The 96,635-nt window shown below is 63.8% G+C and carries 89 protein-coding genes, 1 tRNA gene and 3 pseudogenes; 65 read left to right on the forward strand and 28 right to left on the reverse strand.

The genetic code is table 11. The features are described from left to right. A partial coding sequence (locus QRN52_RS05280) for a hypothetical protein (RefSeq protein WP_284751717.1) occupies positions 1-452 on the reverse strand: 452 nt, incomplete at its 3' end. A gap of 6 nt (positions 453-458) precedes the next feature. Here QRN52_RS05280 and QRN52_RS05285 point away from each other — a divergent pair. The 9 genes from QRN52_RS05285 (at position 459) to xerD (ending at position 9,761) form a co-directional block, all read left to right on the forward strand. Beyond that, a complete protein-coding gene (locus QRN52_RS05285) occupies positions 459-1,298 on the forward strand; it encodes a hypothetical protein (RefSeq protein WP_284751718.1) in 840 nt (279 codons plus the stop codon). After that, positions 1,291-2,280 carry an HAD-IIA family hydrolase gene (locus QRN52_RS05290; RefSeq protein ID WP_284751719.1) on the forward strand — a complete coding sequence of 330 codons (990 nt, stop codon included), beginning with the start codon at positions 1,291-1,293 and terminating at the stop codon, positions 2,278-2,280. The genes QRN52_RS05285 and QRN52_RS05290 overlap by 8 nt, the downstream gene beginning before the upstream one ends. 9 nt (positions 2,281-2,289) lie before the next feature. Continuing rightward, entirely contained in the window at positions 2,290-2,559 is a 270-nt protein-coding gene (locus tag QRN52_RS05295) for a hypothetical protein (protein WP_284751720.1), read from the forward strand. Between the two features lie 2 nt (positions 2,560-2,561). Further along, positions 2,562-3,374 (forward strand): TlyA family RNA methyltransferase, encoded by an 813-nt coding sequence (locus QRN52_RS05300; protein WP_284751721.1) that lies wholly within the window; start codon positions 2,562-2,564, stop codon positions 3,372-3,374. Positions 3,375-3,387: 13 nt separating this feature from the next. Next, positions 3,388-4,410 carry an NAD kinase gene (locus QRN52_RS05305; protein ID WP_284751722.1) on the forward strand — a complete coding sequence of 341 codons (1,023 nt, stop codon included), beginning with the start codon at positions 3,388-3,390 and terminating at the stop codon, positions 4,408-4,410. Between the two features lie 3 nt (positions 4,411-4,413). Continuing rightward, positions 4,414-6,153, forward strand: coding sequence for a DNA repair protein RecN (gene recN, locus QRN52_RS05310; protein WP_284751723.1), 1,740 nt, complete (start codon positions 4,414-4,416; stop codon positions 6,151-6,153). A gap of 210 nt (positions 6,154-6,363) precedes the next feature. Then, positions 6,364-8,106: a CTP synthase gene (gene pyrG, locus QRN52_RS05315; RefSeq protein WP_284751724.1), complete on the forward strand. Its 1,743-nt coding sequence runs from the start codon at positions 6,364-6,366 to the stop codon at positions 8,104-8,106. 27 nt (positions 8,107-8,133) lie between these two features. Next, positions 8,134-8,796, forward strand: a complete 663-nt coding sequence (locus QRN52_RS05320) for an NUDIX domain-containing protein (RefSeq protein WP_284751725.1) — start codon at positions 8,134-8,136, stop codon at positions 8,794-8,796. Continuing rightward, the gene (gene xerD / locus QRN52_RS05325; protein ID WP_390282190.1) at positions 8,769-9,761 is read left to right on the forward strand and encodes a site-specific tyrosine recombinase XerD; all 993 of its coding nucleotides are present in this window, start codon (positions 8,769-8,771) and stop codon (positions 9,759-9,761) included. The genes QRN52_RS05320 and xerD overlap by 28 nt, the downstream gene beginning before the upstream one ends. Before the next feature lie 50 nt (positions 9,762-9,811). Here the strand turns inward: xerD and QRN52_RS05330 are convergent, their stop codons facing one another. Next, positions 9,812-10,552, reverse strand: a complete 741-nt coding sequence (locus QRN52_RS05330) for a hypothetical protein (RefSeq protein ID WP_284751727.1) — start codon at positions 10,550-10,552, stop codon at positions 9,812-9,814. Positions 10,553-10,607: 55 nt separating this feature from the next. Here QRN52_RS05330 and QRN52_RS05335 point away from each other — a divergent pair, with 55 nt between their 5' ends. Continuing rightward, a complete protein-coding gene (locus QRN52_RS05335) occupies positions 10,608-11,111 on the forward strand; it encodes an 8-oxo-dGTP diphosphatase (protein ID WP_284751728.1) in 504 nt (167 codons plus the stop codon). 88 nt (positions 11,112-11,199) lie between these two features. On the opposite strand, the gene QRN52_RS05340 is transcribed toward QRN52_RS05335, so the two are convergent. The 6 genes from QRN52_RS05340 to QRN52_RS05365 all read right to left on the reverse strand — a co-directional run bounded on the left by QRN52_RS05340 (position 11,200) and on the right by QRN52_RS05365 (position 18,000). Then, complete coding sequence (locus QRN52_RS05340; protein WP_284751729.1) at positions 11,200-12,351, reverse strand: bifunctional 2-methylcitrate synthase/citrate synthase; 1,152 nt, start codon at positions 12,349-12,351, stop codon at positions 11,200-11,202. Between the two features lie 70 nt (positions 12,352-12,421). Beyond that, a complete protein-coding gene (gene prpB / locus QRN52_RS05345) occupies positions 12,422-13,330 on the reverse strand; it encodes a methylisocitrate lyase (protein ID WP_284751730.1) in 909 nt (302 codons plus the stop codon). Further along, positions 13,331-14,851: an MmgE/PrpD family protein gene (locus QRN52_RS05350; protein WP_284751731.1), complete on the reverse strand. Its 1,521-nt coding sequence runs from the start codon at positions 14,849-14,851 to the stop codon at positions 13,331-13,333. 10 nt (positions 14,852-14,861) lie between these two features. Next, positions 14,862-15,503: a GntR family transcriptional regulator gene (locus QRN52_RS05355; protein ID WP_284751732.1), complete on the reverse strand. Its 642-nt coding sequence runs from the start codon at positions 15,501-15,503 to the stop codon at positions 14,862-14,864. A 119-nt stretch (positions 15,504-15,622) separates the two neighbouring features. Continuing rightward, on the reverse strand, positions 15,623-16,336 hold the full coding sequence (locus tag QRN52_RS05360; RefSeq protein ID WP_284751733.1) for a response regulator: 714 nt from the start codon (positions 16,334-16,336) through the stop codon (positions 15,623-15,625). Then, on the reverse strand, positions 16,333-18,000 hold the full coding sequence (locus QRN52_RS05365) for a sensor histidine kinase (RefSeq protein ID WP_284751734.1): 1,668 nt from the start codon (positions 17,998-18,000) through the stop codon (positions 16,333-16,335). Before QRN52_RS05365 ends, QRN52_RS05360 begins: the two co-directional genes overlap by 4 nt. A 152-nt stretch (positions 18,001-18,152) precedes the next feature. On the opposite strand from QRN52_RS05365, the gene QRN52_RS05370 reads away from it, so the two are divergent. The 10 genes and pseudogenes from QRN52_RS05370 (at position 18,153) to QRN52_RS05415 (ending at position 27,959) form a co-directional block, all read left to right on the forward strand. Beyond that, positions 18,153-19,478, forward strand: a complete 1,326-nt coding sequence (locus QRN52_RS05370; protein WP_284751735.1) for a cation:dicarboxylate symporter family transporter — start codon at positions 18,153-18,155, stop codon at positions 19,476-19,478. A gap of 256 nt (positions 19,479-19,734) precedes the next feature. Next, entirely contained in the window at positions 19,735-20,634 is a 900-nt protein-coding gene (locus QRN52_RS05375; RefSeq protein WP_284751736.1) for a ParA family protein, read from the forward strand. Between the two features lie 137 nt (positions 20,635-20,771). After that, a complete protein-coding gene (locus QRN52_RS05380; protein WP_350225128.1) occupies positions 20,772-21,569 on the forward strand; it encodes a segregation and condensation protein A in 798 nt (265 codons plus the stop codon). Continuing rightward, positions 21,566-22,231, forward strand: coding sequence for an SMC-Scp complex subunit ScpB (gene scpB / locus QRN52_RS05385; protein WP_284751737.1), 666 nt, complete (start codon positions 21,566-21,568; stop codon positions 22,229-22,231). The genes QRN52_RS05380 and scpB overlap by 4 nt, the downstream gene beginning before the upstream one ends. 164 nt (positions 22,232-22,395) lie before the next feature. Further along, complete coding sequence (locus QRN52_RS05390; RefSeq protein ID WP_284751738.1) at positions 22,396-23,646, forward strand: pseudouridine synthase; 1,251 nt, start codon at positions 22,396-22,398, stop codon at positions 23,644-23,646. Positions 23,647-23,649: 3 nt separating this feature from the next. Beyond that, the gene (locus QRN52_RS05395; RefSeq protein ID WP_284751739.1) at positions 23,650-24,756 is read left to right on the forward strand and encodes a prephenate dehydrogenase; all 1,107 of its coding nucleotides are present in this window, start codon (positions 23,650-23,652) and stop codon (positions 24,754-24,756) included. Continuing rightward, positions 24,756-25,469, forward strand: a complete 714-nt coding sequence (gene cmk / locus QRN52_RS05400; RefSeq protein ID WP_284751740.1) for a (d)CMP kinase — start codon at positions 24,756-24,758, stop codon at positions 25,467-25,469. The genes QRN52_RS05395 and cmk overlap by 1 nt, the downstream gene beginning before the upstream one ends. A 28-nt stretch (positions 25,470-25,497) precedes the next feature. Then, positions 25,498-26,194: pseudogene (locus tag QRN52_RS05405) on the forward strand (lysophospholipid acyltransferase family protein). Between the two features lie 10 nt (positions 26,195-26,204). Further along, entirely contained in the window at positions 26,205-27,755 is a 1,551-nt protein-coding gene (gene der / locus QRN52_RS05410) for a ribosome biogenesis GTPase Der (protein ID WP_284751741.1), read from the forward strand. 127 nt (positions 27,756-27,882) lie between these two features. Then, a tRNA-Pro gene (locus QRN52_RS05415) sits at positions 27,883-27,959 on the forward strand. 381 nt (positions 27,960-28,340) lie between these two features. Here QRN52_RS05415 and QRN52_RS05420 read toward each other — a convergent pair. Next, the gene (locus QRN52_RS05420; RefSeq protein WP_284751742.1) at positions 28,341-28,595 is read right to left on the reverse strand and encodes a hypothetical protein; all 255 of its coding nucleotides are present in this window, start codon (positions 28,593-28,595) and stop codon (positions 28,341-28,343) included. Between the two features lie 204 nt (positions 28,596-28,799). Here QRN52_RS05420 and QRN52_RS05425 point away from each other — a divergent pair, with 204 nt between their 5' ends. Continuing rightward, the gene (locus tag QRN52_RS05425; protein ID WP_284751743.1) at positions 28,800-29,150 is read left to right on the forward strand and encodes a zinc ribbon domain-containing protein YjdM; all 351 of its coding nucleotides are present in this window, start codon (positions 28,800-28,802) and stop codon (positions 29,148-29,150) included. Between the two features lie 108 nt (positions 29,151-29,258). On the opposite strand, the gene QRN52_RS05430 is transcribed toward QRN52_RS05425, so the two are convergent. After that, positions 29,259-29,705, reverse strand: coding sequence for a MarR family winged helix-turn-helix transcriptional regulator (locus QRN52_RS05430; RefSeq protein WP_284751744.1), 447 nt, complete (start codon positions 29,703-29,705; stop codon positions 29,259-29,261). 173 nt (positions 29,706-29,878) lie between these two features. Here QRN52_RS05430 and QRN52_RS05435 point away from each other — a divergent pair, with 173 nt between their 5' ends. Next, positions 29,879-31,102 carry an MFS transporter gene (locus tag QRN52_RS05435; protein WP_284751745.1) on the forward strand — a complete coding sequence of 408 codons (1,224 nt, stop codon included), beginning with the start codon at positions 29,879-29,881 and terminating at the stop codon, positions 31,100-31,102. A gap of 60 nt (positions 31,103-31,162) precedes the next feature. On the opposite strand, the gene QRN52_RS05440 is transcribed toward QRN52_RS05435, so the two are convergent. Then, the gene (locus QRN52_RS05440) at positions 31,163-32,053 is read right to left on the reverse strand and encodes a DNA-formamidopyrimidine glycosylase family protein (protein ID WP_284751746.1); all 891 of its coding nucleotides are present in this window, start codon (positions 32,051-32,053) and stop codon (positions 31,163-31,165) included. 163 nt (positions 32,054-32,216) lie between these two features. On the opposite strand from QRN52_RS05440, the gene gcvH reads away from it, so the two are divergent. The 5 genes from gcvH (at position 32,217) to QRN52_RS05465 (ending at position 35,299) form a co-directional block, all read left to right on the forward strand. Further along, complete coding sequence (gene gcvH, locus QRN52_RS05445; RefSeq protein ID WP_078105597.1) at positions 32,217-32,603, forward strand: glycine cleavage system protein GcvH; 387 nt, start codon at positions 32,217-32,219, stop codon at positions 32,601-32,603. 140 nt (positions 32,604-32,743) lie between these two features. Continuing rightward, positions 32,744-33,223, forward strand: coding sequence for an FHA domain-containing protein (locus tag QRN52_RS05450; RefSeq protein ID WP_234753790.1), 480 nt, complete (start codon positions 32,744-32,746; stop codon positions 33,221-33,223). Between the two features lie 20 nt (positions 33,224-33,243). After that, complete coding sequence (ftsR, locus tag QRN52_RS05455; protein WP_234753791.1) at positions 33,244-33,960, forward strand: transcriptional regulator FtsR; 717 nt, start codon at positions 33,244-33,246, stop codon at positions 33,958-33,960. Continuing rightward, positions 33,960-34,463 (forward strand): bifunctional nuclease family protein, encoded by a 504-nt coding sequence (locus QRN52_RS05460; protein WP_059389161.1) that lies wholly within the window; start codon positions 33,960-33,962, stop codon positions 34,461-34,463. The genes ftsR and QRN52_RS05460 overlap by 1 nt, the downstream gene beginning before the upstream one ends. 242 nt (positions 34,464-34,705) lie before the next feature. Continuing rightward, positions 34,706-35,299: a MerR family transcriptional regulator gene (locus tag QRN52_RS05465; RefSeq protein ID WP_284751747.1), complete on the forward strand. Its 594-nt coding sequence runs from the start codon at positions 34,706-34,708 to the stop codon at positions 35,297-35,299. 116 nt (positions 35,300-35,415) lie between these two features. Here QRN52_RS05465 and QRN52_RS05470 read toward each other — a convergent pair whose 3' ends face one another. Continuing rightward, positions 35,416-36,234, reverse strand: coding sequence for a ParA family protein (locus QRN52_RS05470; RefSeq protein WP_284751748.1), 819 nt, complete (start codon positions 36,232-36,234; stop codon positions 35,416-35,418). A 314-nt stretch (positions 36,235-36,548) separates the two neighbouring features. Here QRN52_RS05470 and QRN52_RS05475 point away from each other — a divergent pair, with 314 nt between their 5' ends. After that, positions 36,549-39,944 (forward strand): pyruvate carboxylase, encoded by a 3,396-nt coding sequence (locus tag QRN52_RS05475; protein WP_284751749.1) that lies wholly within the window; start codon positions 36,549-36,551, stop codon positions 39,942-39,944. A gap of 98 nt (positions 39,945-40,042) precedes the next feature. On the opposite strand, the gene QRN52_RS05480 is transcribed toward QRN52_RS05475, so the two are convergent. Beyond that, the gene (locus tag QRN52_RS05480) at positions 40,043-41,854 is read right to left on the reverse strand and encodes an AMP-dependent synthetase/ligase (protein ID WP_284751750.1); all 1,812 of its coding nucleotides are present in this window, start codon (positions 41,852-41,854) and stop codon (positions 40,043-40,045) included. Positions 41,855-42,061: 207 nt separating this feature from the next. On the opposite strand from QRN52_RS05480, the gene QRN52_RS05485 reads away from it, so the two are divergent. Beyond that, a complete protein-coding gene (locus QRN52_RS05485) occupies positions 42,062-43,177 on the forward strand; it encodes an ROK family glucokinase (RefSeq protein WP_284751751.1) in 1,116 nt (371 codons plus the stop codon). Positions 43,178-43,219: 42 nt separating this feature from the next. Here the strand turns inward: QRN52_RS05485 and QRN52_RS05490 are convergent, their stop codons facing one another. Together QRN52_RS05490 and QRN52_RS05495 are read right to left on the reverse strand one after the other, a co-directional pair. Then, positions 43,220-43,762 carry a hypothetical protein gene (locus QRN52_RS05490; RefSeq protein WP_284751752.1) on the reverse strand — a complete coding sequence of 181 codons (543 nt, stop codon included), beginning with the start codon at positions 43,760-43,762 and terminating at the stop codon, positions 43,220-43,222. Further along, positions 43,755-44,570, reverse strand: coding sequence for an alpha/beta hydrolase (locus QRN52_RS05495; RefSeq protein WP_284751753.1), 816 nt, complete (start codon positions 44,568-44,570; stop codon positions 43,755-43,757). Before QRN52_RS05495 ends, QRN52_RS05490 begins: the two co-directional genes overlap by 8 nt. A gap of 155 nt (positions 44,571-44,725) precedes the next feature. On the opposite strand from QRN52_RS05495, the gene QRN52_RS05500 reads away from it, so the two are divergent. Together QRN52_RS05500 and QRN52_RS05505 are read left to right on the forward strand one after the other, a co-directional pair. After that, positions 44,726-45,526, forward strand: a complete 801-nt coding sequence (locus QRN52_RS05500; protein ID WP_284751754.1) for a lysophospholipid acyltransferase family protein — start codon at positions 44,726-44,728, stop codon at positions 45,524-45,526. 66 nt (positions 45,527-45,592) lie between these two features. Further along, a complete protein-coding gene (locus QRN52_RS05505) occupies positions 45,593-47,020 on the forward strand; it encodes a class II 3-deoxy-7-phosphoheptulonate synthase (protein WP_390282154.1) in 1,428 nt (475 codons plus the stop codon). A gap of 88 nt (positions 47,021-47,108) precedes the next feature. Here the strand turns inward: QRN52_RS05505 and pknB are convergent, their stop codons facing one another. Both pknB and QRN52_RS05515 read right to left on the reverse strand, forming a co-directional pair. Further along, positions 47,109-49,199 carry a Stk1 family PASTA domain-containing Ser/Thr kinase gene (pknB, locus tag QRN52_RS05510; protein ID WP_284751755.1) on the reverse strand — a complete coding sequence of 697 codons (2,091 nt, stop codon included), beginning with the start codon at positions 49,197-49,199 and terminating at the stop codon, positions 47,109-47,111. A gap of 73 nt (positions 49,200-49,272) precedes the next feature. Continuing rightward, positions 49,273-50,643 carry a LysM peptidoglycan-binding domain-containing protein gene (locus tag QRN52_RS05515; RefSeq protein WP_284751756.1) on the reverse strand — a complete coding sequence of 457 codons (1,371 nt, stop codon included), beginning with the start codon at positions 50,641-50,643 and terminating at the stop codon, positions 49,273-49,275. 224 nt (positions 50,644-50,867) lie between these two features. On the opposite strand from QRN52_RS05515, the gene QRN52_RS05520 reads away from it, so the two are divergent. Beyond that, positions 50,868-51,221, forward strand: a complete 354-nt coding sequence (locus QRN52_RS05520) for an Rv2175c family DNA-binding protein (protein WP_028266705.1) — start codon at positions 50,868-50,870, stop codon at positions 51,219-51,221. A gap of 125 nt (positions 51,222-51,346) precedes the next feature. On the opposite strand, the gene QRN52_RS05525 is transcribed toward QRN52_RS05520, so the two are convergent. Together QRN52_RS05525 and QRN52_RS23900 are read right to left on the reverse strand one after the other, a co-directional pair. Further along, entirely contained in the window at positions 51,347-52,345 is a 999-nt protein-coding gene (locus tag QRN52_RS05525; protein ID WP_502869695.1) for a polyprenyl synthetase family protein, read from the reverse strand. An 89-nt stretch (positions 52,346-52,434) separates the two neighbouring features. Continuing rightward, complete coding sequence (locus QRN52_RS23900; protein ID WP_350225126.1) at positions 52,435-52,707, reverse strand: hypothetical protein; 273 nt, start codon at positions 52,705-52,707, stop codon at positions 52,435-52,437. Between QRN52_RS23900 and QRN52_RS23905 the strand changes: the two genes are divergently transcribed. The 24 genes and pseudogenes from QRN52_RS23905 (at position 52,685) to dnaE (ending at position 80,054) form a co-directional block, all read left to right on the forward strand. After that, positions 52,685-52,951, forward strand: a complete 267-nt coding sequence (locus QRN52_RS23905) for a hypothetical protein (RefSeq protein WP_350225127.1) — start codon at positions 52,685-52,687, stop codon at positions 52,949-52,951. The two genes, QRN52_RS23900 and QRN52_RS23905, sit on opposite strands and share 23 nt — an antisense overlap. A 182-nt stretch (positions 52,952-53,133) precedes the next feature. After that, a complete protein-coding gene (gene dinB / locus QRN52_RS05535; protein ID WP_284751793.1) occupies positions 53,134-54,336 on the forward strand; it encodes a DNA polymerase IV in 1,203 nt (400 codons plus the stop codon). 234 nt (positions 54,337-54,570) lie between these two features. After that, positions 54,571-54,933 carry an SCO2097 family morphological protein gene (locus QRN52_RS05540; RefSeq protein WP_284751759.1) on the forward strand — a complete coding sequence of 121 codons (363 nt, stop codon included), beginning with the start codon at positions 54,571-54,573 and terminating at the stop codon, positions 54,931-54,933. A 381-nt stretch (positions 54,934-55,314) separates the two neighbouring features. After that, a complete protein-coding gene (gene mraZ, locus QRN52_RS05545; protein WP_059389147.1) occupies positions 55,315-55,746 on the forward strand; it encodes a division/cell wall cluster transcriptional repressor MraZ in 432 nt (143 codons plus the stop codon). A 178-nt stretch (positions 55,747-55,924) separates the two neighbouring features. Further along, positions 55,925-56,923, forward strand: coding sequence for a 16S rRNA (cytosine(1402)-N(4))-methyltransferase RsmH (gene rsmH / locus QRN52_RS05550; RefSeq protein WP_284751760.1), 999 nt, complete (start codon positions 55,925-55,927; stop codon positions 56,921-56,923). After that, positions 56,920-57,585 (forward strand): cell division protein FtsL, encoded by a 666-nt coding sequence (gene ftsL, locus QRN52_RS05555; RefSeq protein WP_284751761.1) that lies wholly within the window; start codon positions 56,920-56,922, stop codon positions 57,583-57,585. Before rsmH ends, ftsL begins: the two co-directional genes overlap by 4 nt. A 55-nt stretch (positions 57,586-57,640) precedes the next feature. Further along, entirely contained in the window at positions 57,641-59,437 is a 1,797-nt protein-coding gene (locus QRN52_RS05560) for a peptidoglycan D,D-transpeptidase FtsI family protein (RefSeq protein WP_284751762.1), read from the forward strand. Positions 59,438-59,576: 139 nt separating this feature from the next. Then, positions 59,577-61,214: a UDP-N-acetylmuramoyl-L-alanyl-D-glutamate--2,6-diaminopimelate ligase gene (locus QRN52_RS05565; RefSeq protein WP_502869694.1), complete on the forward strand. Its 1,638-nt coding sequence runs from the start codon at positions 59,577-59,579 to the stop codon at positions 61,212-61,214. 6 nt (positions 61,215-61,220) lie between these two features. Further along, positions 61,221-62,711: a UDP-N-acetylmuramoyl-tripeptide--D-alanyl-D-alanine ligase gene (locus tag QRN52_RS05570; RefSeq protein WP_284751763.1), complete on the forward strand. Its 1,491-nt coding sequence runs from the start codon at positions 61,221-61,223 to the stop codon at positions 62,709-62,711. Continuing rightward, complete coding sequence (gene mraY, locus QRN52_RS05575; protein ID WP_269996805.1) at positions 62,708-63,817, forward strand: phospho-N-acetylmuramoyl-pentapeptide-transferase; 1,110 nt, start codon at positions 62,708-62,710, stop codon at positions 63,815-63,817. The genes QRN52_RS05570 and mraY overlap by 4 nt, the downstream gene beginning before the upstream one ends. Further along, entirely contained in the window at positions 63,799-65,400 is a 1,602-nt protein-coding gene (gene murD, locus QRN52_RS05580) for a UDP-N-acetylmuramoyl-L-alanine--D-glutamate ligase (protein ID WP_284751764.1), read from the forward strand. Before mraY ends, murD begins: the two co-directional genes overlap by 19 nt. Before the next feature lie 2 nt (positions 65,401-65,402). Continuing rightward, entirely contained in the window at positions 65,403-66,707 is a 1,305-nt protein-coding gene (ftsW, locus tag QRN52_RS05585) for a putative lipid II flippase FtsW (RefSeq protein ID WP_284751765.1), read from the forward strand. A 6-nt stretch (positions 66,708-66,713) separates the two neighbouring features. After that, the gene (murG, locus tag QRN52_RS05590; RefSeq protein ID WP_284751766.1) at positions 66,714-67,820 is read left to right on the forward strand and encodes an undecaprenyldiphospho-muramoylpentapeptide beta-N-acetylglucosaminyltransferase; all 1,107 of its coding nucleotides are present in this window, start codon (positions 66,714-66,716) and stop codon (positions 67,818-67,820) included. Positions 67,821-67,915: 95 nt separating this feature from the next. Beyond that, a pseudogene (gene murC / locus QRN52_RS05595) lies at positions 67,916-69,190 on the forward strand (UDP-N-acetylmuramate--L-alanine ligase); the annotation flags it as partial. Then, a complete protein-coding gene (locus tag QRN52_RS05600) occupies positions 69,183-70,022 on the forward strand; it encodes a cell division protein FtsQ/DivIB (protein ID WP_284751768.1) in 840 nt (279 codons plus the stop codon). The pseudogene murC and the gene QRN52_RS05600, both read left to right, overlap by 8 nt. Positions 70,023-70,237: 215 nt before the next feature. Further along, a complete protein-coding gene (ftsZ, locus tag QRN52_RS05605) occupies positions 70,238-71,470 on the forward strand; it encodes a cell division protein FtsZ (protein ID WP_284751769.1) in 1,233 nt (410 codons plus the stop codon). A gap of 38 nt (positions 71,471-71,508) precedes the next feature. Next, on the forward strand, positions 71,509-72,204 hold the full coding sequence (locus QRN52_RS05610) for a purine nucleoside phosphorylase YfiH/LACC1 family protein (protein WP_284751770.1): 696 nt from the start codon (positions 71,509-71,511) through the stop codon (positions 72,202-72,204). Continuing rightward, a complete protein-coding gene (locus QRN52_RS05615; protein WP_284751771.1) occupies positions 72,197-72,946 on the forward strand; it encodes a YggS family pyridoxal phosphate-dependent enzyme in 750 nt (249 codons plus the stop codon). Before QRN52_RS05610 ends, QRN52_RS05615 begins: the two co-directional genes overlap by 8 nt. Before the next feature lie 88 nt (positions 72,947-73,034). Continuing rightward, positions 73,035-73,565 (forward strand): cell division protein SepF, encoded by a 531-nt coding sequence (locus tag QRN52_RS05620; protein ID WP_284751772.1) that lies wholly within the window; start codon positions 73,035-73,037, stop codon positions 73,563-73,565. Positions 73,566-73,666: 101 nt separating this feature from the next. Further along, positions 73,667-73,954: a YggT family protein gene (locus QRN52_RS05625; protein ID WP_269996787.1), complete on the forward strand. Its 288-nt coding sequence runs from the start codon at positions 73,667-73,669 to the stop codon at positions 73,952-73,954. A gap of 162 nt (positions 73,955-74,116) precedes the next feature. Further along, positions 74,117-74,797 carry a DivIVA domain-containing protein gene (locus QRN52_RS05630; protein WP_284751773.1) on the forward strand — a complete coding sequence of 227 codons (681 nt, stop codon included), beginning with the start codon at positions 74,117-74,119 and terminating at the stop codon, positions 74,795-74,797. A gap of 98 nt (positions 74,798-74,895) precedes the next feature. Continuing rightward, positions 74,896-75,516 (forward strand): signal peptidase II, encoded by a 621-nt coding sequence (gene lspA / locus QRN52_RS05635; RefSeq protein ID WP_284751774.1) that lies wholly within the window; start codon positions 74,896-74,898, stop codon positions 75,514-75,516. After that, complete coding sequence (locus tag QRN52_RS05640) at positions 75,509-76,435, forward strand: RluA family pseudouridine synthase (RefSeq protein WP_284751775.1); 927 nt, start codon at positions 75,509-75,511, stop codon at positions 76,433-76,435. The genes lspA and QRN52_RS05640 overlap by 8 nt, the downstream gene beginning before the upstream one ends. Positions 76,436-76,496: 61 nt before the next feature. Continuing rightward, complete coding sequence (dnaE, locus tag QRN52_RS05645) at positions 76,497-80,054, forward strand: DNA polymerase III subunit alpha (protein ID WP_284751776.1); 3,558 nt, start codon at positions 76,497-76,499, stop codon at positions 80,052-80,054. 56 nt (positions 80,055-80,110) lie between these two features. Here dnaE and QRN52_RS05650 read toward each other — a convergent pair whose 3' ends face one another. Further along, positions 80,111-80,569 (reverse strand): flavin reductase family protein, encoded by a 459-nt coding sequence (locus QRN52_RS05650; protein ID WP_390282185.1) that lies wholly within the window; start codon positions 80,567-80,569, stop codon positions 80,111-80,113. Positions 80,570-80,728: 159 nt separating this feature from the next. Between QRN52_RS05650 and QRN52_RS05655 the strand changes: the two genes are divergently transcribed. The 3 genes from QRN52_RS05655 (at position 80,729) to nrdR (ending at position 83,333) form a co-directional block, all read left to right on the forward strand. Beyond that, on the forward strand, positions 80,729-81,274 hold the full coding sequence (locus QRN52_RS05655; protein WP_284751778.1) for a hypothetical protein: 546 nt from the start codon (positions 80,729-80,731) through the stop codon (positions 81,272-81,274). Positions 81,275-81,283: 9 nt separating this feature from the next. Next, complete coding sequence (hisD, locus tag QRN52_RS05660; protein WP_284751779.1) at positions 81,284-82,657, forward strand: histidinol dehydrogenase; 1,374 nt, start codon at positions 81,284-81,286, stop codon at positions 82,655-82,657. A gap of 163 nt (positions 82,658-82,820) precedes the next feature. Then, positions 82,821-83,333, forward strand: a complete 513-nt coding sequence (gene nrdR, locus QRN52_RS05665; protein ID WP_284751780.1) for a transcriptional regulator NrdR — start codon at positions 82,821-82,823, stop codon at positions 83,331-83,333. Between the two features lie 50 nt (positions 83,334-83,383). Here the strand turns inward: nrdR and QRN52_RS05670 are convergent, their stop codons facing one another. From QRN52_RS05670 to map, 3 genes are all read right to left on the reverse strand, one after another. Continuing rightward, positions 83,384-84,142: an SDR family oxidoreductase gene (locus QRN52_RS05670; RefSeq protein WP_284751781.1), complete on the reverse strand. Its 759-nt coding sequence runs from the start codon at positions 84,140-84,142 to the stop codon at positions 83,384-83,386. A gap of 16 nt (positions 84,143-84,158) precedes the next feature. Beyond that, the gene (gene ppgK, locus QRN52_RS05675) at positions 84,159-84,962 is read right to left on the reverse strand and encodes a polyphosphate--glucose phosphotransferase (RefSeq protein ID WP_284751795.1); all 804 of its coding nucleotides are present in this window, start codon (positions 84,960-84,962) and stop codon (positions 84,159-84,161) included. Between the two features lie 72 nt (positions 84,963-85,034). After that, positions 85,035-85,913, reverse strand: coding sequence for a type I methionyl aminopeptidase (gene map, locus QRN52_RS05680; protein ID WP_284751782.1), 879 nt, complete (start codon positions 85,911-85,913; stop codon positions 85,035-85,037). Positions 85,914-86,028: 115 nt separating this feature from the next. Here map and QRN52_RS05685 point away from each other — a divergent pair, with 115 nt between their 5' ends. Next, a complete protein-coding gene (locus QRN52_RS05685) occupies positions 86,029-86,193 on the forward strand; it encodes an SPOR domain-containing protein (protein ID WP_234753867.1) in 165 nt (54 codons plus the stop codon). A 12-nt stretch (positions 86,194-86,205) separates the two neighbouring features. Here the strand turns inward: QRN52_RS05685 and panB are convergent, their stop codons facing one another. Further along, complete coding sequence (gene panB / locus QRN52_RS05690; RefSeq protein WP_284751783.1) at positions 86,206-87,117, reverse strand: 3-methyl-2-oxobutanoate hydroxymethyltransferase; 912 nt, start codon at positions 87,115-87,117, stop codon at positions 86,206-86,208. A 190-nt stretch (positions 87,118-87,307) separates the two neighbouring features. On the opposite strand from panB, the gene QRN52_RS05695 reads away from it, so the two are divergent. Genes QRN52_RS05695 through QRN52_RS05705 form a run of 3 tightly spaced genes read left to right on the forward strand, consistent with a single transcriptional unit; the run spans position 87,308 to position 92,241 of the window. After that, the gene (locus tag QRN52_RS05695) at positions 87,308-88,648 is read left to right on the forward strand and encodes a glutamine synthetase family protein (RefSeq protein ID WP_284751784.1); all 1,341 of its coding nucleotides are present in this window, start codon (positions 87,308-87,310) and stop codon (positions 88,646-88,648) included. 9 nt (positions 88,649-88,657) lie between these two features. Continuing rightward, a complete protein-coding gene (locus tag QRN52_RS05700) occupies positions 88,658-91,669 on the forward strand; it encodes a bifunctional [glutamine synthetase] adenylyltransferase/[glutamine synthetase]-adenylyl-L-tyrosine phosphorylase (RefSeq protein ID WP_284751785.1) in 3,012 nt (1,003 codons plus the stop codon). Positions 91,670-91,719: 50 nt separating this feature from the next. Then, positions 91,720-92,241 (forward strand): GNAT family N-acetyltransferase, encoded by a 522-nt coding sequence (locus tag QRN52_RS05705; RefSeq protein ID WP_284751786.1) that lies wholly within the window; start codon positions 91,720-91,722, stop codon positions 92,239-92,241. A gap of 7 nt (positions 92,242-92,248) precedes the next feature. Here the strand turns inward: QRN52_RS05705 and QRN52_RS05710 are convergent, their stop codons facing one another. Then, positions 92,249-92,509, reverse strand: coding sequence for a hypothetical protein (locus QRN52_RS05710; protein ID WP_284751787.1), 261 nt, complete (start codon positions 92,507-92,509; stop codon positions 92,249-92,251). A 494-nt stretch (positions 92,510-93,003) separates the two neighbouring features. Between QRN52_RS05710 and QRN52_RS05715 the strand changes: the two genes are divergently transcribed. Beyond that, complete coding sequence (locus tag QRN52_RS05715) at positions 93,004-93,168, forward strand: DUF2207 domain-containing protein (RefSeq protein WP_148667595.1); 165 nt, start codon at positions 93,004-93,006, stop codon at positions 93,166-93,168. Between the two features lie 182 nt (positions 93,169-93,350). Here the strand turns inward: QRN52_RS05715 and glnA are convergent, their stop codons facing one another. Continuing rightward, positions 93,351-94,775 carry a type I glutamate--ammonia ligase gene (gene glnA, locus QRN52_RS05720; RefSeq protein WP_284751788.1) on the reverse strand — a complete coding sequence of 475 codons (1,425 nt, stop codon included), beginning with the start codon at positions 94,773-94,775 and terminating at the stop codon, positions 93,351-93,353. 319 nt (positions 94,776-95,094) lie between these two features. Between glnA and QRN52_RS05725 the strand changes: the two genes are divergently transcribed. Beyond that, a complete protein-coding gene (locus QRN52_RS05725) occupies positions 95,095-95,532 on the forward strand; it encodes an RDD family protein (RefSeq protein ID WP_284751789.1) in 438 nt (145 codons plus the stop codon). Between the two features lie 64 nt (positions 95,533-95,596). Here the strand turns inward: QRN52_RS05725 and QRN52_RS05730 are convergent, their stop codons facing one another. Beyond that, positions 95,597-96,361 carry a DUF4191 domain-containing protein gene (locus tag QRN52_RS05730; RefSeq protein WP_284751790.1) on the reverse strand — a complete coding sequence of 255 codons (765 nt, stop codon included), beginning with the start codon at positions 96,359-96,361 and terminating at the stop codon, positions 95,597-95,599. 89 nt (positions 96,362-96,450) lie between these two features. Continuing rightward, positions 96,451-96,635: pseudogene (locus QRN52_RS05735) on the reverse strand (lipoyl synthase); the annotation flags it as partial.

Raw genomic sequence — 96,635 nt, forward strand, 5'->3', positions numbered from 1 at the left:
AGCGCCCGAGCCGTGAGGGCGATCGCGACCGTAAGCCGTTTGGTGACCGTCCGCGTCGCGAAGGCGACGGAGAGCGCCGTAGCTTCGGTGACCGGGACCGCAAACCCTTTGGTGAGCGCCCGAGCCGTGAGGGTGATCGTGATCGTAAGCCGTTTGGTGATCGTCCGCGTCGCGAAGGCGACGGAGAGCGCCGTAGCTTCGGTGACCGCCCCGAGCGCGGTCCCCGCAAGTTCGATGGCCCACGTACTGAGGGACACAGCTTCGGCGGTGGATCCTGGGAAGAGCGTCCCGCACGGGTTCCGAATGCCGCGGACCTGCGCAGCGCCAACCGCCCGGACCGCGAGCGTTCCCCGGAGATCGACGACGACGTTACGGGCCAGGAGCTCGATCGGGTCACGAAGCACCAGATCAAGACCCTTGAAAGCACCAATGTCGATTGGGTCGCCAAGCACCTGGTGATGGCCGGCCGTCTCATCGATATCGATCCTGAGCTTTCCTTTCAGCATGCCTTGGCTGCGAGCCGCCGTGGTGGACGTTTGGCGGCTGTCCGCGAAGCTGTGGGCCTGACGGCCTACGCTGCCGGCCACTATGGGGAGGCACTTCGCGAATTCCGCACCTACCGCCGAATCAGTGGCTCCAACGTCCATTTGCCCCTCATGGCCGACTGCGAACGCGGCCTGGGGCGTCCGGACCGGGCGCTGGATGTAGTCCGTTCACCCGAGGCCCAGGATCTCGACGCCCCCGGCAAGGTCGAGCTGGCCATTGTGGCTTCCGGCGCCCGGAGCGATCTTGGCCAGTTGGACGCCGCCGTGGCTGAGCTGGAGATCATCCAGCTCGACATCAACCGCGCTTTCTCCTACAGCCCCCGCCTGTTCCGTGCCTACGCAGACGCCCTGGCCGCCGTGGGTCGCACGGAAGAAGCCGGTAAGTGGCAGCGCCAGGCAGTCGTGGCTGAAAATGCCCTCGGCGTAGGAGACTTCGAGGACCCGGACATCATCGACCTCGGCGAGGACGATGAAAACGAAGCCCGCAAGCCTCGTTTCCGGAACATCGAAGAGAACAAGGAACGAACCGAAGAGAGCAAGTCCGAGGCTGCCCCTGCGCTTGCGGAAACTGTCCTCGGCTCTGAAGCCACCGAACTCGACGACGTGGAACTCGACGACGTCGAGTCTGACTACTTTGAGTCCGACGACGCCGAGTCGGACCGCGATTCCGTCGAGGACGCAGAAGAGGACGAAGAAGACGAGGAAGACGGGGAAGAGGCTTCCGAGGGCGGCGAAGAGACCAAGAATGACTGAGGCCTCACTGGTTTCGCGTTTCGACGCCGTTCTGTCCGATCTGGACGGAGTTGTCTACGCAGGTCCACATGCCATTCCCGGCGCGGTGGAGTCGCTGCAGCGGCTTGAGTCGGTCGGGGTGCGCCTGGGCTATGTCACCAACAACGCCTCGCGTACCCCGGCACAGGTTGCCGCGCATCTTCGTGAACTTGGCGCCCCTGCCGAGGACAACCAAGTGGTCAGTTCTTCGCAGGCCGCCGGAGATCTTTTGGCCGGGCTCCTTGCCCCGGGTTCGCGTGTAATGATCACTGGAAGCGCGGCGCTGGCCCACGAGATCGAACTCGTGGGCCTCACGCCCGTCCACAGCGCGAAGGAGAACCCTGTGGCGGTGGTCCAAGGCTTCAACCCGGAAATCGCGTGGAAGGATCTGGCCGAGGCGTCCTACGTTGTTGCCGCAGGCGCCCTCTGGGTGGCCACCAATACGGACATGTCCATTCCCCAGGCCCGCGGAATTGCTCCCGGAAACGGCACGCTCGTGGCCGCCGTCGCGTCTGCCACCGGCAAACAGCCGCGGGTCGCCGGCAAGCCGGAGGCCCCGCTCTTCCACTCGGCTGCCCGGAGGCTGAAGTCAGAGCGCCCGATCGTTGTCGGAGACCGGCTGGACACCGACATCCTGGGCGGCAACCGTGCGGGCTTCGCGACGGCGGCGGTGCTCACCGGTGTCGACACGCCCGAGTCCATCCTTGCTGCACGCAGCTCGGAACGCCCCGGCTACTTGCTGGCCGATCTGACGGAACTGTACGAGCCGTACCCCGCGATCCTCGAAGAGGACAGCAGGTTCCGCTGCGGAAAGGCAACTGCCCAAGTCCAAGACGGCCTGATCACCGTCTCCGGCTCCGAGAAGGACCTGGATGCCTGGCGTGCTGCGTGCGCAGCCTGGTGGGCCGCAAATCCCGACGCGGCAGAAGCTACATCGCCGCGGCTCGAATGGCTGGAAAACTAGACTGGTCCCATGAGCGAGTTGAACGATCACCCGGAGGGCCGAGCCGAGCCGCATAGCGTCGAGCTGCAAACAGCCGAGCTGCAAACAGCCGAGCCGCAAAGCGCCGGACCGCACGATGCCCCGTGGCCCGACGACACGACACCCACGGGTGACGCCGCCTTGGATTCCGCCTTGGAGCGGCTGGCGGGCGTCTCCTCCGTGCCGGTGGCCGAGCACAGCGGCCTCTACGCCGAAATCCACGACTCGTTGATGGCGGCCCTCGACGCCGACGAACGCTGAGCATGGCCAGACTCGACCAGGAACTCGTCAGCCGTGGATTGGCGAGATCGCGGACCCATGCCGCGAAACTCATTGCGGACGGAAAGGTCACTTCCGGAGGCACCGTTCTCGCCAAGGCAGCGCAACAGGTCTCCGAAGAGACGGAAATTGACGTCCAAGCCCACGCCGAGGACGTTTACGTCAGCCGCGCCGGACACAAACTGGCCGGCGCGCTGGCGGCCTTCCCTTCCGTTGTTGTGGAAGGGAAGCGGTGCCTCGACGCCGGAGCCTCGACCGGTGGCTTTACCGACGTGCTGCTCCGGCAAGGTGCCGCGCACGTGGTGGCGGTCGACGTCGGGCACGACCAGTTGGTGCCGTCCCTGCGGAACGATCCCCGCGTCGCAGTCCATGAGGGCCTCAACGTCCGCTACATGACTCCCGAGCAGATCGGCGGCACCGCAGCGCTCACGGTGGCAGACTTGTCCTTCATTTCCCTCACCCTGGTTCTCCACCCGCTCGCGGCATGCACCGAACCCGGGGGAGACCTGGTGCTCATGGTGAAGCCGCAATTCGAGGTCGGCAAGGAGCGGCTGAGCCGCACCGGCGTGGTCACCTCAGACCATGAACGGCGGCGCGCCGTCGCCCAAGTCGCCAGAGCGGCCGTGGACGCAGGGCTCGAACTCTGCGGCCTGGCACCGAGTCCCTTGCCCGGCCAGGACGGAAATGTGGAGTACTTCCTGTGGATAAAACGCAGGATGCAGCCGGACTTGCCTAAGATCGAAGAGCGGGACGAGGAAGTTGCTGCACTGATGGAACGAATCTGGACCACCCACTAGAAAGCAGAACACCATGAGCAGGCGCGTTTTGGTCCTTGCCCACACCGGGCGTGAGGACTCCCTTCGCGCGGCCTGGGATGCCTGCGGGCAGCTCCACTACTCCGGCCTGATCCCCGTGATGCAGAAGTCTGAACTGGACGATATCGAACGGTTCTACGGCGTGGTGGACAAACCGATCGAGATACTCCACGAGGACGTCCGGTTGGAGGACGTCGAACTTGTCATGGTTCTTGGCGGCGACGGCACCATCCTTCGCGCGGCCGAGTTGGTCCGCAACGTCGATGTTCCCCTGTTGGGCGTCAATCTCGGGCATGTCGGTTTCCTTGCCGAAAGCGAGCGGGCCGATCTTGCCCAGACCGTCGAGTGGATTGCCAGCCGCGAATACACGGTGGAAGAACGCATGACCATCGATGTCCAGGTGTGGGTCCGCGGCCAGAAGATCTGGCATACATGGGCTCTCAACGAAGCCGCCATTGAAAAGGCGGACCGGGAGCGCATGATCGAAGTGGTGACCGAAGTTGATGAACGTCCGTTGACGTCTTTCGGCTGTGATGGAGTGGTGCTTGCTACCCCTACGGGCTCCACAGCCTATGCCTTCTCATCCGGTGGGCCCGTGGTGTGGCCCGAGGTGGAAGCGCTGGTGATAGTCCCTATCAGCGCCCATGCCCTCTTCGCCAAACCCCTCGTGGTCTCGCCGCGGTCCAGGCTGGCCGTGGAGATCCTCACCCGGACCGACGCCCAAGGCGTGCTTTGGTGCGATGGCCGCCGTTCCGTGGACCTGCCGCCCGGCGCCCGGATCGAAGTAACCCGGTCCACCCGTCCCGTGCGGCTTGCCCGCACCCACCAGACCCCGTTCTCAGCACGGCTCGTACGGAAGTTTGAGCTCCCCATCCACGGCTGGCGGGGTCCGGCACCCCGTTCCGCTGACATCCACACCGGTCCTACCCCTGTGATCAGGACCTTCAAGCCCAGCCCTTTGCCGACGCCCCAGGACGTGCGGACCGGCAGAGCGGCCGACCCCACAAAGGAGATGTAAACCATGATCGAGGAACTCCGGATCCGTGATCTCGGCGTCATCACCGACGCCACGTTGCCGCTGGGGCCCGGCCTGAGCGTCGTCACGGGCGAAACCGGCGCCGGCAAGACCATGGTGGTCACCGCCGTCGGCCTCCTTCTGGGAGCGCGGTCCGACGCCGGTGCGGTACGCTCCGGTGCCAAGTCCGCCTCCGCGGAAGCCCGCCTCCTGCTTGATCCGGCACATGCCGCCGTGGAACGGGCCGTGGAGGCCGGCGGCGACGCGGAAGAGTACGACGGCGGCACCCAGCTCCTGCTGGCCCGCACCGTGGGCGCGGACGGCCGCAGCCGTGCTTTCGTGGGCGGCCGGTCGGCGCCCGTGGGTGTGCTGGCGGAACTTGGCGAGAGCCTGGTGGTGGTGCACGGCCAGTCGGACCAGATACGGCTCAAGGGTGCCGTGGCGCAGCGGCACGCACTGGACCGCTTCGCCGGGGCCGGGCTCGCAGCAACGCTCGCCGAATACCAGGAGCTCTACAGCCACTGGAAGTCCAGTCAGGCGGAGCTCGACACCCTCCGCGGCGAGGCCCGGGAAAGGCTGCGTGAGGCGGAATCGCTCGCGGTCGCACTCAACGAAATCGACGACGTCGATCCCCAGCCGGGCGAGGATGAGTCCCTCAAAGCCGAGGCAGTGAAGCTGGCGAACGTGGAGGAGCTCCGCATCGCCGCCGCTGCAGCGCATGAAGCCCTGATCTCGGAGGAATTCGGCGAGACCGCCGATGCCACGACCCTGATTGACTCGGCCAAACGGGCGCTGGACCAGGTTTCCGAACATGACGAAGCCTTGGCGGGAGCCGCCGCACGGCTCGCCGAGATCGGCTTCCTCATCAACGACATCGCGGGGGAGCTGTCCAGCTACCAAGCGTCCTTGGACTCCGAGGGACCCGAACGGCTTTCCGAGATCGAGGAGCGGCGCGCAGCCCTGGCCAAACTCATCCGGAAGTACGCTCCGAGCATCGACGAGGTCCTGGAATGGGCAGCCGCTTCGAGGACCCGGCTGGACGAACTGCAGGATGACTCGAGCCGGATCGAAGCCCTTGACGCCGAAGTGACCGCTGCGGAGTCCTCGCTGCGAAAGCAGGCCGCGCGCATCTCGAAGTCCCGATCAAAGGCGGCCAAAGAGCTCTCCGGACGAGTGAGCGCGGAGCTCACTGCCCTTGCGATGGCCGATGCAACGCTGGTGATCGAGGTGGACAGCCAAGGGCCGCTGGGGCCGCACGGCGTCGACGACATCTCCTTCCTCCTGCAACCGCACTCGGGTGCCCCTGCCCGCCCCCTCGGCAAAGGGGCGTCCGGTGGTGAGTTGTCCCGTGTCATGCTTGCCATCGAAGTGGTCCTCGCCGCCGTGGATCCGGTGCCGACCTTCGTCTTTGACGAAGTGGATGCTGGAGTAGGCGGGCGTGCGGCCGTCGAGATCGGACGCCGGCTTGCCATGCTGGCCCGCCACGTCCAGGTGCTGGTGGTGACCCACCTACCGCAGGTGGCTGCCTTCGCCGACCAACATATCCGCGTCACCAAAACCTCAGTCAGGGGAAGTGACGGCAAGCCCGCCACGGGCTTCACGTCCAGCGACGTCCAACTCCTCGACGACGAGGAACGCGTGAAGGAACTCGCCAGGATGCTGGCAGGCCAGGAAGACTCTGAATCCGCGCGGGCGCATGCCCAGGAATTGCTAGACGACGCCAAACTGCTGCCCCAGCAGGCGTAGCCACCCGGCTGCAGCCTGGGACGTCAGTCACACCCGGGCCCTCGCGGGCACGGAGCAAGCCCCCGTGTGTCCGGTGTCGAGCTGCGGATTTCCGAGCCCGTGACCTGTTTTTACCGGTTCGGGTGGACTTTACTCTTGATCCTCGCCCCACGGCAGGGGACTATTGAGCATTTGGGAAAACGGCTAGCGGATCCTTTGGAGGCGCAATTGATGATAGGCTCGAATTCCGTGGTGCAGCGATCAAATTCCCGTGTAAATTCCCGGTTCCCGGGCTCGTCCAAGACGACCAAACACATCTTTGTCACTGGCGGTGTGGCGTCCTCGCTCGGTAAGGGACTGACGGCTTCGAGCCTCGGCCACTTGCTGCGGGCACGCGGTTTGTCTGTAACTATGCAGAAGCTCGATCCCTATCTCAACGTGGATCCGGGCACGATGAACCCCTTCCAGCACGGCGAAGTCTTCGTCACTGACGACGGCGCCGAAACCGACCTCGACATCGGACACTACGAGCGCTTCCTCGATGAAAACCTTGAGGGTTCGGCCAACGTCACAACCGGCCAGATCTACTCGACAGTCATCGCCAAGGAACGGCGTGGTGAGTACCTCGGCGACACCGTCCAGGTCATCCCGCACATCACGGATGAGATCAAGCGCCGCATGCGCCTCCCCGCTGAGGGCAAGAACGCTCCTGATGTCATCATCACCGAAATCGGCGGCACTGTTGGCGACATCGAGTCGCAGCCTTTCCTCGAGTCCGCACGCCAGGTCCGCCAGGACATCGGCCGGAACAACGTCTTTTTCCTCCATGTCTCCTTGGTGCCGTACATCGGCCCCTCGCAGGAACTGAAGACCAAGCCAACGCAGCACTCCGTTGCCGCGCTGCGCTCCATCGGCATCCAGCCGGAGGCGATCGTGATCCGCTCGGACCGCGAAGTGCCGGACGCCATGCGCGAAAAGATCGGCCGCATGTGCGACGTCGATATAGACGCCGTGGTCAACGCCGCCGATGCCCCCAGCATCTACGACATCCCCAAGACGCTGCACTCCCAGGGTCTTGACTCCTATATCGTCCGGGCCCTGGACCTTCCGTTCAAGGACGTCGACTGGACCAGCTGGGACAAGCTCCTCGAAGCGGTCCACAACCCCAAGCACCAGGTTGAAGTTGCCCTCGTGGGCAAGTACATCGACCTCCCGGACGCTTACCTGTCCGTGACCGAGGCGTTGCGTGCCGGCGGTTTCGCGAACGAAACCAAGGTCAAGATCCGCTGGGTCCCGTCCGACGAATGCGAAACCCTCGAAGGCGCCACCAAGTCCTTGGCCGGCGTCGACGCGATTTGTGTTCCCGGCGGCTTCGGTATCCGTGGCCTGGAGGGCAAGCTCGGCGCGCTCAAGTTCGCCCGCGAGACGAAGCTTCCGGTGCTGGGTCTGTGCCTCGGCCTTCAGTGCATGGTCATCGAATACGCCCGCAATGTGGTCGGTCTCGAGGGTGCGTCCTCGAGCGAGTTCGAGCCCGATTCCAAGTACCCGGTCATCGCCACCATGGAAGAGCAGCTGGACATCGTGGACGGCAAGGGAGACCTCGGCGGCACGATGCGCCTGGGCCTTTACGAAGCGAAGCTGGATGAAGGCTCCGTGGTTGCAGAGACCTACGGTGCAACAACGGTTAGCGAGCGTCACCGCCACCGCTACGAGGTCAACAACAAGTACCGCGAGCAGATCGCGGCCGAGGGACTTGTGTTCTCCGGAACGTCTCCCGATGGCAAGCTGGTTGAGTTCGTGGAACTGCCGCGCGAAGTACACCCGTACTACGTGGCAACACAGGCCCACCCAGAGCTCAGCTCCCGCCCCACGCGCCCCCACCCGCTGTTTGCCGGCCTCGTGAAGGCTGCGCTGGAGCGTCAGTCAGGCGTGGATTCGCTAGCAAAGTCAGCCCGCAAGGTCGCTGCGAAGTAATCGCTCACACAAACGAAGGACGGCGCGATGCCCGGTATTTCTGAAACCCCCAGCACTTTTCGGAAGGTTTCGGACGTGCCGAGCCCGCGCCGTCTTTTGTCGTCCAGCAAGGTCTATGAAGGCCGCATTTGGGACGTCGTCAGCGACGCCTTCGAGCTGGGCGAAGACACCGGTACTTTGGTCCGCGACTATATCGACCATCCCGGCGCAGTTGCGGTGCTGCCGATGAATGTCGACGGCGAAATCCTGTTGCTCAAGCAATACCGCCACCCCGTGGGCATGGATCTGTGGGAGATCCCCGCCGGGCTTCTTGATGTGGCCGGGGAAGATTTCGTGGCGGGCGCTGCCCGGGAACTCGCGGAGGAAGCCGATCTTACGGCGGCCACGTGGAATGTCCTCGCGGATTTCTTCAATTCACCTGGCTCCTCGAGCGAGGCGATTCGGATCTATCTGGCGCGCGGATTGGGAGACGTTCCCGAGGCGGAACGGCACGTCCGTACAGACGAAGAAGCCGAAATCGAGCTGGTGTGGGTCACGCTCGACGAAGCTGTTTCAGCGGTGCTCGAAGGCCGCCTGCACAACCCGTCCGCCGTCGTCGGGATCCTCGCGGCAGCTGCCGCGCGTGCCGACGGCTTCAGGAACCTGCGCCCCGCCAATGCCCCCTGGCCGGCACACCCGAGCCAGCGCTGACCGTGCCCCAGCTCGCGGAGACCAAGGCCCAAACTGCCATTGACCGGGCCGTCACGGACTACCTGCAACACCTCGGCGTGGAACGAGGGCTTGCAAGCAACACCTTGTCCGCTTACCGCCGGGACCTGTCCCGCTATTCGAACTTCCTGGCCGCGTCCGGCGTCGACAACCCGGGCAATATCTCCCGCCACGACGTCACTGCTTTCGTCCAGGCGCTGGCCGACGGCTCCGATGGCGGCGCCGCCCTCGGCGTCCGCTCCGCGGCACGCACCGTGGTTGCCGTCCGGGGTCTCCACAAGTTTTGGGCCCTGGAGGGGACGACGACGGCGGACCCTGCGAGCGATGTCCATCCGCCAATGCCTGGCAAGCGTCTGCCGAAGGCCATTAGCGTCGGCGAAGTCACCCGGATCCTTGAAGCTGCCGGTGCCGATACCGCAACCGGGTTGAGGGACCGGGCCCTTTTGGAGTTCCTCTACTCCACAGGTGCCCGCATCAGCGAAGCGGTTGGCCTTGACGTCGACGATGTCTCGCTCGAAGCGGAAGCCGATGGCCCCGCGATCGTGCGGCTCTTCGGAAAAGGTTCCAAGGAGCGCTTAGTTCCGCTGGGATCCTACGGCGCCCGTGCCGTCGGGTCCTATGTGGTTCGTGGAAGGCCCGCATTGGCCGCCAAGGGGAAAGGCACCCCGGCGCTGTTCCTGAACGCCCGCGGAGGCCGGATCAGCCGGCAGAGTGCCTGGACCATCCTCAAGACTGCGGCGGAGAAGGCCAACATCACCAAGGACGTCTCCCCGCACACCCTTCGGCATTCTTTCGCCACGCATCTCCTTGAAGGCGGCGCCGATGTCCGGGTGGTACAGGAGCTCCTGGGCCACGCCTCGGTGACCACCACCCAGGTGTACACCTTGGTCACTGCGGACACCTTGCGCGAGGTGTACGCGGCCGCGCATCCGCGGGCGCTCGGCTGACACCTTGCACCGCACGCCGGACACTGGGCGCGGTCCGGTGCTGGTGGCGCTTACGCCAAGACCTTGAAGGTCAGTTCCACAGCGTTCAGGAACAGCGCGAGAATTGACATGCCGAGGCCGGTCACGAGCAGGAGGCCCGGGTGCGCCAGGCCCACAACCACCCGCTTTAGCCTCGGCCGGGAACGCAGGAATTTCTTGGGCACCCGTGAGCTGGCGGGACTTTGCCTCCAGCCACGCAATCGGCGCAGGAACCAGGCACAACGGACAATGAAAGCCATCCACAGCACGGAAATGACTAGCGGGACGGCCGCCACGAGCAAGTTGAAGCCCAAAGAGGTGACTTCACGCTCGGAATTTCCGACGGCGGCCTGGACGGTGGTGGAGATCGAGGCGCTCATGACCACTGAAACGCCCCACACGAGGAATGCTGTCACCAAGGCAAGGAATCGCACGAAGAAGTGGCCCAGCACTGATTCGTTGTGTGGTTTCAGATGCCGGCGGGGAGTGGCATTCAGCACAGCGAGTGTGGAGAGAAGGGTCGGCAGCGCGGCCATGCCGACCAACAGGTACCAGCTCCAGCCGGCCAGGTCGAGGAATTCATCGAGGACGATCAACAACGCCCAGAATCCAGTCCACGCCCACCCGGCGTAGAGCGGATGCCTGACCAGCCAGTCAGGCAGCCAAGCCTCGGAGGTGTCCGCTACCCGGGCACCCGGCTCGCTTGCCCGGGCAGCCGCCTCTCCTGGCGGGGCCTCCGCCGTCGCGGGACCTTCAACCCCATCCACGCTCATGCGCCAACTGTAGCAAGGACATACTTCCGAAGAGCTGCAGAGTTAGGCTTGGTCAATGACTGCAGCCCACGTCACCCTGTGCTTCCTGCTCCGCGACGGCGATGCCGGCCAGGAGGTGCTCCTGGGCCGGAAGAAGACCGGGTTCGGTACAGGGAAGATCGTGGGCGTCGGCGGACATGTGGAGCCAGGAGAGACGGCGGCCGAGGCCGTATGCCGGGAAGTGCAAGAGGAAATCTTCGTCCACGTGGAAGAAGAGCACCTCATCCCCGCCGGGACAGTGGATTTCGTCTTTCCCGCGAAGGCCGAGTGGAACATGTTCACCACGGTGTATCTGACCGGACAATGGACCGGCGAGCCCGCCGAAAGCGATGAAATAGCACCGCAGTGGTATCGGGTGGAGGGACTCCCAGTCGAACAGATGTGGGCCGACGCCGAACACTGGCTGCCCGCCATGATCTCCGGCCAACGCATCGAAGTTGAAGTTGTTCTCGCTGATGACAACGAAAGCGTCGCCGAGGTTCACACAGCCGAGTGGCTGGATTCGGGAGCAGCGCGCTAACTACCGGGCGGCAACGGCAGCAACGAGAACGACGGCGGGCCGGCACCTTCCCTCAGGTAGCCGGGCCGCCGTCGTACGTCCCGGAAAATTACGGCAGGTGCCGTTCGTCCACGCCGTTGTATTCGCTAAGCGGACGGATCAGGGAGTTCGATCCGAGCTGCTCCATGATGTGCGCGGTCCAGCCGGTGATGCGGCTGGCGACGAACAGCGGGGTGAAGGTCGGGGTGTCGAAGCCCATGAGGTGGTAGGTGGGTCCGGCGGGGTAGTCGAGGTTGGGCTTGATGGCCTTGGCTTCGTCCATGGCCTGCTCCAGCCCGTTGTACAGGCCCAGGATCTCCGGCCGGCCGTAGTGGGCGATCATCTTGTCCAGTGCTGCCTTCATGGTGGGCACCCTGGAGTCGCCGTGCTTGTAGACGCGGTGCCCGAATCCCATGACCTTCTTCTTCTGCGCCAAGGCGTGTTCCATCCAGGTCTTCGCCCGGGAGGCGGCGTCATCCAGCGATTCCTCGGTGCGGATGCCGATTTCCTCGAACGTGTGCATCACGGCCTCGTTGGCGCCGCCGTGCAGCGGGCCCTTGAGGGCGCCGATCGCCGCGGTGACCGCGGAGTGCAGGTCCGAGAGGGTGGAGGTGACAACGCGGGCCGTGAAGGTGGACGCGTTGAAGGAGTGCTCGGCGTAAAGGATCATCGAGACGTTGAATGCCTTGACGACCTCGTCCACCGGGTCCTCGCCGAAGGTCATCCACAGGAAATTCGCCGAGTAACCCAGGTCGTCCCGCGGTGCCACGGGTTCGATTATTTGCCCGTCCGCGCGCCGGCGGCGCTGATCGTAGGCGACCACTGCCGGCATCGCGGCGAACAGGTCAATGGCCTTGGCCATGTTCGCCTCGGGCGTGGAAACCTCGGCCAGCGGGTGCCGGGCTCCCAGCACCGAAGCCGCGGTCCGGCAGACATCCATGGGGTGGGACGTCGTCGGCAGGGTGTCGATGACCTGCTTCACCACAGGGTCAAGGGCGCGGCCCGTGCGCTCGCGGGCAGTGAACTCTGCAAGTTCCTCCGGCGTGGGCAGCTCACCGTTCCACAGCAGGTAGGCGACTTCTTCGAAGCTGCACTTGGCGGCGAGTTCCTGCACGGGATAGCCGCGGTACAACAGCGAGTTGGTGTCCGGGTTGACCTTGGAGATCGCGGTGTAGTCAACCACGACGCCGGCCAGGCCTTTCTTGATCTCTTCAGCAGCCATGCTGAACTCCTTCGTTCATCGGCAAGCACTCCGGAATAGCCGGAGCGCCTGCATCCCTTGGTTGATCCAGTTACCGGCTGAGCCCAGGAATCTGGAAGTTGAAAACGCTCGTGTCGAAGTGGTTGTAGGCCTCGTAGTCCACGAGGTCATAGAGGCGTGCACGGGTGAGCATGTTCTCCACCTGCGCCTCCTGCGTTCCAGTGGCCTTGATCGTTTCCAGCGTACGCTCTGCAGCCCCCATGGCAATGCGGAGCAGGGTGACGGGGTAGATCACCATGTTCACGCCGACGCCTTGGAGCTGTTCCACGGTGAATAGCTCGCTTTTGCCGAACTCGGTCATGTTGGCCAGGATCGGCACATCCACTGCATCACGGATGGCTTGGAACTCGCTGAGATCTTTCATGGCTTCGGGGAAGATCGCGTCGGCGCCGGCGTCGACGAGCGCTTTGGCGCGTTCCTGTGCGGCTTCGATGCCGTCGACGGCGCGGATGTCGGTGCGGGCCATGATGAGGAAGTTCGGGTCCCGCCGGGCGTCGGCGGCAGCGCGGATGCGTTTGGCGGCGGTGTCGACGTCGACCACATTCTTGCCGTCCAGGTGCCCGCACCGCTTCGGGTTGAACTGGTCCTCGATGTGGCAGCCGGCCAGTCCGGCGTTTTCGAGTTCCTGGATGGTGCGGGCCACGTTCATCGGTTCGCCGAATCCGGTGTCCGCGTCCACGAGACAGGGGAGTTCGGTCATGCGGGCGATTTGCCCTGCCCGGGTGGCGACCTCGGTGAGGGTGGTCAGCCCGATGTCCGGCAGGCCGAGGTCGTTGGCGAGGACGGCGCCGGAGATGTAGACGCCGGGGAAGCCCTTTTCCTCGATCAGGCGTGCCGAGAGCGGGTTGAACGCGCCGGGGAACTGGGCGATGGTCCCGGAGTTCAGGAGTTCCCGAAGCTTGAGCCGTTTCTGTTCCGGGGTGGTGGTGGAGTAGAGCATCTAGAACAGTCCCTTCGGTGCGGCGGCGAGGTCGATGACGCCGGGGGCTGCGGTGATGTTCAGCTGGTCCAGTTCGCCCGGGCCCAGGTCCGGGAGGGCTTCGGCTGCCGCGAGGAAGCGTTCGATCTCGCTCTCTTCGACGAGCCCGGCGGCGAGGGTGCGGAACTTGTCGATGTATTGCTGGCGGGCGAAGGGCCGGGCGCCGAGCGGGTGGGCGTCGGCGACGGCGATGGACTCGGTGATGACGGTGCCGTCGTTGAGGGTGATGACAACGGTGCCGCCGAAGGCCTTTTCCGCGATGTCCAGGGAGTGGTAGCGGCGGGTCCATTCGGGGTCTTCCACGGTGGTGACCTTGTGCCACAGTTCCACGGTGTCCGCCCGGCCGGCGCGTTCGGGGCTGTAGGAGTCGACGTGGTGCCAGGAGCCGTCCTGCAGGGCGACGGTGAAGATGTACGGGATGGAGTGGTCCAGGGTTTCCCGGGACGCGGTGGGGCTGTACTTCTGGGGGTCGTTGGCGCCGGAGCCGATCACGTAGTGCGTGTGGTGGCTGGTCTTGATCAGGACGGAGGCCACGTTGGCCGGGTCCGTGGCTTCGGGGTGCTCGCCGTGGAGTTTGCGGGCGAGGTCGATCCAGGCCTGGGCCTGGTACTCGGCGGAGTGTTCCTTGGTGTAGGTGTCCAGGATGGCCCGCTTGGGCTCCCCGGCCTCGGGCAGCGGGACCTCGTAGGAGGCGTCCGGGCCGTCCAGCATCCAGGCGATGACGCCGTCTTCGCCTTCGTAAATCGGCACAGGGGAAGTCTGGCCGCGCATGGAGCGGTCCACGGCTTCCACGGCCATCTTCCCGGCAAATGCGGGGGCGTGGGCCTTCCACGTGGAGATTTCACCCTTGCGGGACTGCCGTGTGGCCGTGGTGGTGTGCAGGGCCTGGCCGACGGACTGGAAGATCGTCTCGACGTCCAGGCCCAGCAGGGTGCCGATGCCGGCGGCGGCGGAGGGGCCGAGGTGGGCGACGTGGTCGATCTTGTGCTTGTGCAGGCAGATGGCCTTGACCAGGTTGACCTGGATTTCGTAGCCGGTGGCAATGCCGCGGATCAGGTCCTTGCCGCTCGATCCGACGTGCTGGGCCACGGCGAGGATCGGCGGGATGTTATCGCCCGGGTGGGAGTAGTCCGCGGCCAGGAACGTGTCGTGGTAGTCGAGTTCGCGCACGGCGACGCCGTTGGCCCAGGCGGCCCATTCGGGGGAGACCTTGTCGCTGATGCCGAAGACGGACGAGCCTTTGCCGTTGGTGGTCGGCGCGTGGGTCAGTGCCTGCGCCCGGGTGGCGATGATCGGGGCACGGTTCAGGGAGGCAATGGCGACGGAGGCATTGTCGATGACCCGGTTGATGATCATTTCGGTGACCAGGGGGGCCACCTCGACGGGGTCGGCGGCGACGGTGGCGATCTTGTGCGCCAGCTGCTCCTCGCGGGGAAGGTTCTCTTCGCTCTTGTAGACGCGGACGTGGTTGTTCTTCACCATGGGGTTCCTTTTAGTGAGGTGTGTGGGTGGCTTTGACGTGGGAAAGACTGCGGTGCAGATGGACGGTGGTGGCGGCTTCGGCGAGCCGGGGGTTGCCTGCCGCGATGGCTTCGGCGATCGCGGCGTGCTCGGCCGCGGCGGCTTGGAGGCGTTCGGCGTCGTCGGCCGCGAGGCGGCGGACCCGCACGAGGTGGACGCGCAGGCTGCGCATGGCCTGGGCGAGGTAGGAATTGGAGATGGCTTCGTCGATCGCTTCGTCGAGCCTTCCTACCAGGGCGTAGTAGTCGTGCCGGGCGGGGTCGCTGTCGTTGAGCATCTCCGGGGCCCGGAGGAGCTCGGCGTGGAGTTGCTCGAACACCGGGCGCACACCGCGTTCCGCGGCGAGGGCGGCGGCTTTGCCTTCGAGGGTTTCGCGCAGCTCGAAGAGTTCGTCGATGTCCTCCAGCGAGATATCGGTGACGACGACGCCGCGGCCGCCTGCCGCCGTCGTCAGCCCTTCCGCGCTGAGCCGGCTCAGCGCCTCCCGGACGGGGGTGCGGGACACACCCAGGCGCTCGGATTGTTCCACTTCCGCGAGGACAGTTCCGGGCGCCAGACGCCACTCAATAATGTCTTCGCGCAGGGCCGCATAGGCTTTGTCGCTGGCACGCATGGACCCTCCTTCATTGAGCGGATGTCCCCAGTGTATACACAAACCGCGAAAAGGCCTAGCTTTTGCCAATAAAACCAGGCCGGCACTCAATCTGTGTATACATCCGCTGGAGCCGTGGGCTAACTCCGATTCCAGCGATACTCGTTCTCCGGCCGTCCCGGAGTGCCGTATCGCGGATTCCTCGTGGCCATCCCGGCGTCGGCCAGGTACTCGAGATATCGGCGCACGGTGACCCTGGACATCCCAAGGGCCTCGGTTGCCTCGCTTGCGGAAACCGGCCGGCCAAGGCTGGCCAGAAGGTCTTTGACGGACTCCAGGCTTTGGGCGGAAAGGCCCTTGGGCAGCGGGAGTTCGGTGGGTGCGCGGAGACTCGCGAACGCCTGGTCCACATCGCTTTGGGACGCTCCACTCGCCCGCGTGCCCGACGCCGGTGCGGCGAGTTGCTCACGGAAGGCGCGATAGCTGGCGAGCTTGTCCGCGAACGTCGCGAACGTGAACGGCTTGATGAGATACTGCACGACTCCGATCGACACCGCGCTGCGGACAATGTTCACTTCCCTGACGGCGGTGATGGCGATGATGTCCGCAAGCAGTCCCGAAGCGCGCATTCGGCGGGCAACGTCCAGTCCGTGAAGATCCGGCAGGTTCATGTCCAACAGGACGAGGTCCACCGGCTGGCCGGCAACGGCGAAATCGTTGAGCAGCCGCAGGGCCGATTGTCCGTCCCTCGCTGTTCCCGCAACGGTGAAGCCGTCGATTCGGCTGACGTAGACGCCGTGGGCATCGGCGGCGATGGGTTCGTCCTCGACAACGAGGACGCGGATTTCGGTCATTCGGCTTCTTTCCTGGAGTCCGGCGCGGGGAGCACTACGCGGAAGAACGCACCGCCCAAGGCGCTCGTGGAGTCGCTGATGGACAGCGTACCGCCAAGCCGCTGCACCGCTTGCCGTACCAGGGCCAGGCCCACGCCGCGGGAAGGCGCTCCGGGCTGCCCGGCCTGTCCGATCCCCGCCGCCTTGGTGCTGTATCCGTATTGCCAGACGTCGTCCACGATGCCGGGATCGATGCCGTGGCCGGAATCGACCACAGTGAACGTGGTTCCTTCAGGTCCCGATTCGATGCCCAGTTCCACTTTGCGCGGCGGGGGAGCGGCAGCCGCGGCGTCGAGGGCGTTGTCCAACAGGTTTCCCAAAATCGTCACCAGGTCCTGGACGGCCAGGCCCTGGAGGCCGTCCCCGCCGGACACCGTGACCGTCAGCTCCGCTCCGCGTTCGTGCGCCTCGGCCGACTTTCCCATGATGAGCGCACTCAGGACAGGTTCGTCCACCGATGCCACGAGGTGGTCGGTCAGCTGTTGGCTCAGTTCAAGGTCCTTGGTGGCGAAGTCCAAGGCGTCGGCGGTACGCCCGAGCTCCATGAGGGACACGATGGTGTGCAGCCGGTTGGCGTGTTCATGCGTCTGGGCCCGCAAGGCGTCGGAGAGGGTCTTCATGGTTTCGAGTTCGCTGCCCAGGGACTCGATTTCCGTCCTGTCCCGGAGCGTGGCTACGGTCCCGAACACGGCAGGCCGCTGCCGGCCCCTCATTCCAGGCGGCCCCACGGCCGGCGCCTGGTTCACCACGAGGATGCGCGAGCCGGTGAGGTGGATTTCGTCGTGCGCCGTCCGGCCTGATTCGAAAAGGCGGTGGAGGCTGGGATCGAGGGGCAGATCAGAAAGGCGCGGGGCGGCTTCCGCAACGGGATCGACGTCGGACCGTTCGAGTCCCAGAAGCTCCGCGGCCTGGTCGTTGTACATGACCACCCTGCCGCCGGTGTCGATAAGCACTACTCCTTCGCGGACCGAATGGAGGACGGACTCGTAGTACGCGAACAATTGTGCCAATTGTTCAGGTCCCCAGCCCCTGGTGACCGAGCGCAGGTACCGGCCCAATAACCACGAGGCCAGGGAGCCGCCTGCGAGCATGGCCAGAGAGATTCCGATGATCGCCGTGAGTCGCGCCGACACGGCGACGTCCACCGTCCGCACCGTGACACCCGCGGCCACGAGGGCCCGGACTTTTCCGGAGGAATCCTCCACGGGAACGATGGTTCGCACGGACGGGCCAAGGGTACCGGCGGTGACTTCGGTGAAGGTCTGGCCGTGGAGGGCGGGATCGATGGTGCCGATGTAGGGTTTGCCGATTTCGTCGGGGTTCGGATGGGTCCAGCGGGTCCGGTCCGGAGCCATGATGGTGATGAAATCAGCATGGGCATTGGCTGTTACCACCTGGGCATATGGCTGGAGGGTGGCGGATGGGTTCGGTGTGCCGGCTGCTTGAAGCACGAGGGGATTGGCTGCGATCGCGGCGGCCACCGCCTGCATGCGCTGGCCGGCGTCGTTGTAGGCCCGGTCCCTCGCGTCCAGGAAGGCTGCCGTGCCCACGATGGCGGTGAGCGCCAGCACGAACAGCAGATTCGCCACAAAGAGTCTGCGGGCAATGCTCCAGCGTCGGATCACGTGCTCCTTTCTGCGGGCCATCCTGTGACCAATATGAACGCAACAGTGATACATGTCACGCCGCGCCTAATGATGGGTATCACAGCAGAGCGACGCAGGGACATTTTGCAGGGACCACGGCGCTTTCCAGAGTATCTATAAGGAGCAAAGCCATGACCTCTCAAAGAGGAGAGATTGCACCAGCGAAGGCCGGGCGCAAGGGGCTGGACAAGTCGCATTACCTCTACATCGCCGTGATCGCCGCAGTTGTGGTGGGCGCCGTCGTCGGCCTGCTTTTCCCCGAAGTGGGTAAATCCCTCAAGCCTTTGGGTGACGGCTTCATCAAGCTCATCAAGATGATGATCGCCCCGGTCATCTTCTGCACCATCGTCCTGGGCATCGGATCGATCGCCAAGGCAGCCACTGTTGGCAAGGTCGGCGGCCTCGCACTCATCTACTTCCTGGTGATGTCCACCTTCGCGCTCGCCATCGGTTTGGTGGTGGGCAACATCATCCACCCCGGCGAAGGCCTGAAGCTGATCCCGTACGACCCCAACGCGAAGGCTGCCACGAACAGCACCGCCGATTTCCTGCTGGGCATCATCCCCGGAGACATTCCCGTCCTGCCGACGCTCCTGGCCGCCATCCTGGTGGGCTTCGCGCTGCAGCGCATGGGCTCCCAGGGCCAGCCGGTACTCAAGGCCATCCAGCACGGGCAGGCGCTCGTCTTCCGCATCCTCATCATGATCATGTGGCTGGCTCCCGTCGGCGCCTTCGGCGCGATCGCCGCTGTGGTCGGTGCCACCGGAGTGAAGGCAATCTTCGGAATGCTCACCCTGATGGTCGCGTTCTACATCACCTGCGCGCTGTTCATCGTCGTGGTGCTCGGCACCTTGCTTCGGGTTGTTGCCGGCGTCAGCATCTTCCAGCTGATGAAGTACCTGGCCCGCGAGTACCTGCTCATCTTCTCCACCTCATCGTCCGAAGCGGCGCTGCCCAGGCTCATTGCCAAGATGGAGCACCTCGGTGTTTCCAAGCCGGTTGTCGGTGTCACGGTGCCTACCGGTTACTCCTTCAACCTGGACGGAACTGCCATCTACCTGACCATGGCCTCGCTGTTCGTCGCCAACGCCATGGGTATTCCGCTGGACCTTGGCGCCCAGGTATCCCTGCTGGTCTTCATGATCATCGCGTCCAAGGGAGCGGCCGGCGTTTCCGGCGCCGGCCTGGCAACCCTCGCAGCAGGCCTTCAGGCACACCGGCCCGAACTGCTGGGCGGCGTCGGCATGATCGTCGGGATCGACCGCTTCATGTCGGAAGCCCGCGCCCTGACCAACTTCACGGGCAACGCCGTCGCCACCGTGCTGATCGGTACCTGGGTCAAGGAAATCGACCGCAAGCAGGTCACCAACGTCCTGTCCGGCGCGACTCCGTTCGACGAGCTGACCATGATCAGCCACCACGCTGAACCCGAGGTGAAAGAGGCCGTGGCCGCTTAGTCCGGCACACGGTTTGGAAGCATCCACGCAGGCAAGGCAGGAACCCGACAGGGGACCTGCCTTGCCTGCTTTTTGTTGCACGTTTTGTTGCATGCGGGCCCAACCTTCTACCTCAGCTAGAAGGTAAAGGCTCAAATTGCGGGCAATGTCAAGTTCCGCAAAATGCCGTGTCGGGCGCTGTAGCCTAGGTGGGGAGCAGTGCTGGTGCTGGAGACAGCCGCACGAAATGACCGTCGTGGAGAGAGTGGATAAATACGTGAGCAGCGAACGGGGAACAACTACGCTGGAGGGCACGGATTTCGATCTGGAAGACGCAGTCATGGGGCCTACGGGCCGCCCGTACCGCGACTTCCCCGAGCCCGCGCCATTGGCCTCCCATGGCCCGGCCCGCGTCATCGCCATGGTCAACCAGAAGGGTGGCGTGGGCAAGACCACGTCAACCATCAACCTCGCCGCCGCGCTCGCAGAATTCGGCCGGCGCGTCCTGCTCGTTGATTTCGATCCGCAGGGAGCTCTTTCCGCAGGCCTGGGCGCGAACCCGCACGAGCTCGACCTCACCGTTTACAACGTCCTGATGGACCGCAAAGTGGACATCCGCGACGCCATCCAGAAGACCGGCGTCGAAGGCATCGACCTCCTGCCGGCCAACATCGACCTCTCCGCCGCCGAGGTCCAGCTCGTCAACGAGGTAGCCCGCGAGCAAGTGCTGGACCGCGCGCTCAAGAGCGTCGAGGATGACTACGACGTCGTGCTCATCGACTGCCAGCCGTCCCTGGGCCTCCTGACGGTCAACGCCTTGACGGCAGCGCACGGCGTCATCATCCCGCTGATCTGCGAATTCTTCGCCCTCCGCGCGGTGGCGCTGCTCGTCGAAACGATCGAGAAGGTCCAGGACCGCTTGAACCCGCGCCTGCAGGTGGACGGCGTGCTCGCCACGATGTACGACGCCCGCACCCTGCACAGCCGCGAAGTCATTTCGAGGCTCGTGGAGGCATTCGGGGACAAGGTCTTCGAGACCGTCATCAAGCGTTCCATCAAGTTCGCCGACGCCACGGTCGCCGCGGAGCCGATCACCAGCTATGCCGGAAACCACATCGGTGCCGACGCCTACCGCCGCCTGGCCAAGGAACTGATTTCGCGCGGCGGCGCACCCTAGCCCGCGTGGCAGAGCCACTCATCCCTGAAACCGCGACCGTCCTGGCGGGCGACGCGCCGCCGTCGTACTCTTCTGCAAGCAACGCGGACGACGCCGGAGCCTCGCCTTCTGGCCGAAAGACCGGCTTTGAGGTCCGGCTGGCGAACTTCACAGGCCCCTTCGATCTCCTGCTCGGCCTGATCTCCAAGCACAAGTTGGACATCACCGAAGTTGCGCTGGCCACCGTCACGGATGAGTTCATCAAGTACATCCGGCGCCTGCAGGAATTGGGCGAGGACTGGGCCCTGGACGAAGCCAGCGAATTCCTGGTCATCGCCGCGACGCTCCTGGACCTCAAAGCCGCGAGGCTTCTGCCCGCCGGCGAAGTCGAAGATGCCGAGGACATTGCCTTGCTGGAAGCCCGGGATCTTCTCTTCGCCCGGCTCCTGCAGTACAAGGCTTTCAAACAAGTGGCCGCGATCCTGTCCGGCACCTTGGAGTCCGAAGCCCGGCGCTTCCCGCGCCAAGTTGCGTTGGAAGGGCATTTCGCGGCAATGCTGCCCGAACTGATTTGGCGCCATACGCCCGAACAGTTTGCAGCGTTGGCGGCCAAGACCCTGGCCCCGAAGGACAAGACGCCCGAGGAGGTAGGGCTCGACCACCTTCACGGAACACCCGTCAGCGTCAAGGAACAGGCCGAGATCATCGGGTACCGCCTGCAGAGCGGCCAGCCCCAATCCTTCAGGGCGCTGATTGCGGACGCCGAGTCCACGCTAGTTGTCGTGGTCCGGTTCCTCGCGCTCCTCGAACTGTTCCGTGACCGTGTAGTGGCGTTCGATCAGCCGGGTCCGCTCGCCGAACTAACCGTCCGCTGGACAGGGCGCCCCGAAGGCTGGAGCAGCGACAGTTTGAGCGACGAGTACGAACAGATCGACAAAGGAGACGAGGCGCTGTGAGCGAGCAGGAAACCGGCCGGGACGGCCTCGCCGAGCTTGAGGCCCTGCCCGGCGGCGTCCGCGCGGCGCTGGAGGCCGTGCTGATGGTGATCGACGAACCGGCCACCGCGGAAGAGCTCGCCGCCGGGCTCAACGTGACGGTCGCCGTCGTCGAGGATTTGCTGGCGGGACTGCGGCAGGAGTATAGCGGCTATACTGTTAAAGCCCCGGGCAGGGACGCTGATGACTTGCACACTGATGCAAGTGCCAGCGCTGCACCCCGGGGTTTTGAGTTGCGGAACGTTGCCGGCGGGTGGCGGATCTATTCACGCGCGGAATTTGCCGACGTCGTGGGCAGGTTCGTTCTCGAAGGCCAGACCGCGCGGCTGACGCAGGCAGCCCTTGAAACCATGGCGGTCATCGCGTACCGGCAGCCGGTTTCCAGGGCCAGGGTGTCGGCCATCCGCGGCGTCAATGTCGATTCAGTCGTCAGGACCCTTGTCCAACGCGGGCTGATCGAGGACTCGGGTACCGATCCTGAATCGGGGGCCATCCTTTACCGGACCACCTCGTACTTCCTCGAGCGCATGGGCATTGGCTCGGTGGCGGAACTGCCTCAATTGTCCCCCCACCTTCCGGGGCTGGAGGGCATCGAGGAGTTCTTCGACGCCGAACGCATGTAGTCGCGGGAACCCGCGGCGCCAGGCAAGGCAAAACAACTCAATATTGCAAGGATCTACAAACGCCCGGCTAGTAGCGGGCAGAGTTCACACAGGGCAGATATCCTCTGTCCGGCTGGCTAATGTTGAGAAAGAACAAGCCGGCCACCATAACAAAAGGACGGGTCATGACACAGGCGGGACGCCAGGGTTCACCACGTAATAGTTCGGGACGAAACGGTTCCGGACGCAACGAGTCGCAGGACTCAGGCCGCAGCGGCGCCGGCCGTATAGGAGGCAGCGGCTTCGGTGCCGGCCGGGGTGGCGCAAGCCGTGCCGGTGGCGCCTCCGGAGGCAGCAAGCGCAGCTTCTCCCCGGGCGGAGAACGCCCCTTCAAGCCAACTCGTCCGCGTGAAGAGCGCCCCTTCGATCCGGACAACCCCACTTCGGCCGGAGGCTACGGGCGTCGTGACGACGCTGGCCGCCAAGACGCGAGGCCGGCCAAGGCCCCCCGCAAGCCAGGCTCCAACAAGCCCGGCTTCGGCAAGGCTCCGGGCACCCCGGGGGCATTGAAGCCCAAGGCCGGCAACAAGAAACAGTACGCTTCCCGCGCCTTCGGCAGTGAGCGCTTCGGCCAGAACCTTGGCCCGATCCGTAAGCCCCGCGGCCGCCGCGGCGAGGTGGCCCAGTCCGAGCAGCACGACGCCGATGGCGTGCGCCTGCAGAAGGTCATGGCCCAGGCCGGCGTGGCTTCGCGCCGCGTGTGCGAGGAAATGATCGAAGAGGGCCGCGTCGAGGTCAACGGCCAGCTCACCACCGAGCTTGGCATGCGCGTCGACCCCGCGACCGCCGTGATTCACGTCGACGGCATCCGCATCCAGCTCGATGACACCATGCTCTACATGGTGTTCAACAAGCCCAAGGGCGTCGTCTCCACCATGGAAGATCCCGAGGGCCGGCCCTGCATCAGCGACTTCCTCAAGTCCGCCAAGAACAAGGGCGAGCGACTCTTCCACGTGGGCCGTCTTGACGTCGCCACCGAGGGCCTGCTGCTGCTGACCAACGACGGCGAACTCGCCAACCGCTTGACGCACCCTTCCTATGAGGTGCCCAAGACGTACCTGGTACAGGTACGCGGCCCGTTCCCGCAGGGCGTCGGCGCGAAGTTGAAGGAAGGCATCGAGCTCGAAGACGGCATCGCTTCCGTCGACTCCTTCAAGCTCGTCGACTCCACTCCGGGCCACGTGCTGATCGAGGTTGTGCTGCACTCCGGCAAGAACCGTATTGTCCGCCGTTTGTTCGAAGCCGTCGGGTTCCCCGTGCTGCGGCTCGTGCGCGTCAAGATCGGTCCCATCGGCCTGGGCGACCAGCGCCAGGGCAGCATCCGGAACCTCGGCAAGCAGGAAGTCGGACACCTCCTGGCCTCCGTAGGACTGTAAGGCATGTCGGCATTCCACTCGCACGGCCGGGGCCATCTTGACGGCCCGGTGGTCGTCTTCGGCACCGGACTGCTCGGAGCCAGCATCGGTCTCGGCCTGCGTGGCCGGGGTGTCTCCGTGTTCCTTTCGGACCCCTCGCCGACCAACCAAGCCGTCGCCGTGGATATCGGCGCGGGCAGGCCCCTGTCCGAGCTTGAGAATCCGCCCCAGCTGGTTGTCGTCGCGGCGCCGCCGGACGTGACGGCCGACGTCGTCGAGCGTGCCCTGGGCGAATACCCGGAGGCCGTTGTGGTGGACATTGCCAGCGTCAAGCTGGCAATCCAGGCCGATCTCCGGGCCCGGGGAGTGGACATGTCCCGCTACGTCGGGACGCACCCGATGGCGGGGCGCGAGAAGTCGGGGCCCGTCGCTGCCCGCGGCGAGCTCTTCACGTCAATGCCTTGGGTGCTTTGCCCGTCCGACGAGACCAACGCCGACGCGCTTCAGACGGCACGTTCCCTGGCCGGGGACCTGGGGGCGATAGTCTCCCAGTTCACGGCGGAGGAACACGATGAAGCGGTTGCGTTGGTGTCGCATTTGCCCCAGGTGATGTCGTCGCTGCTCGCCAGCCGCTTGCAAGGGACACCGCTCCACGCGCTGTCCCTGGCCGGCAACGGGCTTCGGGACACCACGAGGATTGCTGCCAGCGATCCCACCCTTTGGGTGCAGATCCTTGGCAACAACGCGGCCAAGATGGTGGATATCCTTCACGGTGTCCGTGAGGACCTCAACCGTCTGATCGGTACCTTGGAGGATCCCACCGCTCCCGGCGCCCGGCTGGACCTTGCCCAGCTCATCAGCGAGGGCAACGCCGGGCAGGCCCGGATCCCGGGAAAGCACGGCGGACCCCCGCAGGCATATTCATGGCTTACAGTTCTGGTAGACGACCGGCCCGGGCAGATCGCCAGGCTGTTGACGGAGATCGGCGAGATCGGCGTCAACGTCGAAGACCTCCGCCTGGACCACTCGTCCGGGCAGAACGTTGGCATGGTGGAACTTTCCGTCATGCCCAACAAACATGACCTCCTTGTTGAAGCCTTGACCGACCGTGGATGGCGGGTACTCCAGTAATGAAACGTGAACTTTTCGGCCCGGAGACCGTAGTACGTCCGGGAAAGCCGCTCGTTGTCGCCATCGACGGCCCGTCCGGCTCCGGCAAGTCCAGCGTCAGCAAGGAAGTTGCCCGGCGCTTGAAGCTCGCCTATCTGGACACGGGCGCGATGTACCGTGCGTTGACCTGGTACTGCCTCAAGACCGGCATCGACCTCGCAGACGGTGCCGCCGTCGAGCAGGCGTCAAAGGATCTGCCGCTGGAACTTAGCACCAGCGCCAACGTCGAATACGTCGGTGTTGCCGGCGTGGACATCACGGAGGAAATCCGCGAGCCGAGGATCTCCTCGTCCGTCAGCGCCGTTGCAACCACCCTGGGTGCCCGCAACGAATTGATTCGTCGCCAGCGCCAGCTGATCGAACAGCACCACCGCCGCATGGTGGTGGAGGGACGGGACATCACCACCGTCGTCGCGCCCAACGCGGAGGTCCGCATGCTGCTGACCGCCAGCGAGGAAGCCCGGCTGCGGCGCCGCGGCCTCCAGCTGGGCGGGACGCAGAGCCAAGAGCAGCTCGCCGCCCAAGTGATCCACCGCGACGCCAAGGACTCCACTGTGGTGAACTTCACCCAAGCGGCCGACGGCGTCGTGACGCTGGATTCCTCGGAGCTGGACTTCGAAGAAACCGTCGAAACGGCACTGAACATTGTGGGCAAGGTCATCTACGGTGACTGAAGCCCGGCTCCCGGCACGCTGGACCATGATGTGGAGCAGGCCTGTTGGCTGGCTGTTGGACCACGTCCTGTACCGGACCGCGATAACGGGACGTTCCAATGTTCCCAAAGCTGGACCGGTCATTTTCGCGGGCAACCACATCAGCTTCCTGGACGGGCCGGTGATGTTCGGCGCGGCTCCACGACCCATGCACATCCTGGTCAAGAAGGAGATGTTCAAGGGTTTCCTGGGAAAGGTGCTTCGTGCCTCGGGGCAGATTTCCATCGACCGCTCCGGTGACCGCTCGGCCCTCCAGCTCGGAAAGCAAGTGCTCGACGCCGGCCGTTGCGTGGGGATTCTCCCCGAAGGAACGCGGGGGAGCGGCACCGCCGGCAGCATCAGCAACGGCGTCGCATGGCTCGCGCTGATGACCGGAGCCACAGTGATTCCCGTGGCCATCCTCGGAACGCGGATCGGAGACGAACACCTTGATTACATTCCGAGACTGCGCCGCCAGCTGCAGGTCAGTTTCGGAGCCCCCTTGAATGTGACCCGCAGAAATGGCGAGTCGGGGCGTGTTTCAATGGACAGGGCGGCTGCGGAGATCCGCGCTGCGCTGGCTGGACACGTCCAGGATGCCGTCAAGACCACCGGTCAGTCCCTTCCGGGGGACTAAATGAACCGGCCCACAGCCAATGCAGCACCGCCAAGAAGAAGTAGCCGGGACGCCGGCAGATCACCACTAAGGAAAGTGCAATGAGCGATACGACTCACAAATCCGGCAACATCGGAGCCGGCGACGACGAATACACGCCCACCGGCACCGACCAGGTGGCTGAAAAACTCGCCGCCCTGGACGACGATGAAGCCGAACTCCGCGCAGCCTCCCTCCGGGCGGGCCTGGCAGACTACGACCTCGACGAGGACGACGCCGCCCTGCTGAGCGGACTCTACGACGACGAAGGCGAAGACGGCCCCCTCAAGCTTGACCCGGTCCTGGCCATCATTGGCCGCCCCAACGTCGGCAAGTCCACGCTGGTGAACCGCATCCTCGGCCGCCGCGAGGCCGTCGTCGAGGACACCCCGGGCGTTACCCGTGACCGCGTCATGTACTCGGCTCACTGGAATGGCCGCAACTTCACGCTGGTGGACACCGGTGGCTGGGAACACGACGCCAGGGGCATCCACGCCCGCGTCGCCGAGCAGGCCGAGATGGCCGTGGAACTGGCCGACGCAGTACTTTTCGTGGTGGACTCCGCCGTTGGCGCCACTGCCACGGACGAAGGCGTCATGAAGATGCTGCGCAAGTCCAAGAAGCCGGTCATCATGGTGGCCAATAAGGTTGACGACTTTGCGCAGGAAGCCGACTCGGCAACGCTTTGGGGCCTTGGCTTCGGCGAGCCGTACCCGGTGTCCGCCCTCCATGGCCGCGGCGTTGCCGACCTCCTGGACCACGTCATGGACACCCTGCCCGAGTTCTCCACGGTAGAAGGCGTCGAGCGCTCAGGCGGTCCCCGCCGTATTGCCCTTATCGGCCGTCCGAACGTCGGCAAGTCCTCCTTGCTGAACAAGCTGGCCGGCTCCGAGCGCGTCGTTGTCGATACCCTCGCCGGAACCACCCGCGACCCCGTGGACGAATTCATCGAACTCGGCGGCCGCACGTGGCGCTTCGTGGACACCGCAGGCATCCGCCGCCGCCAGCACATGGCGCAGGGCGCGGACTTCTACGCTTCCCTCCGTACGCAGGCCGCGCTCGAAAAGGCGGAGGTCGCCGTCGTGCTCCTCGCCGTTGACGAGGTGCTCAGCGAACAGGACGTCCGCATCCTGCAGCTCGCCATCGAGTCGGGTCGCGCGCTGGTCCTCGCGTTCAACAAGTGGGACCTGCTCGACGACGAACGTCGCCGCTACCTTGAGCGTGAAATCGAGCAGGACCTGGCACACGTTGAATGGGCCCCGCGCGTCAACATCTCCGCCAAGACCGGCTGGCACAAGGACCGTCTGGTGCCCGCGCTGGACCTCGCCTTGGAGAGCTGGGACAAGCGCATCCCCACGGGACGCCTCAACGCGTTCCTGGGCGAGCTCGTGGCCGCCCACCCGCACCCGGTCCGCGGCGGCAAGCAGCCCCGCATCCTCTTCGGCACCCAGGCATCCAGCCGTCCGCCGAAGTTCGTGCTCTTCACCACGGGCTTCCTCGATCCCGGATACCGCCGGTTCATCACTCGCCGGCTGCGCGAAACCTTTGGCTTCGACGGCACGCCGATCGAGGTCAACATGCGCGTCCGTGAAAAGCGCGGCAAGAAGCGCTAATTGAGACGCGCATCACACATGACACCCGCCAAGGTGGCATTGAGAACCTCGAACATCGTGTAAGCTTTTTGAGGTGGTTCGGCCGGACTGCTTAGGTGAAAATCTAGGCGGAGAACGGCAGGACTGACGGGCTGTAGCGCAGCTTGGTAGCGCACTTGACTGGGGGTCAAGGGGTCGCAGGTTCAAATCCTGTCAGCCCGACCAGAAAGCCGTGGGAACTCTAGGGTTCCCACGGCTTTTGCGTTTAAGCGTTCATGTTGCAGTGAGTGCGGTGGACTCTGCTCATCCGAAGGGATCGTCAGCGCCGGGATGTCGGATTCTGCTCAATCACTCGAATGGATAAACTTCGGACCCGCGAAATCACAAGGTGGGCAACTTCGGCGAAGAGAGCGATCCAGCAGAATCCGACGAAGTTCCCGAGATTCTCGCCCGACCAGAACACGCCGTCCTGACCTTCTTTGACGGGCCAAGGCGTTGAAACGACGTGACTCGCGGTGTCGCAAGCGCTTTCCCAAACCAAAGAAGGTCAGGATGGCGCATGCACGCCTTCTTTTCGAAAGCGTCGGTTCCAAAAAGCCGGCAGCCTTAGCCGCGCCCTGCCATGCGCCGGATACCTACGAAAAGGATCAGCGTCAGGTAGATCCAGATAGAAGAGAAGACGCTCAGCCCGGTCTGTTGGCTTGCCGTCAAATGCAAGGGTTCGGCGAGAATTGTCGACATTGCACGCGACGCCAGCCCAGGTAGGGCGCAGACTGTCATCAGGGCGAAGAGCCTCGGCGAGCGAAGATATATGCCCACGAGCAACCATCCCAGGGCGAGGCCCCATAGCGGCAATTGCACGGCTCATGCACCACCTTTCGGATTCTTGGACAGCAGCAATCTATGGCCGACATGTGGCGTCTCAGTGGTCAAACCTAAGAATTAAGTGGTCGACAGTACCGATCTACGTGTTCAATTCCGCGAGATCTCGGGGTTCTTGTCAGGCGTCTAAGTGTGCCCATGTCTCCGTCTACGTGTTGGACCACCCCCGACTATCATTGGACGGTGAGTGAAACCCTGCCCCCTTGCCCTGAATGCGCCAGCGAATACACCTACGAGATGGGTGCCTTGCTGGTCTGCCCCGAGTGCGCCCATGAATGGTCGCCGGCCGCGTCTGTTGAGGCAGAAGACGAGTCCACGGAGATTAAGGACGCCGTGGGCAATGTGCTCGCGGACGGGGACACGGTCACTGTAATCAAGGACCTCAAGGTCAAGGGGAGCGCCACGGCTATCAAGGTCGGAACCAAGGTCCGCAACATCCGCCTCGTGAACGGCGTGGGGGACCACGACATCGACTGCAAAGTGGACGGCTTCGGCCCCATGCAGCTCAAGTCCAGCGTGGTCAAGAAGGTCTGACGCGCCCCCAAAGGCAACCCCCAGTCCCAAAGACAACAAAACCCCGCCGTTCCACTGGAGGAGCGGCGGGGTTCGTCGTTTTGCGACTCACCGCACGCGAAACAAACCTCAGGCCCCCTGCAGCGCCCCCAACGCCTTCACCAGCGGCTCGAGCTCCGGCACCGATTCAGCGGCCGCCAGCGATTCCGCGAGGGTTTCGTCGTGGACCGGACGAGCCGCCAGCAACAGCTTCTGGCCGGCCTCGGTAAGCTCCGTGTAGATGCCGCGTCGGTCGTCGGCGCAGAGGATCCTGGTCAGCAGTGCGCGGTCTTCAAGCCGGTTCACCAAGCGCGTCGTCGCGCTGCTGGACAGTGCTGTTGCCCTCGCGAGCTGCTGCATCCGCATGTGCCAACCGTCCTGGCGGCTCAATGCGTCAAGCACCGTGTACTCAACCACTGAAAGATCCGCGGCGGACTGCAGCGCTTTCTCCAGTGCTGCCTCGATATTGCCGTGCAGAGCGGCGAGAGTCCGCCACCCCTGCGCGCGCACCTCAACGGCGTCGTCCTTGATGCCCATGTCTCCCGAAACTCCTGCCGATTGATGAAGAATCCAGACGCACGCAAAGTAGTTGCTTGCGCAATTACATGGCGCGTGCAACTATGTATGCAGCGTCTGCAACTAATATTCTACGGTTCTCTGCGGCGCACTTCCAGTCTCACGGGAATCCATCCCCACAAAGGAGCAACAACATGCCTGCAGGGTTGATCGCCCTTGCCCTCGGCGGATTCGGCATTGGCCTGACCGAGTTCGTCATCATGGGCCTCTTGCCCGAGATTGCCACCGACTTCGGAGTCAGCGAAGCGGCCGCCGGCTGGTTCATCACCGGCTATGCGCTGAGCGTCGTTGTCGGCGCCCTCCTTGTGACGGCGGCCGTGACCCGCCTGCCCCGCAAGCCTGTGCTCATCGGGCTCCTCGTCCTCTTCATCGCCGGCAACTTCCTCTCCGCCATCGCTGACAGCTACCCGGCCATGCTGATCGGTCGCATTGTTGCCGCCCTCTGTCACGGGGCTTTCTTCGGTATCGGCTCAGTGGTCGCAGCCGGCCTGGTCCCGGCCCACAAGAGGGCGGGAGCCATTGCCATTATGTTCACGGGGCTCACCGCCGCCAACGTGCTGGGTGTTCCCTTCGGAACGTTCCTCGGTCAGAACTTCGGCTGGCGGTCCACGTTCTGGGCTATCACCATCATCGGCGTTGTCGCGCTCATCGGCATCGCCCTCATGGTCCCGCGCATCAAGGAAGGGGCCGCGACCAGTAGCCTCCGCAGCGAGCTTGGTGCTTTCAAATCCAGCCAGGTGTGGCTGTCCATCATCGTCACGATTCTCGGCTTCGGCGGCATGTTCGGTGCCTTCACCTACATTGCCTTCACCCTGACCGAGGTCTCCGGATTCGATCCCCACGCCGTTCCTTGGCTCCTCGTCCTGTTTGGTGCCGGGTTGTTCGTAGGCAATATCGCCGGGGGCAAAGCGGCCGACAAATCCATCGACAAAACACTCATGGTCATCCTCGCGGGCCTGACGCTGGTGCTCGCGTTCTTCGCGCTCACCGCCGCGAGCCCGGTGGCCACCCTGTTCTCGCTGGCACTCATGGGCGGCTTCGGCTTCGCTACCGTGCCGGGCCTGCAGATGCGCGTCATGCACTTTGCCACCACCGCGCCCACCCTCGCCTCCGGCGCGAATATCGGCGCCTTCAACCTGGGCAACGCCCTCGGCGCCTGGCTGGGCGGCGTCACCATCACCATGGGCCTGGGCTACACCTCGCCGATCTGGGCCGGTGCCGCCATCACCGTAGCGGCCCTTGTCGTCATGATCGCCGCCGCCACAGCGGCCCGGCGTGGGGGAGCGGCGCAGTCCGCTTCCGCGCCGCAAGCAGCCCCCGACGTCGTACGCGAACCGGAAGCGTCACCGGTCGCCTAGGCGAACCGCAAGGAAGCCCGCCACCTGTTTTTCAAGGGCTGTGGCGGGCTTCCCCGGGGTTCAGGAGGCTTCGCTGCTGCCGCGTTTGGCCAGGATCTCGCCGTTGGTCTGGCACGTGGGACAGTACTGCAGGGAAGTCCCCACGAAGGCAACCTCCCGTACGGTGTCCCCGCAAACCGGACACGGTTCTCCGGTCCTGCCGTGCACGCGCATCGAGGCTTTCTTGGCGGGCTTCAGTTCGTCGGGCAGCTTGCCTGCGAATTCCCGGGCCGCTCCCGCGAGTATGTCCTTCATCGTGGTGAAGAGGCGGTCCACCTCCTCCGGCTCCAGCGACGAAGCGTGGGCAACCGGAGACAACTTCGCTGCGTGGAGGATTTCGTCACTGTAGGCGTTCCCGATACCTGCGATGAGTTTCTGGTTCTTCAGGACCCCCTTGACCTGCTGCCTCTTCGTGAGAAGCCTGCTGAACTGCTCCAATCCGAAGGCCGGATCGAGGGGATCCGGGCCGAGCTCGGCAATGCCATGGACTTCCTCGGGCTGACGAACGATGAAGAGGGCCAAGCCCTTCCAGGTGCCCGTGTCGGCAAGGGTGACGTCGTAATCGTGGCCATTGTTCGAAAAGCCCAATTGCGCGGCGAAGTAGCCGGCTGTCGCGGTCGCTTCAGTTTCCGGTTGGTTGTCGGCGAACCATAGCCAGCCGGACTTCGCAAAACTGACCACCAAGTAGATGGGCTCCGCATCGGCGCTCTGGGATACGGCAACCATCTCGAAAACGAGGAACTTCCCCCGTCGGCCGACGGATTCGACGGTCCGCCCGACCAGCAATTCATGGGGAACATCCGCCAGTTTCAGGGCGAACGCCGATGGCAGATGCAACTGCGTGAGGCGTGCCCCGGACAGGTGCTCGTCCAGAAAGTCGGTCAAGGCGGTGATTTCGGGCAGTTCCGGCATGATCGCGCTCCTCCGACGGCGTTGCAGGACTATGCGGCTCGAGTCTGCTTCCAATCATTCCAGACACCTGTGGGGAGGGGGCATGGATGTGCTTATACTTTCAGCGGTGGCCGGATGACCGGGCCGCCGTCGTGGTCCGAAATGTCCCGATGAAAGGCGACTCATGAGCAACATTCCTGCCGATCTTTCCTACACCGCCGAACATGAATGGGTCAGTGCCCCGAATGCAGACGGCGTCGTGCGCGTCGGCATCACGGACTTCGCCCAGGATGCACTCGGCGATGTCGTGTACGCCCAGCTGCCCGAGCCCGGCACAACCGTGAAGGGCAACGACGTCGTGGGTGAAGTCGAATCCACGAAGAGCGTGAGCGACATATACGCCCCGGTCAGCGGCGAAATTGTTTCCCGCAACGAGGCTCTCGACACCGACTCTGCCCTGATCAACTCGGATCCCTACGGTGACGGCTGGCTGTTCGAAGTAAAGCTTTCGGAAGCTGACGCCATCGAGACCCTTCTCAGTGCATCAGAGTACGAACAACAGGTAGGCTAAATGGTATCTGGCCCGCCAAGTCGGTTCTCCCCGGAACAGGGGAGCGACGGCGGCGGGCCAGCGACCTGTTTGGCCCGGGGGAACCGGGCAGTTGCGTAACCGGTAGTTTTGTCAACTGCCGGCGGATGAGGAGGATTTCCATGGTTGGCGGCAAGCGGAACCACGCCCGGGACGAGCACGGTGCTGTAGAACAGCCAACCTCGGAGACCACCTCAATCCAGCTCACGCCTGTGCGCCACCACGAGCCGGATGCCCGGCCGCCGCTGGCGGCCGAGGAGCGCGCTGCGGTGCAGGCATTGCCTCCTGGCTCGGCCTTGCTGATTGCCCACACCGGCCCGAATGCGGGAGCGCGGTTCCTCCTGGATTCTGACACCACAACGGCTGGTCGCCACCCGGATGCGGACATCTTCCTGGATGACGTGACGGTTTCGCGCAAGCACGTGGAATTCGTGCGCACCCCCGAGGGCTTCGAAGTGGTGGACACCGGAAGCCTCAATGGCACTTACGTCAACCAAGACCGGGTGGACAACGTCCTGCTCAAGAACGGCAGCGAGGTCCAGATCGGTAAGTTCCGTCTCACCTACTACCTGAGCCCTGCCCGCGCAGCAGGCCAAGACTGATTCCGGGTACGCCTGTGGCACTGCCCCAGCCGGAACGGCGAGGACCGCAGGTCCTCAACATCGGAGAGGTCCTCGCTCAACTCAGCGACGACTTTCCCACCATGACGGCGTCCAAGATCCGTTTTCTCGAGGAAAAGGGATTGATCAATCCGAAGCGCACGCCCGCCGGCTATCGGCAATACGCCGAAAGCGACGTGGAGCGTCTGCGTTTCGTCCTGGCGCTCCAGCGTGACCAGTACCTGCCCCTCAAGGTCATCAAGGATTACCTGGACGCGATCGATCGTGGCGAGCGTCCCGAAAACCTCCCGCCGGGGGTGTCGGTTTCCCCCCGGATTGTCTCGGACGAGCTTGCGGCCGAGCTGCAGGGCCGCGCACGCGCCTTGAGCGAGGAACAGCTGCGAACGGAATCCGGGGCGAGTGTCCCGCTCTTGCAGTCCCTCCTTAGTTTTGGGCTCATCAGCCATGTCAACGGCAAATTCGACGAACATGCCCTGCAAGTGGCGCGCGCGTGCGTGCAGCTCGAAAGCCACGGACTTGAGCCGCGGCACCTCCGTCCGTTCCAAGCGGCAGCCGAACGCGAATTCGGCTTGGTGGAGCGGGTCGTCGCGCCTTTGACGTCCCGCAAGGACGCGGCATCGCAATCCAGGGCCGCGGAAGCCGCCCGGGAAATCAGTGAACTCTGCCTCAGCCTGCATCGAGCCTTGGTGCAGGACCGTATCTCCCGTATGGACGCATGATGATTGAGGTCGAGATCGTTGGAGTGCGGATTGAACTGCCTTCAAACCAGCCTTTGGTCCTCCTGCGTGAGATGCACGGGGAACGCCACGTTCCGATCTGGATCGGCACACCCGAAGCCAGCGCCATCGCCCTGGCCCAGCAAGGCGTGGTGCCGCCCCGGCCGATGACCCACGATTTGATGATCGACGTCGTTGAAGCACTCGGCCACACGATCATCAGCGTGAACATCGTCGCGGTCGAGGACAACATCTTCTACGGTCAGCTCCAGTTCGACGACGGCACTGTGGTGAGTTCCCGCGCTTCCGATGCGCTGGCGCTTGCGTTGCGGGCAAAATGCCGCATCTGGTGTGCAGACGCCGTGATGGAAGAAGCCGGCGTCCGGATCACTGAACACGACGAAGGCGAAGACACCGAGCCGGGTCCCGAAGTTGACGAGGAACGGGAACTTCGCCGCTTCCGGGAATTCCTGGACGATGTAGAGCCAGAGGATTTCGAAGGCTGAAGGCAGCCTAAGGTTAAAGTTGAGGGTGAAAGTTTCGACACGATCTGAAAATGGTTCGGACGTCTTTGACCTGAGGCCCCGGCACGCCTAACGTCGAAGATATCAAGTTCCCGTTGCGTACAGGACCCGCGCAGGTCACACTGAAAGGTGCGGACGCGTTGAAATTACACGAGTGCATTTCCCCCTTTCGTGTTGCCCCCGTATGCACCATCCCCAAGGGAACTTCTGACAAGGAGGGTCACGTGAGTCCCAAAGGCGAAGCAGGCGAGCTAAAGCAGGCCTCGACAGGCATTGCTGTACCCGCAAGCGGTGCCCAGGGTCTGCTTTTCACCGAGGACCTTCCGGTCCTGGACGAAGATGCCGGCTACCGTGGTCCAACCGCGTGCAAGGCGGCAGGGATTACCTACCGCCAGTTGGACTACTGGGCACGTACAGGACTTGTTGAACCCGCCGTGCGGGGCGCAGCCGGTTCCGGATCGCAGCGGCTTTATGGCTTCCGCGACATCCTGGTTCTCAAAGTCGTCAAGCGCCTCCTGGACACAGGTGTGTCCCTCCAGCAGATCCGCACGGCCGTTGAGCATTTGCGCGAACGCGGAGTGGAAGACCTGGCGCAAATCACGCTCATGAGCGATGGTGCGAGTGTCTATGAATGTACTTCCGCGGACGAAGTCATTGATCTGGTACAGGGTGGCCAGGGCGTATTCGGCATCGCAGTCGGACGCGTTTGGCGCGAAGTCGAGGGCAGCCTTGCTGCGCTCCCGAGCGAGCACGCTGTAGAACAGTCCTTTCCGGACGACGAACTCAGTAAGCGCCGCTCCGCGCGCCGCACCGGCTGAACCGCCGTCGGGATCGCCGAGAGCTGCCGCTGAAGACCGATGAAGCCGCCTTCCAACCGGAAGGCGGCTTCATCGCGATTCTCGAAGGGGGTGCCTTGTGCCCCGCAGATTCCCCGTCAGCGCTTGCGGCGCTCCCGCGTGCCGTTGTGGGAGGAGAACATATTCTCCAGGAGCGTGTCAAACAGCTTGGCAGTGTTCTTGGCAGAGTCGCCAGGCCAGTGGTGTACAGCGTGGGCGGCCCCCTGGATTTGCTGCCAATTAGCCTGCTCCGGAATATGCGGTGCCAGTAAGAGCTCGCCGAACATCGATTCCATCTCAGCGAGCCGGAACGTGTGCTCGGACGAGGCGGGCCGGACCCGGTTGGCAACAATGCCCGCAGGAGCCAGTTGGGGAGCGAACTCCTGGCGGAAAAGTTGGATGGCGCGCATGGTGCGTTCCGTGCCGGCTACCGAGAAGAGCCCTGGTTCGGCGACGAGGACCACGCGGTCACTCGCGCTCCAGGCCATACGGGTGAGGCCGTTGAGGGAAGGTGGACAGTCTACGAGTACCAGCTCGTACTTTTCGGCCGTGGCAAGGACCGCGGTCAGGCGGCGGAGATCGCGGCGCCCAAGATCCGGCCGATCATAGATTCCGGTGTAGGCGGATCCGACGGCGACATCAAGGGCCGTCCCTCCACCATTGCCGCGGGGGTGGTCAACCCAGCCGCTGCTGACCACGTTGTCCAAGAGCCTCGCCTTGCGGGGGTTCTTCAGCATGCGGCCAATGTCGAGCTGGTCGCCGGCCTGGACGCCGAGGGCCGTGGTGGCGTCGGCGTGGGGATCCAGGTCCACAACAAGGGTAGGGATGCCTGCGGCCAGTGCGGCCGAGGCCAGCCCAGTGGTTACGGATGTCTTGCCCACGCCGCCTTTGAGGCTGCTGATGCTGACTACTTGCACTTGAAAACCCAAAACCTAACGCCGGTTGCCGTGTCGCGGTGCTTATATTCCGGCCTTGCCGGAACCGGGGCTCTGCCGCTGCCCTTCAACATCATATGTTGAGTGGCCGCCGATTCCTGCCTTATCGGCCCGGAGCGGCTTTGACGGACTATTACTTCGCTGGCTTATTAGCACGTGAAGCTGCATCGTGCGCGAAGGTACACTGCTCGTGACGAATTCCCGTGTGACTGTCACCACAAAGATTTGTGTTTGGGTATGGAGGTCTTACACACTGTGACCACCGACCGTTACACCCGCAATGATGCAGGAGAAGCATGTTTTCCAAGATTCTGGTGGCTAATCGCGGCGAAATCGCGATCAGGGCCTTCCGCGCTGGCTACGAACTCGGCGCCAAGACCGTAGCGGTCTTTCCGTATGAGGATCGCAATTCGATCCACCGGCAGAAGGCTGATGAGGCTTATCTGATCGGCCAGGAGGGTCATCCGGTCCGCGCGTACCTTGACGTGGACGAGATCGTCCGTGTCGCCAAGGAAGCGGGTGCAGACGCAATCTACCCGGGCTACGGATTCCTGTCCGAAAACCCGGACCTCGCCCGGGCAGCGCAAGACGCAGGCATCACTTTTGTGGGCCCGCCGGCGGAGGTGCTGGAACTCGCCGGCAACAAGGTTGCCGCACTTGAGGCCGCCCGCAAGGCCGGCGTGCCGGTCCTGAAGTCCAGCGCCCCGTCCCGCGACGTCGACGAGCTCATCGCCGCGGCCGACGAGATCGGATTCCCGATCTTCGCCAAGGCCGTCGCCGGTGGCGGTGGCCGTGGCATGCGCCGGGTGGAGACCCGCGAGGACCTCCCGGAAGCACTCCAGTCGGCCATGCGCGAGGCGGACGCTGCCTTCGGCGATCCCACCATGTTCCTGGAGCAGGCAGTGCTGCGTCCCCGTCACATCGAGGTCCAGATCCTGGCCGATGCAGAGGGTAACGTCATGCACCTCTTCGAGCGCGACTGCTCCCTGCAGCGCCGCCACCAGAAAGTGGTGGAAATCGCTCCGGCCCCCAACCTTGACGAATCCATCCGCCAGGCCCTTTACCGGGATGCCGTGGCTTTCGCGAAGGCCCTGAACTACGTCAACGCCGGAACGGTCGAGTTCCTGGTGGACACCGAGGGCGAACGCGCCGGCCAGCACGTCTTCATCGAGATGAACCCACGCATCCAGGTTGAGCACACGGTCACCGAGGAAATCACGGACGTTGACCTCGTCCAGGCGCAGATGCGCATCGCTTCGGGCGAGACCCTCGCAGACCTCGGCTTGAGCCAGGAGTCGGTATTTATCAAAGGTGCCGCGCTGCAGTGCCGCATCACCACGGAAGATCCCGCTAACGGCTTCCGGCCCGACGTCGGAAGGATCACCGGCTACCGTTCCGCGGGTGGCGCCGGTGTCCGTCTCGACGGCGGCACCGTCTACTCGGGTGCCGAGATCAGCCCCCACTTCGACTCCATGCTGGTCAAGCTGACCTGCCGCGGACGCGACTACCCGGCTGCAGTGGCCCGCGCCCGGCGCGGTCTGGCTGAGTTCCGGATCCGTGGTGTGTCCACCAACATCCCCTTCCTCCAGGCAGTCCTTGCCGATCCCGACTTCATTGCCGGCAACGTGGCAACCGACTTCATCGACAAGCGCCCGGAACTGCTGAAGTCCCACGTCTCCGCGGACCGCGGCACCAAACTCCTGACCTGGTTGGCCGATGTGACGGTCAACAAGCCCAACGGCGAACTCAAGGTCCACTCGGACCCCGCAGCCAAGCTCCCGGCGGTTGCAGGGACCGTAGCAGCGGCCGGCTCGCGCCAGAAGCTGCAGGAGTTGGGACCTGAGGGCTTTGCGAAGGCGCTGCGCGAGCAGCAGGCCGTGGCCGTCACGGACACCACCTTCCGCGATGCCCACCAGTCGCTGCTTGCCACCCGCGTCCGTACCCGCGACCTCGTCGCGGCCGGCCCTGCGGTCTCCGCGCTGCTGCCCGAGCTGCTGTCGGTCGAAGCCTGGGGCGGTGCAACCTACGACGTCGCCCTGCGCTTCCTCGGCGAGGATCCTTGGGACCGTCTGGCCGCCCTGCGCAAGGCGCTGCCCAATGTCTGCCTGCAGATGCTGCTCCGTGGCCGTAACACGGTTGGGTACACGCCCTACCCGGAGGAAGTCACCGAGGCATTCGTCAACGAGGCCGCGGCAACGGGCATCGACATCTTCCGCATCTTCGACGCCCTCAACGACGTCAACCAGATGGCCCCGGCCATCCGCGCGGTTCGGGCCACCGGCACTGCGGTAGCCGAGGTGGCACTCTGTTACACCGGCGATCTCCTCGACCCGAACGAGAACCTGTACACCCTCGACTACTACCTGGACCTCGCCCAGAAGATCGTCGACGCCGGTGCGCACATCCTCGCCATCAAGGACATGGCCGGCCTGCTTCGCCCCGCCGCCGCAGCCAAGCTTGTCAGCGCCTTGCGTGAACGTTTCGACCTACCGGTCCACCTGCACACCCACGACACCGCAGGTGGCCAGCTGGCCACCCTGCTGGCAGCCGTGGAAGCCGGCGTGGACGCGGTCGACGTCGCGTCAGCGTCCCTGGCTGGCACGACGAGCCAGCCGTCGGCGTCGGCCCTTGTGGCGGCCTTGGCACACACCCCCCGCGACACCGGGCTCAGCCTGGCCAGCGTCAGCTCCCTGGAGCCCTACTGGGAAGCTGTCCGCCGGGTCTACGCGCCGTTCGAGTCCGGGCTTCCCGGTCCCACAGGCCGGGTCTACCAGCACGAAATCCCGGGTGGCCAGTTGTCCAACCTGCGCCAGCAAGCCATCGCGCTGGGCCTGGGCGAGCGTTTCGAAGCCATTGAGGACATGTACACCGCCGCGGACCGTATCTTGGGACGCTTGGTCAAGGTGACGCCGTCCTCCAAGGTGGTGGGCGATCTCGCGCTGCACCTCGTGGGAATCCACGCAGATCCCGCGGACTTCAACGAGAACCCGCAGAACTACGACATCCCGGACTCCGTCATCGGCTTCCTGTCGGGTGAACTGGGAGATCCTCCTGGAGGATGGCCGGAGCCGTTCCGCACCAAGGCGCTCCAGGGCCGCAGCATCAAGGTCCGCGACGTCGAACTCAGTGCCGAGGACAGCGCGGCGCTCAAGGGCGATTCCAAGTCGCGCCAGAGGACGCTGAACCGGCTGCTGTTCGCAGGTCCCACCAAGGACTACCTCAAGAGCGTGGACACTTATGGCAATCTGTCCGTGCTTGACACCCGCGACTACCTCTACGGTCTCCAGCTCGGTGCCGAACACGTCATGGAGCTCGAAAAGGGCGTGCGCCTCATCGCCTCCTTGGAAGCAGTCTCGGAGCCTGACGAAAAGGGCATGCGCACCGTCATGTGCAAGCTCAACGGCCAGTCCCGTCCCGTGGTGGTTCGCGACAAGTCGGTCGTCAGCAACGTGAAGGCTGCGGAGAAAGCAGATGCGTCCCAGCCCGGCCAGGTCGCGGCGCCGTTCGCCGGCGCTGTGACCTTGACCGTCAAAGCAGGCGACGCCGTCAAGGCGGGTGACACTGTCGCGACCATTGAGGCGATGAAGATGGAGGCATCCATCACGACGCCGGTGGCCGGCACGGTCTCGCGCCTCGCCATCAACAACGTGGAGCAGGTCCAGGGCGGCGATCTGTTGATCGTGGTCGAGTAGCGGCCCGCTCCTCCGCGGAGCACGCAAGAAGGAAGGTCCCGGGCTCAAAAGCCCGGGACCTTCCTGTTGTTTTGACTGATGTGTCGGGACGCGGTGTGTCAGGACGCCTTGGGTGCCGAGTACATTTCCTCGATCACGGCGTCGAAGTCCTTCATAACCTGGGCGCGCTTGACCTTCAACGACGGCGTGAGGTGGCCGGAAGCCTCGGTGAAGTCGGACGGCACAATCCGGAATGACTTGATCGCCTCCGCATGCGAGACGGACTGGTTCGCGTGGCTGATCAGTTCCTGGACGGCTGCCCGGACGAGGGCGTTGTCCGCGGCGGCCGTCGTCGTAGTGGACGCAGGAAGGCCGTGACGCTCCAGCCAGCCCGGCAGGGCTTCCTCGTCGAGGGTGACCAGCGCGCCGATAAAGGGCCGGTTGTCGCCGATGACAAGGACCTGGGACACCAAGGCGTCTGCGCGGATCTGGTCTTCCAAAAGGGCCGGTACGACGTTCTTACCGCTGGCCGTGACGATGATTTCCTTCTTGCGCCCCGTGATCTTCAGGAAACCCTGCTCATCCAGTTCGCCGATGTCGCCCGTGCGGAACCACCCGTCCACGAAGGTTTCCGCGGCGAGGTCATCCCGCTTGAAGTAGCCCTTCATGACGCACACGCCTTTGGCGAGGATTTCGCCGTCGTCGGCGATCTTGACCGCATTGCCGGGAAGCGGGGCTCCCACCGTGCCGATCTTGATCAGGGACGGGGTGTTGACTGAAATGGGTGCCGTGGTCTCTGTCAGGCCGTAACCTTCCAGGATCTGCAAGCCGATACCGTGGAAGAAATGGCCCAGCCGTTCGCCGAGCGGGCCGCCGCCGGAGACGGCGTGGCTGACGTGGCCACCCATCGCAGCGCGAAGCTTCCCGTACACCAAACGGTCGAAGACTGCGTGCTTGAGCCTCAGCACCAAGCCGACGGATCCGGATTGCTGCGCCCTGGAGTAGGCGATCGCCGTGTCCACTGCCTTGTGGAAAATGGCCCCCTTGCCGCCGTCCTCGGCCTTGGTGAGGGCCGAGTTGAACACCTTCTCGAAGACACGGGGAACAGCAAGTATGAAGGACGGCTGGAAGCTCTGCAGGTCCGCCAACAGGTTCTTGATATCCGGAGTGTGTGCCACCTGGGCACCGGCGGCGACGGCCAGGACCGAGATGAAACGGGCAAAGACGTGGGCCAGTGGGAGGAACATGATGGTCTTGGCGTTCTCGTTGACGACGTCGCCGAGGGAAGCCAAGGCGTTCTCCGAGAGCTCAACGAAGTTGCCGTGCGTGAGTTCGCAACCCTTGGGGCGGCCCGTGGTGCCGGAGGTGTAGATGATCGTTGCGACGTCGGCAAGCACGGCGCTGCTGCGGCGGGCCTCGAGTTCCTCGTCGCTGACACCGCTGCCGGAGCTGCGAAGGGCATCAAGGACGCCGCCTTCAAGCTGCCAGACATGGGCGACAGAGCCGAGGCCTTCAGCCGTGACGGCCTGGCGGATGACGTCCTCGTGGTGTGCGGACTCGGCGAATGCGGCAACAGCGCCGGAGTCGCCGAGGTTCCAGGCCACTTGCGACGGCGACGATGTTTCATAGATCGGCACGGAAATACCGCCTGCGAACCAAACGGCGAAGTCCACGAGGGACCATTCGTAACGGGTCCTTGACATGATGCCCACCCGGTCGCCCACACTGACGCCGTTGGCGATCAGGCCTTTGGCCAGGGCCGACACGTCCTTGAGGAAGTCCGTTGCCCGGATGTCCTGCCATTGGCCGGCGCTGTTGAGCTTGGCAAACAGTGCCGGATTGGATGGCTTGGCGGCCTGACGAACCACGAGGTCCGTAATGTTGGTTTCGGGGGCAACATTCACCAGGGGCGGAACACTGAATTCACGCACGATAGCTCCTTCGATATCAACAGACCATTGCGGGGCTGCTCTAACTCTATACGGCCAAGTAATGGGTGTGGCGCAATTCACCTTACTCAAGTTACTGATGAGTAACTTTACGTGAAGCGGGGGATTCCTCCAATGCGGGCGTGCGGACACTCCGTCCACACAGTGTCCATGTCAGTACATATGCGGCACTCGGAATAGGATGGCGACATGCCCCTGAATTCATCCAACGACCAGTCCCCGGCAAGAGTTCGGAAGATTTCCTGGTCCGGTTCAACTGCAACCGGCCGGCGCCCCGGCTCCACGCACGGAGGCCCGCGTTGGGAATCGGTGCCATGGGCCGCGCGCCGTTCCCATCTTGGCCGCAGGGGGCTGGCGATCGGGATCGACATCGGCGGCACGAAGGTGGCAGCGGGAGTCGTGGATCCCTCGGGCCACGTAGTCGAGGAAGCGCGGCGCTCCACGCCCGGCAACGACGCCCGCGCGGTAGAGCAGGTGATCGTCGAGCTTGTCCAGGAGCTGGGCAAAAGCCACCGGATTGGCTCCGTGGGGATCGGCGCCGCCGGTTGGATGGATCTCGACGGCGGCACGGTGCTGTTCAGCCCGCATCTCGCCTGGCGCAACGAGCCGCTGCGCGAAAACCTGCAGAGCCTGCTGAGGCGCCCGGTCCTTGTCACCAACGACGCCGATGCTGCTGCCTGGGCTGAATGGCGCTTCGGCGCCGGTCTTGGGGAGAGCCGCCTCGTCTGCATCACGCTCGGCACCGGCATCGGTGGTGCCATGGTCATGGACGGACGGGTGGAACGTGGGCGGTTCGGCGTGGCAGGGGAGTTCGGCCACCAGATCGTGGTTCCCGGCGGGCATCGCTGCGAATGCGGCAACCGCGGCTGCTGGGAGCAATATGCCTCAGGTAACGCGCTCGGCAGGGAAGCCCGGGAGCTTGCCCTCCGGAATTCACCGGTCGCCTACGAATTGCTCAAGGCTGCCGGTGGCTTGGCCGAGAACATCACGGGCGTTACCGTGACCGAGCGGGCAAAAGCCGGGGACTCCGCTTCGAGGGAGCTCTTGGAAGAAGTGGGGCACTGGCTCGGGCTTGGCCTGGCGAACCTGGCGGCCGCGCTCGACCCGGGAACGTTTGTCATCGGCGGCGGGCTGTGCGACGCCGGTGAGCTTCTTGTCGGCCCTGCGCGGACAGCATTCACCCGGAACCTCACCGGCCGCGGTTTCCGCCCCGCGGCCGCCATCAAGCTTGCCGCGCTGGGACCGCGGGCGGGGATGATCGGCGCTGCCGACCTGTCCCGGGTCAGCGGCAGGGCGCGCGGCTAGTACGGGCTCGGCCGCGAGGGGATGCGCAGTGCGGCAGCCCGCTTAGACGCGGGCGCCGTCGTCGTTCTCGTCTTTCTCCTGCGGCAGCTTCATGATGAGGTACACGACCGATGCCAGGAAGGTCGCGAGGATGCCCATCACGGCGAGGAGCGGTGCCGAGCGCCAGAACATGGCGGTGAACAGCAGGGCAAGCGGGCCGCCCACGGCTCCGAGCCAGGCGAGCATGGTCAGGGGTTCGGTGCCGGCCAGGCTCGGCGGGTCCTCAGGGACGAAGCCGTTCTCATCCTCGACGTCGTAGTCGCGTGGACCGGGCTCCGCGCTGCTCGCGGATTCTTCGGCAGCGCCCCTTTTGGACAAGCCAAGAGGATCGAAGTCTTGGAAGGAACGGGACGACGATCGGCCGGGAACGTCGTCCGGACCCGTACCCGCATCTGTTCCGGAATCGCTGGTGGGCTCCTCCGCCGTCGGCGCTTCGTCCAGGGCCGAGGAAGGCATCGACTCGAGCCGGGCCACCAAATCGAGCCAGACGGCGTCGTCGTCCTTGTTTGCGCTCTGGTCGGGGGAGTCAGGCCCTGGCCTATTCATGGGGTGAATCCCGGAGCTCGGTGCCGGACTGGCCGGCAGGGGCGGAACTGCTTGTCAGTCCTGCCATCGTTTTCCTGATGAATTCGGCCGAGCCCCGGAATATCTCCAGGGCATCGTTGTCCAGCGTGGCCACGTGGTAGCTGTTCTCCAAGGTGCTGAACTCCATCGAAGCTGTGACGCGCTCCTTCAACTGCTTGATGCTCCGATCCGAAACGACGTGGTCCACGGAGGAACGGAAGACGCGTACGGGAGCGGAAATCCGGGGGAGCAGGGTGATGGTGTCCTTGTACATCTTCTTCAACTCATGGGCAGCGGCGACCGGAGTCCTGGGGTATGCCCCCTCGTCCATGCCCGGCTTGAGGATGTCGTTGGCAATGGCCGGGGTGGATTTCATGACGTGCTTCAGGATGCCGACCATGGCGGCGCGGGGATCATCGATCACCAGTCCCGGATTGACGACGACGGTACCGGCGACGGGCCGCGTAGCCGCGATCCGGAGGGCCAGTGTCCCTCCCATCGACAGGCCGGCGGCGAAGACGAAGTCGCACTCGGCCTGGAGCTCGAGATACGCGGCATCCACCGTATGGTGCCATTCCTGCCAGTGCCGCGTGGCCATGTCCTGCCACGTGGTCCCATGGCCCGGAAGGAGGGGGAGTCGGACGGCGTAGCCTTCGGCCGCCAGGTACTCGGCCCAGGGGCGCATGCTGTGCGGACTGCCCGTGAAGCCGTGGCTCATCACGACACCGATGCTGGGTCCACTACCGGTGAAGTCGCTGGCGTATGGCGAGGGATCGGGGAGAGTGTTCATGATGACTCCGAGGCTACTCTGTTGGCGGCACTGCTTTCCGTGATGAGTCCATCGTGTCACTGTTCGGGACATTTCTCACTGGAGTAGGGTGGCTTCTGAATGCGGGCCGGGACCGTCCGGACGCCTTGCAGACGCCGCCCCGGAGAGGAACCAACGTGTTCTATTGGGTCATGAAGCGGATCTTTTTGGGTCCGCTTCTCAAATTGCTGTTCCGCCCCTGGGTCAAGGGCCTCGACAATGTCCCCCACGATGGCGCCGCGATTCTCGCTTCCAATCATTTGTCCTTTTCAGACTCGATCTTCATGCCGGTGATGGTGCCCCGGCGCGTCAGTTTCCTCGCCAAGTCCGAGTACTTCACGGGGACCGGGCTCAAAGGCAGGCTTACGGCCACGTTCTTCAGGCTCACCAACCAGTTGCCGATGGACCGTTCGGGCGGGGCCGCGTCCGAGTTGTCCTTGCAGGCCGGTAGGGACGTCCTGGCCGGCGGCGGCCTCCTGGGCATCTACCCGGAGGGCACCCGCAGTCCCGATGCCAGGCTCTACCGGGGCAAAGTGGGGGTCGCCAAACTTGCGCTCCAAACCCGCGTGCCCGTTGTTCCCGTCGCGATGATCGGCACCGAAAAAGTCCAACCGATCGGCAAGCGTTTGCCCAACATCCGCCGGATCGGGATCATTTTCGGGCAGGCGTTGGACTTCAGCCGGTACTACGGCCAAGAGGAAGACCATTCCGTTCAACGCGCCGTGACCGACGAAATCATGTACGAACTCATGCGGCTCTCCGGGCAGGAATACGTTGACGAATACGCCGCCGTCGTCAAGCAACGGCTGGCCGGGCAGCTTCCGGAGCCGGCTAGCGGAAGCGAAGCGAATCCAGCAGGCGCCGATGAAGAAGGCAGACGCCTCCCCGGCAACGGTTCAGGGCAGGACGGCGACGGCACAGTAGCCGGGAAAGTGTGACGGACGGCGGATAAGGGTTACGGAGGCCGTGCCCCGAACAGCGCTCGAGGCAACTAGTCTTGGAGAGTGACTGAGCTATCCGCGAACCCCGCACCGTCCGTGACCGGCCCCCTGACCAGTTCCCTGGGCAGCCCGCTGACCAGCACCGCGCAAAGTGGCGCGGCAAACTATCCCGGCTTGGACGATTGGCGCCAGCTGCCTATCTCGCAGCAACCTACTTGGACCGACAGGGGTGTCTTCGACGCCTCCGTCAAGGAACTCTCCGTACTTCCCCCGCTGGTCTTCGCGGGCGAAGTCGACATCTTGCGCGAGCGTTTGGCCGCTGCAGCCCAGGGCAAGGCATTCCTGCTTCAGGGTGGCGACTGCGCCGAGACGTTCGAAGACGCCACGGCCGACAAGATCAGTGCCCGGGTCCGCACCATCCTGCAGATGGCCGTTGTCCTCACCTATGGTGCGGCCATGCCCGTCATCAAGATGGGCCGCATGGCCGGCCAGTTCGCCAAGCCCCGGTCCTCGAACGAGGAAACCCGCGACGGCGTGACCTTGCCTGCGTACCGCGGCGACATCGTCAACGGCTACGATTTCACCCCGGAGTCCCGCGCCCACGACGCCAGCCGCATGCTGAAGGCCTACCACACCTCGGCTTCCACGCTGAACCTCATCCGCGCCTTCACGCAGGGCGGCTTCGCCGATCTTCGCCTGGTGCACCTCTGGAACAAGGGCTTCACCGAAAACCCCGCCCATGCCCGCTACGAGTCCTTGGCGAGGGACATCGACCGCGCCATCAAGTTCATGGCATCCTGCGGCGCCGATTTCGAAGCCCTCAAGCGCGTGGAGTTCTTCGCGAGCCACGAGGCATTGCTGCTGGACTACGAGCGCGCACTGACGCGCATCGACTCCCGCACGGGACTTCCCTACGACACTTCCGGGCACTTCCTCTGGATCGGTGAACGCACCCGTGAGCTCGACCATGCGCATGTGGACTTCCTGTCCCGCGTCCGCAATCCGATCGGCGTCAAGCTTGGTCCCGGGACCTCCGGAGACGACGCGCTGCGGCTCATTGACAAGCTGGACCCGAACCGCGAGCCCGGCCGCCTCACCTTCATCACCCGGATGGGTTCGAAGAACATCCGCGAGAAGCTGCCCGCCGTCGTCGAGAAGGTCACGGCCTCCGGCGCACAGGTCCTCTGGGTCACGGACCCCATGCACGGGAACACTGTCACCTCACCCAACGGGTACAAGACCCGCAACTTCGACGACGTCGTGGACGAAGTCCGCGGGTTCTTCGAAGTCCACCACGCCCTGGGCACGGTACCCGGTGGTCTGCACATGGAAATGACCGGCGACGACGTAGCGGAATGCCTCGGCGGCGCCGATCCCATTGACCAAGACGCCTTCCTGGACCGCTACGAGTCCGTGTGCGATCCCCGCCTGAACCACATGCAATCCCTCGAGATGGCATTCCTGGTGGCTGGAGCCCTCACCAAGCGGTAACGCCCACCAAGGGCAGTCCAGCAGCAAGCTGGCATACAGGAAAGGCGATCCGGGATGTTCCGGATCGCCTTTCCTGTATGGGCACGTCCTACACGACGGTCAGTGTGACGACGGAGCCCTCCGGCGCATCGCTGTCCACGGGGTTCTGGTCCCGGACAGTGCCGAAGAAGCCACCCAGGATGTTGTTGATCTTGACCTCGAATCCGAGCGACTCCAAGGCTTTGCGTGCGGCATCGGCCTGCTTGCCGATGAAGTTCGGGACGTGCACCATCTTCGGCCCCTTGGACAGGGTCAAGGTGACGGAGTCGCCGCGGACCAGGGTGCCGTTGGCAGGAGTCTGGCTGACAACGGCTCCCGCGGGGACCTTCTTGTCGTTGACGGGTTCCGGCGCAATTTTGGCGGTCAATCCGGCATCGCTGATCGCTTTGACGGCGGCTTGCTGGGTCATGCCCCGGACATCCGGTACGGGGAGGGGCTGCGGTCCCTTGGAAACCACCAATGCCACCGGAGTGCCGTGACGGACTGCGGTGTCCTGGGCCGGGGACTGGGAGATGACCGTGCCCGAAGGCACTTTGTCGTCATACTGTTCGGTGACTTTGCCGAGGGCCATCCCGGCCACGCCAAGGGCATTTTTTGCCTGGTCGAGTGTCAGGCCGGTCATCGCGGCAAGCGGAAACAACTGCGGACCCTTCGAGACGAAGAGCGACACCGCTTGGAACTTCCGGACTACCTGGCCGGATGCGGGCTCTGTTCCAACTGCCAACCCCGCCGTGACTTCGTCGTCGTACACGTCTTTCGGCTCGGATTGGAATCCTGCGGTTCTCAACAGTTGCTGTGCCTCCGCAACCGTCTTGTTCTTGGTGTCCGGTATGGTTCCGGGCGAGCCGGGTCCCATGCCGAAGAACCAGCCCGCCGCTGTGGCCAGGATCGCCAGCACAATGACCACAATGGTCCAGATCACTGCCCGACGGCGTGGATTGCCTTCCCGCAAAGAGCGCGACGGCGTAGCTGCCGCCCGGGCGCGGTCCTTTTCTTCCTGGCGCTCCATGCGCTTGATGTCGCGTTTGCTGGGCGGGGCTTCCGCCGGATCCAGGGGTTCCCGGTCCGGTGGCACCTGGATGTCGAAAGCCGCGGCGCCGGCGGAGAATCCCGCCGGTGGAAGCACCGTGGTTGGATTGCGCTGGTTCGAGATGATCTCCGTCGGGCGTCCGATGCGCTCCAGGGGCTCCGTGCGTTCAGTAGGGAAAGGGGCGACTACCGCGGTGGCCCCGGCCGCTTCTTGTTGCCCTTCCGGCCCCGCAGCCTTGGCGGCGGGCGGGTCGATGTCCAGTTGCGCGTCGCTCAAGGTTGTGCGGATATGCCGAAGTTCCGACAAAAGTGCAGAACCGTCCACAGGACGCTCTTCGGGTTCCTTCGCGGTGCACCACTGGACGAGTTCGTCCACGTCCGCGGCAAGTCCGGGCACAGCGAGCGACGGCGGAGCGACGGCCGCGTTCACGTGTTGGTAGGCGACCTGGATGGGAACCTCGCCCGCATAGGGTTGCCCGCCGGTCAGCATCTCGTAAAGCATGATGCCGGTCGAATAGATGTCGCTCCGGGCGTCGGCGGGTTTGCCGAGGACCAATTCGGGAGCCAAATATGCGACCGTGCCGATCAGGGCGCCGGTGCTGGTTGTGGCAGTGACCGCCCGGGCCAGGCCGAAATCGCCCACCTTGATGCGGCCGTCGTCGGCGATCAGGACATTCTCCGGTTTTACGTCGCGGTGAATCAGCCCTGCCGCATGGGCGGCTGCGAGTCCTTCGATGACGGGGTCGATCAGTGCAAAGGCCAGCCGGGGTGGAAGCGCGGCCTTCTCGTTGAGGACGTCGCGCAGAGTGTGGCCCTTGATGTACTCCATGACGATGTACGCAATGTGGCCGTCTTGTCCCTGGTCGAGGACTCCAACGACATGCGGGTGGGAAAGGCTGGCCGCGGCCCGGGCCTCACGCTGCAAGCGGTCGAGGAAATTTTGGTCATTGGCCAAGTGCGGATGCAGCACTTTGAGCGCCACGTCGCGGTCGAGCCGCTCGTCGGTGGCGAGATAGACGGTTGACATTCCGCCGCCTGCAAGGCGCGATCGCACCAGGTAGCGCCCGTCCACGAGGGATCCAAGGAGATGGTCCGAAACTTGTTCCTGCACCCTACGATCCTAGTTGAGCAAAAACTCGGGCCCGAATCGCCATGCGATCCGGGCCCGTGTTGAGCGGCTTGATTTAGCTGAAGCTCTTCTTCAGGGCCAAGATCGAGGCGACGTAGGCCTTCGTGTCGTCGTACATGCCGTGCTTGCTCACCGAGTACTGGCCCTGGTAGTAGCCTGCGATGGCCGTGTTCAAGTCTTTGCTGGTGTTGACGAGGGCCCGGATGATGGCGACGCCGGCGGTCACATTGTCATACGGGTCCAGGATGTTGAGCTTGCGTCCCACCAGTTGGGAAGCCCATTCTCCCGAGGACGGAATCACCTGCATCGTGCCGATGGCGTTGGCCGGAGAGACTGCACGCTGGTTGAAACCGGATTCCTGGTAGGCGAATGCCAGGGCCAATGACGGGTCCACGCCCATCCGACGAGCGGTATCGGCCACGATCCCCTTCATCTGGGCGACGCTGGGAACGGGGGAAGCATTGAGCAGGGCCTTGTTCGCGTTGGCGGAACTGACTACCGCATCCGGGTAGGTGTAGCCGAGGAATGTGCTCGGAACCAGGGGAGTGCTCACGGGAGCCGGAGCCGGGGCTGCAGGAGCGCCCGGGATGGCGAGCTTCTGCCCCGGGTAGATGATGGTGCTCATGGACAGCTTGTTGGCCGACAACAGCGATGAGAGGGAGACGCCAACGCGCGACGCGATGCCGCCCAAAGTGTCACCCGACTTGATGGTGTACGAGCCGGTGCCGGCAAGTGCTGGTGCCGCCGGCGCAGGGGCCGCTGGTGCCGGTGCTGAAGGGGCCGGTGCGTTCGTTCCCGGGCCGACCTTGATTTTCTGTCCCGGATAGATGATGGACCGGCCGTTAAGGCCGTTCCAGCTGAAGACGTCGGACAGCGCCACACCGTGGCGTGCGGCAATGCCGCTCAGAGTATCCCCGGGGACGACTGTGTAGCTGGAAGCCGACGACGGCGCCGGGGTGGTTGCCGGGCTTGCTGCGGGTGCCGGCGCGGGTGCAGGCGCACTTGGGGCGCTTGCAGAACCGGTCAACTTGATCTGCTGTCCCGGGTAGATGATGGTGTTGCCCGAGAGCCCGTTGAGCTTCAGTACGGTGTTGGTGTTCAGCCCGTAGCGGGCCGCGATGCCGCTGATGGTATCGCCCCGGACGATGGTGTAGGTGGCCGGGACCGCAGGTGCCATAGGCTGCAGGGCAGCCGGAATGGTCGCGGCAACCGCGGACGCGGGAATGACGTTTGCAGACACGGCCGAGGCCTGGGCCCGGATGGCAGCGGCAAGTGATGCAGGGATCTTCTGGGTCTGTACTGCTGGAAGCGCGGTTGCCGGTTGGGCGAGCGCCAATGAAGAGAGCATGACGGCGGGCAGAGCCGCTGTGGTGGCCGCAATTACGGGCATGCTCGTTGTCTTCTTGGGCGAGCGGGGCGTCGTCATGGGAGCAATCCTCATCTCAGCAGCGGACGTCGGGAATGCCGCTGTTGCCAGTGTTACTAAAGTGAGTAGTGATGCAAATGTGATCAATGTGAATCTCTCACATTTTTCGATTCCGCACAAGAAATCCCGGCGCATTCGATTCCCGGGCAATTCGGGGACACAAATTCCGCCCCTACCGTCCGTCTGGCTAGGCGCAAAGCGCGCGGGCGTGGCAATCTTGATCCGTGAGTAATGTAGAAAGCCTCGTTTCCGATTGGCTGCCGCTGCCCGATGTGGCAGAGCTGCTGAACGTTTCAATCACCAAGGTCCACGGTCTTCTGGATGAGCGTGCAGTGGTGGCTGTGAGAGTGGGCGAACGCAACATCCGTTCGATTCCTGCCCTCTTTATCCAGGACGGTCATGTGGTGGATAGCCTGAAGGGCACCATTGCAGTGCTCGGCGATGCCGGGTACACGGATGAGGAGCTCATTGCGTGGCTTTTCACTCCGGATGAGTCACTGCGTGGCCGCCCAGTCGACGCGCTGCGTGAAGGGCGCAAGACTGAAATCCGACGCAGGGCTCAATCGCTTGCCTGGTGAGGGACTCCTGCCTTAAATACAGTGGTGGCGATCAGCAAGCTGATCGCCACCACTGTATTTAAGGGGTATGCATCCAGAAGGCCTTTAACCTGGATAACCTGGATAACCTGGATTTACGCAAAGGTTCACGCTGCCCGGCTGACTGCGGCTTCGGCCAACTGCCTGAGTGCGGTAAGCGGAAGTTCGGCCAGGGGGAGGCGATCCAGGGCCTCGAAAGCCTCGTTACTGAGCTCCTCGATCATTGATTCCGTGGCTTCGAGGGCGCCGCAATCCACGATGATCCGCCTGATCTCGGCAACCTCGGCCTCACCAAGGTCCTGCCTTCCGAGCATGGTATCGATGTAGCTCGAATCAGCAGCTCCGGCCTGGTTGATCGCGAAGCCCACCAGCACGGTGCGCTTGCCCTCGCGGAGGTCATCCCCCGCGGGCTTTCCTGTAGTCCCGGGGTCTCCGAACACTCCCAGGACGTCGTCGCGTAGCTGGAATGCTTCACCAAGCGGCAACGCGAAGGCGGAATAGCCTCGCAGAAGCTCTTCGCTGCCCCCAGCCAATGCGCCCCCAAGAGCCAAGGGGTGTTCAGTCGAGTACTTCGCCGATTTGAAACGGATGATGGACTGGGCGCGGTGGACGGCACCTGCGCGGTCCCGCACCGGACCTGCGACTTCCTCCAGGATGTCCAGGTATTGACCGGCCATGACTTCGGCGCGCATCAGGTTGAAGATCCGCCGCGCACGGGTGCCGGAGGCGGCCCTGCCACCAATCTCCGTGAACGCCTCTTCACTGAAGGACAGGCACAGGTCTCCGGTCAGGATGGCGGCCGCGTGCCCGAAGCGCTCGCTGTCGAGGGCCCATCCTTCGCCCTCATGGAGCTGGGTGAACCTCTTGTGGACGCTGGGACCGCCGCGCCGCGTATCAGAGCGGTCGATGATGTCATCGTGAATCAGGGCTGCAGCCTGAAAAAGTTCCAAAGCGCAGCCCGCAGTGATGATGTCGGGATGTGCGGACTCACCTCCGGCACCTCTCCATCCCCAGTAGCACATCAAGGCCCGGAGCCGTTTGCCGCCTGTCACAAGGCTCGTGATTGAGCCCATGAGGGGAGCGACATCGGGAGAGATGGTGGCCATGGTTTCTTGTTGCGCCCCAAGGAAGCCGCTAAGTTTGGCGGCGACATCGGCCACAAAACGGCTCTGTTCCGAACCGAGGCTATCCGCGGTCACTTGATTGACCCGGCGGCCACGTTGGCACCGATGGTGAACGTGGATTTGCCTGCCGTTTCCACCACTGAGATATTCACCGTTTCATTGTCGCCACGGAGGAAATCCTTTGATTTGATACTTCCCACGGTGTTTCCGGGAACTTCCTTAAAGCCCTGCGCCGTGAGCGCGGAAGTATAAAAGGCCACGACTGCGTCGACCGGAGACGCAATGGTGCCGACCAGGGCCACCGACGCCGGGGAGGAGTTCTTGTCGAAACTGCTGGATTCCACCGCTGCCTTGGGCATCAACGGAATCAATTGCTGCGGGAATCCCGGAACCAGGGCGCCGACCGCCGCCGAAGCTCCTGCGGCCCCCGTGGAAGTGGCAGCCGGCGCCGGACTCGCCGAGGCAGTGACCGCCCCGGACGACGATGTTGGCCCCGCCCCTTGGGATGCCGTGCTTGCAGGGGACGACCCGCAAGCCGAGATGGTCAACGCGACGCCCGTGGCCAACAGGGCCAGGCTGACGGGTTGAGGCTTTCCAAAGAGCTTCACAGGGATTTCCTCCTGGGGACGACGCCGGATGCTGCCTCCAGTTTAGGACGCCGGATGCGGCCTCCCGTAACCAGTGCCGCGGCATAGGATTTCCTTGTGAGACCACAAGCAGAGGACAACGGGCGGGGCCCCGGACAAGAATTCGCCCCGGATCCCGCTGCCCTGCGGGAACTGAGGCGAACCAGCATCCTCCACGTAGACATGGATGCCTTCTTTGTCTCCGTGGAACTGCGCACGCGGCCTGAACTCAAGGGGAAGCCCGTCATTGTGGGGTTTCCGGTGGATCGCTCAGTTGTGCTGTCCGCATCCTACGAAGCGCGCGCGTTGGGCGTGAAGTCTGCCATGCCCATGGCCAACGCCATGCGGATGTGCCCCAACGCGATCATCATCGAACCCCGCCACACCCTTTATTACGAGGTGTCCCGGCAGCTGATGGGAATATTCGAATCGATAACGGACCTCGTGGAGCCGTTGAGCGTCGACGAGGCTTTCCTGGACGTCGGCGGCGCGATCAGGAGGCTTGGTCCGCCTCTTCAGATCGGCCATTTGATCCGGAGCCGCGTTGCGTCCGAGCTGGGAATCACTGCGTCCGTGGGGATAGCCGCCAACAAGTTCGTTGCCAAAATAGCTTCTACACGCTGCAAACCCGACGGACTGCTCCTGATTGAGGCGGGGCAGACCGTAGCCTACTTGCACAGCCTGCCCGTGAACGCCTTGTGGGGAGTCGGGGCCAAGACCGCCGATGTCCTCGCCAGGCTGGGGATCCGTACCGTCGCTGATGTTGCGGCCACGCCGCTTTCTTCCTTGAAAAAGGTCCTTGGAGCTTCGGGCGAGCACGTCCACCGATTGTCGCTGGGCCTGGATCCGCGGCCGGTCACGCCTACCCGCCTCGAAAAGAGCATTGGCTCCGAGGAAACGTTCGCAGTTGACACTCCGGATGACGCGCTCCTGCACCGCGAGTTGCTGAGGCTCTCCCACCGAACCGCTTCACGGCTGCGGACAGCCGGAATGGTAGCCCGGACCATCGCGCTGAAGCTGCGCTATGCGGATTTTTCGACAATCAGCCGCAGCAAGACAATGCATACGCCGGTGGACAGCGCCCAGCTGATCTATCAGGTGGCGAGCCAGTTGCTGGCGTCCTTGGGGGAGCGGCCGATGAGCGTGCGGCTTGTGGGAGTCCGCGCCGAGCAGCTTGAGCCGGCCGAGCATGCCTCGCTGCAGTTAAGCCTGGATCGCAGGGACGACAACTGGCGGGCCGCCGAGCAGGCGCTTGACCGAGTCACCGAGCGATTCGGCAGCAAGACTGTCCTTCCGGCAACGCTTCTGGAGCCGCATGCGGAGCCCGATGGGCAGGGCTCTCCCTAGGCGTCGAAGTGCGCTCGCGCGCCTCCGGAGTGTCTTTCAGAACAGCGGCCAACAAACTATCCTAGAGATACACAGATTTAGACCGTCTGGATAAATTGCCATGTTGCGTCTGTTCCGTGAGACCGTGTTCACAAGACACGGTCTTCGGGAACCCTTTTTTGGGTTCGTCCGTTCAAGGAACAAGAGGCAACGGCCGCGGCGTATCCAGACGCTGGCCGACTAAAGGAGGTCGCGATGCCCCTCTCGGAGCACGAACAGAAGCTCCTCGAGCAACTCGAGAAGCAACTGCATGAGGACGATCCAAAGTTTGCCAATTCAATGGGCTCTGACCCCATTCGCTCATGGTCGACCAGGCACATCGTTATTGGCGTTCTAGGCACTATCGCCGGGATTCTCTTGTTGTTGGTAGGTGTGTCCTTGCAGAACATCTTCCTTGGCGTGCTGGGCTTCATAGTCATGGGCGCCGGCGTTTACTTCGCCACCCTGAGAAGGGCAGTCGGCGGCAAGTCGAAGAGCGCCAAGCCGGGCAAGGCAAGGAACTCATTCATGAGCAACCTCGAGGAACGCTGGGACGAGCGTCGCCGCGGCGAGGAGTAGCTGAGCGCTCCATTGAGGGGCTCGTCCTCCACGTGGATGCCGAGTCCTCCACATTGCACCACCAGGCTCTGGCCTGATTGCGAAAAGACCCGAATATCGGGTCTTTTCGCATTTAACGCCACGTTCGCCGCACCTCGCGAGCCTGCGGGCACGACTCAGGGCCGCCGTCGTGCGCATCCCCGCAGCGCCGCCGCAAAGTCTCCTCCACCGCCAACCACCCTTGAGATCCACGTGTTTTCAGGCTGCCGCATTCGAAAGTGGGGCGGAAACACGCCGGATTGCGTTGACTGTGGGGGCTTGTGGAGTAAAGTGGAGCGAGTAAGAGGGTAGTGGCGGCGTGGGGCAGGTACGGGCACCTTTACGGATGGGGGCGGTGGGCCAGTGTTTCTTGGCACGCATTCTCCCCGTCTGGACGAAAAGGGCCGGATCATCCTTCCCGCCAAGTTCCGCGAGGAACTTGCTGACGGCTTGGTGCTCACAAGGGGCCAGGAGCGTTGCATCTACGTCTTCAGCCAGCGGGAATTCGAACGTATTCACGAGTCCATGCGGGAGGCCCCCATTTCCTCCAAGCAGTCACGTGACTACATCCGGGTTTTCCTGTCCGGAGCCTCTGACGAGGTACCTGACAAGCAGGGGCGCGTGACGATTCCGCCGGCGCTCCGGAGCTACGCAGGTCTTGAGCGGGAATTGGCGGTCATCGGCGCCGGAACCCGTGCTGAGATCTGGGATGCCCAGGCTTGGGATGAGTACCTGGCCGAGAAGGAAGCCGCCTTCTCGGAGACCGACGACGACAACCTTCCCGGGTTCATTTAGAAACCGGGACAGGAAGCATCAATGCTTCTTGGACGGGATCTCCAGCCGCCCATCACATTGTTTTCCTGGCTCACCTTCCCCGGAGCCAGGCAGACGCTGCGATAGGCGCGGATGGGGATCCGGCTCAAGAAGCGATCCGCCCGACTGACCGACGAACAATCAGCTCTGAGGAGGCCGCATGGAGGAGCAAGACGCGCCAAAACCAACCTCGGAGCGACATGTACCGGTCCTGAAGGACCGGTGCATCAATTTGTTGGCACCCGGTTTTGAGGCGGCCCGCAGCCGTGGCGAAACCCCCGTCGTCATCGACGCCACGTTGGGAATGGGCGGCCACTCCGAAGCGATGCTGCAACGGTTCCCCGATCTGCACCTTGTCGGGATAGACCGGGATGAAGAGGCACTCGCCCTCGCCGGAGCGCGCCTGCAACCGTTCTCTGCCCGCACGGACCTCGTACATGCCGTCTATGACGAGATAGAAGATGTCCTCGCGGACCTTGGTATCCCCGAGGTGCACGGGATCCTCATGGACCTGGGCGTGTCTTCCCTTCAACTGGACGAGCGGGAGCGCGGTTTTGCCTACTCCTACGACGCTCCACTGGACATGCGGATGGACACCAGCCGCGGCCAGACTGCCGCTGACGTAGTCAACAACTATTCCGAAGAAGACCTGGTGCGGATTATCCGCAAGTGGGGCGAAGAGAAGTTTGCCGGCAGAATCGCAAACCGCATCGTCACGGCGAGGGCCGCCAAGCCGTTCGCCACCACCGGTGAACTCGTCGAGCAGATCCGCGGCGTTGTTCCTGCGGCGGCTGCAAAGTCCGGCGGGCATCCGGCAAAGCGGACTTTCCAGGCCTTGCGGATTGAAGTCAACGAGGAACTCGACGTCCTTGAGAGGGCAGTGCCTGCCGCTCTCTCGGCCTCGGCAATGGGGGGACGGGTAGTGGTGATGTCGTACCACTCCCTCGAAGACAAAATCGTCAAGTCCGTCTTCCAGTCCCGCTCCAAGTCATCGGCGCCGCTCGGCTTCCCGGTGGAGCTGGAGGAACACAAGCCGGAATTCAAGACCTTGACCAAAGGCACGGAAGTGCCGACACCCGAAGAAATCGCCGAAAACCCGCGTGCGGCATCTGCCCGCCTGCGGGCCGTGGAACGCATCAAAGCGAGGAGAACAGCATGAGCACCGCTGCCGCGAAGATCCTGCCGACCACAGTGGGCAACACCGCGCGTGCCCTGCCCGCCCGGGGACCGGAGCGCGACGCGCCCCGCAAGGCGCGGACGCCGCTCTCGCTCGTGCAGAGTGTTCCAGGAAGACGACGGACTCCGTTCGTCGTCTTCTGCTTCGGCGTGCTGGCAGCCGCCTTGTTGACTGTCCTGGTCCTCAACATCTCCGTTTCCACGGCCCAGTACGACCTCGTCAAGCTCAGGAACGACGCTGCATCCCTGAACAAGCAGAACCAGGATCTGACACAGCAGGTCCAGAACTACCAAGCTCCCCAGAATCTGGCCGCCAAGGCCGCAGAATTGGGAATGGTAGCTTCCACTGCCACGGGCCAGATCGACCTGGACAACCTGACGGTCACAGGAAAAGCCACGCCGGCAACCAAGGGGCAGAATCCCGGTGCCGTCATTGCTGCTCCTGCGGTTGCAGGCCAGTCGAGCGTCGTACCTCCTGCCCCTGCCAAGAATGATTCGCTGGACAGCCGCAAACCCAACGGGACCGCCGACTCCACACCGGCTAAACCGCAAGCGCCCGCGGTTCCGGCGGCACCCAAGGCGCCGGTTGTGGATCTCCATGGTGGTTCGGTCCCCGCTCCACAGCAGAAGGTACCGGGGCAGTAGCGTTCAGCCGACCTGATTTCAGGGTAAACAGCAAGGCAAGCAGCAAGGAATCGACGTGGTGCAGAAAACCGGCAAATCGAAGAACAAGAGAACGCCGGCGGCGAAGAAGCGCCTGCGCATCGGCCTCGCGATCATGTTGGCGCTGCTGTTGGTGGTAGGGGGCAAGTTGTTCCTGGTGCAAGGGCTTGACGTCGGAGGCCTGGCCGAGGCTGCCTACAACAACCGGCTGACAACCACCATCCTGCCTGCCGAGCGCGGCAAGATCCTTGACTCGAACGGCACGGTGCTCGCCAGCAGCGTGATCCGTTACAACATTGTGGTGGACCAGACGGTCAACACAAACACTGATCAGTTTCCCCGTTTCAACTCCCAGACCCAGGCCATAGACACGATCTCCAGGTCCCAGGGGATATCAGAGCTTGCCAGTGCGCTGGGGATGGACGTCGGGCAGGTCACGCAGGCCGTGACCGGCGTGAAGAAGTACAACATAGTGGCCAAGGAAGTGAAGCCGGACGTCGAAGACCGGATATCCCAACTGCACATCCCTGGTGTGGTGTCGGAAGGCGTCAGCAAGCGGGTCTATCCCAATGGAAGCGTCGCCGGGGGAGTCATTGGCTTCCTCAAGGACGGCACCACAGGCCAGGCCGGCCTTGAGCAGACCCAGGACGATCTCCTGCGCGGCAAGGATGGCAAGCGCGTCTTTGAGATCGGCGCGGATGGCCTTCGCATTCCCGTGGCGACCGACCTGCTGACACCTGCCGTGAACGGCCAGGACGTCAAGCTGACCCTGAACACGGACATCCAGTACTTTGCGCAGCAGGCCATCCAGACCCAGGTCAACCAGCTCAATGCCGAGTGGGGGTCAATCGTCGTCGAGGACATCAAGACCGGGAACCTCATTGCGATGGCGGACACGAACGCCCCGGATCCCAACGACCCCGGCAAGGTAGCGGCCGCGGACCGCGGCGTGCGGTCCGTGACGGCCGCCTATGAGCCTGGTTCGGTCGAGAAGATGATCACCGCGTCCGCTGCGATCAATGAAGGAAAGTCCAGCCCGCTGGACACGGTCACCATTCCACCTGCTTTGACCATCGACGGTCAGACGTTCACCGATGCGTTCGACCATGGAACCGAGCAGAGGACCCTTGCCGGCATCCTTGGCTATTCGATGAACACGGGTACCGTGATGATCGGCAGCCGCCTGAGCAAGCAACAGCGTTATGACTACCTCACCCGCTTCGGTATCGGCGAAGCTCCGGACATCGGCCTCCCTGCTGAAACCTCAGGCATCCTGGCCAAGCCCGATCAATGGGATGACCGCCAGCAGTACACCGTACTGTTCGGCCAAGGTGTTTCCCAGTCCACGCTGCAGACCGTCCGGGCCTACCAAAGCGTGGCCAACGACGGCGTGATGCTGCAACCGCGGCTGATTGACGGTTACGTCGGAGCCGACGGGGTCGAGAACAAAGTGCCTGCCAAGGATTCCCGCCAAGTCGTTTCCAAGGAAACGGCCCAACAGGTCCGGGACATCCTGGAGAGCAACGTCACAATGGGCGAAGTGAAAGATGCCGCCATCGATGGATACCGCGTGGGCGCCAAGACGGGCACCTCCCAGGCACCCCGTGAAGACGGGCTACCTGGCTTCGATGGCTACACCGCGTCCATTGTGGGTATGGCGCCCATGGAGAATCCGCGCTTCATCGTAGAGGTAGTCCTCCAGCGGCCCAAGGGCAGCATTTACGGCATCACCCAGGGGCCGATTTTCCGCTCGGTCATGGGCCAGGTCCTGCGCACCTACAACGTCCCGCCGTCCACCGGCACTCCGGCGCGGTTCCCCCAATACGCCAAATAGGGCCAGTACGGCAAGTAGTCCAGTTTCGCCAAGTAAGCTTGTTGGGCATCTGTCCGGCCACATTACGATCCACCCATGCCGTTTGCGGAGCCCCCGGGATCCCGCACGGCCAGTTTTACGAGCACCAACGGAGACCACCTTGTCAGAGCAGAATGATGCCGTATCGATCCCTACAGGGAACCCGCCGGCTACGGACAAACCCGGCTTCCGTCCAGCCGTCGTGGCGCCTGTTCCCCTTGAGTCCATCGCGTCCTCCCTCGGAATTGCGCTGCCCCTGGACTCCAGCGGTACGTCGGTGACCGGTGTATCTCTCAACTCGCGGACTGTCGAGCCGGGAGACTTGTACCTGGCCCTGCCCGGAGCCACACGGCACGGGGCCGGCTTTGTCGCCCAGGCGGTGGCGGCCGGTGCCGTGGCTGTCTTGAGCGATGAAGATGGCGCCCGCCAATTGGCACTTGAGGACCTTGCTGTTCCCGTGCTGATCGTCAGCAATCCCCGTGCCGCGGTCGGGACCCTCGCCGCCCTCATTTATCGAAGCCAACCCCTCGATGGGGTTTCGCCCACACTTTTCGGGGTAACCGGTACGAACGGTAAAACGACCACGACGTATTTCATCAACTCCCTCCTCCGTGCGCTGGGCAGGAATCCTGGCCTGATCGGGACGATCGAAATCCTTGCGGGGGGCGAGGCCATCCCGAGCCTGTTGACCACGCCGGAGTCAACGGATGTCCATGCCTTGCTCGCCCTCATGCGTGAACGTGGGCTTGACGCGGCTTCCATGGAGGTCTCCTCCCACGCCCTGTCCTTCCACAGGGTCGACTCGGTGACGTTCGATGTTGCCGGCTTCACCAACCTGACGCAGGATCACCTCGATCTCCACGGAAGCATGGACGAGTACTTCCGGACCAAGGCGGAACTCTTCACCAGCGCGCGCGCACAGCGCGCTGTAGTGACCGTCGACGACCGCTGGGGGCGCTTACTGGCCGATGAGGCGGGAATTCCCGTGACCACGCTGGCGACCACGCCGGGCAGCGATGCTGACTGGACAGTGGAGTCAGCCGAGCAACGCGGGCTTGGAACGGACTTCGAATTGCGCCACCGCGATGGAACAGTCCTACGCGTCCATACAGGATTACCGGGGGATTTCAACGTCGCCAACGCGGCCTTGGCCACCATTATGGTGCTCGACTCCGGCATCGAACCGCCGGCACTGCAGGCGGCGCTCGAGAGGCATGATCCCTTCACCGTTTCCGTACCGGGCCGGATGCAGCTGATCTCGGATGCCCCGGCTTCCGTTGTCGATTTCGCGCACAACCCGGACGCACTGGCGAGGGCCCTGAAGGCCGTACGCTCGCAAGCCCCCGGATCCCGAGTGATTGTCGTTTTCGGCGCCACTGGACAGCGTGACCAGGGCAAGAGGCCGACGATGGGCGCCATAGCCGCCCGGCTCGCCGACGTCGTGATTGTCAGCGACGACGATCCGCATGACGAAGACGCTGCGGCGATCCGTTCGGAAGTCATCGCCGGGGCCCGCGCCGCCCAGGAGTCAGAGGGCCTTGACTGCGAGATCGTGGAAGCGTACCCCCGGGACGTCGCCATTCGCCAAGCCGTGGAACTCGCCACTGAGAAGGACACCATCCTGATCGCCGGCCGAGGACACGAGGTCTGGCAGGAAGTGAAGGGCGTGAACCTTGCCCTCGATGACCGGGTGGAACTGCGGGCAGCCTTGACAGCCAGGGGATTCAAGGTTTCCACGGACGAGCGGATAGAGTCCTAGACCGAGATGATTGCACTTACTGCGGCGGAGATCGCCGATATTACCAATGGCCGATTGGCAGCGGACCCGGGCATCGTTCCGGTGTCCGTCGTTACCGATTCCCGTGAGGCGGCTGCCGGATCGTTGTACGTGGCCAAGCCAGGAGAGAACGCCGACGGCCATGCCTACGTGGGCGCCGCTTTTGAGCGCGGAGCCGTTCTGGCTCTGACCGAGCGCGACGTTTCCGACGACGACGGCCGGCCGTACCCCGCCGTCGTGGTCGATGACGCCGTGATCGCCATGGGTGCCTTGGCTGCAGAGTCCGTCCGCCGAATCCGCGCCGAACGTGCGGCAAAGGGGGAGCCCTTCACCGTCATCGGCATCACCGGCTCGGCGGGCAAGACCACTACCAAGGACCTGCTCGCGGGGATCCTTTCCCGGGCCGGGGCCACAGTGGCGCCGCAGGGTTCGTACAACGGTGAAGTCGGCGTGCCGCTCACAGTGTTCGGGGCCGATGCTGGCACCCGTTACCTCGTGATCGAAATGGGCGCCACCGGCGTCGGCCACATCAAATACCTCGCCGACATGGTCCAGCCGGACATCGGCGTCGTTCTTTGCGTAGGCACCGCCCACGCCGGCGAGTTCGGTGGCGTGGAGAACATAGCCAAGGCAAAAGGCGAACTCGTCGAGGCGCTGGGGGAGGACGGAACGGCCGTCATCAACCTCGACGACGCGCGGGTCGCGGCGATGGTCTCCCGCACCCGGGCCGAAGTGCTCGGAACCACCGCTACCGGCATTTCCGGCTCCGCGGTCGAAGCCAGGAACGCCGATATCGACGAAGACGGCCACCCGGAATTCGAGCTCGTCCTGCCCGACGGCGGGGTCCCCCTTCCCGTCCACAGCAAGCTCATCGGTGCCCACCACATCACCAACCTGCTTGCTGCTGCGGCCGCAGCGTTCGCGGCAGGACTCCCTGCGGCCGAGATCGCCGCCTCGCTGAGCGAGCAGTCGCCGGCCAGCCGGTGGCGAATGGAACGCACGGAGCGGGCAGACGGCGTCACCATCATCAACGACGCGTACAACGCGAATCCGGAATCCATGCGTGCAGCCTTGCGAACCCTCGCCGACCTCGGCCAGGGACGCCGCACCTGGGCGGTGCTGGGAGCGATGCTGGAACTTGGCGAAGATTCCATCCGCGAACACACGGCGGTGGGGACGCAAGTGGTCCGCTTGAACATTTCCCGGCTCGTTGTGGTTGGCCGCGAAGCCCGGGCGCTGTACATTTCCGCGATCCAGGAAGGGTCCTGGGGCGACGAATGCAGTTTCACCGAAACGGCTGACGAGGCTTACGAACTGCTGCAGGCCGAGCTCGAACCAGGCGACCTGGTGCTTTTCAAGTCCTCAAACGGGGTCGGCCTAAGGCATTTGGGGGATCGGATAGCATTACCCCCACAGGCCGGGACAAGTGCGAACACTGCGGCTGCAACTGCCGCCAATGAAGGGAACGAGCTGCTGTGATTGCACTGTTGATCGGCGCGGGCGTTGCCCTCCTGGTGGCTCTGATCGGAACGCCACTGTTCATCCGGTTCCTTGTCACCAAGGGATACGGCCAGTTCATCCGCGACGACGGACCCACGTCCCACCACACCAAGCGCGGTACCCCCACCATGGGCGGGACAGTCGTGGTGGCTGCCGTGCTCATCAGTTATGGGTTGACCCACCTGATCATGTGGATGATGAACCCACGATCACCGGGCCCGTCAGCTTCGGGCCTGCTCTTGTTGTTCCTGATGGTCGGCATGGGATTCGTTGGTTTCCTCGACGATTTCATCAAGATTTCCAAGCAGCGCAGCCTCGGACTCAATGCCAAGGCCAAGCTGATCCTTCAAGCATTCGTCGGCATTGTCTTCGCAGTGCTGGTCTTGAACTTCCCTGACGCGGAGGGGATCACCCCGGCCTCCACGCATATTTCCCTTGTGCGGGACATCCCCTGGCTGAACCTGGCCTTCGGGGGCACCGTCCTTGGAGCCATCCTGTTTGTCATCTGGTCGAACCTGATCGTCACTGCGGCAACCAACGGCGTCAACCTCACGGACGGACTGGACGGCCTTGCCGCCGGTGCCTCCATCATGGTCTTCGGCGCCTACACACTCATGGGAATCTGGCAGAACAACCAGGCCTGCGGTTCGCCCCGCGAGGCGGGCAGCGGCTGCTATTCGGTCCGTGACCCGCTCGATCTGGCGCTCCTGGCGGCTATTTGCAGTGCCGCGCTGGTGGGCTTCCTCTGGTGGAACACGTCTCCGGCGAAGATCTTCATGGGAGATACCGGTTCCCTCGCTATCGGCGGCGCGGTGGCCGGCTTTGCGATCCTCTCCCGCACCGAGCTTCTTTTGGGCATCATCGGCGGTCTTTTCGTCCTGATTACACTGTCGGTCATCATCCAGGTGGGTTACTTCAAGGTCACCAAGGGCAAACGTGTCTTCAAGATGGCCCCCCTTCAGCATCATTTCGAACTCAAGGGCTGGGCCGAGATCACGGTGGTTGTCCGATTCTGGATTCTTTGTGGCCTGTTCGTGGCAGCAGGCCTTGGGATTTTCTATGCTGAATGGGTGGTGCTGCTGTGAGCGCAAGTCCTCAAACCAAGCCTTCGTCCAATGACCGGCTCAAGGACCTCGTCAGTTGGGATTCCGACTGGAAGGGCCTTCGCGTCGTCGTGACCGGCATCGGAGTCTCCGGTTTCGCGGCCGCCGATACCTTGATCGAACTCGGCGCACGCGTGGTGGTTGTTGACGCTGCCACGAGCGCCAAAGCCCTCGCCCAGGCGGACACCTTGAAGATCGTGGGCGCAGCCGACGTCCTGCTTGGCCAGGACGCCGTCACGACCCTGCCCCGTGTGGACGGTGAAAAAGCCGAACTCGTGGTCACGTCGCCGGGCTGGCGGCCGGACCAATCCCTCCTGGCAGCCGCCAAACGGGCCCACGTCCCGGTGTGGGGCGACGTCGAACTCGCTTGGCGGGTGCGCGAACGCAAGGGCCGCAAGACCGCGGACTGGCTCACGATCACAGGTACCAACGGCAAGACCACCACGGTGGGCATGACCGAAGCAATGCTCCAGGCGGCGGGGCTCAAGGCAATCGCCGTGGGGAATGTAGGCACTCCGATCCTGGATGCACTCCGTGATCCGGTTGAGTACGACGCTTTCGCGGTTGAGCTGTCCAGCTTCCAGCTGCACTGGATCGAATCCCTCTCCCCGGTGGCCAGCGTCTGCCTCAACGTCGCCGAGGACCACGTTGACTGGCATGGCTCTTACGAGTCCTACCTCGCGGACAAGGCAAAGATCTTCGAGAACACCCAGAAGGCATGCATCTACAACGCTGAGCAGATCGAGACCGAACGCATGGTGGAAAATGCCGACGTGGTCGAGGGGTGCAGGGCTATAGGTTTCACCACCTTGACCCCGGCTGTCAGCATGCTCGGCGTCGTCGAGGGGTTGCTCGTGGACCGTGCGTTCATTGAGGAACGCAAGAGTTCGGCAGTGGAACTCGCCTCCCTGGCCGATTTGGGCACTGCCGCGCCGCGACACATGGTTGCCAACGCCCTGGCTGCTGCCGCCCTGGTGCGCGCCTACGGCGTCGAATCGTCCGCCGTGCGTGAGGGGCTCAGGAACTATCTCCCGGGAGACCACCGCATCCAGCCCGTGGCCAAGCAGAACGGCGTACTCTGGGTCAACGACTCCAAAGCGACCAATCCGCACGCTGCTTCCGCGGCCCTGTCGGCGTTCGACAAGGTCGTCTGGATTGCAGGCGGTTTGTCCAAGGGCGTCAACTATGACGATTTGGTCAAAAGCAACGCGCACAGGCTCAAGGCGGTAGTGCTGATCGGAACAGACACCGCGGACCTGGAAGCCTCCCTCAAGCGACACGCAGCGGATGTGCCCGTAATCGGGCAGCCCAAGGGCGACACTGAAATGGTGCAGTCCGCCGATTCAGCTGGTACCGCCGCGGAACCGTCTCCGATCTTCGGCGACACCGTGATGGCCCACGCTGTCGCGTCGGCAGCAAGTATCGCCGAGCCCGGCGATACCGTGCTGATGGCCCCGGCGGCTGCCTCCATGGACCAGTTCTCTTCCTACGCTCACCGTGGCGATGCTTTCATCCGGGCAGTGCGCGAGCTTGTGGAAGGCCAGGCACAGACCACCGAGGAGTAACAATGGTCAGCACGCCCACGCGCAGCGGGCCCGGGCGGACCCGGGCCGGCAAGGCAGACCCCGCCGGACGCGCGGCAGGCGTTGCTCGAGCCTCGCTGCCGTCGCGGATACGTTCCGGGATGGCTGGTTTCTGGTCAACGCTTGAGGGAAGCGGCAAATCAAGAAACGGGTCTACGTACTACCTGATTCTCGGCGCATCGCTTGCGCTCACGGCCATCGGGATCATCATGGTCCTCTCGGCATCCAGTGTTGAGGCGATTGCGGCTGGAGAATCCCCGTACTCGATCGCCACCAAGCAAGGAATGTTCGCCGGCATCGGCATCGTTGCGATGCTGGTGCTTTCACGGGTCAACGTCCTTTGGCTTAAGAGATTCGCGTGGCCCTCGATCATTCTCGCCGGTGCCTTGTTGGTGCTGGTTCTGGTGATCGGCAAGCGTGTGCTGGGCAACCAGAACTGGATCGAGATCGGTGGCTTCACCTTCCAGCCATCGGAGTACGCCAAGTTCGCCCTGGTGCTCTGGATGGCAACGGTCCTTTCTGTGAAGGCGAAGCTTCTCGACAAGTGGACCCATGCGCTCATCCCCGTCGTTCCGGTCTCCGGCGCCATCATTGCCTTGATTGTCCTGGGACATGACCTTGGAACCTCGTTGGTGGTCATGTTGATCATGGCGGCCGGCTTGTTTTTCGGCGGCGTCAACCTGAAGCTCTTCGCTGCTGCAGGAGGCGTTGCCGCCGCCGCGGCGCTGATACTGGCGGTTACCAGCGGAAACAGGATGTGCCGGATCACCTCGTGGATGGGGCAGAGCTGCGCAGGGGCCAGCGACATCGGATTCCAGAGCGAACAGGGACTCAGCGCCCTTGCCTCGGGAAGTTGGTTTGGTGTTGGCCTTGGCCAGAGCCGGCAAAAATACCAATGGATTCCCGAAGCCCACAACGACTTCATCTTCGCTGTCATCGGGGAGGAACTCGGCCTCGTGGGGACCATCGTGGTCTTGGTGCTCTTTGCGTTGCTCGCCGTTGCGATCTACCGGGTGGTCAGCCACCAGGAAGACTTGTTCGCCCGCGTGCTCGGCGGCTCGATCATGGCGTGGATGCTCGGACAGGCCGCGATCAACATGGCGATGGTGGCCGGCCTGCTGCCCGTGATCGGCGTTCCGCTACCCTTCATTTCCTATGGCGGTTCAGCGTTGGTGATGTCGCTATGCGGCGTGGGCGTAGTGTTGTCTTTGGCCCGCGCCCAAATGGCTCCTGCCGGCCGTTCGAAGCCGCGCTGGCGACTTGCGAAAACTGCACGAAAGCGTACATAGCACTCCATGAATTCCCAGCCCAAACCCCTCTCCGTGGTCCTCGCCGGCGGCGGGACCGCCGGACACATCAGCCCATTGCTCGCCATTGCCGACGCCATCAAGTCGCTGCGGCCGGAGGCCAGGATCCTTGCCGTCGGCACGCCCAATGGCATGGAAACGCGTCTGGTTCCGGCTGCCGGCTACGAGTTGGCCACCATCGACCGGGTTCCCTTCCCCCGGAAGCCCTCCGCGGATCTGCTCAAACTGCCCGGCAGGCTCGCGGCGGCGGTCAAGCAAGCCGGACGCATCCTGGACGACGCACAGGCCGACGTACTCCTCGGCGTCGGCGGCTACGTGTGCACACCGATGTACCTCGCGGCGTGGCGTCGCAGGATCCCCATCGTCATCCACGAGGCCAACACGCGCGCCGGGCTTGCCAACCGGGTAGGGGCCATGTTCACCAAGCATGTCGGGGTGGCCTTCCCTGAGACCCGGCTTCGGCACGCCCGCCACGTGGGGATGCCCATGCGCAAGGCCATCGCTGGTCTGGACCGTGCGGCTTGGCGCGCGGATGCCAGGCAGTCCCTGGGCCTCGACGCCGGACAGCCTGCACTCATCGTGACCGGCGGTTCCTCCGGAGCCCAGAGCATCAACCGTACGATCGCCGGTGCCGTCGCCGCTTTGGCGGAAGCCGGTATCCAGACACTGCACATCACCGGCCGCGGCAAGGCGGTGACGAACGACGACGGCGACCCCCTGGCCGCCGACGGCTACCACCAGGTGGAATACGTGGACGGCATGGAGAATGTCTACGCGGCAGCCGATGTCCTCCTTGCCCGATCCGGCGCGGCAACCGTCAGTGAGGTGGCCGCCGTCGGGCTCCCGGCGGTCTTCGTTCCGCTGCCCATCGGAAACGGCGAGCAGGCAATGAACGCGTCCGCCCTGGTCAAGGCCGGTGCAGCGCTTCTTGTCGACGACCGGGCCCTGACCGCGGAATGGCTCAAGGCCGAGCTGATTCCTTTGCTCACGGATCAAGCCCGCCTTGAGGACATGGCCAGCAAGGCAAAGGAACTTGGCATCAGAAATGCTGATCAGCGGATGGCTGATCTCGTCTTGGAAGCGGTAACCGAATGACCCAGCCCCTCGCAGACATCGATTCCCTCGGCAGGGTCCACTTCATCGGCATCGGCGGCGTGGGCATGTCTGCCGTCGCACGCATCATGGTGGCCAGGGGCGTTCCCGTGAGCGGTTCCGACGCCAAGGACCTGCCCGTCATGCAGGACCTCCAGTCCGCAGGGGCACGGATCGCAGTTGGCTACGCCGCGGAAAATCTTCGTGACGCGCAGACCGTCGTTGCCGGTTCGGCCATCAGGGCCGACAATCCGGAACTGGAAGCGGCCCGGGCGGCCGGCCTTCCGGTGCTCCACCGTTCAGAGGCCCTCGCGGCAACCATGGGCGCAGACCGCGTGGTGACCGTGGCCGGCACGCACGGCAAGTCCACCACCACCTCAATGGTGGCCGTGTTGCTCAAGGAAGCGGGCCTGGATCCCTCGTTCGCCATCGGCGCCAACGTACCCGCCCTCGGCGTCAACGCAGCGCACGGCACCTCGGACATCTTCGTTGCCGAAGCCGATGAATCGGACGGTTCCTTCCTGAACTATCGGCCCCTCATCGCCGTCGTCACCAACGTCGAAGCCGACCACCTGGACTATTACGGCACGCCTGAGGCTGTCTACGCCTCCTTCGACAGTTTCGCTGCACTCCTGCCCGCTGACGGCGTGCTTTTTGCCTGCGCGGACGACGACGGTGCCCGGGCCCTCGCGGAACGGACCCGCGCCGCGGGCAACACCCGGGTTCTGGGCTACGGGACCGCGGAGGACGCCGATATCCGCCTGTACGATGGGGGGCCGGGCGATGTCCGGGTCTCTGTCGGCGGACAGGAATACCGGCTTGGCCTCCAAGTGCCCGGGCGGCACAACGCCTTGAACGCGACGGCCGCGTTCGGCGTCGCAGTCGAGCTCGGCGTGGCACCCGAGGTTGCCGCGGCCGCCCTCGGCCATTTCACCGGAGCATCGCGGCGATTCGAGTTCAAGGGGCAGGGGAGGGGCGTGCGTGTCTACGACGACTACGCCCACCACCCCACGGAGGTCCGGGCCGCCTTGTCCGCCGCCCGCTCCGTGGCAGGCGGCAACAAGGTGCATGTGCTCTTCCAGCCGCACCTGTTTTCGCGTACCCGCGAATTCGCGGAGCAGTTTGCGGAGGCGCTTGGCGAGGCGGACACAGCCCTCGTGTTGGACATCTACCCAGCCCGCGAGGATCCCATCCCCGGGGTCACGAGCACCCTGATCACGGGACGCCTGAAGAATGGCAGGCTCGTGGCCGGCGGCCAGGAAGCACTGGACGCGGTACTCTCCGCGGCCGGCGACGGCGACATCGTCCTGACCGTCGGAGCTGGCGACGTGACTGCCTACGGGCCCCGGATCGTGGAGCTGTTGGGTGGCTGACACCCGGAAGCCCACGTTCAAGCCGCAGGCGGGCCGCCGGCCGGGAGTCGTCAGTGCAGAACGCAGCCTCGACGATCCCGTCGGTGGTCCTTCGGAATCAGCCGCGGGCAAGGACAGCAATGTGCTGGCATTTCCCGAGCCCAAGGGACGCAAGCGGCGTCGGACGGTGCTCACGGTGGTGGCCATCGTCGTCGCCCTGGTCGCCGGAATCATCGTTGCGTCGATCTACTCTCCGGTGTTCGCAGTGCGCACTGTGACGGTTGACGGTACCAAGCTGCTTCAGGCGGGGAGCGTCCAGAAGGCCCTCGATCCGGTGAAGGGAAAACCCCTTCCGCAAATCAACGACGCCGACATTGCCGCGCTGCTCAAGCCGCTCGTCCAGGTGCGTTCCGTCAGTACCGAGGCCCGCCCGCCGTCGGAACTTTTGGTCCACATTGTGGAGCGGGTACCCGTGGCGCTGGTCAAGGGCGGCGACAACTATTCACTGGTTGACGTCGATGGCGTCCAGCTTGGATCAACCACCGATCCCGCATCGGTTCCCTTGCCGGTCATCGACGGGCAAGGAGCGAACCAGAGTCTCTTCAAGGCGATCACGGCTGTTCTTGCGACGCTGCCGGCGGATGTGCTGGCGAAGATGGCCAGCGCTTCGGCCTCGTCGCCGGACGCCGTCGAGCTCAAGCTCACGGACGGCAAGATCGTCGTATGGGGGAATGCGGACGAGAAGGAGCTGAAGGCGCGCGTCCTCGAGGCGTTGCTCAAGGCTCCCGCCAATCCAAAAGTTCCGGTGAATGTCTACGATGTCAGCGCACCGAGGCACCCGTTTACCAAATAGGCCATTTCAGCTAGTAACTTCAGTGACGTAGAGGGCTATTTTTCGGACTTTCACACGACACGCGGAGGCGGTCATTGAATGTCGGATTCATAGCCCATACCGTCACTTAAGAGTTACTTGACATAACTATAACCTTCAACTAGAGGGTTAAGGTCCAAGGATTCAAGTTGGACTCGATCTGTTTCGCTATAGGACACAAGCAAGGGGCACGAAACGTGGCAGCACCGCAGAATTACTTGGCCGTCATCAAGGTCGTCGGCATCGGCGGCGGTGGCGTGAATGCAGTTAACCGAATGATCGAAGTCGGCCTTCGCGGCGTCGAGTTCATCGCCATCAACACCGATGCCCAGGCTCTCCTCATGAGCGACGCGGACGTCAAGCTTGACGTTGGACGCGAGCTCACGCGCGGTCTGGGAGCCGGTGCCAACCCCGACGTCGGACGCCAGGCTGCCGAGGACCACGCCGATGAGATCGAAGAGGTCATTCGCGGAGCCGACATGGTCTTCGTCACCGCAGGCGAAGGCGGCGGCACGGGAACCGGCGGCGCCCCCGTCGTGGCCCGGATCGCACGCTCGCTCGGCGCCCTGACGATCGGTGTCGTCACGCGGCCCTTCACCTTCGAAGGACGCCGACGTGCCGGTTCGGCCGAAGCCGGAATCGACGCCCTGCGCGACGAAGTCGATACCCTCATCGTCATCCCCAACGACCGTCTCCTCTCCATCAGCGACCGTAACGTCTCCGTCCTGGACGCTTTCCGCTCCGCTGACCAAGTACTCCTGTCCGGTGTCCAGGGCATCACGGACCTCATTACGACCCCTGGCCTGATCAACCTGGACTTCGCTGACGTCAAGTCGGTCATGCAGGGTGCGGGCTCCGCGCTGATGGGTATCGGCTCGGCGCGCGGCGAGGACCGCGCTGTCAAGGCCGCGGAACTCGCCATCGCCTCTCCGCTTCTGGAAGCCTCGATCGACGGCGCCCACGGCGTCCTGCTCTCCATCCAGGGCGGCTCGGACCTCGGCCTGTTCGAGATCAACGAGGCCGCGAGGCTCGTGCAGGAAGTGGCCCACCCCGAAGCCAACATCATCTTCGGTGCCGTCATCGACGACGCCTTGGGCGACGAAGCACGCGTCACGGTTATCGCCGCTGGTTTTGACGACCTCAAGGCCACCTCACCCTCGATGAACCAGTCGGCCGCCCAGCAGCCGGGTCAGCACCAGGCCCCTGCGGCCCCGGACCGTCCCGCAGCACCTTCAGCTGCTCCGGCCTATTCCGCGCCGCAGCACGTTTCCGCAGGCGTCGGCGCTTCAGGCTTGAGCAACTGGGGCCAGCAGCGCCCGTCGGCTTTGCCGGCTGACTCGGGCTTCGACGTCGACCTCCCCGCCGTCGTCGAACCGGACCTTTCGGGAAGCCGCACCGACGACCTCGATGTTCCGGACTTCCTGAAGTAGCCTGTCCGTTCAAACCCACCCAGGAGAGTTAGCCAGTAGTGTTTTGGTGGCGAAAAGAAGTGCGGCCGGGGATTTCGGTCGCCTTCTCCGATGACGATGCGGGCAACCTTGCACTGCACGTGGCGGACAATCCTGACAATGTCATGGTGCGCCGGGCCCGGCTGGAAGCAGCGGCGGGGCTCGGCGAACGGCGTTTCCAATACATGAACCAGGTACACGGAAAAGCCGTCGAATTCATCGCCGCCCACAGCGATGGACCGACGGCCGACGCCATGGTGTCCACGGGGCAGCCCCTCGCGGTCATGGTGGCCGACTGTGTCCCCATCGTGTTGCTGGGCGAAGTGCCCGACGAAACCGACCGGGTCCTTGCGGTGGTCCACGCGGGCCGGCCCGGAGTTGCCGCGGACATCGTTTCGGCCACCGTCGCCGAAATGCGAAACCGCGGTGCGGCGACCATCAGCGCCTGGCTGGGCCCCTCCATCTGTGGTGAATGCTACGAAGTTCCCGAACAGCTGCGGGCCGACGTGGCTGCCGCTGTTCCGGAAACCTGGTCAACGACCTCGTGGGGCACGCCCGCACTGGATCTGCCCGCCGGTGTGCGTTCCCAGTTGAAAGCACTCGACGTCAGGGTGGAGTATTCGGGGGAGTGCACGCGGGAGACCTCCCGGCTCTACTCGTACCGGCGCGATCAGCAAACAGGCCGCTTTGCAGGTTTGGTGTGGACGCATGAGTGAGACTTTTCCAACGGCGGAAAGCGCTGGCGGCGAGCCACGGACTGCCGAGCTGCGCGAACGGCTGGCCGCGGTCCGCCAGCGGATTTCGGCGGCAACCGTCGCAGCCGGGCGAACCGAAGAGCCGCAACTGATAGTCGTCAGCAAGTTCCATCCCGCGGCGGATGTCACCCGCCTGGCGGCACTTGGCGTGACGGACGTCGGTGAAAACCGCGACCAGGAAGCGGCCGCGAAGTCTGCCGAACTCGCTGGGCTCCCGGTGCGTTGGCACTTCATTGGTCAACTGCAAAGCAACAAGGCCAAGTCCGTGGCGAAGTACGCGTTTTCGGTCCAATCGATCGATCGTCCGCAACTGGCCGAGGCCCTGGCCAAGGCCATTGCGCGGCAACAGTCCGAGTCCGGCAGGCCGGACCTTGACTGCTACATCCAGGTCAGTCTTGAGCACGACGCCGGCGGCCACCGCGGCGGTGCCGCTCCGTTCGACGTCGAGCGCCTCGCCGAATCAATCGCGACGGCCGCCGGGCTGCGATTGGCCGGGGTGATGGCCGTCGCGCCGCTCGGAGCGCCCCCGGAGGAAGCGTTCGAGAAACTCGCCGCCATTTCAAGGGATCTGCGAGGACTGCATCCGGACGCCGTGGGGATATCGGCCGGGATGAGCCAGGACCTAGAAGCTGCCGTTCAATTTGGTGCGACACACCTGCGAATTGGCTCGGATATTCTCGGTTCGCGTCCGCGGGTGGGGTAGCGTCAAAGTATTGGAAGCGACGGGCCGGGATTTCAGCGATGTCAAGTCATGGGCGGCCCGCCCACTGCAGACACGATAGGAGTCCAGCATGGCTGGCGCACTGCGCAAGACAATGGTTTATCTTGGGCTCGCCGATGGCGATGAACACTACGAGTCTGAGCAGAACGAGCAGCACACGGACGAGGCCCGGTCTGTCGACCTCAATCGTGAAGAGCGCCGCGCCCCTGCACCTGTACGTGAAGTAGTTCGTGAAGTCCCCCCTGTCGCCGAAGAGGAATACCGCGCACCCGTGACACCTATCAAGCGTGCGGCATCCAGCCGCGAAGACGCCTCCGGACTGAGGCAGATCACCACCGTCCATCCCCGCTCCTACAATGACGCCAAGATCATCGGCGAAAGTTTCCGGGACGGCATCCCCGTGATCATGAACGTCACGGACATGGGTGAGGCAGATGCAAAGCGTCTCGTCGATTTTTCCGCCGGCTTGGTCTTCGGACTCCACGGCAGCATTGAGCGCGTCACCAGCAAAGTTTTCCTGTTGTCGCCGTCGTACGTCGAAGTTCTTGGCGACGACAAGAAGGTCAGCGAAGCCCAAGCAACGTTCTTCAACCAGAGCTAGCACAGTCAACAGGGATGCCAGGCAGAGCGATCTGCCTGGCATCTGTGTTGCAATAGAGGGACTGACCGGAAAATGGCGAACTAGGAGATCTGAGCTAACCCGTGGGCATAGTTTTCGGCCTTTTGTACATTGCATTGCTGCTGTTCCTGGTCACCCTCATCATCAGGCTCGTCTATGATCTGGTGCAGATGTTTGCGCGCCAGTGGCGCCCCCGCGGCGCTGCCCTGGTGGCCGCGCACGTGGTCTATTCCGTGACTGATCCGCCGTTGAGACGGATCCGCCGGCTGATTCCACCGCTGCAACTTGGCGGGGTGTCCCTTGACCTGGCATTTCTGATCGTGTTTATTGTCGTCAGCATCGCAATGGGATTCGTCTACACGCTGGCGTAGCTCTTCCGCAGTCCATGCGCCGATCTTTTTTCTTCGGCCCGTGGCTGCAATCTTCCGACCCAACACGATGGTGTTGAATTGGGGGAATCAGATGATATTTAGGTACCGTAGTTTTGAACGGCCGGAAGGCCTACTGACTAACTAGACCAACGAGGTGACCAGATGGCTTTGACGCCAGAAGACGTTGTCAACAAGCGCTTTCAGCCGACCAAGTTCCGCGAAGGCTACGACCAGGACGAGGTCGACGACTTTCTCGACGAAATCGTCGTCGAGCTGAGGCGTTTGAACCAAGAGAACGACGAGCTGCGCAAGAAGCTCGGCGAAGGCGGAAACCCGGTTCCTGCCAGCGCAGCATCGGCACCCGTGGTCGAGAAGGTGCCCGCACCGGTGAAGGCCGACAAGGACGCACAGGCCAAGGCAGAAGCCGAGGCGAAGGCCGAGGCCGAGAAGAAGAAGGAGCCGGCTGTTGCCGCCGCTCCTGCCCCGGCCGCACCTTCGGCCGGCTCTCCTTCCGCCGAGTCCGCAGCGGGCCTGCTGGCCATGGCTCAGCAGATGCACGACAAGCACGTGGCCGATGGCGAGCAGCAGAAGGAAAAGATCATTGCCGAGGCGCAGATCGAAGCCTCCAGCCTTGTCAACGACGCGCAGGACAAGTCCCGCAAGATCCTCGGTGCCCTCGAGCAGCAGCGCAGCGTTCTCGAACGCAAGGTGGAGCAGCTCCGCGGCTTCGAGCGCGACTACCGCTCCCGCCTGAAGGCCTACATCGAGGGCCAGCTGCGCGACCTGGATGCCCGCGGCTCGGTTGCGGCTCCTGAGGTCGGCGAAGCCGCCGCAGAGGTCTAGCAAGTATTCTGAAAGCCGGTGGCTGGGGATTCCTCGGCCACCGGCTTTTGGCTGTTAAGGCGCCAGAAGCCATGGTTACCGAACCGAATGAAAGTACTATGAGCGACGAACAAACTGACGGCACAGAACAAACGAACGGCATCCCGGAGCCCGTCCGCACCAAGGTCCACGCGTGGCGCCCCGCACTGCTTTGGGTCTTTGCAGGCTTCGCCGTGTTCGCGTACGCCTTCGACCAACTGACCAAACTCTGGGTCACCAGCACCATGGTCGAAGGCGAGCGGATCCCCGTCCTTCCTCCGCTCCTGCATTGGTACTACATCCGAAACTCCGGCGCCGCGTTCTCCATCGGTGAAAACGTCACATGGGTCTTCACCATCGTCATGGCGGCCGTTTCGGTGGTGATTTTGTTCCAGGTGCGTCGACTGGGATCGGTCTGGTGGTCGCTGGCCCTCGGCCTGCTGCTGGGAGGCGCGCTCGGAAACCTCACGGACCGCCTTTTCCGCGAGCCTTCCTTTGCCATGGGCCACGTGGTGGACTTCATCCAATTGCCCAACTTCGCGATTTTCAATATCGCCGACTCGGCGGTGGTTTCCGGCGTTGTGATCATCTGCCTGCTGACCATACGCGGGATCGGACTCGACGGGTCCCGCCATCATTCCGCCGGTTCCGCGACGGCCAAGGCCGGAACACCTGAGGATCAGGAACCGCGCGATGTCTGAGCAATTCGTGGTGCCCGAAGAGCTGGGCGGGACCAGGGCCGACGCGGGCCTGGCGAAGCTGATGGATATTTCCCGTTCCGCGGCCGCCTTGCTGATCGCCGAGGGCAACGTCACCGTCTCCGCAGGCACGGTGGGCAAATCGGCGAAGCTCGTTGCCGGGTCCGTGCTGGAAGTCACCGTTCCCGAACGCCGGGATCCCTTGGAAGTCGTGGAGGAAGTCGTGGAAGGCCTGAATATCCTGTTGGACGATGACGACTTTGTTGTCATCGACAAGCCCGTAGGCGTGGCGGCGCACCCGTCACCGGGTTGGGTAGGCCCGACAGTGGTTGGTGGCCTCGCAGGTGCGGGATACCGGATTTCAACATCCGGCGCGCCTGAACGTGCCGGCATCGTCCACCGTCTCGACGTCGGAACGTCGGGCGTCATGATCGTGGCCAAGAGCGAACACGCTTACACGGTGCTCAAGCGGGCCTTCAAGGAACGCACCGTAGACAAGGTGTACCACGCAGTGGTCCAAGGCCTGCCGGATCCACTGGAGGGCACCATAGACGCGCCCATCGGGCGCCACCCCGGGCATGATTGGCGTTTCGCGGTGATCGAGGATGGCCGTCCCTCCGTGACGCACTACGAAGTCCTTGAGGCCTATGGCAAGGCAACCCTCGTGGAAATCCACCTTGAGACAGGCAGGACACACCAGATCCGGGTTCATTTCTCGGCCCTCAGGCACCCCTGTGCGGGCGACCTGACCTATGGGGCGGACCCGCGTTTGGCCGCCAACCTGGGTCTGACCCGGCAGTGGCTGCACGCGCGGAGGCTTGGCTTCAACCACCCCCGCACCGGCGAATGGGTCGAAGTCACCAGCCAGTACCCGGCGGACCTGCAGTACGCGCTGGAACTTCTTGAAAGCGGCAACGCGTAGCGGGATCCACGCTTCCAGCGCGCCACTCCAACCGCGGGACCCCTGCCGGTAGACTGTCGTGGTGACTTCCAGCAATGACTCGTTCGTCCATCTGCATACCCACACCGAATACTCCATGCTGGATGGCGCGGCCCGTCTTACCGAGTTGTTCGACGAGACCGAGCGGCTGGGCATGCCTGCGCTGGCCACCACGGACCACGGATACCTGTTCGGTGCCTTCGATTTCTGGAAGAAGGCCACGGACAAAGGCATCAAGCCGATCATCGGCGTCGAAGCCTATGTCACGCCGGGCACGGCGCGCGGCGACAAGGAGCGCGTCCGCTGGGGCGACGAAAGCCAGCGCAAGGACGACGTCTCCGGTGGTGGTTCCTACACCCACATGACGTTGTTGAGCTACAACAACGCAGGCATGCGCAATCTGTTCCGGGCATCCTCGATTGCTTCCCTCGACTCGGTGTTCGGCAAATGGCCCCGCCTGGACCGGGAGTTGCTGAACACGTATTCCGAAGGCCTGATCGCCACCACCGGCTGCCCTTCGGGTGAAGTCCAGACCCGTCTTCGGCTGGGGCAATACCGGGAGGCCCTGGCTGCGGCCTCCGAGTTCCGCGACATCTTCGGTGCGGAAAACTACTTCTGCGAACTGATGGACCACGGCCTGGACATCGAGCGGCGGGTCACCGGCGATCTGCTGCGTTTGGCCAAGGAACTGAAGCTTCCGCTCGTGGCCACCAATGACCTCCACTACACGCATGAGCATGACGCGAAGGCCCATGAGGCCCTCTTGGCGATCCAGTCGGGCTCCACGCTGCTCGAGCCCACCTATGACAACGGCGGCTCCCGATTCGCCTTCTCCGGCAGCGGCTACTACTTGAAGTCACCGCAGGAGATGCGGGAGCTGTTCCGCGACCATCCCGAGGCCTGCGACAACACCCTGCTGATCGCCGAGCGTTGCGAAGTGTCCTTCAACACGGGCGCGAACTACATGCCGCGGTTCCCATGCCCTCCCGGCGAGGACGAGACGTCCTGGCTGGTCAAGGAAGTAGCCACTGGACTCGATTACCGCTACCCGAACGGCGTCCCGGACAAGGTACGCAAGCAAGCCGACTATGAGCTTGATGTCATCACCTCCATGGGCTTCCCTGGCTACTTCCTCGTGGTGGCAGACTTCATCAACTGGGCCAAAAACAACGGGATCAGGGTGGGCCCCGGCCGCGGTTCCGGCGCGGGCTCCATGGTGGCGTACGCCATGCGCATCACCGACCTCGACCCGCTGGAACATGGCCTGATCTTCGAGCGCTTCCTCAACCCGGACCGCGTGTCCATGCCCGACTTCGACGTCGACTTCGATGATCGTCGCCGTTCCGAGGTGATCGACTACGTCACGCGGAAGTACGGCGACGAGCGCGTGGCCATGATCGTCACCTACGGCACCATCAAGACCAAGCAGGCGCTGAAGGACTCGTCCCGCGTGCTCGGCTACCCGTTCAGCATGGGTGAACAGCTCACCAAGGCCCTGCCGCCGGCGGTGATGGCCAAGGATATCCCGCTCGCGGACATCCAGAACCCGGAGGCCAAGCGCTATGGCGAGGCCGGCGACTTCCGCCAGCTGATCAGCACGGACCCTGAGGCCGCAAAGGTCTTCGAGACCGCGCTGGGCATTGAGGGGCTGAAGCGGCAATGGGGCGTCCATGCCGCTGGCGTCATCATGTCTTCGGACCCCATCATCGACGTCATTCCTGTCATGCGCCGCATCCAGGACGGCCAGGTCATCACGCAGTTCGACTACCCGACGTCCGAAGGCCTCGGCCTGATCAAGATGGACTTCCTCGGCTTGAGGAACCTGACGATCATTTCCGACGCCCTGGAAAACATCAAGATGAACCGGGGCGTCGACCTCGATCTCGAGCACTTGGCGTTGGACGATCCGGCGTCGTACGAGTTGCTGGCTCGCGGCGACACTTTGGGCGTCTTCCAGCTCGACGGCGGGCCCATGCGGTCGCTGCTCAAGCTCATGAAGCCTGACAACTTCGAAGACATCTCCGCCGTGTTGGCGCTGTACCGGCCGGGTCCCATGGGTGCCAACGCGCACACCGACTACGCCCTGCGCAAGAACAAAATCCAGGAAGTCATCCCGATCCATCCGGAACTCGAGGAACCGCTCGCCGAAATCCTCGGCGGAACGTACGGGCTCATCGTGTACCAGGAGCAGGTCATGGCCGTGGCCCAGAAACTGGCCGGCTACTCACTGGGTCAAGCCGACATCCTGCGCCGCGCCATGGGCAAGAAGAAGAAATCCGAACTGGACAAGCAGTTCGCAGGCTTCTCCCAGGGCATGCAGGACAACGGCTACTCCATGGAGGCCGTCAAGACCCTGTGGGACATCCTGCTTCCGTTCTCCGACTACGCCTTCAACAAGGCGCACTCCGCCGCGTACGGGGTCATCTCCTACTGGACTGCGTACCTGAAGGCCCACTACGCCCCCGAATACATGGCCGCCCTGCTCACGTCCGTGGGCGACGACAAGGACAAATCGGCCATCTACCTCAATGAATGCCGGCGAATGGGCATTACGGTCCTGCCGCCGGACGTCAATGAGTCAAGCCTAAACTTCACTCCTGTGGGAACGGACATCCGCTTCGGAATGGGGGCTATCCGCAATGTCGGCGTCAACGTGGTGGAAGCCATGGTGGCAGCCCGCGCGAGCGAGGGTGCCTACACTTCCTTCAAGGACTTCCTCATGAAGGTTCCGGCGGTGGTCTGCAACAAGCGGACCATCGAGTCCCTCATCAAGGCCGGCGCGTTCGACTCCCTTGGCCATCACCGCCGTGCGCTGGCCATGGTCCACGAAGAAGCGATTGACTCCGTCATCACGCTCAAGCGCAATGAAGCGATCGGCCAGTTCGATCTCTTCGCCGGATTCGAGGACCAGGAGCCGCAAGCCTCCCTGAGCACCGAGATCCCGGACCTGCCGGAATGGGAAAAGAAAGACAAGCTCGCCTTCGAACGGGACATGCTGGGACTCTATGTCTCGGACCACCCCCTGCAAGGGCTTGAGGGCGTGCTGAGCCAGCATGCCGAGCAGTCGATCACCTCGATCCTCGGAGAAGACGGACCGCACGACGGCGCCATCGTCACCATCGCGGGCATGATCACCTCGCTCAGCCGAAGGATCGCCAAGGCAAGCGGCAACGCCTACGCGCGGGCGGAGATCGAAGACCTGGGAGCTTCCATCGAGGTCATGTTCTTCGGCCAGGTGTACGGCCCGATCGCTTCGGTGCTCGCGGAGGACCTGATCGTGGTGGTCAAGGGCCGTTTGCAGCGGCGCGACGACGGTGCAGTCACCTTGAACTGCATGGAACTCTCGGTTCCGGACTTGAGCGAAAGCACCAACGGTCCCCTCGTCATCACGATGCCCACGTACAAGGCAACCGAGGCCGTGGTCACTGACCTTCGCGACGTTTTGACCACCCACCGGGGGAACTCCGAGGTCAGGCTACACTTGCAGGGTGATTCCAAGGTCGAGGTCATGGGCCTGCCGGTGCACTTGCGCGTGAATCCCACCCCGTCGCTTTTCGGTGACCTCAAGGTACTTCTTGGCCCGACCTGCCTGGACAGCTGATTGGTCCCGCGGCTCGCTGAACCAGCCGGCCGGTGACGAAAGATCTCCTGCTTTAACTAGATTTCATAGTCGAGCGGAACCGGCTGGCCGTAGGAGCCCGAGTGGTAGAGCAGCGGGGTGTCGTCGTCGCCGACTAGTCCGTCGACAACCTCCACCACCACGATCGCGTTGTTTTCGAAGGACAGGCGCATCTGGATCTTGCCGATCAGCCAGCCGGCAACGTTCTTGAGGATGGGGACATCGAAGGGCCCCGGCTCCCAGTGATCGCCTTCAAACCGTTCCTGGGTGCGGGCGAAGCGGTCTGCGAGAGCCTGGTTCTCGAGGCCGAGCATGTGCAGGCCGATATATGTCGAATTCGCCACCGCGGGCCAGGAACTGGAACTGCGGGACATGTTGAACGTGAAGCGTGGTGGTTCGGCCGACAGCGAAGCGACGGACGTCGCTGTGAAACCGAAAGGCTTGCCGTTGAGGTCGGCAGTGATGATGGCCACCCCGGCGGCATGCCGGCGGAACATTTGCTTGAATGTTGCTTCAAAAGCCGAATTGTCCGAAGCCACTTTGCCCGATCTCCTGAGTGAGCTATTTGTAATAACGCTGGTGGATTCAGCGTATTCCGCCGTTCGCCGGGACGCTTGCTTGTTGAGCGTCCAGAAACGTTTGTTAATGTTTGTGTCATGACCAAGCCAACATCGAACCTTCTCGACTCCGCCCCAACGACGGACACGGACGCGGACACGGGCAAGCGGGACGGCAAATGGTGGCTCTGGCTCGCCGTGCCCGTCGCCTCGGGCGTTGGCCTGGGCCTCGCCTGGTGGCTGTTGGCCCCGGGTGGCCTCAACGTGATCTCCGGAAATCCTGCCCTTGCCGATCCCACTGCCTCTGCGGGGCGGCTCCCGAGGGACTTGGTCCTGGCCGGGCTGCTGCTGCTTTCCGGCTGCTTCACGGCGGTCCTGCTCGACAGCAAGGTCCGGAAGCCGGGGCACGGCATCCGCACCTTCCTGGCAGTCCTGGGTGGTGCGGCGGGGGCCTTGGTGGCCTGGCAAGTGGGTCTGCTGGCCGCACAATGGTGGGGTCCTGCCACAAGCGGAAGTGATGGCTTCTCTTTGCGGTCCGCCACAGCACTCTTGCTGTGGCCGGGGGCGACTTCCCTCGTGACATTCCTCCTGATTCTTTTCGGTTTGATGGGAAAGCAGCCGGAGGCACAGCCGCTCGCCCCGTAAAATGATCTGGTGACCATTTCTCCGGAGAATCCTGCCGACACCGCCGCCCAGTCCCTGGACTTCCGCCGCATTGACTTGCGCGGACGGTCCCTGACCTTGGCGGAACTGCGGGCCGTGGTGCCCCGGGCCAAGCATCAGACCATGGCGGACGCCGAGCAAAAAGTCCTGGACATCATTGCCGCTGTCCGCTCCCGCGGCTTCGAAGCGCTTGGTGAGTTCGCGTTGGCGTTCGACGGCGTGGAACAGTCCCACCCGCGCGTGCCCGCCGCCGCCCTTGCCGAAGCCCTTGAAAACCTGGACCCGTCCGTCCGGGAGGCCCTCGAGGAATCCATCCGTCGTGCCCGGCGCTTTGCTGACGGCCAGCGGCCCGCGAACGTCGATGTGGAACTGGGGGACGGCGCCGTCGTCAGCCAGAACTGGGTACCGGTGGGTCGCGTCGGACTGTATGTTCCCGGCGGTCTGGCAGTCTACCCGTCCTCGGTGATCATGAACGTTGTTCCGGCACTGGCCGCCGGGGTGGCATCGATCGCGCTGGCTTCTCCGCCCCAGAAGGACTTCGGGGGCTTGCCCCACCCCACCATCCTGGCCGCGGCCGCTTTGCTCGGTATTGACGAGGTGTACGCCATCGGAGGCGCGCAGGCGATTGTTTCGTTTGCCTACGGCATCCCAGGAGATGTCGATGATCAGCCCATCGAGCCCGTGGATGTTGTGACCGGCCCCGGAAACATCTTCGTGGCCACCGCCAAGCGGCTTGTGAAAGGCGTCGTGGGGATCGACTCGGAGGCCGGCACTACCGAGATCGCCATCTTGGCGGATGCTTCGGCCCGTCCGGAGCTTGTGGCCGCGGACCTCATCAGCCAGGCCGAGCACGACCCCAAGGCGGCGTCTGTCCTGATCACCGATTCCGAGGAACTCGCCTCCGCTGTGCAGCGGGAACTCGCGGTGCAGGCGGGAACCACGAAGCATGGCGAACGGGTCACCACGGCATTGTCGGGCCCCCAGTCGGGCGTGGTGCTGGTGGACGATCTCGAGCAGGGCATTGCGGTCTGCGATGCGTACGCGGCCGAGCATTTGGAAATCATGACGGCGGACGCGGCCGCGGTCGCCGCGAGGATCCGCAACGCCGGCGCGGTATTCGTGGGGGACTACAGCCCGGTCAGCCTCGGAGACTATTGTGCAGGATCCAACCATGTCTTGCCCACGAGCGGCACTGCAGCCTTCTCGTCCGGCCTGAACGTGACAACATTCCTGCGTGCCGTTCAGGTGATCAACTACAACAAGGCTGCCCTCGAACAGGTCAGCAGGCACATCGTGAGCCTCGCCGATGCCGAGGACCTTCCCGGCCACGGCGACGCTGTCAAGATTCGTTTCGCGGGGGCCTAAACCACTACATGTATGGGTAACAACCACTACATATAGTAATTACAGTCTTGTCATTAGGCCTTATGTAGCCGTAAACTGGTGCCGGAAGTCAAACTTCCGGCACCTTTTGCGTTCCCGGCTGATGCCGCGGCAGGGGGCCGGAACCGAACAGGGGAGGCCCAGCGTGTATTGTCCGTTCTGCCGAAACCCCGACTCACGCGTTGTGGACAGTCGAATGGCCGACGACGGCTCAGCCATCCGCCGTCGGCGCCAGTGCCCCGAGTGCGGACGCCGTTTCACCACGGTGGAGACCACCAGCCTTTCCGTCATCAAACGTTCAGGCGTGGGAGAACCCTTCAGCCGGATCAAGATCATCAACGGCGTTCGCAAGGCCTGCCAAGGCCGTCCCGTGACCGAGGATGACCTTGCGATGCTGGCCCAGGAAGTCGAGGAGAACATCCGATCGTCAGGTGCGGCGGAAATCGACGCCCACGAGGTCGGCCTGGCCATCCTTGGACCACTCCAGAAACTGGACGAGGTCGCCTACTTGCGTTTTGCCAGCGTTTACCAGGCCTTCGAATCGCTTGAGGACTTCGAATCGGCCATCTCCCTGCTCCGCCACGAAGCCGAAACGGCAGCGGCCGAGAACGCAGCAAAGGGCGCCAAGGGCAAGAGCTCCGAGAAGAGCCCTATCTAGCTCCGGTGGTGGCAGCGGAGGGGAAGCCGAGGCCACCACCGGCACCACTTCTACCGTCCGCCGGAGACCGGGAGCACGGCTCCCGTGATGTAACCGGCGTCGTCGGATATCAACCACAACACGGCAGCGGCCACCTCATCGGGTTCCGCGCCCCTGCCGATGGGGATCCCCGGGTTGAGCCGTTCCACGCGGTCGGGCATCCCCGCAGCAGCGTGCAATCCGGTGTTGGTGCTCCCGGGAGCCACGCAATTCACCCTGATCCCGTGCCGTGCCACCTCGGACGCGAGGCCCACTGTCAGGACATCAACAGCGCCTTTGCTCGCGGCGTAGTGCGCCCACGTGCCCGGCGAACCGGCTTTGGTCGCAGTCGAGGAAACGTTGACAATGGAGCCGCCAGGCCCGCCATTGGCGGTGGAAAGGCGTCGAACGGCTTCCTGGCAGACAAAGATCAATCCGTTGACGTTGACGTCCATGACGCGACGGATCGTTTCACTCGGCACGTCAATGAGATTGCCGATGAGGTTGCCCGTGATTCCGGCGTTGTTGACCACCGTGGTGACCCTGCCTACGGCGGACGCGGAATCAAAGAGCGACATAACCTGCGAGGGGTCGCTGACATCGGCCTGTACGCTGCAGGCCGTTCCGCCTTTGGCCTGGATTTCCGCGACAACGCTCCGTGCGCCGTCGGCGTCCGCTGAGTAGTTGACGACGACGGCGTACCCCGCGGCGGCAGCCCTGAGGGCTATGGCCGCGCCGATGCCCCGGCTCGCGCCGGTGACAATCGCGACGTCGGGCACGCCGTCGTCCATCCGGAAGGCTGCCCTGCTACTTGGCGAGCTTGTGGTGGAGGGCCACGTCCAGTGCGGCCCCCACGATTCCGGCGTCGTTCTTCAGTTCCGCCGTGACGATGCGGGTCCGCAGATCCAAGTGCGGGAAGTACTCGTCCGAGCGCTTCGAAATGCCGCCACCGATGATGAAGAGCTCGGGGGAGAACAGGAACTCGACATGGGAGAGATAGCGCTGCAGCAGCACGCTGTACTCTTCCCAGCTCAAGCCGTCGCGTTCACGCGCGACGGCGGATGCCTTCGTTTCGGCGTCGTGGCCGTCCACTTCGAGGTGGCCGAGTTCGGCGTTGGGCACGAGGTGTCCGTTGAAGATGAAGGCCGAGCCAATGCCCGTGCCGAGCGTAATGACCAGGACTGTGCCGTCGACGCCTTCGCCTGCGCCGTAGCGGGCTTCAGCGAGGCCGGCCGCGTCGGCGTCGTTGATGACCTCGACGGGGCGGTCCAGGCGCTTGGTGAGCAGCGAATCAATGTCGGTGTCGAGCCAGGACTTGTCCACGTTGGCGGCAGAGCGGACCACGCCGTGCTGGATGATTCCTGGGAAGGTGACTCCCACGGGCGAACCCTTGGCCGGGGCGTCCTCGCGGGCCGACAACTCTTCGACGATCTGTGCGACCACTTCGGCGACGGCTTCGGGAGTTGCGGGCTGCGGCGTGGGAATGCGGAGACGGTCCCCGAGCAGCTTGCCCTTCTTGAGATCGACGATGCCGCCCTTGATGCCGGTGCCACCGACGTCGATGCCGATCAGCGGGCCGTTCTTGTGGATCTTCTCATCCTTCTTGGTCAATGCGTTTCCGTTCATGGCAGGAGGGGTGGGCATGTCGCAGCACGAACGGCTGCAGGTGACCTTCCGGAGAGCTTAAGGAAGAGTCAGGACTTCGGCGCCGGTCTCGGTGACCAGCAGGGTGTGTTCGAATTGCGCGGTGCGTTTGTGGTCGCGGGTGACTACTGTCCAATCATCGGGCCACATGTCCCACTCGATGGTTCCGAGGGTGAGCATGGGTTCAATCGTGAAGACCATGCCGGCTTCGATCGTGGTGTTGTAGGCCGGCGCGGCGTCGTAGTGGGGGATGATCAGGCCCGTGTGGAAGGCCTCGCCGACTCCGTGGCCGGTGAAGTCGCGGACAACGCCGTAGCCGAAACGTTTCGCGTAGGACTGGATGGCCCGGCCGATCACATTGATTTCGCGGCCCGGCGCGACGGCCTTGATGGCCCGGTTCAGCGACTCCTGGGTACGTTCAACCAGCAGCCGGGACTCTTCGTCGACGTCTCCCACCAGGAAGGTGTAGTTCGTGTCGCCGTGGACGCCGTTGATGTAGGCCGTGATGTCGATATTCAGGATGTCGCCGTCCTGGACGATGGTGCTGTCCGGAATGCCGTGGCAGATGACCTCGTTGAGCGAGGAACACAGGGACTTGGGGAAGCCTCGGTAGCCAAGCGTCGACGGGTAGGCGTGGTGGTCCAGAAGGAACTCGTGGCCGATCCGGTCCAACTGGTCGGTGGTGACGCCCGGCTCGATGTGCTTGCCGACCTCGACGATCGCCTGGGCCGCAATTTTGCTGGCGATGCGGATCTTCTCGATGGTTTCCGCCGACTTGACCTCTGAACCGGTGAACTTCGCGGGTCCTGGCTTGCCGACATACTCCGGGCGCGGGATGGACGCCGGTACGGGCAGCTGCGGGCTGACGGTTCCACGGGTGAGCGTGCCGATGGGTGCGGTCAGAGCGGGAGAAGGCATAGATTGATCATATAAGGGACGCACGAGACGCAAGTAACTAAGTAGCTAAATATCGGCCCGCGCGTAGGGCGACCGTCCCCGCCGAGCTTACGGCGGGATTCGAAAAGGAGAAACCGTGGCGGAGTTCTGGTACAACGTTCAGACACACCAAATCGAAGAGGACGCGTTGTCCGACTGGTCCCAGCTGATCGGTCCTTACAAGACGCGCGAGGAAGCCGAGCACGCCCTCGAAAAGGTCAAAGCCCGCAACGAAGCGTGGGACAAGGACGACGAGGACTGAGGCTGTGTCCTCCTAGAATGAGTGCTCCGGGCCGGGGAAGTGGCCGGACCTGACGTCGTCGGCGTACGCCTTCGCTGCGTTACTCAGGGTAGTGCGCAGATCCGCATACTGCTTGACGAACTTGGCCATCTTGCCGCCGCGCAGTCCGGCCATGTCCTGCCACACGAGGACCTGTCCCGTGGTTGCGTTGCCTGCACCGATTCCGATCGTGGGCACGTCGATAGCGGCGTCGACGGCGGCTGCGGTTTCCGCGGGAACCATCTCCATGAGCACACAGAACGCCCCGGCATTTGCGAGGGCAACGGCGTCTTCGACCAAGCGCGCGGCGTCATCGCCCCGGCCCTGGACGCGGTAGCCGCCCAGTGAGTGTTCGCTCTGGGGGGTGAATCCGATGTGCGCCATGACGGGAATGCCTGCCTGGACCATGGCGCGCACAGTTCCCGCATAGAACGCGCCGCCTTCGATCTTGACGGCGTGTGCCAGGCCTTCCTTCAGGAAGCGGACACCGGTTGCCACGGCCTGCTCCGGCGACACTTCGTAGCTGCCGAAGGGGAGATCTGCCACTACCAAGGCACGTTTGGCGGATCGGGCCACCGCGCGGCACAAGGGGAGGAGCTCGTCGACGGTCACAGGGAGGCTGGTTTCGTTCCCGAAGACGTTGTTGGAGGCCGAATCGCCGATCAGCAGGACCTCGATGCCGGCCTGGTCGAAAATCTCAGCCGTGTATTGCTCGTAGGCGGTCAGCATTGCAAAGCGCTCACCCTTTGCCTTGGCTTGTTGAAGGTGATGGGTGCGGATCCTCGCGGCGGGCTTCGGCGTTGAAGCGTCCGCTGAAGCCCCGGAACCTGCAGTGGCAGGTCCGGTTCCGTAAGGCGCAGGAACTTCGGCGGGCATGCTGGAATCGGAACTGTTGCTTGGGGCCATGAATAGAGCGTATGCGGTACCGGGCGTCCTAGCCACCGGCGCATGAGGAGCCTCACATTTGTAAACGCTGTGTTACGCGAACCGGGGGTGCAGCCATTCCGGGCCAATGCTTAGTAGAGTGAATGCTGAGTTGTCGTTGGCTTCGAACCCCGAATCCGCGGCATGGACGTTGACCCGGAAATGAGGCCCCATGGACCGCCAGCAAGAGTTCGTTCTGCGAACTATCGAAGAGCGTGATGTGCGCTTCGTACGCTTGTGGTTTACCGACGTCGTCGGTTCCCTGAAATCGGTGGCACTTGCACCGGCGGAAGTGGAAGGCGCCTTCGAGGAAGGCCTGGGTTTCGACGGTTCGGCCATCGAGGGCCTCGCCCGGGTGTTCGAGTCCGACATGCTGGCCCAGCCCGACCCGTCCACGTTCCAGATCCTTCCGTGGCGCGGTGAAACCGAGCAGACCTCGAGGATGTTCTGCGACATCCTGACCCCCGACGGCGAGCCGTCGGCTGCCGACCCCCGGAACGTGCTCAAGCGCACCCTCGCCAAGGCCGCGGACATGGGCTTCACGTGCTACACGCATCCTGAGATCGAGTTCTACCTCCTCAAGTCCCAGGACCTTGACGCCAACGGCGTTCCTGTTCCCGTTGACGAAGGCGGCTACTTCGACCACGTGCCCGGCGGCGTGGCACAAGACTTCCGTCGCACGGCAGTCACCATGCTGGAATCCGTGGGCATCTCCGTGGAGTTCAGCCACCACGAGGGCGGACCCGGCCAGAACGAGATCGATCTCCGCTACGCGGACGCCCTCCAGACGGCGGACAACATCATGACCTTCCGCACGGTCATCAAGGAAGTGGCCCTCCAGCAGGGCACTTACGCCACCTTCATGCCCAAGCCGTTCACCGACCACCCGGGTTCAGGCATGCACACCCACTTCTCGCTGTTCGAGGGTGACACGAATGCCTTCTACGAAGCCGGCGCCGAATTCCAGTTGTCCAAGACCGCTCGCCAGTTCATTGCCGGTATCCTCCGCCACGCGCCGGAATTCACTGCGGTCACCAACCAGTTCGTCAATTCGTACAAGCGTCTCTGGGGCGGCGGCGAAGCGCCGAGCTACCTGAGCTGGGGGCACAACAACCGTTCGGCCCTGGTTCGCGTGCCGCTCTACAAACCGGGCAAGGGCCAGTCCGCACGGATCGAATACCGCGGCATTGACTCCGCCACCAACCCGTACCTCGCCTACGCCGTGTTGCTCGGTGCCGGGCTCAAGGGCATCGAGGAAGGCTACGACCTTCCGGCCGCGGCGGAGGACGACGTTTGGTCGTTGACCTCGGCCGAGCGCAAGGCGATGGGTCACACACCGCTGCCGGCCAGCCTCCACGATGCCATCCGCGCCATGGAGGATTCGGAACTCGTAGCGGACATCCTCGGCGAACAGGTCTTTGACCACTTCCTGCGCAACAAGCGTGCGGAATGGCAGGACTACCGGCTCCAGGTCACGCCTTACGAGCTCAAGCGCAATCTCGGCATTCTCTAGGCTGTGAGTGTGAGCCTGGCCCGCCGGCTCATCTCTGCCGGTTTCAGCGATCTTGAAAAAGGTGAACGGTTCCTTGCCGCGCGTGAACTCGACGGCATCGACCAGGACACGATCTTTGCCGGTCTGCACCTGAGCGCGAACCCGGACACCGCGCTCCAGTCGCTCGTGCGCTTGATCGAGAAGCATCCCTCACTCAGGCAGCTCGCGGGGGAGCACCCGGATCGCAGTGAGCCGCTTTACCGCTTGCTGGGCGCATCCGAGGCCTTGGGGGAGTTCCTGATCAGGCATCCGGAACATCTGGACGTCTTCGATGTGCGCGTCAGCCCGGAACCCTTGTCCGCCGACGCCGGTGAGCTGCGGACGAAGCTGCTCCGATCAGTGAAGGCGGACCCCAACTCGCCCAGGCCCGTTGCCGCGATGACGGGAGCCAGCGCCTACACCGCACTCCGGACGGCTTACCGGCGCGGGCTCACCGAATTGGCCATCAAGGACCTCTGCGCCGCCAGTCCCCAGGACTTCATGCCGGCCGTCGGTGCCGAACTGGCCGACCTCGCCGGCGCGGCGATAGAGGCTGCCCTGGCCGTTGCCAGGGCAGAAGCCGGGGCGACTTTCGATCCCGCCGATATTGCCGGCGTCGGGCTCGCCGTCATCGGCATGGGCAAGTGCGGTGCCCGTGAGCTCAACTACATTTCCGATGTCGACGTCATCTACGTGATCGAGGCGCCGGACCTGGAGGACGCCGAGGCCGCGACCATCGGTACGGCCTTGGCCGCCGGGATCTCCCGTGCTATTTCGTCCACGGGGTCCGAACCCGGGTTGTGGGAGGTCGACGCGAACCTGCGGCCCGAAGGGAAATCCGGTCCGCTCGTCAGGACGTTGCCCTCCCACTTGAGCTACTACGCGAAGTGGGCTGAAAGCTGGGAGTTCCAGGCACTCCTCAAGGCCCGGACCATCGCAGGGGACAGGGATCTGGGCTCGCGTTACGAGCAGGCCGTCCAGCCGCTCGTGTGGGCTTCGGCCGGCCGGGAAGGTTTCGTGGAATCCGTGCAGGCGATGCGCCGCAGGGTGACGAATAACATTGCTCCGGCGGAAGAACAGCGCCAGATCAAACTGGGCCCCGGCGGCCTGCGCGATGTCGAGTTCACGGTGCAGCTCCTGCAACTCGTCCACGGAAAGTCCGATGAAACGCTCCGTTGCCGGGATACGACGTCGGCGATATCGGCGCTGTCCGCGGGGGGCTACATCGGCCGGGTGGATGCCGCTGCCTTCGACGCCGCTTACCGCTACCTGCGGGTTCTTGAGCACCGCATCCAGTTGTTCCAGATGCGCCGTACCCACCTCATGCCCACGAGCCAGGAGTCTTTGCGGTTCCTCGCGAAGGCCGTCCTGGGGCCCTTTTCCACGGGGAGGCCGCATCCGGACGCCCTGATCGAAACCTGGCAGAAGACCAAGCGGTCCGTTCGAGAACTGCACGACCGGATCTTCTACCGGCCGTTGCTCAACACGGCCGCGAAGTTGAGCACCGAAGACGCCCGGCTCACTCCGGAAGCCGCCCAGGGCCGGCTTGCAGCGCTCGGCTACCGCGACCCGCAGGGCGCCATGCGCCACATCGAGGCCCTCACTGCCGGGGTCAGCCGGCGCGCCGCACTGCAGCGGCAACTGCTCCCCATCCTTCTCGGCTGGCTCGCCGAAGGTGTGGACCCCGACGCCGGACTGCTCGCCTTCCGCCGTGTCAGCGAAGCCCTCGGAACCACCCATTGGTATCTCGGAATGCTCCGGGACTCCCAAGCGGCAGCCGAGCGGCTTTGCCACGTGCTTTCCAACTCACGGCTCATCGCCGATCTCCTGGAGGTTTCCCCGGAATCCGTTGCGTGGCTAGGTGCCGACAAGGAGCTCATGCCGATTAGCTTCGAAGCCCAGTGGCAGGAAATCCAATCCAAGATGTCGCGCCACGCCGATCCCGAGAATGCAATGCGGCTCATCCGGCTCATCAGGCGCCGGGAAATCCTCCGGATCGCCATCGCGGACAGTTCCGGCCTCCTCGAACAGGATGCAGTGGGCACGGCATTGGCCGATGCCGACCGGGCTGCGGTCCTGGGCGCCTTGCACGTCGCCGAGTCCATCGTGGCTTCCGAGGGACCCCCCAAGACCCAGGTGCTGGTTGTCGCCATGGGTAGGCAAGGCGGACGCGAGATCGGCTACGGCTCGGACGCCGACGTCATGTACGTCCACCGGGCGCTCCCTGGCGCGAGTGAATCCGACGCCCAGCAACAAGCCCTTGCCATTGTGGGGCACATTTCCACCCTGCTTACCCAACCCCTCAAACCGGCCATCCTGGCGGAGCGGGTCCTCACCGTTGATGCCGATCTTCGCCCCGAGGGAAAGAACGGGGCCATGGTCCGTTCCCTCGAGTCGTACGCGGAGTATTACCGGCGGTGGTCCCTCATCTGGGAAGCCCAGGCGCTGTTGCGCGCACAACCGATGGCCGGCAACGACGAATTGGCCGCGGAATTCCTCTGGCTCATCAACCCGATCCGCTACCCGGAATCGCTCGCCGAGACCGATGTGCGGGAGATCCGGCGCGTCAAGGCGCGGGTTGAGTCGGAACGGCTCCCGAGAGGCGCCGATCCAGCCAGGCACCTTAAGCTCGGACGGGGTGGACTCAGCGACGTCGAATGGCTTGTGCAGCTGCTGCAGCTCCAACACGCAGGGAAGCATCCACAACTGCGGACCACTTCCACGCTCAAGGCCCTCGACGCGATCGAGTCGTTGGGACTGATCGACAAGGGTGACATCGTGTTGCTTCGCGAAGCCTGGCGGCTCGCGAGCCGTATCCGCTCGGCGAATGTGATCTGCACGGGGCGTGCCTCCGATCTCCTCCCGGCGTCTCGGAGGGATTTGGAAGCCGTTGCCAGATGGTGTGGTTACGCTCCGGGGCAAGCCGCGGTATTCGAAGAAGACTATCTGCGCCTGAGCCGGCGGACCCGGGCCGTGTTTGAGAAGGACTTTTACGGGCAGTGAGCCGCCGCTCGAGCCGACCCGCGGAGTGCGGGGACGGCTAAGCTCGAAGGATGCTGGAAACCGTGTGGCTCATTCCCTTGAAGGATCTCGACGACGATGCCCGCGCCGTAACGCTCGGCGACGTCGCCGTCATGGAATTGGCCGCGGGGCAGGAAGACTTCGTCGGGGACCCGTTCAAGATGATGCTCATGGGCCTGGAAGACGAAAGCCGCTTGCCGTACGTGATCGAGGCGGCAGGTGCCGCCGTCGGAGTATTTACCTTGCAGTCTGGTGCCGCAACCTTGGCAGGATGGCCCGACGACGATTCCGCCTGGCTCCTGCGTGGGTTTTTGATCGACCAGAAGCACCAGGGGAGAGGCCGGGGCGCCCTGTCTGCTGCGGCGGCTGCCCGGGAAGCGCAGAAGCTGACAGCGAGGCTGGGTGGAGGCCAGGCCGGCGTCGTGCTCTCAGTTAACGAACACAATCCCGCCGCCAAGGCTGCGTACGCAAACGCGGGCTTTGTCGAGACAGGCAGGTACTTGGGTGGTTCCGCCGGTCCGCAATGGACGATGTACCGGGGTTTCGGCGACTAGGCGGTACCTAGGACTCGACGAGAGTCACGATTGTTTCCGGGCGCACGCCGTCGAATTTCATCGCTTCGGCGGCAGCTTCGGACTCCAACATGCGCTGGAACGTTTCCATGTCCGGGACCTCGACAATCAGTCCGACCCGGTTGGTTTTTCCCGGATCGACGAACGTTCGAACTGTGAAGCCCTGGGGTCCGAAGAGTTCTTCCCGTTTCGGTGAGCTAAGCCAGTGCTCAACGTCGTCGACCTCATGGAAGATCATCAAGGTTGTCATCGTATGCCTCCGCTTTCAGAAGTTGCGCCAGGAGCCGGAAGGGATGAGGACTCTCTCAAGCATCCTGATCACGCTGAACGTACCACGGCGTCCACCGCGGCGACAGGGTCGTCGTGACTGATAGTCGAGAACTGAGCCTAGATGCGCGGTCCGGTCGGCAATGCGGAATTGGGACGCTCGCTCACCTATGCCGTCCATCTGGTCAACGCTACTGCAGATATGACCTCAAGGTGGACGCGTCCCTTGATTTATGTGAGCGAGCGTCCCGGGAAGAGCCGTTATTTGTGAGCGAGCGTCCCGTGACGGGCCGCCATAAGTGAGCGAGGGTCAGGCGCTTGCCGATGGGGTCAACGAAGCGGTGCCGCGGGCCAGTGCGAGGCTGGCGCGTCGTGGCTGGATTAGAATAATAAGCATGCTTACAGTAAGGTTGCTGAGGTTTGCACAGCGATAAAGGCAATCATCAGAATGTTTACGACTGAAACTGGAGCTACATCATGAATGTCATCCTCGGAATCGTCGCGGTCATCGCGATCCTTTTCTTTATCATTGGCGGCACCGTAAAGGCCCTCGGATTCCTTCTCTGGATCGCCCCGATACTGATCGTCCTGGCGATTATCGTCTTCCTCTTCAGGTTGATTAGCGGGCGCCGGCGGGTGTAGGAAAAATTGGGGGTCCGGCCCCGGCGATCCGAGGCCTTTACAAAAGGACGGCTGTGTCTTGACAGGCACGGCCGTTCTTTTTTGTGGGGACTCATGGCGGGGATTTCCACCACGGTCTTAAAACGGAGAAGGGGTCACGGGCGATTGCCCGTGACCCCTTCCCATGCTTCTCGCGGTGTTACTTAGACGCCGTAGTAGAGCTCGAACTCGTACGGGTTCGGGCGCAGCGACAGCGGACGGATCTCGTACTCGTACTTGTATTCGATCCAGGTGTCGATCAGGTCCTGGGTGAAGACGCCACCGGCCTGCAGGAACTCGTTGTCCTCGCGGAGGGCCTCAAGGGCTTCCTCAAGGGAACCTGGAGCCTTGGGGATGTCCTTGGCTTCCTCGGCGGGCAGTTCGTACAGGTCCTTGTCGATCGGAGCCGGGGGCTCGATGCGGTTGCGGATACCGTCGATGCCGGCCATGAGCTGGGCAGCGAAGGCCAGGTACGGGTTGGAGGCGGGGTCCGGAGCGCGGAACTCGATGCGCTTGGCCTTCGGGTTGGAGCCCGTGATCGGGATACGGATACCGGCCGAGCGGTTGCCCTGCGAGTAAACCATGTTGACCGGAGCTTCGAAGCCCTTGACGAGGCGGCGGTAGGAGTTCACCGTCGGGTTGGTGAACGCGAGAACGGCCGAGGAGTGCTTCAGCAGGCCGCCGATGTACCAGCGGGCGGTGTCGGACAAGCCGGCGTAGCCCTTTTCGTCGTAGAAGAGCGGCTCGCTGCCGTTCCACAGGGACTGGTGGCAGTGCATGCCCGAGCCGTTGTCACCGAAGATCGGCTTCGGCATGAACGTGACGGACTTGCCGTACTCCCACGCGGTGTTCTTGATGACGTACTTGAACTTCTGCAGGTCGTCGGCAGCGTGCACGAGCGTCGTGAACTTGTAGTTGATCTCAGCCTGGCCGGCGGCACCGACTTCGTGGTGCGAGCGCTCGACTTCGAGGCCTGCTTCGTCCAGCGCGAGGCACATGGCGTCACGAAGGTCAGCCTGGTGGTCAACCGGGGCAACCGGGAAGTATCCGCCCTTGAAGGGGGTCTTGTAACCGAGGTTTCCGCCTTCTTCTTCGCGGCTCGTGTTCCAAGGGGCTTCAATCGAGTCGACCTTGTAGAAGGAACCCTGGGGGGAGGATTCGAACTGAACATTGTCAAAGACATAGAACTCAGCTTCGGGAGCAAAGAATGCCGTGTCCGCGATGCCGGTGGAAGCCAAGTAGGCTTCTGCCTTTTCGGCCACGCCGCGCGGGTCGCGGTGGTAGGGGTCGCCAGTGCGCGGGTTCACGATGGAGAAGTTCAGCGCGAGGGTCTTCTCGACGCGGAAGGCGTCGATGAAAGCCGTGGTGACATCCGGGATGAGCTGCATGTCGGACTCGGCGATGCCCTGGAAACCGCGGATGGAAGATCCGTCAAAGAGCTGACCGTTGACAAAGAAGTCAGCGTCGACGCTCTTGGCGGGCACGTTGAAGTGCTGCTGGACGCCCGGAAGATCGGTGAAGCGGATATCGACGAATTTTACGTCTTCGTCTTTGATGAACTTGAGGACTTCGTCCGCAGTCTTGAACATCTATGCTCCTATCGCATAACAGGTAACAGGCCAACAGGGCCGTCTGATCCAGCGCAAACCGAAGGCAGGGAAACAAAAAAGTATCCCTGCATCGGCGGCTAGCAACTTCTCCAACCATAGGGAAAGGGGATTTCCCCGGGGTGTCAGTATTGTTTCGAGCAGGTTACAGAACTGCCTGCCGTGTAAACGCTACTGGTCTACTGCAGTGCCAGTCTATGTCTTTCTTCGGTGTGTCTGTTTCCCTGTGAACACAGCGAACATCCCACCGGCGCCGCCTCCCGCCGTCGGGCGTGCGATGGTGAAGCCGTAAGCTTGAAGTGTGGTTGATCGTAAAGATATTGGTTCATGGCTCACAGGGCCGGACACGTCCGGAATTTCCAAGTACCCGGGAGCACGGCTCGGCCTTCCCGAGTCCGGCCCAGGTTCCATGGCGCGGGCCGGCCGTCGCATCCTGGCAATCTGCATCGACTGGGTCATTGCCCTGGTGATCAGCAACTTTGCCTTCGGCGGCAACCAGTGGGCAACACTTGCCGTCTTCGCGGTGGAACAGATCCTTCTCATCGGGACGCTGGGCTACAGCATCGGACACCGGGTTGCCGGCATCCACGTGGTACGGCTCGGCGGAACACGGGCGGGCCCATTGGCCGCTGTGGTCAGGACGATCCTCCTGTGCCTGGTGATCCCCGCGGTTGTTTTCGATCCCGACCAGCGTGGCCTCCACGACAGGGCAATGAACACGATCCTCATCCGGATGTAACTTTCCGCAGACAAAAAAGCCGCCCGTTCCCGGATATCCAGGAACGGGCGGCTTGTCGTTTTAGCTAGCGTCCGCGTGCTGCCTTGCGGTCAGGGCGTGCCTTGTACGGGTCGATGCCCTTGGGGATCGGCAGGCGGTTGCCGAGCGAAGAGATTCGCTTGCTGACGGCGCCGACCTCAACCTTGGTGAGCTCGTTCTTGTATTTGTTCATGGTCTTTGCTATTTGGCTGATAGGCACTTGGCCTTCGCCACGACCGCTTTCGATCACGTGAATAGTGACGTTCGGCAGGATACGGGCGAGCTTCTTGCGCTCGGCGTCGACCAACGGCTTGACGCGGTGTGAAGGTCCTTCGCTGACCAGTACGACGCCGGGACGGCCGATGGCGCGGAAGACAGCGTCCTGGGTGCGCGGGTTGACTGCGACCGGCTGGTCCTCCGTGATCCAGCCGCGGCGCAGGGTTCCCAAGGCCGCACCGGAGGCTCCGGGCTGGTTCTCGATCTGGGCGAAGGCCGCCCGTTCCGCGCGGCGCGAGAGGATGAAGACAGCTGCCAGCAGGCCCAAGGGGATGCCGATGATCAGGCCCGTGACCCAGTTGTTCAGGAGGAGCCCGACGATGAGGCTGACAGCAACGACGCCGAGGAACGCCAGCAGCATGAGCCACACGACGATGGGGTCGTTACGGCGGGTCATCTTGAAGACCTCGCCGATCTGCTTCAGCTGGCTCGGCTTCTTGGCCTTGGCTTCCTTGGGCTTGCGGGAAAACAAGCCGCGCTTGGGAGCGTCGGCAGCCGATGTTGTCGAGTTGCTGGAATCAGGGGATTTCGCCATAGTGCCTTAATTCTACGTGATTTATGCCAAAGGACCGGACGCCGGATTTGTCCGGGGTCCGGTCCTTTGGCCGTGCTTTAGCCGACGTGCTATGCGTGGTGTGCGAGGAGGGTGCGGGCTTCCTGGCGGGTGGTGCCGGAGTCCTGGATGCCTTCGGCAATGTGGGCCAGGTGCGTGGGGATTTCGCGGCCTTTTTTGCGCATCGCGGTGGCCCAGAGTCGTCCGGCGCGGTAGGAGGAGCGGACCAGGGGGCCGGACATGACGCCGAGGAAGC

This window comes from Arthrobacter sp. efr-133-R2A-120 (assembly GCF_030209835.1).
Lineage (GTDB): Bacteria > Actinomycetota > Actinomycetes > Actinomycetales > Micrococcaceae > Arthrobacter.

Bases quoted from the DNA above. Each gene is read 5' to 3' on its own strand.
- QRN52_RS05615 (WP_284751771.1), top strand. From the start codon at position 72,197: ATGAGTGAGACTTTTCCAACGGCGGAAAGCGCTGGCGGCGAGCCACGG.
- QRN52_RS05630 (WP_284751773.1), top strand. From the start codon at position 74,117: ATGGCTTTGACGCCAGAAGACGTTGTCAACAAGCGCTTTCAGCCGACC.
- QRN52_RS05335 (WP_284751728.1), top strand. From the start codon at position 10,608: ATGACTGCAGCCCACGTCACCCTGTGCTTCCTGCTCCGCGACGGCGAT.
- QRN52_RS05515 (WP_284751756.1), bottom strand. From the start codon at position 50,643: ATGACGACGCCCCGCTCGCCCAAGAAGACAACGAGCATGCCCGTAATT.
- QRN52_RS05290 (WP_284751719.1), top strand. From the start codon at position 1,291: ATGACTGAGGCCTCACTGGTTTCGCGTTTCGACGCCGTTCTGTCCGAT.
- QRN52_RS05715 (WP_148667595.1), top strand. From the start codon at position 93,004: ATGAATGTCATCCTCGGAATCGTCGCGGTCATCGCGATCCTTTTCTTT.
- QRN52_RS05355 (WP_284751732.1), bottom strand. From the start codon at position 15,503: ATGCGTGCCAGCGACAAAGCCTATGCGGCCCTGCGCGAAGACATTATT.
- rsmH (WP_284751760.1), top strand. From the start codon at position 55,925: ATGGAGGAGCAAGACGCGCCAAAACCAACCTCGGAGCGACATGTACCG.
- QRN52_RS05495 (WP_284751753.1), bottom strand. From the start codon at position 44,570: ATGAACACTCTCCCCGATCCCTCGCCATACGCCAGCGACTTCACCGGT.
- QRN52_RS05695 (WP_284751784.1), top strand. From the start codon at position 87,308: ATGGACCGCCAGCAAGAGTTCGTTCTGCGAACTATCGAAGAGCGTGAT.
- QRN52_RS05350 (WP_284751731.1), bottom strand. From the start codon at position 14,851: ATGGTGAAGAACAACCACGTCCGCGTCTACAAGAGCGAAGAGAACCTT.
- QRN52_RS05370 (WP_284751735.1), top strand. From the start codon at position 18,153: ATGACCTCTCAAAGAGGAGAGATTGCACCAGCGAAGGCCGGGCGCAAG.
- QRN52_RS05300 (WP_284751721.1), top strand. From the start codon at position 2,562: ATGGCCAGACTCGACCAGGAACTCGTCAGCCGTGGATTGGCGAGATCG.
- glnA (WP_284751788.1), bottom strand. From the start codon at position 94,775: ATGTTCAAGACTGCGGACGAAGTCCTCAAGTTCATCAAAGACGAAGAC.
- gcvH (WP_078105597.1), top strand. From the start codon at position 32,217: ATGAGCAACATTCCTGCCGATCTTTCCTACACCGCCGAACATGAATGG.
- QRN52_RS05570 (WP_284751763.1), top strand. From the start codon at position 61,221: ATGATTGCACTTACTGCGGCGGAGATCGCCGATATTACCAATGGCCGA.
- QRN52_RS05430 (WP_284751744.1), bottom strand. From the start codon at position 29,705: ATGGGCATCAAGGACGACGCCGTTGAGGTGCGCGCGCAGGGGTGGCGG.
- recN (WP_284751723.1), top strand. From the start codon at position 4,414: ATGATCGAGGAACTCCGGATCCGTGATCTCGGCGTCATCACCGACGCC.
- QRN52_RS05730 (WP_284751790.1), bottom strand. From the start codon at position 96,361: ATGGCGAAATCCCCTGATTCCAGCAACTCGACAACATCGGCTGCCGAC.
- murD (WP_284751764.1), top strand. From the start codon at position 63,799: ATGGGTGGTGCTGCTGTGAGCGCAAGTCCTCAAACCAAGCCTTCGTCC.
- QRN52_RS05340 (WP_284751729.1), bottom strand. From the start codon at position 12,351: ATGGCTGCTGAAGAGATCAAGAAAGGCCTGGCCGGCGTCGTGGTTGAC.
- QRN52_RS05440 (WP_284751746.1), bottom strand. From the start codon at position 32,053: ATGCCGGAACTGCCCGAAATCACCGCCTTGACCGACTTTCTGGACGAG.
- QRN52_RS05490 (WP_284751752.1), bottom strand. From the start codon at position 43,762: ATGAATAGGCCAGGGCCTGACTCCCCCGACCAGAGCGCAAACAAGGAC.
- QRN52_RS05650 (WP_390282185.1), bottom strand. From the start codon at position 80,569: ATGTTCCGCCGGCATGCCGCCGGGGTGGCCATCATCACTGCCGACCTC.
- QRN52_RS05390 (WP_284751738.1), top strand. From the start codon at position 22,396: ATGACACAGGCGGGACGCCAGGGTTCACCACGTAATAGTTCGGGACGA.
- QRN52_RS05395 (WP_284751739.1), top strand. From the start codon at position 23,650: ATGTCGGCATTCCACTCGCACGGCCGGGGCCATCTTGACGGCCCGGTG.
- QRN52_RS05710 (WP_284751787.1), bottom strand. From the start codon at position 92,509: ATGACAACCTTGATGATCTTCCATGAGGTCGACGACGTTGAGCACTGG.
- QRN52_RS05460 (WP_059389161.1), top strand. From the start codon at position 33,960: ATGATTGAGGTCGAGATCGTTGGAGTGCGGATTGAACTGCCTTCAAAC.
- ftsW (WP_284751765.1), top strand. From the start codon at position 65,403: ATGGTCAGCACGCCCACGCGCAGCGGGCCCGGGCGGACCCGGGCCGGC.
- QRN52_RS05655 (WP_284751778.1), top strand. From the start codon at position 80,729: ATGACCAAGCCAACATCGAACCTTCTCGACTCCGCCCCAACGACGGAC.
- prpB (WP_284751730.1), bottom strand. From the start codon at position 13,330: ATGCTCTACTCCACCACCACCCCGGAACAGAAACGGCTCAAGCTTCGG.
- QRN52_RS05670 (WP_284751781.1), bottom strand. From the start codon at position 84,142: ATGGACGACGGCGTGCCCGACGTCGCGATTGTCACCGGCGCGAGCCGG.
- QRN52_RS05620 (WP_284751772.1), top strand. From the start codon at position 73,035: ATGGCTGGCGCACTGCGCAAGACAATGGTTTATCTTGGGCTCGCCGAT.
- ftsL (WP_284751761.1), top strand. From the start codon at position 56,920: ATGAGCACCGCTGCCGCGAAGATCCTGCCGACCACAGTGGGCAACACC.
- map (WP_284751782.1), bottom strand. From the start codon at position 85,913: ATGCCTTCTCCCGCTCTGACCGCACCCATCGGCACGCTCACCCGTGGA.
- QRN52_RS05360 (WP_284751733.1), bottom strand. From the start codon at position 16,336: ATGACCGAAATCCGCGTCCTCGTTGTCGAGGACGAACCCATCGCCGCC.
- QRN52_RS05330 (WP_284751727.1), bottom strand. From the start codon at position 10,552: ATGAGCGTGGATGGGGTTGAAGGTCCCGCGACGGCGGAGGCCCCGCCA.
- QRN52_RS05305 (WP_284751722.1), top strand. From the start codon at position 3,388: ATGAGCAGGCGCGTTTTGGTCCTTGCCCACACCGGGCGTGAGGACTCC.
- cmk (WP_284751740.1), top strand. From the start codon at position 24,756: ATGAAACGTGAACTTTTCGGCCCGGAGACCGTAGTACGTCCGGGAAAG.
- QRN52_RS05285 (WP_284751718.1), top strand. From the start codon at position 459: ATGGCCGGCCGTCTCATCGATATCGATCCTGAGCTTTCCTTTCAGCAT.
- murG (WP_284751766.1), top strand. From the start codon at position 66,714: ATGAATTCCCAGCCCAAACCCCTCTCCGTGGTCCTCGCCGGCGGCGGG.
- QRN52_RS05320 (WP_284751725.1), top strand. From the start codon at position 8,134: ATGCCCGGTATTTCTGAAACCCCCAGCACTTTTCGGAAGGTTTCGGAC.
- QRN52_RS05540 (WP_284751759.1), top strand. From the start codon at position 54,571: ATGCCCCTCTCGGAGCACGAACAGAAGCTCCTCGAGCAACTCGAGAAG.
- panB (WP_284751783.1), bottom strand. From the start codon at position 87,117: ATGGCCCCAAGCAACAGTTCCGATTCCAGCATGCCCGCCGAAGTTCCT.
- QRN52_RS05525 (WP_502869695.1), bottom strand. From the start codon at position 52,345: ATGGCCACCATCTCTCCCGATGTCGCTCCCCTCATGGGCTCAATCACG.
- der (WP_284751741.1), top strand. From the start codon at position 26,205: ATGAGCGATACGACTCACAAATCCGGCAACATCGGAGCCGGCGACGAC.
- QRN52_RS05435 (WP_284751745.1), top strand. From the start codon at position 29,879: ATGCCTGCAGGGTTGATCGCCCTTGCCCTCGGCGGATTCGGCATTGGC.
- pyrG (WP_284751724.1), top strand. From the start codon at position 6,364: ATGATAGGCTCGAATTCCGTGGTGCAGCGATCAAATTCCCGTGTAAAT.
- QRN52_RS05485 (WP_284751751.1), top strand. From the start codon at position 42,062: ATGCCCCTGAATTCATCCAACGACCAGTCCCCGGCAAGAGTTCGGAAG.
- lspA (WP_284751774.1), top strand. From the start codon at position 74,896: ATGAGCGACGAACAAACTGACGGCACAGAACAAACGAACGGCATCCCG.
- QRN52_RS05705 (WP_284751786.1), top strand. From the start codon at position 91,720: ATGCTGGAAACCGTGTGGCTCATTCCCTTGAAGGATCTCGACGACGAT.
- QRN52_RS05475 (WP_284751749.1), top strand. From the start codon at position 36,549: ATGTTTTCCAAGATTCTGGTGGCTAATCGCGGCGAAATCGCGATCAGG.
- QRN52_RS05640 (WP_284751775.1), top strand. From the start codon at position 75,509: ATGTCTGAGCAATTCGTGGTGCCCGAAGAGCTGGGCGGGACCAGGGCC.
- QRN52_RS05450 (WP_234753790.1), top strand. From the start codon at position 32,744: ATGGTTGGCGGCAAGCGGAACCACGCCCGGGACGAGCACGGTGCTGTA.
- QRN52_RS05295 (WP_284751720.1), top strand. From the start codon at position 2,290: ATGAGCGAGTTGAACGATCACCCGGAGGGCCGAGCCGAGCCGCATAGC.